The sequence below is a fragment of the Pseudophaeobacter profundi genome, from assembly GCF_029697505.1.
GTDB lineage: Bacteria > Pseudomonadota > Alphaproteobacteria > Rhodobacterales > Rhodobacteraceae > Pseudophaeobacter > Pseudophaeobacter profundi.
In genome coordinates, this window is the sequence record NZ_JARJEF010000004.1 from 57,230 (window position 1) to 171,014 (window position 113,785).

General features: G+C 59.4%; 107 protein-coding genes, 3 tRNA genes, 1 other RNA gene, 1 pseudogene and 1 riboswitch (2 of these 113 cut by a window edge). Of the genes and pseudogenes, 58 read left to right on the forward strand and 54 right to left on the reverse strand.

What is annotated here, in order from left to right:
• The 3 genes in view from P2081_RS08275 to P2081_RS08285 are tightly spaced (at most 46 nt apart) and all read right to left on the reverse strand, a layout consistent with a single transcriptional unit that may run on beyond the window.
• A protein-coding gene (locus P2081_RS08275) for a sarcosine oxidase subunit alpha family protein (protein WP_278922411.1) crosses the window boundary here: on the reverse strand, nt 1-2,763 show its 5' portion. 270 nt of this gene lie to the left of the window's left edge; 2,763 of the gene's 3,033 nt are visible here — the first part of the coding sequence; it begins with the start codon at nt 2,761-2,763; its stop codon lies off the left edge, out of view.
• Nucleotides 2,764-2,809: 46 nt separating this feature from the next.
• Nucleotides 2,810-3,151 (reverse strand): sarcosine oxidase subunit delta, encoded by a 342-nt coding sequence (locus tag P2081_RS08280; RefSeq protein WP_278922412.1) that lies wholly within the window; start codon nt 3,149-3,151, stop codon nt 2,810-2,812.
• A gap of 33 nt (nt 3,152-3,184) precedes the next feature.
• Nucleotides 3,185-4,429, reverse strand: coding sequence for a sarcosine oxidase subunit beta family protein (locus tag P2081_RS08285; protein ID WP_278922413.1), 1,245 nt, complete (start codon nt 4,427-4,429; stop codon nt 3,185-3,187).
• Between the two features lie 261 nt (nt 4,430-4,690).
• On the opposite strand from P2081_RS08285, the gene ccmI reads away from it, so the two are divergent.
• From ccmI to P2081_RS08300, 3 genes are read left to right on the forward strand one after another with little or no spacing between them, the layout of a single operon-like run.
• A complete protein-coding gene (gene ccmI, locus P2081_RS08290; protein ID WP_278922414.1) occupies nt 4,691-5,938 on the forward strand; it encodes a c-type cytochrome biogenesis protein CcmI in 1,248 nt (415 codons plus the stop codon).
• Nucleotides 5,935-6,408: a Holliday junction resolvase RuvX gene (gene ruvX / locus P2081_RS08295; protein ID WP_278922415.1), complete on the forward strand. Its 474-nt coding sequence runs from the start codon at nt 5,935-5,937 to the stop codon at nt 6,406-6,408. Before ccmI ends, ruvX begins: the two co-directional genes overlap by 4 nt.
• Nucleotides 6,401-6,643: a DUF1289 domain-containing protein gene (locus P2081_RS08300; RefSeq protein WP_278922416.1), complete on the forward strand. Its 243-nt coding sequence runs from the start codon at nt 6,401-6,403 to the stop codon at nt 6,641-6,643. Before ruvX ends, P2081_RS08300 begins: the two co-directional genes overlap by 8 nt.
• Nucleotides 6,644-6,667: 24 nt before the next feature.
• On the opposite strand, the gene dusA is transcribed toward P2081_RS08300, so the two are convergent.
• On the reverse strand, nt 6,668-7,708 hold the full coding sequence (gene dusA, locus P2081_RS08305; protein WP_278922417.1) for a tRNA dihydrouridine(20/20a) synthase DusA: 1,041 nt from the start codon (nt 7,706-7,708) through the stop codon (nt 6,668-6,670).
• A 477-nt stretch (nt 7,709-8,185) separates the two neighbouring features.
• A pseudogene (locus tag P2081_RS08310) lies at nt 8,186-8,422 on the reverse strand (transposase); the annotation flags it as partial.
• Nucleotides 8,423-8,844: 422 nt separating this feature from the next.
• Between P2081_RS08310 and P2081_RS08315 the strand changes: the two are divergent.
• Together P2081_RS08315 and P2081_RS08320 are read left to right on the forward strand one after the other, a co-directional pair.
• On the forward strand, nt 8,845-9,657 hold the full coding sequence (locus P2081_RS08315) for an SDR family oxidoreductase (RefSeq protein ID WP_278922418.1): 813 nt from the start codon (nt 8,845-8,847) through the stop codon (nt 9,655-9,657).
• Nucleotides 9,658-9,694: 37 nt separating this feature from the next.
• Nucleotides 9,695-10,537 (forward strand): SDR family NAD(P)-dependent oxidoreductase, encoded by an 843-nt coding sequence (locus tag P2081_RS08320; protein WP_278922419.1) that lies wholly within the window; start codon nt 9,695-9,697, stop codon nt 10,535-10,537.
• Nucleotides 10,538-11,037: 500 nt separating this feature from the next.
• On the opposite strand, the gene P2081_RS08325 is transcribed toward P2081_RS08320, so the two are convergent.
• The 8 genes from P2081_RS08325 to acuI all read right to left on the reverse strand — a co-directional run bounded on the left by P2081_RS08325 (nt 11,038) and on the right by acuI (nt 19,796).
• Nucleotides 11,038-11,127: transfer RNA gene (locus tag P2081_RS08325), tRNA-Ser, on the reverse strand.
• Between the two features lie 80 nt (nt 11,128-11,207).
• Nucleotides 11,208-11,936 carry an alanyl-tRNA editing protein gene (locus P2081_RS08330; protein ID WP_278922420.1) on the reverse strand — a complete coding sequence of 243 codons (729 nt, stop codon included), beginning with the start codon at nt 11,934-11,936 and terminating at the stop codon, nt 11,208-11,210.
• Nucleotides 11,923-14,343 (reverse strand): DUF3772 domain-containing protein, encoded by a 2,421-nt coding sequence (locus P2081_RS08335; protein ID WP_278922668.1) that lies wholly within the window; start codon nt 14,341-14,343, stop codon nt 11,923-11,925. The genes P2081_RS08330 and P2081_RS08335 overlap by 14 nt, the downstream gene beginning before the upstream one ends.
• A 122-nt stretch (nt 14,344-14,465) precedes the next feature.
• Nucleotides 14,466-15,500, reverse strand: a complete 1,035-nt coding sequence (locus P2081_RS08340) for a cysteine synthase A (RefSeq protein ID WP_278922421.1) — start codon at nt 15,498-15,500, stop codon at nt 14,466-14,468.
• A gap of 69 nt (nt 15,501-15,569) precedes the next feature.
• Nucleotides 15,570-16,694, reverse strand: coding sequence for an NUDIX domain-containing protein (locus tag P2081_RS08345; RefSeq protein ID WP_278922422.1), 1,125 nt, complete (start codon nt 16,692-16,694; stop codon nt 15,570-15,572).
• Nucleotides 16,695-16,721: 27 nt separating this feature from the next.
• Nucleotides 16,722-17,162, reverse strand: coding sequence for a TrgA family protein (locus tag P2081_RS08350; protein ID WP_278922423.1), 441 nt, complete (start codon nt 17,160-17,162; stop codon nt 16,722-16,724).
• Nucleotides 17,163-17,263: 101 nt separating this feature from the next.
• Entirely contained in the window at nt 17,264-18,487 is a 1,224-nt protein-coding gene (locus P2081_RS08355; RefSeq protein ID WP_278922424.1) for an aminotransferase class V-fold PLP-dependent enzyme, read from the reverse strand.
• A gap of 313 nt (nt 18,488-18,800) precedes the next feature.
• Nucleotides 18,801-19,796: an acryloyl-CoA reductase gene (gene acuI / locus P2081_RS08360; protein WP_278922425.1), complete on the reverse strand. Its 996-nt coding sequence runs from the start codon at nt 19,794-19,796 to the stop codon at nt 18,801-18,803.
• A 234-nt stretch (nt 19,797-20,030) separates the two neighbouring features.
• Here acuI and P2081_RS08365 point away from each other — a divergent pair, with 234 nt between their 5' ends.
• The 4 genes from P2081_RS08365 (at nt 20,031) to P2081_RS08380 (ending at nt 23,343) form a co-directional block, all read left to right on the forward strand.
• Nucleotides 20,031-20,756, forward strand: coding sequence for a FadR/GntR family transcriptional regulator (locus tag P2081_RS08365; RefSeq protein ID WP_278922426.1), 726 nt, complete (start codon nt 20,031-20,033; stop codon nt 20,754-20,756).
• A gap of 172 nt (nt 20,757-20,928) precedes the next feature.
• Nucleotides 20,929-21,279: a transfer-messenger RNA gene (ssrA, locus tag P2081_RS08370) on the forward strand.
• Nucleotides 21,280-21,441: 162 nt separating this feature from the next.
• Nucleotides 21,442-22,722 carry a chromate efflux transporter gene (gene chrA / locus P2081_RS08375; RefSeq protein WP_278922427.1) on the forward strand — a complete coding sequence of 427 codons (1,281 nt, stop codon included), beginning with the start codon at nt 21,442-21,444 and terminating at the stop codon, nt 22,720-22,722.
• A gap of 150 nt (nt 22,723-22,872) precedes the next feature.
• The gene (locus P2081_RS08380; protein WP_278922428.1) at nt 22,873-23,343 is read left to right on the forward strand and encodes an SspB family protein; all 471 of its coding nucleotides are present in this window, start codon (nt 22,873-22,875) and stop codon (nt 23,341-23,343) included.
• A gap of 213 nt (nt 23,344-23,556) precedes the next feature.
• Here P2081_RS08380 and P2081_RS08385 read toward each other — a convergent pair whose 3' ends face one another.
• A complete protein-coding gene (locus tag P2081_RS08385) occupies nt 23,557-24,171 on the reverse strand; it encodes a hypothetical protein (protein WP_278922429.1) in 615 nt (204 codons plus the stop codon).
• 250 nt (nt 24,172-24,421) lie between these two features.
• On the opposite strand from P2081_RS08385, the gene fumC reads away from it, so the two are divergent.
• Genes fumC through P2081_RS08400 form a run of 3 tightly spaced genes read left to right on the forward strand, consistent with a single transcriptional unit; the run spans nt 24,422 to nt 26,222 of the window.
• The gene (fumC, locus tag P2081_RS08390; protein WP_278922430.1) at nt 24,422-25,816 is read left to right on the forward strand and encodes a class II fumarate hydratase; all 1,395 of its coding nucleotides are present in this window, start codon (nt 24,422-24,424) and stop codon (nt 25,814-25,816) included.
• Nucleotides 25,816-25,992, forward strand: coding sequence for a DUF4169 family protein (locus P2081_RS08395; protein WP_278922431.1), 177 nt, complete (start codon nt 25,816-25,818; stop codon nt 25,990-25,992). The genes fumC and P2081_RS08395 overlap by 1 nt, the downstream gene beginning before the upstream one ends.
• Nucleotides 25,989-26,222 (forward strand): ribbon-helix-helix domain-containing protein, encoded by a 234-nt coding sequence (locus P2081_RS08400; protein WP_278922432.1) that lies wholly within the window; start codon nt 25,989-25,991, stop codon nt 26,220-26,222. The genes P2081_RS08395 and P2081_RS08400 overlap by 4 nt, the downstream gene beginning before the upstream one ends.
• On the opposite strand, the gene P2081_RS08405 is transcribed toward P2081_RS08400, so the two are convergent.
• From P2081_RS08405 to P2081_RS08415, 3 genes are all read right to left on the reverse strand, one after another.
• Nucleotides 26,213-27,643 (reverse strand): cytochrome P450, encoded by a 1,431-nt coding sequence (locus P2081_RS08405; protein ID WP_278922433.1) that lies wholly within the window; start codon nt 27,641-27,643, stop codon nt 26,213-26,215. The two genes, P2081_RS08400 and P2081_RS08405, sit on opposite strands and share 10 nt — an antisense overlap.
• Nucleotides 27,640-28,944 (reverse strand): hypothetical protein, encoded by a 1,305-nt coding sequence (locus P2081_RS08410; RefSeq protein ID WP_278922669.1) that lies wholly within the window; start codon nt 28,942-28,944, stop codon nt 27,640-27,642. Before P2081_RS08410 ends, P2081_RS08405 begins: the two co-directional genes overlap by 4 nt.
• A 146-nt stretch (nt 28,945-29,090) precedes the next feature.
• Nucleotides 29,091-29,843 carry a cytochrome c biogenesis CcdA family protein gene (locus P2081_RS08415; protein WP_278922434.1) on the reverse strand — a complete coding sequence of 251 codons (753 nt, stop codon included), beginning with the start codon at nt 29,841-29,843 and terminating at the stop codon, nt 29,091-29,093.
• A gap of 115 nt (nt 29,844-29,958) precedes the next feature.
• On the opposite strand from P2081_RS08415, the gene P2081_RS08420 reads away from it, so the two are divergent.
• Entirely contained in the window at nt 29,959-30,189 is a 231-nt protein-coding gene (locus P2081_RS08420; protein WP_278922670.1) for a sulfurtransferase TusA family protein, read from the forward strand.
• A 68-nt stretch (nt 30,190-30,257) separates the two neighbouring features.
• Here the strand turns inward: P2081_RS08420 and P2081_RS08425 are convergent, their stop codons facing one another.
• The 7 genes from P2081_RS08425 to purC form a co-directional block, all read right to left on the reverse strand.
• Nucleotides 30,258-30,650, reverse strand: coding sequence for a nuclear transport factor 2 family protein (locus P2081_RS08425; RefSeq protein ID WP_278922435.1), 393 nt, complete (start codon nt 30,648-30,650; stop codon nt 30,258-30,260).
• A gap of 165 nt (nt 30,651-30,815) precedes the next feature.
• Nucleotides 30,816-33,827: an Rne/Rng family ribonuclease gene (locus P2081_RS08430; protein WP_278922436.1), complete on the reverse strand. Its 3,012-nt coding sequence runs from the start codon at nt 33,825-33,827 to the stop codon at nt 30,816-30,818.
• A gap of 668 nt (nt 33,828-34,495) precedes the next feature.
• The gene (locus P2081_RS08435; protein ID WP_278922437.1) at nt 34,496-35,833 is read right to left on the reverse strand and encodes a sigma-54-dependent transcriptional regulator; all 1,338 of its coding nucleotides are present in this window, start codon (nt 35,831-35,833) and stop codon (nt 34,496-34,498) included.
• A gap of 28 nt (nt 35,834-35,861) precedes the next feature.
• Nucleotides 35,862-37,634, reverse strand: coding sequence for a sensor histidine kinase (locus P2081_RS08440; RefSeq protein WP_278922438.1), 1,773 nt, complete (start codon nt 37,632-37,634; stop codon nt 35,862-35,864).
• A gap of 36 nt (nt 37,635-37,670) precedes the next feature.
• Complete coding sequence (gene purQ, locus P2081_RS08445) at nt 37,671-38,339, reverse strand: phosphoribosylformylglycinamidine synthase subunit PurQ (protein ID WP_232400939.1); 669 nt, start codon at nt 38,337-38,339, stop codon at nt 37,671-37,673.
• Nucleotides 38,339-38,569: a phosphoribosylformylglycinamidine synthase subunit PurS gene (purS, locus tag P2081_RS08450; RefSeq protein ID WP_278922439.1), complete on the reverse strand. Its 231-nt coding sequence runs from the start codon at nt 38,567-38,569 to the stop codon at nt 38,339-38,341. Before purS ends, purQ begins: the two co-directional genes overlap by 1 nt.
• Nucleotides 38,570-38,679: 110 nt before the next feature.
• Nucleotides 38,680-39,441 (reverse strand): phosphoribosylaminoimidazolesuccinocarboxamide synthase, encoded by a 762-nt coding sequence (gene purC, locus P2081_RS08455; RefSeq protein ID WP_027240575.1) that lies wholly within the window; start codon nt 39,439-39,441, stop codon nt 38,680-38,682.
• A 325-nt stretch (nt 39,442-39,766) separates the two neighbouring features.
• Between purC and P2081_RS08460 the strand changes: the two genes are divergently transcribed.
• From P2081_RS08460 to bmt, 3 genes are all read left to right on the forward strand, one after another.
• The gene (locus tag P2081_RS08460; RefSeq protein ID WP_278922440.1) at nt 39,767-40,069 is read left to right on the forward strand and encodes a DUF1476 domain-containing protein; all 303 of its coding nucleotides are present in this window, start codon (nt 39,767-39,769) and stop codon (nt 40,067-40,069) included.
• 156 nt (nt 40,070-40,225) lie between these two features.
• Complete coding sequence (locus P2081_RS08465) at nt 40,226-42,202, forward strand: phosphatidylglycerol lysyltransferase domain-containing protein (RefSeq protein ID WP_278922441.1); 1,977 nt, start codon at nt 40,226-40,228, stop codon at nt 42,200-42,202.
• 127 nt (nt 42,203-42,329) lie between these two features.
• Nucleotides 42,330-43,343 carry a betaine--homocysteine S-methyltransferase gene (gene bmt, locus P2081_RS08470; protein ID WP_278922442.1) on the forward strand — a complete coding sequence of 338 codons (1,014 nt, stop codon included), beginning with the start codon at nt 42,330-42,332 and terminating at the stop codon, nt 43,341-43,343.
• A gap of 113 nt (nt 43,344-43,456) precedes the next feature.
• Here bmt and P2081_RS08475 read toward each other — a convergent pair whose 3' ends face one another.
• Nucleotides 43,457-44,536, reverse strand: coding sequence for a PA0069 family radical SAM protein (locus tag P2081_RS08475; protein ID WP_278922671.1), 1,080 nt, complete (start codon nt 44,534-44,536; stop codon nt 43,457-43,459).
• 223 nt (nt 44,537-44,759) lie between these two features.
• Here P2081_RS08475 and P2081_RS08480 point away from each other — a divergent pair, with 223 nt between their 5' ends.
• The 4 genes from P2081_RS08480 (at nt 44,760) to P2081_RS08495 (ending at nt 46,741) form a co-directional block, all read left to right on the forward strand.
• Entirely contained in the window at nt 44,760-45,458 is a 699-nt protein-coding gene (locus tag P2081_RS08480) for a corrinoid protein (protein ID WP_278922443.1), read from the forward strand.
• Between the two features lies 1 nt (nt 45,459).
• A complete protein-coding gene (locus P2081_RS08485) occupies nt 45,460-46,185 on the forward strand; it encodes a DUF1638 domain-containing protein (RefSeq protein ID WP_278922444.1) in 726 nt (241 codons plus the stop codon).
• 134 nt (nt 46,186-46,319) lie between these two features.
• Nucleotides 46,320-46,550, forward strand: coding sequence for a hypothetical protein (locus tag P2081_RS08490; RefSeq protein ID WP_278922445.1), 231 nt, complete (start codon nt 46,320-46,322; stop codon nt 46,548-46,550).
• Nucleotides 46,547-46,741, forward strand: coding sequence for a hypothetical protein (locus P2081_RS08495; RefSeq protein WP_278922446.1), 195 nt, complete (start codon nt 46,547-46,549; stop codon nt 46,739-46,741). The genes P2081_RS08490 and P2081_RS08495 overlap by 4 nt, the downstream gene beginning before the upstream one ends.
• A gap of 127 nt (nt 46,742-46,868) precedes the next feature.
• On the opposite strand, the gene P2081_RS08500 is transcribed toward P2081_RS08495, so the two are convergent.
• Nucleotides 46,869-47,498, reverse strand: a complete 630-nt coding sequence (locus P2081_RS08500) for a glutathione S-transferase family protein (protein ID WP_278922447.1) — start codon at nt 47,496-47,498, stop codon at nt 46,869-46,871.
• Nucleotides 47,499-47,593: 95 nt separating this feature from the next.
• On the opposite strand from P2081_RS08500, the gene P2081_RS08505 reads away from it, so the two are divergent.
• Complete coding sequence (locus P2081_RS08505) at nt 47,594-48,295, forward strand: helix-turn-helix transcriptional regulator (RefSeq protein WP_278922448.1); 702 nt, start codon at nt 47,594-47,596, stop codon at nt 48,293-48,295.
• A gap of 43 nt (nt 48,296-48,338) precedes the next feature.
• On the opposite strand, the gene P2081_RS08510 is transcribed toward P2081_RS08505, so the two are convergent.
• Entirely contained in the window at nt 48,339-48,749 is a 411-nt protein-coding gene (locus P2081_RS08510; protein ID WP_278922449.1) for a SufE family protein, read from the reverse strand.
• Nucleotides 48,750-48,887: 138 nt separating this feature from the next.
• On the opposite strand from P2081_RS08510, the gene P2081_RS08515 reads away from it, so the two are divergent.
• Nucleotides 48,888-49,403, forward strand: coding sequence for a hypothetical protein (locus tag P2081_RS08515; RefSeq protein WP_278922450.1), 516 nt, complete (start codon nt 48,888-48,890; stop codon nt 49,401-49,403).
• 189 nt (nt 49,404-49,592) lie between these two features.
• Here P2081_RS08515 and rnd read toward each other — a convergent pair whose 3' ends face one another.
• From rnd to P2081_RS08535, 4 genes are all read right to left on the reverse strand, one after another.
• The gene (rnd, locus tag P2081_RS08520) at nt 49,593-50,750 is read right to left on the reverse strand and encodes a ribonuclease D (RefSeq protein WP_278922451.1); all 1,158 of its coding nucleotides are present in this window, start codon (nt 50,748-50,750) and stop codon (nt 49,593-49,595) included.
• 90 nt (nt 50,751-50,840) lie between these two features.
• Nucleotides 50,841-51,443, reverse strand: coding sequence for a phosphoribosylglycinamide formyltransferase (gene purN, locus P2081_RS08525; protein WP_278922452.1), 603 nt, complete (start codon nt 51,441-51,443; stop codon nt 50,841-50,843).
• Nucleotides 51,440-52,486 (reverse strand): phosphoribosylformylglycinamidine cyclo-ligase, encoded by a 1,047-nt coding sequence (purM, locus tag P2081_RS08530; RefSeq protein ID WP_278922453.1) that lies wholly within the window; start codon nt 52,484-52,486, stop codon nt 51,440-51,442. The genes purN and purM overlap by 4 nt, the downstream gene beginning before the upstream one ends.
• Nucleotides 52,487-52,603: 117 nt before the next feature.
• The gene (locus tag P2081_RS08535; protein ID WP_278922454.1) at nt 52,604-53,575 is read right to left on the reverse strand and encodes an MBL fold metallo-hydrolase; all 972 of its coding nucleotides are present in this window, start codon (nt 53,573-53,575) and stop codon (nt 52,604-52,606) included.
• A 117-nt stretch (nt 53,576-53,692) separates the two neighbouring features.
• Between P2081_RS08535 and P2081_RS08540 the strand changes: the two genes are divergently transcribed.
• The gene (locus tag P2081_RS08540) at nt 53,693-54,628 is read left to right on the forward strand and encodes a LysR family transcriptional regulator (protein WP_278922455.1); all 936 of its coding nucleotides are present in this window, start codon (nt 53,693-53,695) and stop codon (nt 54,626-54,628) included.
• A 34-nt stretch (nt 54,629-54,662) separates the two neighbouring features.
• Nucleotides 54,663-54,738 (forward strand) — tRNA-Ile (locus P2081_RS08545).
• Nucleotides 54,739-55,198: 460 nt separating this feature from the next.
• On the opposite strand, the gene P2081_RS08550 is transcribed toward P2081_RS08545, so the two are convergent.
• From P2081_RS08550 to P2081_RS08560, 3 genes are all read right to left on the reverse strand, one after another.
• Nucleotides 55,199-55,387 carry a hypothetical protein gene (locus P2081_RS08550; RefSeq protein WP_278922456.1) on the reverse strand — a complete coding sequence of 63 codons (189 nt, stop codon included), beginning with the start codon at nt 55,385-55,387 and terminating at the stop codon, nt 55,199-55,201.
• Nucleotides 55,388-55,453: 66 nt separating this feature from the next.
• Nucleotides 55,454-55,912, reverse strand: a complete 459-nt coding sequence (locus P2081_RS08555) for a HipA domain-containing protein (protein ID WP_278922457.1) — start codon at nt 55,910-55,912, stop codon at nt 55,454-55,456.
• Between the two features lie 108 nt (nt 55,913-56,020).
• The gene (locus P2081_RS08560) at nt 56,021-56,920 is read right to left on the reverse strand and encodes a LysR family transcriptional regulator (protein ID WP_278922458.1); all 900 of its coding nucleotides are present in this window, start codon (nt 56,918-56,920) and stop codon (nt 56,021-56,023) included.
• Nucleotides 56,921-57,076: 156 nt separating this feature from the next.
• Between P2081_RS08560 and P2081_RS08565 the strand changes: the two genes are divergently transcribed.
• From P2081_RS08565 to P2081_RS08630, 14 genes are all read left to right on the forward strand, one after another.
• Nucleotides 57,077-58,354 (forward strand): TRAP transporter large permease, encoded by a 1,278-nt coding sequence (locus P2081_RS08565; RefSeq protein ID WP_278922672.1) that lies wholly within the window; start codon nt 57,077-57,079, stop codon nt 58,352-58,354.
• Nucleotides 58,355-58,376: 22 nt separating this feature from the next.
• Nucleotides 58,377-59,360, forward strand: a complete 984-nt coding sequence (locus P2081_RS08570) for a TRAP transporter substrate-binding protein (RefSeq protein WP_278922459.1) — start codon at nt 58,377-58,379, stop codon at nt 59,358-59,360.
• Between the two features lie 2 nt (nt 59,361-59,362).
• Nucleotides 59,363-59,923 (forward strand): TRAP transporter small permease, encoded by a 561-nt coding sequence (locus tag P2081_RS08575; RefSeq protein WP_278922460.1) that lies wholly within the window; start codon nt 59,363-59,365, stop codon nt 59,921-59,923.
• A gap of 37 nt (nt 59,924-59,960) precedes the next feature.
• Nucleotides 59,961-61,385 carry an N-acyl-D-amino-acid deacylase family protein gene (locus tag P2081_RS08580; protein ID WP_278922461.1) on the forward strand — a complete coding sequence of 475 codons (1,425 nt, stop codon included), beginning with the start codon at nt 59,961-59,963 and terminating at the stop codon, nt 61,383-61,385.
• Between the two features lie 738 nt (nt 61,386-62,123).
• Nucleotides 62,124-62,332: riboswitch (cobalamin riboswitch) on the forward strand.
• A 156-nt stretch (nt 62,333-62,488) separates the two neighbouring features.
• A complete protein-coding gene (locus P2081_RS08585; RefSeq protein ID WP_278922462.1) occupies nt 62,489-64,363 on the forward strand; it encodes a TonB-dependent receptor plug domain-containing protein in 1,875 nt (624 codons plus the stop codon).
• A gap of 3 nt (nt 64,364-64,366) precedes the next feature.
• Nucleotides 64,367-65,203, forward strand: a complete 837-nt coding sequence (locus P2081_RS08590) for an ABC transporter substrate-binding protein (protein WP_278922463.1) — start codon at nt 64,367-64,369, stop codon at nt 65,201-65,203.
• Nucleotides 65,200-66,183, forward strand: coding sequence for a FecCD family ABC transporter permease (locus tag P2081_RS08595; RefSeq protein WP_278922464.1), 984 nt, complete (start codon nt 65,200-65,202; stop codon nt 66,181-66,183). The genes P2081_RS08590 and P2081_RS08595 overlap by 4 nt, the downstream gene beginning before the upstream one ends.
• Nucleotides 66,180-66,935: an ABC transporter ATP-binding protein gene (locus P2081_RS08600; RefSeq protein ID WP_278922465.1), complete on the forward strand. Its 756-nt coding sequence runs from the start codon at nt 66,180-66,182 to the stop codon at nt 66,933-66,935. The genes P2081_RS08595 and P2081_RS08600 overlap by 4 nt, the downstream gene beginning before the upstream one ends.
• Nucleotides 66,935-67,591 (forward strand): adenosylcobinamide amidohydrolase, encoded by a 657-nt coding sequence (locus tag P2081_RS08605; protein ID WP_278922466.1) that lies wholly within the window; start codon nt 66,935-66,937, stop codon nt 67,589-67,591. Before P2081_RS08600 ends, P2081_RS08605 begins: the two co-directional genes overlap by 1 nt.
• Nucleotides 67,584-68,585 (forward strand): DUF6925 family protein, encoded by a 1,002-nt coding sequence (locus tag P2081_RS08610; protein WP_278922467.1) that lies wholly within the window; start codon nt 67,584-67,586, stop codon nt 68,583-68,585. Before P2081_RS08605 ends, P2081_RS08610 begins: the two co-directional genes overlap by 8 nt.
• Before the next feature lie 11 nt (nt 68,586-68,596).
• Nucleotides 68,597-69,238: a MotA/TolQ/ExbB proton channel family protein gene (locus tag P2081_RS08615; protein ID WP_278922468.1), complete on the forward strand. Its 642-nt coding sequence runs from the start codon at nt 68,597-68,599 to the stop codon at nt 69,236-69,238.
• Nucleotides 69,239-69,245: 7 nt separating this feature from the next.
• Nucleotides 69,246-69,626 (forward strand): ExbD/TolR family protein, encoded by a 381-nt coding sequence (locus tag P2081_RS08620; protein WP_278922469.1) that lies wholly within the window; start codon nt 69,246-69,248, stop codon nt 69,624-69,626.
• Between the two features lie 5 nt (nt 69,627-69,631).
• Nucleotides 69,632-70,015 (forward strand): biopolymer transporter ExbD, encoded by a 384-nt coding sequence (locus tag P2081_RS08625; RefSeq protein ID WP_278922470.1) that lies wholly within the window; start codon nt 69,632-69,634, stop codon nt 70,013-70,015.
• On the forward strand, nt 70,012-70,800 hold the full coding sequence (locus P2081_RS08630; RefSeq protein ID WP_278922471.1) for an energy transducer TonB family protein: 789 nt from the start codon (nt 70,012-70,014) through the stop codon (nt 70,798-70,800). Before P2081_RS08625 ends, P2081_RS08630 begins: the two co-directional genes overlap by 4 nt.
• 23 nt (nt 70,801-70,823) lie before the next feature.
• On the opposite strand, the gene P2081_RS08635 is transcribed toward P2081_RS08630, so the two are convergent.
• Together P2081_RS08635 and P2081_RS08640 are read right to left on the reverse strand one after the other, a co-directional pair.
• Nucleotides 70,824-71,261, reverse strand: coding sequence for a nuclear transport factor 2 family protein (locus P2081_RS08635; RefSeq protein WP_278922472.1), 438 nt, complete (start codon nt 71,259-71,261; stop codon nt 70,824-70,826).
• A 196-nt stretch (nt 71,262-71,457) separates the two neighbouring features.
• Nucleotides 71,458-72,777, reverse strand: a complete 1,320-nt coding sequence (locus tag P2081_RS08640) for an ATP-binding protein (protein WP_278922473.1) — start codon at nt 72,775-72,777, stop codon at nt 71,458-71,460.
• 164 nt (nt 72,778-72,941) lie between these two features.
• Here P2081_RS08640 and P2081_RS08645 point away from each other — a divergent pair, with 164 nt between their 5' ends.
• Both P2081_RS08645 and P2081_RS08650 read left to right on the forward strand, forming a co-directional pair.
• Entirely contained in the window at nt 72,942-73,856 is a 915-nt protein-coding gene (locus P2081_RS08645; protein ID WP_278922474.1) for an MBL fold metallo-hydrolase, read from the forward strand.
• 73 nt (nt 73,857-73,929) lie between these two features.
• A tRNA-Asn gene (locus P2081_RS08650) sits at nt 73,930-74,004 on the forward strand.
• 354 nt (nt 74,005-74,358) lie between these two features.
• On the opposite strand, the gene P2081_RS08655 is transcribed toward P2081_RS08650, so the two are convergent.
• The 3 genes from P2081_RS08655 to P2081_RS08665 form a co-directional block, all read right to left on the reverse strand.
• Entirely contained in the window at nt 74,359-75,762 is a 1,404-nt protein-coding gene (locus P2081_RS08655) for a TRAP transporter large permease (protein WP_278922475.1), read from the reverse strand.
• A 5-nt stretch (nt 75,763-75,767) separates the two neighbouring features.
• Nucleotides 75,768-76,424, reverse strand: coding sequence for a TRAP transporter small permease subunit (locus P2081_RS08660; RefSeq protein ID WP_278922476.1), 657 nt, complete (start codon nt 76,422-76,424; stop codon nt 75,768-75,770).
• A gap of 90 nt (nt 76,425-76,514) precedes the next feature.
• Nucleotides 76,515-77,531, reverse strand: a complete 1,017-nt coding sequence (locus tag P2081_RS08665; protein WP_278922477.1) for a C4-dicarboxylate TRAP transporter substrate-binding protein — start codon at nt 77,529-77,531, stop codon at nt 76,515-76,517.
• 609 nt (nt 77,532-78,140) lie between these two features.
• On the opposite strand from P2081_RS08665, the gene acs reads away from it, so the two are divergent.
• The 8 genes from acs to P2081_RS08705 all read left to right on the forward strand — a co-directional run bounded on the left by acs (nt 78,141) and on the right by P2081_RS08705 (nt 87,553).
• Nucleotides 78,141-80,096 (forward strand): acetate--CoA ligase, encoded by a 1,956-nt coding sequence (gene acs, locus P2081_RS08670; RefSeq protein ID WP_278922478.1) that lies wholly within the window; start codon nt 78,141-78,143, stop codon nt 80,094-80,096.
• 13 nt (nt 80,097-80,109) lie between these two features.
• The gene (locus P2081_RS08675) at nt 80,110-80,793 is read left to right on the forward strand and encodes an adenylate kinase (protein ID WP_278922479.1); all 684 of its coding nucleotides are present in this window, start codon (nt 80,110-80,112) and stop codon (nt 80,791-80,793) included.
• Nucleotides 80,794-81,003: 210 nt separating this feature from the next.
• Complete coding sequence (locus tag P2081_RS08680) at nt 81,004-81,288, forward strand: DUF4212 domain-containing protein (RefSeq protein WP_278922480.1); 285 nt, start codon at nt 81,004-81,006, stop codon at nt 81,286-81,288.
• A gap of 3 nt (nt 81,289-81,291) precedes the next feature.
• A complete protein-coding gene (locus P2081_RS08685) occupies nt 81,292-83,076 on the forward strand; it encodes a sodium:solute symporter family protein (RefSeq protein ID WP_278922481.1) in 1,785 nt (594 codons plus the stop codon).
• Nucleotides 83,077-83,209: 133 nt separating this feature from the next.
• Nucleotides 83,210-85,033, forward strand: a complete 1,824-nt coding sequence (locus P2081_RS08690) for a DUF294 nucleotidyltransferase-like domain-containing protein (RefSeq protein ID WP_278922482.1) — start codon at nt 83,210-83,212, stop codon at nt 85,031-85,033.
• Between the two features lie 26 nt (nt 85,034-85,059).
• Nucleotides 85,060-85,581, forward strand: a complete 522-nt coding sequence (locus tag P2081_RS08695) for a hypothetical protein (protein WP_278922483.1) — start codon at nt 85,060-85,062, stop codon at nt 85,579-85,581.
• Nucleotide 85,582: 1 nt separating this feature from the next.
• Nucleotides 85,583-87,037 carry a 3'-5' exonuclease gene (locus tag P2081_RS08700; RefSeq protein ID WP_278922484.1) on the forward strand — a complete coding sequence of 485 codons (1,455 nt, stop codon included), beginning with the start codon at nt 85,583-85,585 and terminating at the stop codon, nt 87,035-87,037.
• Between the two features lie 15 nt (nt 87,038-87,052).
• Nucleotides 87,053-87,553 carry a flavin reductase family protein gene (locus P2081_RS08705; protein ID WP_278922485.1) on the forward strand — a complete coding sequence of 167 codons (501 nt, stop codon included), beginning with the start codon at nt 87,053-87,055 and terminating at the stop codon, nt 87,551-87,553.
• A 117-nt stretch (nt 87,554-87,670) separates the two neighbouring features.
• Here P2081_RS08705 and P2081_RS08710 read toward each other — a convergent pair whose 3' ends face one another.
• The 6 genes from P2081_RS08710 to P2081_RS08735 form a co-directional block, all read right to left on the reverse strand.
• Nucleotides 87,671-88,657 (reverse strand): ABC transporter substrate-binding protein, encoded by a 987-nt coding sequence (locus P2081_RS08710; RefSeq protein ID WP_278922486.1) that lies wholly within the window; start codon nt 88,655-88,657, stop codon nt 87,671-87,673.
• 219 nt (nt 88,658-88,876) lie between these two features.
• Nucleotides 88,877-89,722 (reverse strand): ABC transporter permease, encoded by an 846-nt coding sequence (locus P2081_RS08715; RefSeq protein ID WP_278922487.1) that lies wholly within the window; start codon nt 89,720-89,722, stop codon nt 88,877-88,879.
• Nucleotides 89,723-89,846: 124 nt separating this feature from the next.
• A complete protein-coding gene (locus P2081_RS08720) occupies nt 89,847-90,764 on the reverse strand; it encodes an ABC transporter permease (protein ID WP_278922488.1) in 918 nt (305 codons plus the stop codon).
• A gap of 36 nt (nt 90,765-90,800) precedes the next feature.
• On the reverse strand, nt 90,801-91,622 hold the full coding sequence (locus P2081_RS08725) for an ABC transporter ATP-binding protein (protein ID WP_278922489.1): 822 nt from the start codon (nt 91,620-91,622) through the stop codon (nt 90,801-90,803).
• A gap of 63 nt (nt 91,623-91,685) precedes the next feature.
• A complete protein-coding gene (hydA, locus tag P2081_RS08730) occupies nt 91,686-93,140 on the reverse strand; it encodes a dihydropyrimidinase (RefSeq protein ID WP_278922490.1) in 1,455 nt (484 codons plus the stop codon).
• A 155-nt stretch (nt 93,141-93,295) separates the two neighbouring features.
• Nucleotides 93,296-94,546: a Zn-dependent hydrolase gene (locus tag P2081_RS08735; protein ID WP_278922491.1), complete on the reverse strand. Its 1,251-nt coding sequence runs from the start codon at nt 94,544-94,546 to the stop codon at nt 93,296-93,298.
• 253 nt (nt 94,547-94,799) lie between these two features.
• Between P2081_RS08735 and P2081_RS08740 the strand changes: the two genes are divergently transcribed.
• Complete coding sequence (locus P2081_RS08740; RefSeq protein WP_278922492.1) at nt 94,800-95,414, forward strand: TetR family transcriptional regulator C-terminal domain-containing protein; 615 nt, start codon at nt 94,800-94,802, stop codon at nt 95,412-95,414.
• 107 nt (nt 95,415-95,521) lie between these two features.
• On the opposite strand, the gene preA is transcribed toward P2081_RS08740, so the two are convergent.
• The 3 genes from preA to P2081_RS08755 form a co-directional block, all read right to left on the reverse strand.
• The gene (gene preA, locus P2081_RS08745) at nt 95,522-96,826 is read right to left on the reverse strand and encodes an NAD-dependent dihydropyrimidine dehydrogenase subunit PreA (RefSeq protein WP_278922493.1); all 1,305 of its coding nucleotides are present in this window, start codon (nt 96,824-96,826) and stop codon (nt 95,522-95,524) included.
• A 59-nt stretch (nt 96,827-96,885) separates the two neighbouring features.
• Nucleotides 96,886-98,220: an NAD(P)-dependent oxidoreductase gene (locus P2081_RS08750; RefSeq protein WP_278922494.1), complete on the reverse strand. Its 1,335-nt coding sequence runs from the start codon at nt 98,218-98,220 to the stop codon at nt 96,886-96,888.
• 363 nt (nt 98,221-98,583) lie between these two features.
• A complete protein-coding gene (locus P2081_RS08755; RefSeq protein WP_278922495.1) occupies nt 98,584-98,985 on the reverse strand; it encodes a RidA family protein in 402 nt (133 codons plus the stop codon).
• A 382-nt stretch (nt 98,986-99,367) separates the two neighbouring features.
• Here P2081_RS08755 and P2081_RS08760 point away from each other — a divergent pair, with 382 nt between their 5' ends.
• Complete coding sequence (locus tag P2081_RS08760) at nt 99,368-100,768, forward strand: selenium-binding protein SBP56-related protein (protein ID WP_278922496.1); 1,401 nt, start codon at nt 99,368-99,370, stop codon at nt 100,766-100,768.
• Between the two features lie 81 nt (nt 100,769-100,849).
• Nucleotides 100,850-101,431, forward strand: coding sequence for a hypothetical protein (locus P2081_RS08765; RefSeq protein ID WP_278922673.1), 582 nt, complete (start codon nt 100,850-100,852; stop codon nt 101,429-101,431).
• A gap of 265 nt (nt 101,432-101,696) precedes the next feature.
• Here the strand turns inward: P2081_RS08765 and P2081_RS08770 are convergent, their stop codons facing one another.
• Nucleotides 101,697-101,963 carry a DUF2312 domain-containing protein gene (locus tag P2081_RS08770; RefSeq protein ID WP_278922497.1) on the reverse strand — a complete coding sequence of 89 codons (267 nt, stop codon included), beginning with the start codon at nt 101,961-101,963 and terminating at the stop codon, nt 101,697-101,699.
• A 255-nt stretch (nt 101,964-102,218) separates the two neighbouring features.
• Here P2081_RS08770 and P2081_RS08775 point away from each other — a divergent pair, with 255 nt between their 5' ends.
• The 5 genes from P2081_RS08775 (at nt 102,219) to P2081_RS08795 (ending at nt 104,891) form a co-directional block, all read left to right on the forward strand.
• Complete coding sequence (locus P2081_RS08775) at nt 102,219-102,437, forward strand: hypothetical protein (protein ID WP_278922498.1); 219 nt, start codon at nt 102,219-102,221, stop codon at nt 102,435-102,437.
• A gap of 184 nt (nt 102,438-102,621) precedes the next feature.
• On the forward strand, nt 102,622-103,485 hold the full coding sequence (locus tag P2081_RS08780; RefSeq protein WP_278922499.1) for an MBL fold metallo-hydrolase: 864 nt from the start codon (nt 102,622-102,624) through the stop codon (nt 103,483-103,485).
• A gap of 108 nt (nt 103,486-103,593) precedes the next feature.
• Nucleotides 103,594-104,022, forward strand: a complete 429-nt coding sequence (locus tag P2081_RS08785; protein WP_278922500.1) for a YeeE/YedE family protein — start codon at nt 103,594-103,596, stop codon at nt 104,020-104,022.
• Nucleotides 104,022-104,456, forward strand: coding sequence for a DUF6691 family protein (locus tag P2081_RS08790; protein WP_278922501.1), 435 nt, complete (start codon nt 104,022-104,024; stop codon nt 104,454-104,456). Before P2081_RS08785 ends, P2081_RS08790 begins: the two co-directional genes overlap by 1 nt.
• Nucleotides 104,457-104,465: 9 nt before the next feature.
• Complete coding sequence (locus P2081_RS08795; protein ID WP_278922502.1) at nt 104,466-104,891, forward strand: protein tyrosine phosphatase family protein; 426 nt, start codon at nt 104,466-104,468, stop codon at nt 104,889-104,891.
• A 249-nt stretch (nt 104,892-105,140) separates the two neighbouring features.
• Here P2081_RS08795 and P2081_RS08800 read toward each other — a convergent pair whose 3' ends face one another.
• The 5 genes from P2081_RS08800 to P2081_RS08820 form a co-directional block, all read right to left on the reverse strand.
• Nucleotides 105,141-106,484, reverse strand: coding sequence for a FliM/FliN family flagellar motor switch protein (locus tag P2081_RS08800; RefSeq protein ID WP_278922503.1), 1,344 nt, complete (start codon nt 106,482-106,484; stop codon nt 105,141-105,143).
• Nucleotides 106,485-106,551: 67 nt separating this feature from the next.
• Nucleotides 106,552-109,245 (reverse strand): sensor histidine kinase, encoded by a 2,694-nt coding sequence (locus P2081_RS08805; protein ID WP_278922504.1) that lies wholly within the window; start codon nt 109,243-109,245, stop codon nt 106,552-106,554.
• On the reverse strand, nt 109,245-109,568 hold the full coding sequence (locus tag P2081_RS08810) for a hypothetical protein (RefSeq protein ID WP_278922505.1): 324 nt from the start codon (nt 109,566-109,568) through the stop codon (nt 109,245-109,247). Before P2081_RS08810 ends, P2081_RS08805 begins: the two co-directional genes overlap by 1 nt.
• Complete coding sequence (locus tag P2081_RS08815; protein WP_278922506.1) at nt 109,569-109,973, reverse strand: response regulator transcription factor; 405 nt, start codon at nt 109,971-109,973, stop codon at nt 109,569-109,571.
• 165 nt (nt 109,974-110,138) lie between these two features.
• The gene (locus P2081_RS08820) at nt 110,139-111,437 is read right to left on the reverse strand and encodes a helix-turn-helix domain-containing protein (RefSeq protein ID WP_278922507.1); all 1,299 of its coding nucleotides are present in this window, start codon (nt 111,435-111,437) and stop codon (nt 110,139-110,141) included.
• Between the two features lie 231 nt (nt 111,438-111,668).
• Here P2081_RS08820 and P2081_RS08825 point away from each other — a divergent pair, with 231 nt between their 5' ends.
• Both P2081_RS08825 and P2081_RS08830 read left to right on the forward strand, forming a co-directional pair.
• On the forward strand, nt 111,669-113,015 hold the full coding sequence (locus P2081_RS08825) for a substrate-binding protein (protein WP_278922508.1): 1,347 nt from the start codon (nt 111,669-111,671) through the stop codon (nt 113,013-113,015).
• A gap of 176 nt (nt 113,016-113,191) precedes the next feature.
• Nucleotides 113,192-113,785: the 5' portion of a branched-chain amino acid ABC transporter permease gene (locus tag P2081_RS08830; protein ID WP_278922509.1), read on the forward strand. Its footprint extends 429 nt past the window's final position; 594 of the gene's 1,023 nt are visible here — the first part of the coding sequence; the start codon lies at nt 113,192-113,194; its stop codon lies beyond the right edge, outside the window.

Below are 113,785 nucleotides of genomic sequence, written 5' to 3' on the forward strand. Positions count from 1 at the left end.
CAAACCGACCAGTTGCCAGCGATCCGGGTCCACCATATGCGAGCGCTGCTGCGCCCGTTTGCCCAGGTAGTCCTCTTTCTTTTTCGAAAGAGCCCAGTTCAGCCCCAGATCCTGTGGAATGACCGTACCGTCGGTTTCATCCCCGATCATGATAAAGCCCTTCTCCGCCCGCAAAATATGCAGCGTTTCAGTACCATAGGGCATGACCTTGAATTCGGCCCCCGCCTCCATCAGTGCATCCCAGAACGCCTGCCCCTCTGATGCGGCAACCGCAATCTCGTAGGACAGCTCTCCCGAGAAGGAAATACGGAAGGCACGGGCATCAAAACCGCCGATCTGGCCCTCGCGCCATTCCATGAAGGGCAGCGCCTCTTTCGACAGATCCAATCCGCCACCGGCCTGCGCGTTCAGCTTTTCCAAGACCTTGCGCGCATTGGGGCCAACAACGGCAACCTGGGCATATTGTTCGGTCACATTGGCAACATAGACTTTCCAGTCCCACCATTCGGTCTGCAGCCATTCTTCCATCCAGCCATGGATGCTTTCGGCACCGCCGGTGGTGGTGTGGCACAGCCAGGTATCTTCATCTATGCGAGCGACAACACCGTCATCCATCAGGAAGCCGTTTTCCGAACACATCAGACCATAGCGGCATTTGCCGATCTTCAGCGTCGACATCATGTTGGTATACATCATGTCGAGGAACTTGCCTGCATCCGGCCCTTTGACAATCAACTTGCCCAGGGTGGAGGCATCCAGCAGACCAAGGTTTTCGCGGGTGTTCTTTACCTCGCGGTTCACCGCGTCATGGCGGCTTTCGCCGCTGCGGGTATAGGCAAAGGGACGGCGCCACTGGCCCACCGGTTCCCAATCGGCACCATTGGCATCGTTCCAGTCATAGATAGGCGTCTTGCGCACCGGCTGGAAGATCTCGCCACGGGCCTCGCCGCCAATCGCACCCATGGAAATGGGATGATAAGGCGGGCGGAAAGTGGTGGTTCCGACCTGCGGAATTTCCGCGCCCAGGCTATCGGCCAGAATTGCCAGACCGTTGATATTGGACAGCTTACCCTGATCGGTTGCCATGCCCAGCGTGGTGTAACGCTTGGTATGTTCAACACTTTCATAGCCTTCGCGGGCCGCCAGCTGCACATCGGAAACTTTGACGTCATTCTGATAGTCCAGCCAGGATTTCATCCGCAGTTTGATATCCGCCTTGGCGGGCATCAGCCAGACCGGCTCCATCAGGGTTTCGCGTTCGCTGTCGCCTTTGGGCGCTGGGATGGACTTAGCCGGGTAACCAGAAGCCTCTGCCGCCTGCGCCCCTGCCAGGGTCGCATCCGCCAGCACTGCATCCAGCTGCAGGGCGCCATTGGCGGCCCCCGCGGCAATCACAAAGCCTGCACCATTGTCGCCAAGCGGCGGGCGGGCAGGATCGGGACGGAAGAAGGCCTGCTCCTTGTCCCAGGTCAGCTTGCCCCCGCAGTGCGACCACAGGTGCACAACGGGCGACCAGCCACCGGACATGGCAACGGCATCTGCCTCGATCTCTTCCTGCGCACCGCCTTCACCGTTCTGGGCGCAGATCGCGACCTTGGAGACGCGGGGGCCATCCTTGACCTTGGCAATAGCGCGGCCAAGCTCAACACGGATGCCTTTTTCGCGAACCTGTTCCATCAAGGCCCCGCCACCAGTGTCGCGGGCATCGACCACGCGCACCACGTCAACGCCTGCCTCATGCAGCGCCAGGGCCGTGCGATAGGCATCGTCGTTATTGGTGGCCACGACAACGCGTTGGCCAGGAGTCACGCCCCAGTTGACCACATAGTCACGCATAGAGGCGGCCAGCATCACGCCGGGCACATCGTTGCCGGCAAACGACAGCGGCCGTTCAATCGCGCCAGTCGCGGTGACAATCTGCGCCGCACGGATGCGCCACAACCGGTGGCGTGGACCACCCTGCCCCGGCGCGTGATCGGTCAGCCGTTCATAGCCCAGCACATAGCCGTGATCATAGACGCCCGCGCCCATGCAGCGGTCCCGCAGGGTGACGTTCTGCATGCCGCGCAGCTCTGCCAGGGTTTTCTCGACCCAGGCGTCCGGCGTCTCTCCATCAATGCTTCCGCCATCCACCGGCGCACGTCCGCCCCAGTGGTTATTCTGTTCCAATACCAGCACCTTGGCACCGCTGAGCGCAGCCGCCTTGGCCGCCTGCAGGCCCGCGACACCGCCACCAATCACCACCACATCCGCAAAGAAGTAGAAGTGCTCGTAGCTGTCGGCATCCTTCAGTTCGGCGTCGGGCGCCTGACCAAGACCGGCAGATTTGCGGATAATCGGCTCATAGACGTGCTTCCAGAAGGGGCGCGGATGAATGAACATCTTGTAGTAAAAGCCAGCGGTCAAAAACCGGGTCAGCTTGTTGTTGATCGCCAGCACGTCAAATTCCAGGCTGGGCCAGTGGTTCTGTGACTGCGCCGTCAGACCCGAGAACAGCTCGGTGGTGGTGGCGCGCTGGTTGGGTTCATAGCGATCCCCTGTCCCCAGCTGCATCAACGCGTTTGGCTCTTCCGAGCCAGAGGCAACAACGCCGCGCGGGCGGTGATATTTGAACGACCGGCCCATCATCATCTGATCATTGGCCAGCAATGCCGAGGCGAGACTATCGCCCGCATAGCCCTGCATCCGTTTACCGTTAAAGGTGAACTCGATCTGTTTGGACCGGTCAATCAGCCGACCCTGTTTGGCGAGACGCATGCTCATGTGGTCTGACCTTTCAAAATAAAGGCGTGTGTGTCAGAGAGGCGGATCATTTGGCACCGTCCGAAAACTCGCGCCAGCTCCAGCCGGGGCGTTTGGCAGTGATCTTGTCCTTGATCTCCTGCGGCGGTTCATAGGTCTGGGCGCTATAGGTGCCAAAGACCTCTAGCGTGGTGGTGCAGCGGGCAGCGTGGAACCACTTGCCGCAGCCATTTGCATGGCGCCAGCGTTCAAAATGAACGCCCTTGGGGTTTTCACGCATGAACAGATAATCATGAAACTGATCCTCATCCGAACCGGGGCCAAAGCGCTTCAGATGCGCTTCGCCACCGGCGGCCAGTTCAGTTTCTTCGGCTTTAACACCGCAGTAGGGGCATTCAAGGATCAGCATTGTGCTTACTCCGTCCTTTTGAATTTTGCAGCGCTAGTGCGCCACACCAGCGGCGACGCTCTCGTCGATGAACTTGCCTTCCTTGAAGCGGTTCATACTGAACTCTTCGGTCAGCGGCGAATGACCTGTGGCCATCAGCTCTGCCATGGCCCAGCCAGAACCGGGAATGGATTTGAACCCGCCGGTGCCCCAGCCACAGTTGATAAAGCAGTTGTCCACGGGTGTTTTAGAGATCAGCGGCGAGCGGTCACCGGTCACATCCACAATGCCGCCCCACTGGCGCAGCATCTTCAGACGGCTGACCATCGGGAAGGTTTCCACCAAGGCGCGCACGGTTTCCTCGATATGGTGGAAGCTGCCACGCTGGGTGTAGTTGTTTGCCGCATCGGTGCCGCCGCCAATCACCATCTCGCCCTTGTCGGACTGGGACATATAGCCATGCACGGTATTGGCCATCACCACCACATCCATGCATGGTTTGATTGGCTCTGACACCAGCGCCTGCAGTGCAACCGATTCCATCGGCAGACGGAATCCCGCCATATCGGCCAGATGCGAGGCATTGCCGGCAACCAGCATGCCCATCTTTTCGCAGTCAATCGCCCCCTTGGATGTTTCAACCCCGGCCACGCGGCCGTTTTCGACCCGCACGCCGGTAACTTCGCACTGCTGGATGATATCCATTCCCATGTCGGAACAGGCACGAGCATAGCCCCAGGCGACCGCATCGTGACGGGCGGTGCCGGCGCGTTCCTGCCAGAGCGCCCCCAACACCGGATAGCGCGGCCCGTGCAGATTAATGATCGGCACCAATTCCTTGACCCGCGCAGGTTCGATCCATTCGGTCTGAACCCCCTGCAGCGCATTGGCATGCGCCGTGCGCTTGTAGCCGCGGATTTCATGCTCGGTCTGCGCCAGCATCATCACACCGCGCGGGCTGAACATGACGTTATAGTTCAGATCCTGGCTCATGGTTTCATACAGGCTGCGGGCTTTCTCGTAGATTGCCGCGGACGGATCCTGCAGATAGTTGGAGCGGATGATGGTGGTGTTGCGACCGGTATTGCCGCCGCCAAGCCAGCCCTTTTCGATCACCGCTACATTGGTGATGCCAAAGTTCTTGCCAAGGTAATAGGCGGTGGCCAGACCATGGCCGCCAGCACCCACGATTATTACATCGTAGTGGGGTTTTGGGGCGGGCGAGCGCCAGGCGCGCTCCCATCCGGTATGATAGCGCAGGGCTTCCCGCGCGACAGCAAAGGCTGAATAACGTTTCATGAGCGAATCCGATGGTTCGTGACTGTTCTCAGGTATGCCCCAGAGGTTAGCCCATCCTGCGCCGTTTATCGTCGCATTTTTGCATGCATGCGACATGCCCCCTCGCCAGATCGCACCCGCGCACCCGCCCCACTGTTGGGACAGGAGCGCGCAGCCGCTCAGTTAGCCCTTTTTTCCGGCGCCCCGCGCCTATAGATGGAAAGAAGCTGCGAAACGGCGCGCCCGGGCGCAACAGGCGGCAAGAAAACAAGCGGAGTGACTATGGTATTCTGGATCCTGATTTCCTTTGTCGCGCTGGCAATGACCGCCCTACTGGGGTTGGTCTTGTTGCGCGCCCATGCGCTGGATGAGCCACCCGCCGCCTATGACCTGCGCGTCTATCGCCAACAGCTGAGCGACGTGGACAAGGATCTGCAGCGCGGGGTGATCAATGAGTCCGATGCCCAGCGGATCCGAACCGAAGTCTCGCGCCGGATTCTTGCCGCCGATGCGCAACTGCAGCAACAAGCCCAGGGGAGCACCCAGCCCAAAGCACTGAGCCGAATTGCAGTGGTGCTGAGCGGCGCCATTCTGGTGATCGGCACCATCGGGCTTTATTGGCAGCTCGGGGCGCCAGGCTATGGCGACATGGGGCTGCAGGCCCGCATCCAGGCCTCCGAAACCTATGCACAAAACCGCCCCAGCCAGGCCGAGATGGAAAGCAGAACCCCGCCACTGCCGCCGCAAGAGATCGAACCCGGCTATGGCGAACTGGTCGAACAGCTGCGCCAGACCGCCGCCAATCGCCCGCAGGACGCCCAGGGACAGGCGCTTTTGGCCCAGCACGAAGCCAACCTGGGCAACTTTGTCGCTGCCTATCAGGCAAAAGAGAACTACATCCGGATCATGAACGGCGATTTGGACCCCAAAGACTATGGCGAGCTGGCCGAGTTGATGGTCATGGCCGCTGGTGGCTATGTCTCTCCCGAGGCGGAAGAGCTGCTGGACAGGACACTGCAGATGGATCCGCAGAACGGCCCCGCCCGCTATTACTATGGCCTGCTGCAGGGGCAGCTGAACCGGCCTGATATTGGCTATCGGATCTGGGCGGACACCCTGCGGATGGGGCCAAAGGGCGCGCCTTGGATCACTGGCATCGAGGCGCAGATCGAAGAACTCGCCTTTCGCGCCGGGGTGGAATACAGCCCCATTTCCCCTGCGGCTGGTCCCGCAACTGGCGCCCCTGCCCTGGCCGGCCCCAGCGCCGATGACATAGAGGCGGCACAAGAGATGGACAGCCAGGACCGCCAGGAGATGATCCGCGGCATGGTTGCGCGCCTGTCCGATCGTCTGGCCACCGAAGGCGGCAGCGCCGCAGAATGGGCGCAGTTGATTGGCGCGCTTGGCGTTCTGGGCGAGAACACCCGCGCCGCCGCCATCTACAGCGAGGCAAAGACCCGCTTTGCCGAAGATGAAACCGCGCTTGCGCAGCTACAGGCCGCCGCCAGCCAGGCAGGGCTAAACCCATGATCTACGACAATTTCGAAGAATTCGCCGCTATCCTCCCTGGTTTCACCGCACTGGCCGGGCTGGATTTTGGCGACAAAACCGTGGGCGTTGCCATTTCCGATCGGATGGGCACCGTCGCCACGCCGCTGGAAACCATCCGCCGCAAGAAATTCACCCTCGATGCCGAGCACCTGTTCGAGATCACCGCCAAACGCGAAGTTGGCGGGCTGGTTCTGGGGCTACCGCGGAATATGGACGGCAGCGAAGGTCCACGCTGCCAGAAAACCCGCGCCTTTGCCCGCAATCTGTCGCGTCTGACCGAGCTGCCCATCGGGTTTTGGGATGAAAGACTCAGCACGGTTGCCGCCGAACGTGCCCTGCTAGAGGCCGATACCTCCCGCAAGCGCCGGGCAGAGCTGATTGACCATGTGGCCGCCTCCTATATTCTGCAGGGCGCATTGGATCGCATGAGGCATTTGAAAAATGGTTGAAGAGAACGGCAAAAACGTCTGGCAGCGCGATGAAATCCAATCGCCTTGCATCAATATCTGCGTGGTCCACCCCGAGGCTCGCATCTGCACCGGCTGTTATCGCTCGATCGAAGAAATCACCAAATGGTCCAAGCTCTCGGTATCGGCGCGGGCGGCAGTCATGGCAGACCTGCCCAATCGCGCCTCGCTGCTGAACAAGCGCCGTGGCGGGCGCGCCGCCCGGCTTAAACGCTAGGCAGCCCCCGGCAGACCCTGGCCTTTAGCTGGCAGAAAACGCAGATTGAGGCAGCTGCTGCACCTGTGCCAGCGCCTGTAGCAGCAGCTCAGGGCCCGCGCCCGGACGGCTGGCCCCTTCGGACAAGACACGGCGCCAGGCCCGTGCACCGGGGCGGCCCGCGAACAGGCCCAGCATATGCCGGGTGATCTGGTGCAGCCGTGCGCCCTGCGCCATCTGGCTCTCAATATAGGGCAGCATCTGCATGACCACATCAAAAGGATCCCGCACCGCGTCGGCGCCAAAGACCCGCACATCCGCCGCCGCCAGGATATCTGTCGGCTGATGATAGGCTGCGCGGCCAACCATGACCCCGTCCAAGCCCCGCTCAAGATGATCCAACGCAGTGTCTAGCGTATCAATACCGCCATTCAGCGAAATATGCAGATCCGGAAAGGCCGCCTTCATCGCGTGCACCAAATCATAATCCAGCGGCGGCACATCGCGATTTTCCTTTGGCGACAGCCCTTTAAGCCAGGCCTTGCGGGCATGGATTGTAACCCGCTGGCAGCCAGCTGCGCGAATTTTCTCTAGAAATACCGGCAGAATTTCACGTGGCTCTTGTGTGTCGACACCGATGCGACATTTCACCGTGACCTCTACGCCAACCTTGGCACGCATGGCCGCCACCGCCTCGGCGACCAGATCGGGGCTTTGCATCAGGATTGCCCCAAAGGCGCCAGACTGCACCCGATCACTGGGGCAGCCGCAATTGAGGTTGATCTCATCATAGCCCGCCGTGCAGCCCAGCTCTGCCGCCCGCGCCAGTTCCGCCGGCTCCGAGCCACCAAGCTGCAGCGCAACCGGGTGTTCTTCGGGGCTGTGATCCAGCAAATGCAGCGCCCCACCACGCACCAAAGCAGGCGCAGTCACCATTTCTGTATAAAGCAGCGCTTCCTGACTGAGCAAACGATGCAGATACCGGCAATGGCGGTCGGTCCAATCCATCATGGGTGCAACGGACAGGCGAGCGGCGCGGACGACGTCCGATTTCCCTTGTTTTATTGGATTTTCCTGCTCAGCCATCGGTTCCGTCTTTCTCTAATTGGGGCCTGTTTGCCCCCGTTTTTGTCCATGGTGCAACAAAATGTTGCACCAAACCCAAAATGTTGCACCGCCGCGCACGCGATCCTCCGCGCCGTTTTTCCATCATGGAAACGGCCACAACCTCCCGCATCGACACAGCCCACGTCAACGCAACAGCGGTGAGTTATCGAACCTTGTGCAAGGATCCAACCGCCCAAAGGTCCCTGAGCCGATTTCCCGGATATCGAAACACACATTTGAGAGGAAATCCCCATGGGAACCACCATTGTGACGCGCGCAAAGAAGGACGGATCACAGAGCTATACCGCTACCATTAGAAAGAAGCAAAAGGGCAAAGTCGTCCTGACACTGACCGAAACATTTCCAATGTGAGCGATCCGCAAAGCGTTGGATCAAACGACGCGAGAGCAAATTGAAAACCAAAGGCGCAGTGGACAAAGTGGTTCAGGCAAAGAACCGCAACTCCTTGACCTCAGGCGAGGTCGCCTGGTGGGCCGTATCCCCCGCAAGGCGTTGCTGCTTGCCCGCTTCAAGGAATTCCCTCGACCACGTGTAATACAGGCTCTCGCTGATGCCCTCACGGCGGCAGAAAGCGGAAATGCTTTCTTCGCCCCGCAGGCCCGCAAGCACGATCCTGATCTTCTCTTCTGATGAATACTGTTTGCGCGTCTTGCGCCGGATGCCTTTGACCAGCTTGTCTGCCGCGTCCTTCTATGTTCCGGATTGCTTGTTCATCTTCGCTCAATATTGGCTGCGATGAACCAGAAATCCTCCGTTACGAAAACCTCAAATCTGTCCCACAGGCGCTGACGTCAGACAGTAGGTATTTTGTTTTGTCTTTGGGAGCCGCTGCAATCGACCCTTGCGGTGCGTCCCGGCGTTCGACGATCCAACCCTCTGGTAACCGTCCATTCCAAAGTGCCAACCCATAGCCCAATAGCGTCGGAGGTTTCATGAATGCCTCCTGTGGGTAGCCCCACATTTACCAGGGGAACAAAAGAACGCTTACCTAAAACTTCTATATTCAGAGGTTTATGCAAGAAAAATGGAGAATACTGAAAGATAAATCCTGCATTGGTGGTGATCGTGTGTATATGGAAATAGGGAGTTGAGATATGAAAACCATTCTTATCACCGGGGCCTCGTCGGGAATCGGCGCGGCGACCGCCCGACATTTCCAAGCAAACGGTTGGAATGTCATCGCCACGATGCGCAACCCCACGGACAGCCCGGAGCTCGGCGCGTTAGAAAACGTGCATCTGGCCCAACTGGATGTGACGGAAGCGGGTTCAATTGCAACGGCCGTGGGCGAAGGCATCGAACGGTTCGGGCAGATTGATGTATTGCTGAACAACGCGGGCTATGGCGCCTATGGTGCGTTAGAGGCCTTTTCGATGGATCGCATCCGGCGTCAGTTTGACACCAACGTGCTTGGGTTGATGGAAGTGACCAAGGCAGTTCTGCCCCATTTCCGTCAGAACCGATCAGGCACGATCATCAATATCTCGTCCATTGGCGGGCAGATCACATTTCCACTTGGTGCGCTTTATCACGGCACCAAGTTCGCAGTTGAGGGGCTTTCGGAGTCACTACACTACGAGCTGGAGCCCCTTGGCATTCGGGTCCGCATTGTCCAACCGGGCATGATAAAAACCAACTTTGGCGGCAGTTCTTTCGATTTCGCCATGGATGAAAACCTGCCGGACTACGCGCCTATGGCAGAAGCCATGGGGCGCCTGTTTGGCAAGCTGGCCGCGACCCCTTCTGCGCCCGAAACTGTCGCGCAGGTCATTTGGGATGCGGCCAACGAGACCGGAAGCCGCCTGCGCTTTCGCGCCGGACCTGACGCTGAAGAGCTGCTTGATGCCCGCAAACAACAGGATGACGAAACGTTCATCGGTGGTCTAAAGCAAAAGATGGCGCCCTGAAAGCTGCCAAATCATTCATAGAAAGAGAGGATGGTCCATGTACAGCGAAGCAATCGAAAAAGGCGGCTTGGCCGTGGTAACCGGGGCAGCAAACGGCGTCGGCAAAGCCGCAGCCCAACGATTTATTCAAGACGGTCTGGGGGTTGTGCTGGTCGATCTGGCGGGCGAGGCCTTGGACAGAGCCAAGGCGGAATTGCGCGATCTGGCGGGTGCGTCCACAATCGTTCAGGCGGTTGCGACCGATGTCACCGACACCGGCGCCATGACTGCCTTGGCGGACCGGGTCTTTGCTCTCGGAGAGGTAGCAGTCTTGATGAACAATGCCGGTATCGCGCTGCCGACCGGAAGTTGGGAAAACGCAGAAAACTGGCGCAAACTATTAGAGGTCAATCTCTTTGGCGTCATGAACGGCGTGCATGCTTTCCTGCCACGCATGATCGAAGCTGCACGCCCGGCGGTGGTAATCAACACAGGGTCAAAACAGGGGATCACCACACCACCCGGAAACGCCGCCTATAATACCAGCAAAGCCGCCGTGAAGGTCATGACAGAAATGCTGGCGCATGATTTGCGACAGGCCGACGCGAAAATCACAGCCCATTTGTTTGTGCCAGGGTTTACCTATACTGGTATGATTGAGAGGTTCATGCCGGAAAAACCCGCCGCAGCCTGGACGAGCGAAGAGGCAATCGCCTACCTGCTCAAGCGCATGTCGAACGGCGATTTCTATATTCTTTGCCCGGACAATGATGTGTCCGAAGAGCGCGACCGCAAACGCGTTGAATGGGCCGTAGGCGACATTATCAACAACCGCCCGGCGCTCTCACGCTGGCACCCTGACTATGCGGATGCCTTTGCCGCACACGAGGCCTCGGAATAACCACCCCAAAAGAACGATGGTGAATGCAGCCAGTGAAACTGTTGCCCAATCAACAAGGCTTGCACCTCTAAGTACTTAGCTGACATTCGTTCTAAGCGCAGCATCACGCAGTTTGCGCTCGGGGCAGTTGATCGCTGCAATCCACTGGAACGGCAGCTCTAGGACGATGACCTCCACGCAGCTATGTCAGCTACCTGCGCATTGCTGCCGCTGGTTACGACTGCCGCGGTGGTGATCCGGCGCCAAGGCGGTTGACGGGCCACCTTGGCAAGACGTGATACCTTCACGTGTAGCGAATGCACATTCTCCGCCAGGACCTGTAGGTCTTGGCACGTCCGGCACGTCACCAAATACGAGGTTGCTTTTGGTTGTGGGTCAGTTCAGCGTAGATCGCGCCTGAAATAGCTGCATTTCATGGCACGCAACCGCAAATATGACGGCGGCATCTATGCTGGTATTATTTCAATACCAAAATTCTTATCAATGGAATGAATAGTTTATGGCGGAGAGACAGGGATTCGAACCCTGGAGACGGTCTCCCGCCTACACACTTTCCAGGCGTGCGCCTTCGACCACTCGGCCACCTCTCCGTTGGTCGGACTTTTGAACGATCAGAAACGGAAATGCAAGGCCCGTTCTTGCAAAAATGTCATCTTTTTCAAAACCTTTTTCAATCAACGAGATGCAGGTATATGCGGCGGTTCTGCTTGCCCTTTTTTTCCATCTTTCCGATGCGGATTTGGCCGATTTCAGAGCTGCGTTTTACATGGGTCCCGCCGCAGGGCTGCAGATCCACCTGCCCGGCACCGCTGCCGATCTGCACCAGACGGATCGACCCGGCGCCGCGCGGGGGCGAGACCGACATGGTTTTCACCAACTGCGGCTTGGCATCCAGCTCCGCCTCGCTGATCCAGCTCTCGGTGACTTCCAGGTCCCGGTTGATCAGCTCTTGCAACTGATCCTGCAGGGCCTGCTTGTCAGCCGGGGCTTCGGGCATGTTGAAATCAAGCCGTCCCTTGCTGGCGGTGATTGCCCCGCCCGAGACCTCAAAGGGGACCGCAACCAACAACAGATGCAGCGCCGTATGCACCCGCATATGGCCATAGCGCCGCCGCCAGTCCAGCTGTTGGCTTACCTGCGCGCCAATGGGGGGAAGCGGGTCGTCGGCGGCGCAGATCATGACCGCACCCCCAGCCGTGCCCTTGACAGTGTTGTCCACCCGGCAGGTGCCAGCCGCCCAGGCAAGACGGCCAGTATCGCCCGGCTGGCCGCCACCGGTTGGGTAAAACAGGCTACGATCCAGCACCAGGCCACCATCCGGCAGATGCGCTGTCACACGGGCCTGCGCCTCTTGCAGGTAGGCGTCCTGACCATAGAGTGCGGCACTATCGGTCTGCATCTGACTCTCCATCGCTGTCTGTGGTTTCCTCGGTTGGGGTGACTTGCAGATCGTCCAGATCCGGTTGCACCGACTGGCCGCCTGCCACCGGGGCGGGCTGACCGCCCGCCGTCTCTGCTGCCCGCGCGCCGCCGGTCAGAACCTCAGGGTTGCGCAGCCACAGATCACGCTGAGCAAAGGGAATTTCGATCTCTTCTGCCGCAAAGCGGGCCGCGATCTCATAGTTGAGATCAGATTTCACCGACAAGACCCAGTTCACATCTCGCAGGATAGCGCGAATTTCAAAATCAAGACTATCGGCACCAAACCCCTGAAAGATCACATTGGGCGGCGGGTTCAACAGCACCATCGGATGCGACTGTGCGATCTCTCTAAGGATGGATTCAACCCGGCGCGGATCGGTGCCATAGGCAACGCCCACAGGTACGATCACCCGGCCCACCGTATTGCCACGGGTATAATTGGTGACAGTCCCGGTGATCAGATCCGAATTTGGGACAATCACATCGCTGCGGTCAAAGGTCTCAATCCGGGTGGAGCGCACCGAAATATCGCGCACATAGCCCATCAGACCGCCAACCTCGATCCAGTCGCCTTTGGAAATCGGGCGCTCCACCAACAGGATGATCCCAGAGACAAAGTTTGACACGATGGTCTGCAGACCAAAGCCAATCCCAACAGAGAGCGCACCGGCAACAATGGCCAGGGACGACAGATCCAGCCCCGCCATGGAAATGGCCACCAGCGCGGCGAGGAAAACCCCGACGTAGCCGACACCGGACACAATGGCATTCTGTCCGCCCGGATCGATCTTGGTTTTTGGCAGTAAGGACGTGCGCAGGTTGCTTTGCAACAGACGGGTGGCCCCATAGCCGATGGCAAAAACCACCACAAAGCTCAGGAAGACCGCAGGTGAAATCCGGGTATCGCCAAGCTGAAATCCGTCCAGAAAGCGCGACCACAATTCGGTCAAATCAGCAACCCGTCCGCCCCAGATCAGTGCCACAACCGGCACCGCCAGCAGCGTCAAGACAAAGCCGATGGCCACAATCATCAGGGAGTCATAGGCGGCAGCCCCCTGCCCCGACGCCCAGGCATAGAGATCGGCCAAAAAGCGTCGAAGCAAGATCAGCGCCGCAAAGAGAGCCAAAGTGGAGATCGCCGGGTAAATCATGGCTTCGGCCGCATTCACATAGCCCACAGCGGCCAAGATCGGGGCCACAACCCCAAGAAAATGTACAATGCGCCTGAGAACCGAAAGCGCACGGTTGGCCCCAACTGCCACCCGGTTTTCGCCGTCCTGGTCTTCCTCCGCTTCGGCGGTGGCGATGTTGGCACGCCCAATCCGGTTCAACCGGTAAAGCCCCAAGGCCGCCACAAGGATCAGTGGGAAGGACAGCACCGCACGGCTTTCAACCGTGGTATTTTCCAGCAGATAGAACTGGTTCAATGCATCCTGTATCACCAGGACAATGGCCAGAGCATCCATGATCAGACGCGCTTCTCCAAGCCGCCCCCCTGTGCCTGACACGGCAGAACTATCCCGTCGGACAACAAAAATCTGCTCGCCCAGCCAATGGAAGGTCAGAATGACAAAGGCCCAGCCCGGCACATGCTCCAACATCAAGGTGCCACGCAGTCCCAGAATACCGGAGAGTTCGACCGCCGCCACCAGCACAATGATGCCCAATAGCGGCAGGATCACCTGCAAGAGCGAGACAACAAAGGTCCAGACCCCGGTACCGCGCGCCCCAAGCTGGCGCAGATACTCTCCCATGCGGCGGGCCCAGGGACGGCCGCGCAGGATCAGCAAGCCGCCCATCAGAAGCAGCGCCAGAATGGCCGGCAGCCGGTTAGAAATCCGCTCGATCGTGGTATCGTTGCTGATCTGTGCCTTGGTTTCATGCCAAAAGGTAAGCCCGGCGCGCGAGAGAACCAGCACAGCGCCTGGCCACAGCTCCGGGTTCAGCGGCGATGGTCCACGCTCCAGCAGGTGTCGGGTACGCCGCTCACGAATGATCGTGTCGATTTCGCCGATCAAGCCATCCGCTCGGCTATAGGCCTCTTGCGCGATCATGCGCGGCACCCTCAGCTTGTTCAGCTGAACAGTCAGATTTTGCCGCAGATCAGCAATGTCTTCAGGTTCGCTCTTGCCTTCTGCCGGGGCCTCTCCCAGCGCCGCGATCTGCCCCTCAAGCGTATCAATACGCTCCGCATTCGCGCCTTTCACCTCCTGAAACCGTTGCCGATACTGGGTCAGTTCCTTGCGTAATTTTTCAAAGGCCGCACTAGAGGCGCGCCCCGTATCAATCGCCTGTTCGGCCCTGACGGCGGCCTTTTCCCATTGATGCAAATAGCTGCGTTCTTCTGTGCTGACCTGCGCAAAAACCTGCCCGGCGCAGAGCATCAGAATCAGCGCAAGAGCAACAAACCGGCCGATAAGACGCAGCGTACTCGCGCGCCAAAATGTCTGAGGCCGCAAAATTGCGACCTCAGGGATAAAGCGGGGAGATAGGGGGGAAATGCGGGTCATACGTCCTCAAAAACACCTGGAATAGAGGCAGGTATATGCGTCATCCAATCTGGCACCGGCAGATCTTTTTCGCGCAGGAAATCTGGGTTGAACAGCTTGGATTGATAGCGGGTACCATAGTCGCACAGGACGGTCACAATGGTATGCCCCGGCCCCATATCCTTGGCCATCCGCACAGCCCCGGCAATATTGATTGCCGAAGAACCACCAAGCACCAGACCTTCTTCATGCAGCAGATCAAAGACATAGGGCAGCGCCTCGGTATCGGTGATCTGGTAACTGAAATCGGGCTTGAACCCTTCCAGGTTCTTGGTGATCCGCACCTGGCCAATGCCTTCGGCAATCGAAGACCCCTCCATCGCGATTTCACCAGTGGTATAGTAGGAATACAGTCCAGCCCCCATCGGATCTGCCAGGGCAATCTTCACGCCTTTGGGCTGCAGCGCCTCGGCGACGCCCGCCAGGGTGCCACCAGATCCAACCGCACAGGTAAAGCCGTCAACCTTGCCATCGGTCTGTTCCCAGATTTCGGGGCCGGTGGTTTCAACGTGGGACTGCTTGTTTGCAACGTTGTCGAACTGATTGGCCCAGATCGCGCCGTTTGGCTCTGTCTTGGCCAGCTCTTTTGCCAGACGCTCGGAGTAGCGCACAAAGTTGTTGGGATTGCGATAGGGGGCCGCTGGCACCTGTACCAATTGCGCGCCTGCCAGACGCAGCATGTCCTTTTTCTCTTCGGACTGGGTTTCCGGGATCACGATCACGGTCTTGAAGCCCATCGAGGCGCCCACCAGCGCCAGGCCAATACCCGTATTGCCGGCCGTGCCTTCCACAATGGTTCCGCCCGGCTTTAGTTCACCACGCGCAATCGCATCCTTGATAATATAAAGCGCCGCCCGGTCTTTGACCGATTGACCGGGGTTCATGAACTCCGCCTTGCCCAGAATTTCACATCCGGTCTCATCGCTGACGCGGTTCAGACGGATCAGAGGAGTGTGGCCAATGGCGTCGGCCAGATCGCGTGCAATGCGCATGGTATCCCTTTCGATCATTCCCCCAAGATGTAACCAAGGGGGCAGGCCTTCACAAGATGCGAAGCTGCCTTAGCGCACCATAGCCCGCAGCCGTTCACGGTGGCGTGACAGCCAGAGCGCGGCCGTCACCAGCGGCATATCCTGGTAGCTATGGTTGTCGACCCGCTGCATCAAGTCGTCAAAATTAAGAATTTCGCTGCGCAGATCTTCGTTTTCGCCCGCGACACCGCCGCCGCCACGAATATCAGAAAGGTTCGTAATCCCAACAAATATATGAATAAATTCCCCTGATGCACCACTAGAGGGATAGGCATGGGTCACCGCCTCCAGCTGTGAAATGGTGACACCGGCCTCTTCGGTGGCCTCGCGCCGGGCGGCCTGCTCGGGCGTCTCTCCGGGATCAATCAGCCCGGCGACTGGTTCCCACATCCAGGGGCGCTTTTCGCCGGCGATATAGGTTGCGGCACGAAACTGTTCCACCAGCAGCACCTGATCGCGCAGCGGATCATAGGGCAGCACCACAGACGCCCGCCCCACCAGCGCCACCCCGCGGTTCACCACCGGGCTCATGGATCCGTCATAGCGACGGAACTGAAGATCCATTTCCTCCATCGCAAAGAAGTTCACATAGGCGCGCTTATGCGCCTTGACCTGCACATCGCGCGACAGATCATGCGCCGGATCCTCGGGGCGGGCCTGCGCCGCCAACCAGGCTGCCGCCCGCCTGCGGATCGCGGGGAACGATCTGCGCATATCCTGCGCCGAGACCCGCCCGCGATAGGCCATGACCTCTTCTGCAGCCCGCAGCGTCAAGGCCCCCGATTTTGCCACCCAGCTCGCCAGATCCCAGGGGGCACCCGGCCGCCACTGCCCCGGCGTCGGAAAATAGACCTGCGCGCCAACCTGTTCGCCGCTGGGCAGGCAGACCGTGATTGGCTGCAGCGCATAGTCAAAACCGCCCTCGTAGTAGTCAAGCGCCGCCAGATCCTGCGCCGTCAGCCCCCGCACCAAGATCCCCTGTGCGCTCTGTCCGGGGGCGGTGGCGATCATCGGAAAGATCTGGTCCTGCACGGCAAAAACCGCGTGATCTGCGAGGGCCACTTCGGTGACATCAAGGTCGCCGCCCACGCGCCCCAAGACCAGCTCCAGCAGCGGCCGATAGCGCAGCGTGCCATAGAAAAATAGATCAACCACGTCTTTTAACCCATTGTTAAGGTGTGCTTATGACCAGCGCTTATGCGCATACTCGGCCAATAGCCCCGCCACACAGCCGCCAATCACCAAGGGCACTAGAACCGCTGGCGTTGCGATCTGAAAGAAGAACTCGATCGACAAGGTGAAGATCGCCAGCAGCGCGTCAAACGGGCCACCGTAGCGGTTGCGCATGGCCCGGTCGAACATCTCCCAGGCCCCCTGAACGAACAGCGCCCAAAGCACCATTACCGCCATCCCGGTCAGCCCGTTGTTCAGCGCCGGCACCAGACCATTGCCAACCCGCTGCCCCATGTAGATCCAGCCCGTCAGCAAGCCCAGCACCACGTTGACATGAAAGAAATAGCCAGGATCGGTTTCCTCTGGCATATCGGCAATCACTTGATCAGAAACGAGATAGGCGAGCAGCGCCAGAACAATGGCTGCTATCAGGCGTGCAGTTGTAGGCATGGGCGTCTCTGTCCTTTCTGGTCTAAGGTTTCGCTGGTGTCAGGGCCGCTGAACCCCGGGAGCAAAGCGAACCTACCTTACCCCCGGTCATGTTTGGCCGATTATAGCACCTGATCCAGCACCTCGATCAGCTTGGCGACCTCTTCGACGCTGGTGTAATGGGTAAAGCTCAACCGCAAGACCCCCTCGCCGGGGTCCACTCCCATCGCCGAGAGCGCTCGCCCGGCGTAGAAATCGCTGCCGCCTGCCAGTATGCCATGCGCGGCCAATTGGGCCGCGACAGGTTCAGCCGGGCGGTTCAACGCCAGTGCCACGGTCGGCGCCCGCTGGGCCGCGTCACCTGGGCCAAGCAGCCGCAGATCATTGCGGGATTTCACCGCATCCAACAGCGGTTGCAACAGCGTGATCTCGTGGCTGCGCATCAGATCATGGGCAAAGCCAGCCCGCGCCGCGGCACCGCTACTAGGGCCGCCATGGTGGTCACAAAGCGCATCAAAATAATCCGCCATGCCTGCACTGGCCGCCACCTGCGCATGATCCGGCCCCGCCGGGGTGAACCTTTTATAAAGTACGTCGCCGTTGAAATGATGCGCCTGATTGGGAAGCAATTGCCCCAATTCGCGCCGCATCACCATCAGCCCTTGATGGGGGCCAAAGGTCTTATAGGCAGAAAACAGATAGATATCCGGCCCCAGATCCGCCACATTGGGCAGCCCATGTGGCGCATAGGACACCCCATCAACACAGACAAAGGCACCGGCGGCATGGGACATCGCAGTGATCTCGGTCACCGGATTTATTTCCCCGACCACGTTGGAACAATGGGGAAAACAGACGAGCCGCACCTTTTCATCCAACAGCCCCTCCAGCTTGGCCGGGTCCAGGTGCCCGGTCTGCGGGTCGATCTGCCATTCACGAATCTCGATTCCGTCTTCGGCCAGACGCCGCCAGGGGCCAGTGTTCGCTTCGTGATCCTGGTTGGTCACGACAATAGCCTCGCCCGGGTGCAGCATCTGGCGAAAGGCCTGGGCCAGAACATAGGTGTTCTGGGTCGTTGACGGGCCAAAACTCAGCTCATCCGTTGCCACCCCCAACATTGCCGCCAGCCGCTGACGCGCTTCATCCATTTCGGTGCCGGCCGTTCTGGACGGTTCATAGGGCGCATAGGGCTGCACCTTGCGCTGGGTGTAATATCGCGTCAGCCGGTCAACCACCTGGCGGCAGGTATAGGATCCGCCTGCATTTTCAAAGAAGGCCTTCCCCTGCAAGCTTGGTTCTTGAAAGGCAGGAAACTGCCCGCGTACAAAATCAATATCCAGCGCCATTAATGCTCTCCCACTATTCTTGGCAAAAGAGATGCAGGTCTAAGGGGGGGAGGTCAAGGCTGACGGGAACTCTCGGTCTGGATAAACAGGCATTCTTGCCGTCAGGCGATGATGGGGTGATGAAGGACTGGCCACCGAAGGTCCGGGACCAGTCACAGTCAGGCAAATCACGGGCAGGCAAATCACGGGCAGGCCGGGGCAGGCAGCATCTTCACCTGCCCGACTGCACCCGCTTTATCTGCAGCCTGTAGCCGCAGCTGCAACTTGCAGCCCTTGACCGGCCCGTATCATGGCCCGGCACTGCACAGCCCAGTCAGGCATTTACATCCACCACAACGCGCCCCTTGACCTGCCCCTTCAAGATATCTGCGCCCAATTGTGGCAGATCAGACAGAACGGCCGGTTTCACCATTTCGTCCAGCCGGTCCAGCGGCAGGTCCGTCGCCAGCCGCGCCCATGCACGGGTCCGATTGCCATAGGGCTGCAACACGGAATCGATGCCCAGCAAATTCACTCCGCGCAACAGAAAGGGGATCACGGTTGCCGGCAGCGCCGCGCCCCCGGCCAGCCCCACCGCCGCAACTGAAGCACCATATTTCATCTGCCCCAGCACCCGAGCCAGCATCTCGCCCCCCACAGCATCAATGCAGCCTGCCCAGGTCTCGCTTTCTAGCGGGCGCTTCACCGTCTCGTTCAGATCTTCACGTGGCACAATCCGGCTGGCCCCAAGCCCCCGCAGGTACTCTCCGGTTTCAGGCCGCCCCGTCACCGCCGCCACCTCATAGCCAAGATGGGCCAGAATTGCGGTCGCAACCGATCCAACCCCGCCCGCAGCGCCGGTCACCAGAACCGGCCCCCGCCCCGGTGTCAGCCCGTGGTCCTCCAGCGCCATAATCGACAGCATTGCAGTAAGACCCGCCGTGCCCACCGCCATGGCCCGGCGGGGGTCCAGCCCAGCGGGCAGCGGCACCAACCAATCGGCTTTCACCCGCGCCTTCTGGCTGTAACCGCCCCAGTGCGCCTCTCCGACGCGCCAGCCGGTCAGAATGACCTTATCCCCCGGCTTGTAGCGCGCATCGTCGCTGGCCTCGACAGTGCCAGCAAAATCAATACCCGGCACATGCGGATAGCGACGCACCAATCCGCCCCCCTTCGGGCTCAGACACAGGCCATCCTTATAGTTCACGGTCGAATATTCGACAGCAACAGTGACCTCCCCCTCGGGCAGCTGATCCAGGCTTATCTGCTCGACAGCTGCGGCCCCAAGGCCGCTGTCTGCATCTTGACGTACGATAAGGGCGTTGAACATGTGATTTCCTCCTTGAGTTTTCGCGCCACCTGTCCTTGGCAACATGATTGGCCTTGCAGGGTCTGCGGACCTGTCGCTGCCCGGAGCGCATCAATTGTCTGACATTTGATGCGATCTGTGCCACATCCTTTAATGTCTGACAATTGATTTTTGTATGCGGCACCGCTATCTCCCTCCCAGCCCCAGCCCCTAGTCTCCGCAGCGCCAAACAAACGCCCCCGAAGGAGGCAGCACATGCAGATCAACCCACAAAGCCGCGACGACCTATCGGCCCAGATTGCCAAGGCAATCAAAGATGCCATCATCCAGGGGGATCTTATCGTGGATGCGCGCCTGCCTTCAGAGGCCGAACTCTGCGCCCAGTTTCAAGTCTCTCGCCCCACCGTGCGCGAGGCCCTCAAACGGCTGGCGGCGCAGTCGCTGATCCGTACCCAGCGCGGTGCCACCGGGGGGGCCTTTGTCAACCGGCTCAATTTTGAGGATGCCTATGCGCAGCATATCACCACCTCAACCCTGCTGCTAAGCATGAACGCCGTCAGCTTTGAAACAGCCTGCGAGGCGCGCTATGCGCTTGAACGGGCCTGCGCGCCACTCGCAGCCCATAGACGCAAGGCAGAGCACCTCGCGATCATGCGGGCAGAAATTCGACACCAAAGCGAGCCAGACCTCTCGGATGAAGCCTTTTGCACCTCGGATGTCACCTTTCACCGCGCCCTGGTGGATGCAGCCGCCAACCCGGTGCTCTCCTACCAACTGGCCGGCGCTGTTGAGGCCATGCAACCCCTGATGAACATCATCACATTTTCGGCCCGCGACCGGGCCAAAATTATCGCCCTGCATATCCGGATCGCGGATGCCATCGCGGCAGGCGACGGCTTGGCGGCTGACGCAGGTCTTGTTCAGCTTGAACAGGAAACCCTTTATCTCGCCAAAACAGTCTTCGACGCGCGCTCGGCCTGATTGCAGCCCATCCCCCCCCTTTTTGCCCCTTGTCTTCCTTCCATGTTCATTTGGCCCCAAATATCCCGGGGGTGCCGGTGCTCAGCACCGGCGGGGGCTGGCCCCCTTTCTGCGCAGCCTGTTTTTGCTGCAGACAGAAAACCGCAACCGCAAACAAAAAAATGAAGCATCCCCACTTCAAATCCCCCCGGTATTCGCCTATATCTTGGGTGTTCCTTCGGGAACTATGGACATAAATGCGCTCGTAATACACGGATCGGACCCGGGGGCGGTACCCGGCGACTCCACCAAACATGCTTCATTTGGGCATCATGGGGTCGAAACAGGATCGACGGACGTCTAAAGGGGTTAGCTTTGTCTCGGCTGTCTGCCACCGTTATCGGCGAAAACTGTACAATTGCAAATGACAATCGTGCTCCGGTAGCCCTGGCTGCGTAAGCAGTTCGGAAAACCGAAAATTAAGTCCTTATGCCTAGCAGCGTAAGGCGGGGTTCGCAGGTACCTGGCAACAGAAACCTGCACTTCTCCCCCCCAAAAAAAACGCCCCATAAAATCGCAAAATCAGGCTGTGCCCTCGGCTCTTGCTTGGCCTGCCCCCTTGGGTTCAGACCGTGACAGGCTTTGGGCTGGACTTGGCGGCAGCGATGTTCTTTACCCGAACGCGATGATCACTGGGGCAAAACGCATGACAACAGTATCTTGGGGCGAGATGTGGCGGGTTTTTGGCCGGATCGGCTTGCTGAGCTTTGGTGGCCCGGCCGCCCAGATCGCGGTGATGCATCGAGAGCTGGTCGAAGAACGCCCCTGGCTGGACGAAGACAGCTTTCTGCGCGGGCTGTCCTTTTGCATGTTGCTGCCCGGCCCCGAAGCAATGCAGCTGTGTACCTATACGGGCTGGCGGTTGCGCGGCACGGTCGGCGGGCTGTTGGCCGGGCTCTTGTTTGTTCTGCCCGGTGCCTGTGTCATTGCGTTATTGGTCTGGCTCTACGCTCAATTTGGCAGTGTCCCCGGTGTGCAGGCCGCCTTTCTTGGCATCAAGGCCGCAGTTGTGGTCATCGTCTTGCAAGCACTGTGGAGATTGAGCCATAAGGCCCTGAAACGGCAGCAGGATTGGTGGCTGGCCGGATTGGGCTTTATCGCGCTCTTTGCCTTTGGCCTCCCTTTTCCAGTGGTGATCCTTACCGCCGCAGTCTGGGGGCTGTGCCGCCCGGCCCCGCCCTTTTCTGCCCCGCTTGCTGCGCGCCACAACACAACCAGCCAAAGCCTGCATAGCCTGGTGATTTGGGGCACGCTTTGGCTGCTGCCGCTGGTGCTGCTTAGCCTTGCAGGCGCAGAGTTCCTTGCCGGGATCGGCTGGTTCTTCGCCAAGCTCGCCGTGGTCAGTTTTGGCGGCGCTTACGCGGTGCTCGCCTATATGAGCCAAGCGGTAGTGCAACAACATCACTGGATCAGCGCCGGTGAGATGATCGATGCCCTGGGTCTGGCAGAGACCACGCCAGGACCGCTGATCCTGGTCACCCAGTTTGTCGCCATGCTGGCCGGTTTGAAACAGGGCGGCGTCGGGCTCTATCTCGCCACGGGGGTCACTGCACTTTGGGCAACCTTCATGCCGTGTTTCCTGTGGATTTTTGCCGCAGCGCCGCATCTGGAACGCCTCGCCGCGCAACCACGGCTGGCCTCGGCGTTGAAATCCATCACCGCCGTGGTCACCGGAGTGATCTTCAATCTGATGATCTGGTTCACCCTGCATGTGCTGTTCCGGCAGGTCGGAGTGCTGGACTTCGGCCCGTTTGCCATGCCTTGGCCCAGCCTGCACAGCTGGGATCCGGCGGCGGCATTTCTGGTTCTGATTGCGCCACCCCTGGCCTATTTGCTCAAGGGGCGACTGTTCTGGCTCTTGCTGATCATGGCTGGCCTCGGCCTCTTGGTGCACGCCGCCAGCCAGGGTCTGGCCGTGCTTGGCTGATGGCAATATGGGGCCGCGGGTCGACAAGGAAATTCCAGGCCGGAAACGCCTGCTAGGCCCCCCAAAATATTTACAAAACTAGTAGGGCTGCTCTTTAATTTCTGCTAGAATTCACTATGCTGATGCAGCAATTTAATAAGGGTGGCTTTCATGTCGCGTGAAATCGACTACGGAAATCTGATGCACACCGCCATGCGCGGCCTCATTCGCACCGTCCTGCAGGATGTGGCGGACAAAGGCTTGCCAGGCAGCCATCACTTCTTCATCACCTTTGACACCACCCATCCAGACGCCCAACTGGCGGATTGGCTGCGTGATCGCTACCCCGGTGAAATGACCGTGGTGATGCAGCATTGGTATGACAACCTTGAAGTTGGGGAAGATGGTTTCGGCATCACCCTCAACTTTGGCGATGCGCCAGAGCCGCTTTATATTCCCTATGACTCGATCGCGACCTTTGTTGATCCATCTGTGGAATTCGGGCTTCGTTTTGAATCTGCCGAAGATCACGACGATGACGATGACGACCCTCTGGATGAAACCGGCGAGGATCACGACGACGAGCCCCCCACCTCAACTGACGGGGAAGTGGTATCCTTGGACAGTTTTCGCAAAAACTAGCCCCCGTGGTCGAGGGGGCGCGCTATAGGCTGATATCACAGGGCGCAATCACGTCGGCTTGCGCCCGCGGACTGCAGCCATGCCCCCATGATACAGACCAATTGCGCAGGCGATGCCCCACGTGCCAGTAAACCATGCCTGGAATGCATCGCTTATATTTTCCGGAAAGCCGCTTTCTATCGTCAAGCAGCGCCCCAACATGGGGTCAGCGACCTATTGGCGCAGCAAATCAACCTCGATCTGACGCAGAGCCACCCCATTGCGATGCGACCGGAACACCAGATGCAATCCAGTCTCTGTAAGACTACGATCATATTGCTGGATCTCGTAGTCGCCATTGGGATGGATGAACATGGAAAACACCGTCAGTACATCCCCTGTCAGGCGGGCCCAGACATAGGGGCGCCCCTTCATCGGGTCATGCTGCTCTGAATGGCCAAAAAGGTCGCGCTGCATCGCAGCGGCGAAGATCCCTGCGCGATCACTTGGCAGAAAGGAGACGTCATAGGATTTCACCTTGCGCCGCCCGTCTTCCTGTTCGCTGGCGGTTGTCCACCGAACAGAAAATCCCTTGCCAGATTCTGCGATTTCAACGCTGATGTCGCGCTCAATCTCTTCACCCGCTGCGGTTTCAAACGTCGCCTTGCCGCCGTAGCGGCCAAAAAAGTCCTCGATCTCATGCGCTGAGAGCGGCGTTGCCAGCAGCAGGACAATAGCGACAATCCAGGCCAGAAACCGCCCTAGGGGGCCAGTCACAGCGCGCGCCGGTTCGGACAGCAGCCCTGATCCGGCATGCATCGGAGGGTTGGATACAATGGTATTTCTCACATCGGCCCCCTGTTTCAAACATACGCAGCTATGTGCCACCAGTGTATAGATCTGCGGCGATCTGGCAATGACCGCAAACAGACAAGACGCCGCACCGGCAAAACTGGGCGCATTTTTTCTGTTCCCCTGCCGATGATTGGCTATGATGCGCGCAACTGGCCAATTGCGTCGCGCCGATGCAGAGGATAAATGGCATGCAACCGCATACCAGACCAAGTTTAGACTGCATATAGACTGAGAGAGAGACAAGATGTCCGATACCCGTACCGAAACCGACAGCTTTGGCCCACTAGAAGTCCCTACAGACAAATATTGGGGTGCTCAGACCCAACGCTCTATCATGAATTTCCCCATCGGCTGGGAAAAGCAGCCCACCGCCATCGTGCGGGCGCTGGGGGTGATCAAGCAGGCCTGTGCCATGGCCAACAAGGCCTCTGGCAAGATGGAGCCACGCATCGCCGATGCGGTCATTGCTGCCGCCGGCGAAGTCATCGAAGGCAAGTTTGACGATAACTTCCCGCTGGTGGTCTGGCAAACCGGCTCTGGCACCCAGTCCAACATGAACTCCAACGAGGTGATCGCCAACCGCGCCATCGAAATGCTGGGCGGCGTCATCGGATCCAAGGACCCCGTCCACCCCAATGACCACTGCAACATGGGGCAATCCTCAAACGACACCTTCCCCACGGCCATGCATATTGCCACCGCCATGTCGGTGCGGGACGTGCTGCTGCCCGGTCTGGAGAAACTCGCCAAGGGTCTGGAAGCCAAATCCGAAGAGTTCAAGGACATCATCAAGATCGGCCGCACCCATACCCAGGATGCCACACCGCTGACACTGGGCCAGGAATTCGGCGGCTATGCCCACCAGATCCGTCAGGGTATTGCCCGCGTAGAGCTGGCCATGCCCGGCATCTATGAACTGGCACAGGGCGGCACCGCCGTTGGTACCGGGTTGAACACCCAGAAAGGCTGGAGCGAGACCGTTGCGGCCAATATGGCCGAAATCACCGATCTGCCCTTTGTCACCGCCCCCAACAAGTTTGAGGCCCTGGCAGCCCATGATGCCATGGTGTTCCTGTCGGGTGCCCTCGCGACCATCGCGGGCAGCTGCTACAAGATCGCCAGCGACATCCGCTTCCTCGGCTCCGGCCCCCGCTCTGGCCTGGGAGAGCTGATCCTGCCCGAGAATGAGCCTGGCTCTTCGATCATGCCCGGCAAGGTGAACCCAACCCAGGCCGAGGCGCTGACGCAGGTGGCTGCCCATGTCATGGGCAATGACGCCGCGATCAAATTTGCCGGCAGCCAGGGCCATTTTGAGCTGAACGTCTATAACCCGATGATGTCCTACAACCTGTTGCAGTCGATCCAGCTCTTGGGTGATGCCACCGACAGCTTTACCGAACGGATGCTCAACGGCATTCAGGCCAATGAGCCACGCATTGAAAAGCTGATGAAGGAAAGCCTGATGCTGGTGACCGCCCTGGCGCCAACCATCGGCTATGACAATGCCACCAAGGTCGCCAAGACAGCGCATAAGAATGGCACCACCCTAAAAGAAGAGGCCATCGCACTTGGCTTTGTGGATGAGGCGACGTTTGATGCGGTTGTGCGCCCCGAGCAGATGATCGGTCCCAAGGACTGATGGGTAAGCCGGTCAATCTGAACCGGTTTCGAAAGACACAGGCGCGGGCCAAGGACAAGGCCCGCGCTGACCGGAATGCTGTCAAATTTGGCCGCAGTAAATCAGAAAAAGAGCTTGAAAAAGCCCGCAGCCAAAAGGCCAGCCGCGATCTTGACGGCCACAAGGGCGAAGAATGAACAGCCGCCCGCGCAAGCATTCGTTGACCCTGCGCGGTCATCGCACCTCTGTCTCGCTGGAAGATCCGTTTTGGCTGGCCTTTCGCCAGATTGCCGACAGAACCAAGCGCCCGATCAACGAACTGGCTGCCGAGATCGACGAAAAGCGCGGTGCCGATTGCGGCTTGGCCTCGGCCATTCGCCTGTTTGTGCTAGGTGATCTGCAGGCGCAGCTATCAGATCAAGACTGATCAGCGCCGTGGCGCGGGGTGATCTGCAGCCAGATCCCATTTCTGGAGCGCACCGTAAGATGTGCCACCGGCACTGGCGCCTTTTCGGCACTGCAGCTAAGCTTGAAATCACGCAGGATCATCGACAGGATCAGCGGGCCTTCGACCATGGCAAAGCCCGCCCCCGGACAGACCCGCGCGCCGCTTGAAAACGGAATATAGGCCTCACGCTGGCATTTCTTGCCATTTTCACTGTGCCACCGGGTCGGATCAAAACCATCCGGGTTGTCCCAAAGTCGGGTATGACGATGCAGATGCCAGGGGCTTAGGACAATCTGCGCGCCCTTTGGGACGCTGCGATTGCGAAAAGTGACCGGGCAGCTGGCCTCGCGCACCATCATCGGCACTGGCGGATACAGCCGCAGCGCCTCGCGGAACACGTCCCGCGACAGGCGCAGTTTCGATACGGCGGCAAAGCCCGGATCCTCCAGAACGGCGGCCTCTTGCGCCAATTTCTCTTGCCAATCAGGATAGAGCGCCATCAGGTAGAGCGTCCAGGCCAGGGCCGAGGCGCTGGTCTCGTGCCCTGCAAGGAAAAAGATCGCAACCTGATCGACCATTTCAGCGGTGTCAAAGCGTTCTGCGGTTTTGGGGTCGCTGGTGGTCATGATCTTGGTCGCAAGATCCTGCGGCGCATCCCCCCGCGCAATTGCCGCCATGCGCTGCTGCGTCAGTTCAGTGATCAGGGCACGGATCTTATCGGCACTGGCACGGGTGTCGGGGCGAAAGAAGCGCGGCATCCATTTTGGCAGCGGCACAAAGGCCGCAAGGTTCAGCAGCGGCTGGCTGCGCTGATAGGCGCGAAATCGGTCAAAGACCTCACTTGCCACGGTATTTTCAATCGGAATGGAAAACAGGGTGCGAAAGATAACATCCGCGGCCACATGGCTGGTGACTTCTTCGACTTCGACCTCATCGCCCTGCCCTAGCTGCTGATGCAGCCGCTCTACCGCAGCCTCTGCCGCCGCGCGCATCGCCGGATAGGTCTCTTTCAGGCGACCACCTTCAAAGGCCGGATCAATGATGCGGCGCTGCCGCTTCCAGGTATCGCCATTGGTCAGGAACACCGAATCCCCCAGCAGCGGCTTCAGCCCTTCGGCGATGCGATCCGATTTGGGAAAGTTATCAGCCTCGTCCTTCAGCACCCGTTTGATCAGATCGGGCTGATTGATCAGGAAAGAGCGAAAACTCGGGGCGCGAAATTCCGCCATCCAGGCCCGATAAAGCTTAGCCGGCTGCGCCGACAGGATGTCTTCGCGAAACAGCCGCAGATACCGCCAGAAAGAAACCTTGCTGGGGCGCGCCGGAGGTTTTGGCGGCTCTGGCCTTACGATGCGCTGCGGGGCCGACCGGTGCGACGACTGCGCCTTAGTATCTGTCATTCTAACTTCACCGAGGTGAATTTGGAGGCCGCCACATCAATGCGCGACATCGAAGCGCGCCGCCCTGCATAGCGTGCCCGCAGGGTCTGCGCCCCCGCCGTGACGCAGAAATAATCATAGTCGCCTGGCTGATCAAAGGCGCAAAGATACTGGAAATGCAGCCGAAAAAACCGCCACCGCAGCGCCGCCCACCGTGCAGGGCTGAGCGTCTGGGTAAAAGCCGCAGAAATCACCAGCGGCCAGCGTTTTTCCGGCGGGGCGACACCGCTTACCGCAACCGGATCACAGAGAGCGAAGGCGCAACCATCCCCCGGTGCCGAGACATCAATCCAAGCGATTTCCGCCCGCTGCGAAAGGTAGCGCAGATCCGCGCGCAACCGTTCTGCACACGGTAGAAAGGATACCATAGGCACCACCTGCCCAAGGGTCAGAAACCCGATTTCAGGCGCATCCGCAGGCAGGCCTTCGCGCAGGACATCGGCCAGCACCGAAATCCCCACATGGGCCCCGGATGAATGGCCCACCACCAGCAGCTCATCCATCGTGCCCTCGGCCAGTGCCCTTTGTATTTCCTGCTTAAAGACGGCGATACGCGCCTCCAGCGCTGGCGGGTTGGCCCCATGCGCAGCAGCCGAATAGGCGTAATCATGCATCAGATAATAGGCGAAGAACCTGCCATCCTGGACCTTGAACCATCTGAGCAGCGCCACCGAAGCCCAAAGGCCAAGCCCCCAGCCTGGCAGCGGCACCAGCCACCACAGCTGCGGCACAATCTGCGTCATCAGGGCCCTGCAGACCGCCGACACCGCGCCAAACAGGATCAATGCCAGCAGCGCCTGCAGCAGCAACATCCCTACAGGGTAAAGCGCTGCAATCACCGGCCCTTTGCGCAGCCACATCAGGCGGCGCAGCGTCCCCGAGGTGATATAAATCCAGGCGGTACGCAGCAGTTGCACATAGGTCGCCGCGATAGAGGTCTCCATGCTCTCGCGCACAATATCGGACCAGACCAGCACGCTGAAATCTGTCTTTGTGTGCTGCCCATCAATGCAGGCCGAAACCTGCCAGCCATAGGGGCGGCCCTGCACGGCGGTGCCATGTTGCGCTGCGTCTTGGTCTGGGGTCTTGGGCTGTTGCCGCGCAATCGCGATGTCATAGCCACTGATCTTTGCCTGAGCGGCCGCTTCCTTGCGGTACAATTCGCGGTAACGACGCGGGTGAATGGGATCATAGCCCGGAATGTAAAACACCCGGCGCATTCGGACCGGTGCCGCCTGCGCTGCGGCGCCATCGGCCTGCATCTCTTGCGATGTTGAAAATGCTGCGCTGCGCTCCATGTCCCGGCCTCTTACCCTTGCGGTGCAAGCCTAGACCGGATTTTCGGCCAGAGTAAGGCGCGCGCCGCGGAAACGCCCCCCTTTTGCAGGGGCGCCCCCAATTCAGGCTGTTAGCCCAGTGTCGCCAGGAAAGGAAAGGCCTCCAGCAGCCACCAGGAAAAGGTCGAAAACAGCCCCGTCACCAGCATGAAGCCCACCAGCAGCAGCAGCGCCCCCATCAGCTTTTCAATCAGCCCCATATGGCGTTTCATCTTGGTCATAAGCACCATGGACCGGTTGAGGAAAATCGCCGCCAAGAGGAACGGCACCCCAAGACCAATGGCATAGACCCCAAGCAACACGGTGCCCCGGCTGACCGAGGCCTCAGAGGCGGCGAGAGACAAGATCGCGCCCAGTTGCGGCCCGATACAAGGGGTCCAGCCAAAGGCAAAGGCCAGCCCAAGGACATAGGCGCCCAGCACCGACCCGCCGGCCTGGCCGGTCTCCACCCTTGCTTCGCGGTCCAGGATAGTAATGCGAAACACCGACAGAAAATGCAGGCCAAAGATAATCACCACCACGCCAGAGGCCTTGGCAAAGAGTTCCTGATTCTGCAGCACAAAGGCGCCAAACAACGAGGCGGTGAAGCCCAGCAGCAAGAATACGGTCGACAGCCCCATGACAAAGAACAGGGCCGATAGGACCACCTTGCGGCGCGCAGCGGCAGTGCCCTGCATTTCGCCAATGGAAACGCCGCTCATATAAGCCAGATAGGGCGGTACGATCGGCAGCACACAGGGCGACAGAAAGCTGATAAGCCCCCCTAGCAGCGCAACAAACATGGCAGGCAACAGGCCTGCGTCGATGATCTCTATTCCAAACATGTCATTCCCCGGAAACTGACCTTGCGCACCCTTAGACCAGCCACGGGCAAAGGTCACGGGGCACAATGGTCACATCCCTGTGGACAGGCCGTGATTGGCAGATTATCTGATGCCTATGATCAAAAGCGACGCCACCCTCGATGCCCTTGGGCTGCTGTGCCCCCTGCCCGTGCTTAAGGCACGCAAACGGCTTAAATCGCTGGCGAAAGGCGATATTCTTGAGGTGCTCGCAGACGATCCTGCCGCGCTGATTGATATGCCGCATTTCTGCGCGGAATCCGGGCATGAATTTCTGGGTCAGAGCGCCGGTGACGGACACCAGATCTATTTGATCCGTAAGGTCTGATCCGCAAGGGCAAGCTCGCTGTGCCTGCCTGCACATCAATGTGATTTCTGTTCGCGCAAAAGAGAGGCTCAGCCGCTGGCCAGAGGCGTGTCTTGGCTAAAGATGTTGATCCAGCCTTCGCCCTGCCACTGCCAGATGGAAGAGACATACATATCCTCCGCGTGTTCGCAATCCGGACGGGTGAACCGCGCGCGGTAAGACAGGCACTGGCAGCCGGGGCCAAGATTCAGAAGCCGGGCGTCGCTCAACTGATAGCTGGCCACCGATGGCCCCGCATCAAGCTGCGCCACATGATCCTGACGATTGGCAAAGCCGCTTGGGTAGACGCCCAGGAAATCAGGGTGAAGTGCCGCCGTATCTGCGGCCGGATCACCGCGGATCAAGGCCTCCCAGACCAGCCTTTCGCAGTCCAGGATTTCTGGCAACTCCACCGAGGCGGGCAAAGACGTCTGTTTTTGCATAGGGTTGAAACCTCAGGTTTGTGAGGTGGCCGCCATCGCCGGGGTGGCGACACCTGCGGGCACTCTCCTGCAGGAATAGGGGATACGGAAAAGAGATGAAGACAGCCCCCTACCGCCTAATGATCAAACAAGAAAAAGGCGGGCACTGCGGCCCGCCTCTCTGCATTATCCGATGGACCACCAGCCGCGCCGCTTGGGCTTGGGCGGACTTGTCGGCTCAGGCTCTGCTGCTACCGGTTCAGGCTCTGCCGCTACCGGTTCAGGCTCTGCCGCTACCGGCTCAGGCTTTGCTGCTACCGGTTCAGGCTCTGCCGCTACCGGCTCAGGCTCTGCCGCTACCGGCTCAGGCTCCGCCGCTACCGGTTCAGGCTCTGCTGCTACCGGTTCAGGCTTTGCTGCTGCGGGTTCAGGCTCCGCAGGCGATACCTCTGCAGACTCTGGCTTCGCTGAAACTTCAGCCGGGGCCACTGGCGCAGCATCAGCAACAACCGTTTCAGCAACCGCAACCTCCGCTGGGGGGGCGGCCTGCGCAGGTTCAGATGTGGCTGCGACCACCTCGGCAGGGGCGTCCTGCGCAACAGCGGTCTCTGCCTCCGCGGGCCTGGATTCGTTCACAGGTTCTGCGGTCTGCGCCTCTGTGACCTCTACCGTCGCGGCGTCTTGTGCCACAGCGGTTTCCTCATGGCTGGCTTCAGCTTCGGCAGGCACAGCGGCGGTCTCTTCGCTCTTCTTGCTGCGGCTGCGGCCACCACGGGTGCGGGTGCGGCGCTTGGGCTTCTTGCCCTCGGCGTCCTCCTCTTCAACGCTGTCAGACTTGTCCGCACTGTCGGATGTCGTCTCGCTTTCGGATTTATCCGCGCCATCAGCAGAGGCACCATAGTCAGACGTGTTTTCGCCGCCCTCTTCCCCGCCGTTTCCGGACTTGCGCCGACGCCGACGACGGCGCTTGCGTTTGGGCTTATCATCGCCATTGGCCTCTGCCGCAGCCTCGGGGGCTTCGCGGGTCTCAGCTGCCGCGCTGGCGCTTTCTTCCGGCAGCTCGTCCTCGTCGACCTCGTCCGCGTCGACCTCAGCCATGAGCGATGTATCCGCAGAAACAACCGGCGCCGCCGATACCGACACCACGCGGGTGGCAGTCTTGAATTTCTCGAGCGTGAAATCCGGGCTGACCAAAGAGGCATCGCCTTCGATGCGCACCGACAGACCATACCGCGCTTCGATCTGGGCGATATGCTCGCGCTTCTGGTTCATCAGGTAGTTTGCGATATCGATAGGACAGCGCACCAGAACCTCACGCGAACGTCGGCGGGTGCCCTCTTCCTCGATCTGGCGCAGGATCGACAGCGCCATGCTGTCGTCAGACCGGATCAAGCCTGTGCCGTGGCAATGTGAACAGGGCTGGGTCGTGGCCTCGATCATGCCGGGACGCAAACGCTGACGCGACATTTCCATCAAGCCAAAGCCAGAAATCCGGCCCACCTGAATGCGGGCGCGATCTGTCTTCAACTTGTCCTTCATCCGGTTTTCAACCGCAGTGTTATTCTTGCGCTCGTCCATATCGATGAAATCAATGACGATCAGACCGGCGAGGTCACGCAGACGCAGCTGACGGGCTACCTCTTCGGCGGCCTCCAGATTGGTGTTGAGCGCGGTTTCCTCGATAGAGGACTGCTTTGTCGCCCGACCCGAGTTCACGTCGATCGCAACCAGAGCCTCGGTGACACCAATCACGATATAACCGCCAGATTTCAGCTGAACGGTCGGGTTGAACATCCCTGCCAGATAGCTTTCGACCTGGAAGCGCGCAAAGAGCGGCAGGGTTTCCTGGTAGTTTTTCACGTTCTTGGCATGGGACGGCATGATCATCTTCATGAAGTCCTTGGCGATGCGGTAGCCGCGTTCGCCTTCCACCAGAACCTCGTCGATCTCGCGGTTATAAAGGTCGCGGATCGAGCGTTTGATCAGGTCGCCTTCTTCATAGATCTTGGCGGGTGCGACGCTTTTCAGCGTCAGCTCGCGGATCTGTTCCCAAAGCCGTTGCAGATATTCGTAATCGCGCTTGATCTCTGCCTTGGTGCGCTTCGCCCCGGCGGTACGCACGATCAGGCCCGCGCCACTGGGCACGTCCATTTCGGTTGCGATTTCTTTCAGCTTCTTACGGTCAACAGCATTGGTGATCTTGCGGCTGATGCCGCCGCCACGGGCAGTATTGGGCATCAAGACGCAGTAGCGACCGGCCAGCGACAGATAGGTGGTCAGCGCAGCGCCCTTGTTGCCACGCTCTTCCTTGACAACCTGCACCAGAAGAACCTGACGGACCTTGATGACTTCCTGAATCTTGTAGCGCCGGGGCCGTGGCTTGCGAGCTGGGCGAATGTCTTCGCTGTCATCCTCATCCGCGACCGATTCAATGCTTTCATCCTTGGTGGCGGCATCGGCACGGCTGTCAATCTCATCGGCGTCATCGCCGCCGTCAGTGCCCTCGTCAGAGGTTGTATCAGCAAGCTGTTCCTTGTCAGCGGTATCCGCAGCTTCCGCGCCGTTTTCGGCAGCCTCGACCTCGGGTTCAGCAACTGGGGCTTCCGCCACGCGTTCCATCGGCGAAGACCCCTCGGGAACCTCGGCCAGCTTGGTCGCTTCGCGGTCGCTGTCGTCCACCAGATCAATGGTTTCCATACCAGCGATTTCCGCCGCCGAAGTGTCGGCCACAGGTGTTTGTGCTGGCGTTTCGGCATTGGCTTCGCTGTCGGCGGGCGCAACCTCTTTGGTCTCTACCGCGTCGCCGGACGTGACCTTGGCCGCCTTGGAGCGCCCGGACTTGCGACCACGCGAGCGCGATCTCGACGGCTTCGCTTCGTCTTCCTCGTCACGCGCACGCAGGGCTTCTGCATAGGCGCGCTCCTCTTCCATCAGGGCTTCGCGATCAGCAATCGGGATCTGATAGTAATCGGGGTGAATTTCCGAAAAGGCCAGAAACCCGTGGCGATTGCCGCCATATTCCACAAAAGCCGCCTGCAGCGAGGGTTCAACCCGCGTGACCTTGGCCAGGTAAATATTGCCAGCTAGCTGGCGTTTGTTTTCAGATTCAAAGTCGAACTCCTCGACCTTGTTTCCGTCGACCACCACGACGCGGGTTTCTTCCGCGTGGGTGGCATCGATAAGCATCTTCTTTGCCATGTTTCCTTGATGCACCGGCCCTGCGCAGAGGCAAGCCCTCCCGATCCGGGGGGCCATGTCTGTATTGGGGGGTGTCTTGTCAGGGCGATTTGGGACGGCACACAGCAGGTGGCGGCCCAAGAACTTGCGTCCGGTCCTCTTGCCTGCATGCTCTTCGCTCGCGCGCGCGTCATCGCGTTACTTCTCCGACAGGTCGGGTATCCCGTTGCCTGCCTTGTTATCCCTCTTCGATTGGTCAAAGAGGCGCTTAGCTGCTCCGCACTACGTCGGAGCCAATCGGTCTGTCTTGCCTTTCTCGGCTCATGTCATGGTCGACGCGTGCCGATGTCTGATCATGCCGGACAAAAGGAGAGACAGCGAATCTCAATCACATGGAGCCCCCTTTGAGGGCGCTATTCCATCTTATCACCATAAGACCAGCGCTTGGGAAATGACAATGGGCATTCGTCAACAAGGCGCGTCGGCATGGTAAACAACAGGCTTAAAAGGCAAATTGATGAAATTTCAATGAAGGAACGCCAGCCGGACAGCGATATCCTGCCCGCTTCGCTGCGCTGAATTGTCAGATATCCCCTGCTTTACCCCCAGGACAAATCTCTGGGGCTAAGCAAAAAAGAGATCTTACCCACAAGCGAGTCGCACCTGCAGGCAAGATCTGCCAGTTCGTATCACCCCAAGTAGTCAGAGCGCTGCAGCGCGTATTTGGCCATCTTCTCGTTCAGGGTCCGGCGCGGCAGGCAGAGTTCCTCCATCACGCTGGCGATGGAGCCCTTGTGGCGCCGCATGGTATTGTCAATCAACATGCGTTCAAAGGCTTCGACATATTCCTTCAGCGGCTTGCCCTCGGTGGTCATCACCGGCTGCATCTCTTCGTGATCAGACATCAACAAAGACGCAATGGTGCCAGAGCCCCGCCGCGCCTGCAGCACCGCACGTTCCGCTACATTGATCAGTTGACGCACATTGCCCGGCCAGGGGGCCTGCAACAGCTGGGCGGCCTCCTGGGCCGATACCTGCGGTGCATCGCAGCCGTATTCATCGGCGAATTGATCGCAGAGCCGGGTAAACAGCGTCAGGATGTCTTCGCCGCGCTGGCGCAGCGGCGGCACCGTGATGCGCAGAGCGGCCAGACGGTAAAACAGATCCGAGCGCAGCGCGTCTTCGCAGGTCTTCCCCGCCTCCTGCAGGTTGGAAATCGCAATGATCCGCGTCTCTCCGGGCGTGCCCTGCTCATTGATCGCGCTCAGCAGCTTGGCCTGCAATGTCTCACTCAGCGCTTCGATCCCTTCCAGCACCAGGGTGCCGCCCCGTGCCTCTTCCAAGGCGGGCAGCAGGCTGTCTTCGGGCTGCATCGGACCAAACAGCCGTTTGGACAGAGCTTCTTCCTCAAGGGCGGCGCAGGAAATCAGGACAAATTTCTTGCCCGCGCGGCTGCCAACCGCATGCAGCGCATGGGCCACCAGGGTTTTGCCGGTGCCGGTTTCGCCGTCAATCAGCACATGACCATCCGCCTGCCCCAGATCCAGCAGATCTTCGCGCAGGCGCTCCATCACCGGGCTCATGCCGATGAGTTTTTTCATAATTTGGCCGCCATCCGATAATTCCCGGCGCAAGGCGCGGTTGTCCAGGGTCAGACGCCGCGCCCCGGTGGCGCGCTTGGCCAGTTCCGACATGCGATCCGGGTTGAACGGTTTCTCCAGAAAATCAAACGCGCCGACTCGCATTGCCTCTACCGCCATGGGCACATCGCCGTGGCCGGTAATCATGATCACTGGCAGGCCGCTGTCGCTGCCCATCAGCTTTTTCAGGAACTGCATGCCATCCATGCCTGGCATCTTGATGTCGGAAATGACGATACCGGGATAATCTGCACCCAGTTCCTTCAGCGCGTCTTCGGCACTGGCAAAGGTTTCTGTGTCATACCCCGAAAGCGCCAACCACTGGCTGATCGACTGACGCATATCCTGCTCATCATCAACAATCGCGATTTTCATGGCCTGTGCCATCAGACACCCCTTCTCTCGTTTCAAACCACTATTCAGCGGCTTCGATGCCGTCCACCAGGATCGGCAATTGCATTTCAAACACGGCACCGCCTTTTTGCCCATTCCGGGCTGCAAGCCGTCCACCCAGGTCGTTCACGATCCCAGAGGAGATGGCAAGCCCCAGGCCCACCCCATCGCCAGCCTGCTTGGTAGTATAAAACGGATCAAACAGACTGCCAAAATCTTCAATTCCCATCCCGTTGTCGCGCACCGTCAAGGTGGCGGTTTCGCCCGCCGCCAAGAGGATCTCAACCTCCGGTTCCTCTACTGATTTGGTGGCATCCAGGGCGTTGCGCAAGAGGTTGACCATAACCTGTTCCAATCGCATCCGATCTGCCATGACAAAAACCGGATCATCCGGCAGGATCCGGGTGATTTTAACATGGCGCTGACGCAGTTGGGGCTCCATCATCGACAGACTTGAAGCCAGCGCATCGCCAACGTTTACAGGGCTGAAGGCATCGCCGCCCTTGCGCGCATAGGATTTCAGCTGGCGGGTAATGGCGCCCATGCGTTCGATCAGGTCATCAATGCGACCAAAGGAAGCCAGCGCCTCTTCGGGGCGGTTGCGGGTCAGCAAGAGCCGCGCCCCCGCCAGATAGGTTTTCATTGCCGCCAGCGGCTGGTTCAACTCATGACTAACAGCGGCGGACATCTCGCCCAAGGCGGCAAGTTTTGAGCTCTGCGCCAGGCTTTGTTCAGCCACCGCGAGGGTCTTTTGCATTCGCTCACGTTCGGCGATTTCCCGCTGCAAACGCGCATTCAATACGCGAAGCTCCGCCGACTCACGCTGAAACAGCGCCATCCTAATCGCGGTTTTACGGCTCAGCGCATAGAAGGCCAGCGCCAGCAGGATGGCGAATCCCATGATTTCAAGCGCCAGAACCGCATTCACCTTTTCACGGATCGAGGCAAAGGTGGTGAAGGAGGTCAAGCGCCAGCCCTGAAATGGCACCCGCGTCTCCAGCCGCATAACCGCCTCGCCCTGCAAATAGGCATCCGGTGGCAAGGTGCTCCAGTCTGCGGTGGCCCGAATGGCACGCTGGATTGCGCTTTCAGGGGTTTGCAGGACCACTGCTTCGCTCTCGGTCAGACCGCGCCAACGCGCCTCGGTCGACAGGACGATATTGCCCTGGCTGTCGGTCACCATGACCGCATCCGACACCCCGGCCCAGGCGCGCTCAAACTTGCGCAGGTCCACCTCGATGACAATGACGCCCAGCAACCCCGAGGTATCGACGACGCGACGCGAATAGGTGAAGCGATAGCCGCCCACCTCGCGCTTGATCACCGAAAAGACCGTTGATCTGGCGCGGGCCGCATCAACAAAATAGGCGGCATTGCGATGGTTTTGGCCCAATCGATTGCGATTGGTCGCCGCCACGGTACGCCCGTCATTCGCCAGCAGCATGATGGAGTTGGCGCCGATTTCATCAATGAACGACATCAAGCGCTGCGTTGACAGGGAAAAATCGCGACTTTGCAATGCCGCGATCAGGGTCTGATCCCGCGCCAAAAGCTGCGGGACAATGGCATGGCGGCGCAGCTCGCTCACCAGGTTGCCAGAATATAGCGCCAGGCGCAGTTCCCCCCGGTTTCGGGTACTTTCGGTAAAGCGGTGGGTCAATTGCTGGTTAGTCACCCAGATGGTGACGGCAGCCACAGCCATGAACAGCACCAAGGCCAGCCGTGCGCCCCAGGGGATGGTGCGCGAGCCGGTTTCTTTGCGGATAATCCGTTTTGGCGTCTGCGGGGCATTCATAGGGAAACCCTATTCCCGCCACCGCAGGAGCTCAAGTCACGCAGGGGCGAGGATCCCGGCCAATGCGCGGAACACTGCCGTTCCATCCGTGCCGCCATGGCCGTCGTCCGCCGCGCGTTCAGGATGTGGCATCATACCAAGCACACGCCGGTTTTCCGACAGAATGCCGGCGATGTCGTCAACCGACCCATTGGGGTTGTCGCCATAGGTAAAGGCGATACGGTCCTGATCCTTCAGCGCCGCAAGAGTATCGGCATCGGCAAAATAGTTGCCATCGTGATGCGCAATCGGAATGCCAATCACATCGCCCTTGGCATAGCCTTGGGTAAAGACACTATCCGCAGTGGCGACCTGCAGATCCACCGTGCGGCAAATGTATTTAAGCCCGGCATTGCGCAGCAGTGCCCCCGGCAAAACGCCGGTCTCAGTGAGGATCTGGAAGCCGTTGCACACGCCCATGGCATAGCCGCCACGGTTTGCATGTTCGACGACCGCCTGACAAATTGGCGACTGGGCCGCGATGGCGCCACAACGCAGGTAATCCCCATAAGAGAATCCACCAGGAACCCCCACGATATCAATACCTTCAGGCAGGACACTGTCCTTATGCCAGACCATCGAGACATCAAAACCGGCCTGTTCAAAGGCAACTGCCAGATCGCGGTCGCAGTTGGATCCGGGAAATACGACAACGGCTGCTTTCATCACTTCATCTCGATGCTGTAGGATTCAATCACAGTATTGGCGAGCAGCTTTTCGCACATCTCGGTCACATCCGCCTCGGTGGCGCCTGCGGCCAGATCCAGGTCGATGACCTTGCCCTGACGCACGCCTTCAACCTTGTCGAACCCCATGGCGCCCAGTGCGTGACGCACTGCCTCGCCCTGCGGATCCAGAACCCCGTTCTTCAGCATTACATGCACCCGTGCCTTCATCGTGTCATTCCTCAGCTTCGATGGGAGCCGACCCCTGGTCGTGCCCTTTGCAGAAAAGTAGAACCCACCCCCGACCTATTGGCGGGAGTGGGGAAATTTGCCTCACCAGATCAGTTCACCAGCGTTGGCTTGCTAGGGGCTGGCGGGTTGTTCGGCATTACCCCCAGACGACGCGCCACTTCGCTATAGGCATCCGTCAGGCTGCCCAGATCGCGCCGGAACACGTCTTTGTCCAGCTTCTGGCCTGTCTCGATATCCCACAGGCGGCAGCTGTCGGGGCTGATCTCATCGGCCACCACCAGGCGCTGGAAATCACCATCATAGACGCGGCCAATCTCGATTTTGAAATCCACCAGACGAATACCCACGGCCAGCATCACCCCGGACATAAAGTCATTCACCCGCAGTGCCAGGCTCAGGATATCATCCATGTCCTGCTGGCTGGCCCAGCCAAAGGCCGCGATGTGCTCTTCGGTCACCAGAGGATCACCCAGGGCATCGTCCTTGTAGCAATATTCCACGATGGGCCGGGGCAGCTGCGTGCCCTCATCAATGCCCAACCGTTTCGACATGCTCCCGGCCGCATAGTTGCGCACGATCACTTCCAGCGGAATAATCTCGCAGGAGCGCACCAGCTGTTCGCGCATGTTCAACCGTTTCAGGAAATGCGTCGGCACACCAATCTGGCCCAGCCCCTTCATGAAATATTCGCTCAGCAGGTTGTTGAGCACGCCCTTGCCTTCGATCACGTCCTTCTTTTCGGCGTTGAAGGCCGTGGCATCATCCTTGAAATACTGCACAATTGTGCCAGGCTCGGGGCCTTCATACAGTGTTTTGGCTTTGCCTTCGTAGATCTTTTTGCGACGTGCCATGAGGAACCTTTCGAGGTAAAGGCCAGGAATCCCGGCCCGGTTTCTTGCCGCTCTCATAGGGCAAGGGGGGAATTGCTGCAAGTATCGTGGCGCATGGCAGCGGCCATTGTCCTGATTTGCCGCATTTCGCACCATTAAATCCTGTTTCGCACTGGGTGCGCAGCTGTGTCAGGCCAAGAACCACCGCCCCTGGCGGGTCTTTTGGCGCCTGGCCCCCACCTTTGAGCGAGGCGCAGGCATGGCAAAACCTGCCCCATTTCTTGCCCCGGCGCCACCGCGCCCCATATTCAAAGGGGCAGATCTGTTTCAGTGAAAGGGAAAGGACATGACCACATTTGACGAACGCGAACAGGCATTTGAAGCCAAGTTTGCCAAGGATGAAGAGCAGCTATTTCAGGCCCGTGCCCGCTGCCACAAACAGCTTGGCCTTTGGGCGGCGGCAATATTGGGCCACCATGGCGATGCGGCACAGGACTATGCCAATGCGCTTGTCGCGGCTGGACTAAAGAGCCACGGCAACCGCGATGTGCTGAATAGGATTGCCGCCGATATGACCGCCAGCCATAAATCAGCAATCACACCAGAAATCATCGAGGACAAAATGACAGAGCTTTTGTCGCAGTCCTGAGAGGACCGTTCGCCAAGGTGTAACGCATAGCTGGACGCAAGGCAGCAGCCCTGGTGCTGCTGCGATGCTGCACCATAGGTGCGATTAACGCGACAAAAACCAAAAGGTCCTATCCTGCCCTCTCTTCCCCTTTTTCGGGCTGATAGAAAGATCAAGATGCAGGACATTAAACTTCCCGGCGCTGCTGCTCTGGCACTTCATGTGCTACGTCTTTCCACGCCATTTGCCATGGCAGGCCTGTGTCTGTGGGTCTTGTCCGCGCGCATTGTACTGCCCACTGCGGCTGATATCGGCGGTTTACTGGGCGGTCTGCATCTGTGGCAATGGCTGGCGGCATGCGGCGCCACCGGTATCAGTTTCTGGGCGCTGGGGCGCTATGATTCCGTTGCCCATCGCCACTTGCAAACCGGGCTTGATGGCCCCGAGGCCCGCCAGGCCGGTATGGCGGCGATCGCCTTTTCTCAGCTGGTGGGCTTTGGTCTGCTGACCGGAGCCTACGCGCGCTGGCGACTGGTGCCCGGGCTCACCGTGATGCAGGCGGCACAGCTGACCGGGTTGGTCGGGCTGACCTTCATGGCAGCACTGGCGATGATCTGTGGGCTGGCGATGGTGATGTTTCCGGTCTTTGCCTGGTTCACCCCGGTTGGGTTGCTGCTGGTTGCGACCTCCCTTGTTGGTGCGATTGTCAGCTTTCTTGCGCCCAACCTTCGCCTTGGCACGATAACGCTGCGCTGGCCCTCGATCACCGCGATGGCGGCCCTGTGCACCTGGGCGCTGGTCGATGTGATGGCTGCGGGCAGCGCTCTTTGGGTTCTGTTGCCGCAGGGGCTTGATATCAGCTGGAGCACCCTTTTTGTTGTCTATGCCATGGCGCTGGGGGCTGCGATCATATCCTCGGCTCCCGGTGGCACCGGCCCGCTGGAGTTGACGATTTTCACCCTGTTGCCAGGGCACGACAGCACCGGGCTGTTAGCGGCACTTCTGGCCTTTCGCCTGATTTACTACGCCCTGCCCGCAGCGCTGGCCTGTGCCATGATGGGAATGCCGCACCGACTAACAACCATGCGCGCACCGCCGATTGATCCCGATCTGTTGGGGGCCCGGCACAGCCCCGCAAGCCTGCTGCCGCACCAGCGCAGCTGCGCCGAAGTCGGCATCATTCACCAGAATGGCGGCCATGTGCAGGCCTTTGGCTTTAACCAGCTGGCCCTGCTGGACAGCCCGCAGATCTCTGTCGCGCTGTTTGACCCGCTGAACGGCAACATCAGCGAAACCTTAAAGCCGCTGCGCCGCTATGCCCGTCAGCGCAATGCAATTGCTTGCCTTTACAAATGCTCTACCCGGAATGCACTCGCCGCCCGTCAGGCCGGTTGGGCGGTTCTGCGCATCGCCGCCGAAGCCGTCTTGTGCCCGCAGTCCTTTAGCGAGGAAGGATCCAGCCATCGCCAGTTGCGTCGCAAGCTGCGCCACGCAGAAAAATCAGGCATCACCGTGACCCCTGCCCCGGCACAGATGCCACTGGCGCAGATGGCCGCCCTGGACAAGGCCTGGCAGCTCCGTCATCGGGGGGCGCGCGGTACGACCATGGGGCGGTTCGAAGCCAACTACCTGGCTGCACAGCAGGTCTATCTGGCCTGGCAAAAGGGGCACCTCATCGGCTTTGTCAGCCTGCATTGTTGTGAAACAGAGTGGTGCCTTGATCTGATCCGACTCTGCCCAAAGGCGCCGGATGGCACAGGCCACGCCCTGCTGCGCGCCGCCATCGCTGGTGCCAAGCAAGAAGGCATCGCACGGCTCTCGCTCGCTGCGGTGCCGGATCACCGGTTTGCCACCCGGATGGACCCCGGCCTGCGCCGCTTCAAGGCCTGTTTTGCCCCACAATGGCAACCGCGCTATATGGCCTGCCCCAACTGGTGGGCGATGGTTCTGGCCGGATTGGAAATGCTGCGTCTGATTCACCGCCCCGGCGCAGTTCTTCCGACCGTTTTACCTGCTGCCGCGCGGCGGACTTTCAGCCCCACAATCAGCCCCACAATGGCCCTGCCCGGCGCCCCCAGCGACAGACCTGAATCGGAGACCGCCACAACAGGCTGGTTTGCGGCGCGAAAATCCGAAGAGATGCGCGCCTCATAATCAAGTTGAGCAAAAAGCAATTGCCCTCTATTTGCGCCCATGACAGAGCAGACACTACCACACCCTTTGCGCTTTGCGGCCCGAAACCCGGCGTTCTAACGTCCCCTCTTTGACAGGACATACCCCTATGACCACATTCTTTGCCAAGTTCCTTGCGGAAAAAGACGCCTTGCTGGCCGATGGCGCCACGGGCACCAACCTCTTTAACATGGGCCTGCAATCCGGCGATGCACCAGAGCTGTGGAATACGGATGAGCCCAAAAAGATCATGGCTCTGTATCAGGGGGCCGTGGATGCCGGCAGCGATCTGTTCTTGACCAACAGCTTTGGCGGCACAGCTGCACGTCTGAAACTGCATGATGCCCAGCGGCGTGTGCGCGAATTGAACCGCGCCGCGGCAGAACTGGGCCGCGAGGTCGCCGATCGTTCCAACCGCAAGATTGCGGTTGCGGGATCCGTCGGGCCAACTGGCGAGATAATGATCCCTGTGGGAGAGCTAAGCCATGAGTTGGCGGTGGAAATGTTTCACGAACAGGCCGAGGCCCTGAAAGAGGGCGGTGTTGATGTGCTCTGGCTTGAGACAATTTCCGCCCCCGAAGAATTCCGCGCCGCCGCAGAGGCCTTTGCCCTGGCGGATATGCCCTGGTGCGGCACCATGAGCTTTGATACCGCCGGGCGTACCATGATGGGGGTCACCTCGGCCGATCTGGCGCAGCTGGTCGAGGATCTGCCCAACCCACCGCTGGCCTTTGGGGCCAACTGCGGCACCGGATCGTCAGATATTCTGCGTACCGTTCTGGGCTTTGCCGCGCAGGGCACCGAACGGCCGATCATCTCCAAAGGCAATGCCGGGATTCCGAAATATGTCGAAGGCCATATCCACTATGACGGCACGCCCGCACTGATGAGCGACTATGCCGTGATGGCACGCGATGCCGGTGCCAAGATCATCGGCGGCTGCTGTGGCACCATGCCAGAACACCTGCGCCATATGCGCGAAGCCCTGGACACCCGCCCGCGTGGAGATCGCCCGAGCCTGGAACAGATTGTCGAAGCCCTGGGCCCGTTTTCATCTGCCAGCGATGGCACCGGCGAAGAGGCCACCCCAAGCCGTACCCGCCGTGGACGCCGCCGCAGCTGACACACCGGCAGATCCACCCCCTGCACACATCCATGAGGCAGCGCCAATGCGCTGCCTTTTTATGTTAGGGTCCCCGCGTTTCACATCCGCGCCAGTCCCTGCTGCTGCGCCGCCTAAAACAATGCCATCTGGTCGCCAGGCTGGGCCGGGCGGCCAAACAGATCGCAACGCAGCGGCGTGATGCCTGTGTTGAGGTGAAGTCGCTTGCAGGCGGCCTTAAACCGGCGCCCGATCATGGCGGCATATTCGCCCTCTCCCCGCATGCGCTGCCCCCAGCGCGGATCATAATCGCGCCCGCCATGCATTTCGCGCAGCCGTGCCATGACCTTTTCCGCCCGCCCCGGCGCGTGTTCGGCCAGCCATTCTTGCCAAAGCGTCGAGACCTCACGTGGCAGCCGCAGCATGATCCAGCTGGCCGCATCCGCCCCCGCCTCAGCCCCTGCCGCCAACAGCGCCTCCAGTTCGTGATCCGTCAGCCCTGGCACCACCGGCGACGTCATTATACGCACCGGCACCCCGGCGCTGGCCAACCGATGGATCACTGCAAGCCTGCGCGCCGGAGTTGGCGCCCGCGGCTCCATCCGGCGCGACAGATCCGGATCCAGCGTCGTTACCGAGATACCAACCCGCACCAGGCCGCGCGTTGCCATATCCGCAAGGATATCAAGATCCCGCTCGACCAAGACACCCTTGGTGACGATGGCTACCGGATGATTGAACTGCTGCAGCACCTCCAGGCAGGCCCGTGTCAGCCCGTGGTCACGTTCGCAGGGTTGATAGGGGTCGGTATTGGTACCCATGGCCAGCGTCGCCACCCGGTAGCGCGGCTTCGACAGTTCCTGGCGCAGCACTGCCGCCACATTGGGCCTGGCGATCAGCTGCGTTTCAAAATCCAAGCCCGGCGACAGTCCAAGATAAGCATGGCTGGGACGGGCAAAACAATAGATGCAACCATGTTCGCATCCCCGATAGGCATTGACCGAGCGATCAAAAGGCAGGTCCGGCGAGCGGTTATAGGAGATCACACTGCGCGCCTGTTCCAGGCGGATTTGGGTGGGAATCACCTCGGCCGGCGGGTCCTGCATCCAGCCATCGTCTATCGCCTCGCGGGCCAGATCGTAGCGGCCTGCCGCATTCGTAAGACTGGCGCGCCCTTTGCGACGCGGCCTTGCATTGTGAATCATCTGTTCCATCGGGCCATAGTGGCAGTGATATCGGAACAAATGAAGAACAAAATCGGAAAATCGAAGATTTGCTTGCGAATTCTTCATTATCAATCTGCATATTTTGCGCCTATAGGTCGGTCTGGACAACGGCAATGTCGCAATTCACGCAGTCTAGACGCGACAAAGTAGCCCAATAATCGGCATAACGATGCCACGCAGGGGACTCCCCGGCCACTCAAGGAATAGGCGCATGTCAGAAGAAGAAGATATCATCCTGGCGGAACTGGACGACGAAGAGCTTGTCCAACAGATGTTTGACGATCTCTACGACGGTATGAAGGAAGAGATCGAAGAAGGCGTAAACATCCTTCTGTCGCGCGACTGGGAGCCCTACAAGGTGCTGACCGAAGCGCTGGTTGGCGGTATGACAATTGTCGGCGCCGATTTCCGGGATGGCATCTTGTTTGTGCCAGAGGTTCTGCTGGCGGCAAACGCCATGAAGGGCGGCATGGCCATCTTGAAACCACTGCTGGCCGCAACCGGCGCGCCACGCATGGGATCAATGGTGATTGGCACCGTCAAGGGCGACATTCATGACATCGGCAAGAACCTTGTGTCGATGATGATGGAAGGCGCCGGTTTCGAGGTGGTCGACCTGGGGATCAACAACCCGGTTGAAAACTACCTTGAAGCGCTGGAAGAGCATAAGCCGGACATCCTTGGCATGTCTGCCCTGCTCACCACCACCATGCCCTACATGAAGGTGGTAATCGACACGATGGTCGAACAGGGCAAGCGCGACGACTATGTCGTATTGGTTGGCGGCGCACCTCTGAACGAGGAGTTCGGCAAAGCGATTGGCGCAGATGGCTACTGCCGTGATGCGGCCGTAGCGGTGGAAATGGCCAAGGACTTTGTTGCGCGCAAGCACAACCAGATGAGCGCCTGAAATGGCCCGAAAAGGACGTGCAGCCCGCTTGAATGAGCGGGCCGCATTTCGCCCACCAACCGGGCGCACGCTAGAGGAATCTTCCCTCACCGAACAGGGGCTGGCCGCACCTGAGAAAAAGACGGGCCGCATTCTGTTGATCGCCTGTGGCGCCCTGGCGCGCGAGATCCTTGCCATCAAAGAGATCAACGGGTTGGATCATATCGACCTCACCTGCCTGCCTGCGAAACTGCATCTGTACCCCGATCAGATTACCCAAGCGGTCGAAGGCGCGGTGGAAAAGCACCGTTCCAGCTATGACCAGATCTGCGTGGTCTATGCCGATTGCGGCACCGGCGGTGAACTGGCTCAAAAATGCACCGAGCTGGGTGTAGAGATGGTGCCCGGCCCGCATTGCTATTCCTTCTTTGAAGGCAATGAGGCCTTTGCCAAACGGGCCGACGCAGGTGAAATCACCGCCTTTTACCTGACGGATTTTCTGGTCAAACAGTTTGACGCCTTTATCTGGCGGCCCATGGGGTTGGATAAAAACCCGGAACTGCGCGATATGATTTTTGGCAATTACACAAAGCTGGTATATCAATCGCAGCTGAACGATCCGGCGCTGATTGAAAAAGCCCGCGACTGCGCCGCCCGCATGGGGCTGGAATTTGAACACCGCCATACCGGCTATGGAGAGCTGCAAGAGGTCATGCTGGACTGGAGCACCACAGCGGACCCCGAGTAAGCCGCGAAACAATTCTCACCTGCGCTCACTATTGCCCCCAGCCCTCTGCCGATACCACGCGGGTTGCGCGCCCCGGCGCCGCTTCATAGTAACGTTTTTCCTCAAAGCATTGATCGCAAATATTGACGTTGCGTATGGATTTTGACCTGCAAAAACCCCTTGAACAAACCAATGGAAACAGTCTGTTTCCATTGAACTTTATCGTTTTCGACTTTCCCGCGAAATGCGTCATTTTATGGGCATGGCTCTGTGTCGAGAGCTCCGTCGATGAAGGTGCAATGGATGTAAACGCCATCTATTTTGGTGACGACGACCAATCCGGCACCAGCGAGAGCCTGAAGGGGATGACAAGGACACTTATTTGACCAGCGGCGACACCCTCACCGTCTCGCTGGATATCGACAGTCTGGACGAGATTGATGTCTTTCGCATTCGCGCTACCTCAACCTCCACCGATGCTGGGTCGATCAAAGCCGTCTCGGATGACCCGCCCCCCCCGGAGGAGCCCCCGACTGAACCGGAGCTTGCCGAAGACGACGGGTTTAAGCTGGTCTGAGCCCACTGCGGTCTTGTTGTCAGACCTGTGGCCCATACGGTGATATCGGCGCGCCCCGAACTCGGGGCGCTCCCAGGCTTTCATGTCAGTTGCTTTTCTACAGCCGGTGCTGGTCAGCCCGACAGGATCAGGCGCGTTTCAGCGCTTGCAGGCCTGTCACGGCCTCGGCTTCAAAAGCTGCCAGGCGATCACCGTCCAGCGCATCCGCAACCCGTTGTACCCAGGCCTGAACCACAGTAATATCTGGTGTCAGATTTGGCGCCCACTGAAAGGCCGAGGCCAGCAGGATATCGGCAATCGACAGGCTGTCTCCAAGCAGGAAGTCCTGGCCCTGCAAGGCTCTTTCTAGCTCGGCCCCAACCTCTGTCAGGGTGCGAAACGTCCCAACCAGGGCCGGATGCTCCAGGCCAGTGAAATGCGCAACCATGGCTGGTTCCACCACGCCGCCATAATAGGCCATCCAGGACAGGAAACTGCCACGCTCGGGCTGTCCGGGGCGCGGGCTTAGCGGATAATCGAACAGCTCATCCAAATACATCATGATGGCGGCGCTCTCACGTACGGATGTGCCCGCGTCCGTCACCAGAAAAGGCACTTTGCCTTCGGGATGCGGGTTTTGGGCATCATGTCGGCCCGTGCCGTCATTCCTGACGACCTCAACGACAACCACCTCAACTGCATCAAGTTTTCCCAGTTGCATCAATTGCGCAATAACGCGCGAAGATCGGCTGTGCGGCGAATGATAAAGCGTTGGCATCTATAAGACCTTTCAGGTTCTACTATTGAAGATGAGATCCTTATGGCGCTACCCTCCTGCCAATTATTGTCAGGATGTATCTGCGAGACCACCCCATGGCCAAAACTGATCGTCTCTTTCGTTTGCTGCATCTGATCCGGGGGTTGCGCCCGCCGGTCACCGCCGCGCGGCTGGCGGCAGCCATGGAGGTTTCAGAACGCACGATCTACCGCGATATCGACAGCCTGCGTGCCGCGGGCGCCCGGATAGAGGGCGAAGCCGGTCTGGGCTATACCATGACCGAGGACCCGGCCCTGCCGCCCCAGACCTTTACACAAATCGAAATAGAGGCACTGACGCTTGGCCTGGCAGATGTCGCGCAACGCGGAGACCCGGATCTGTCAGAGGCCGCCGACGACGCCCTGACCAAGATTCTGGCCACCCTGCCAGAGCGCCAGCAGCGACAGGCGATGCATGCCGTCAACCTGGCCCACAGGTTCACCATTCCGATAGCGCCCACAATCGACATGACCCTCTTGCGCGAGGCGATGTGGGCGGAAGAAGCCCTGCAGATCAGCTACAGAGATCTGCAAGACCACAAGACGGACAGACGCATTTATCCTCTGGCCGTCTCGTACCACGATAACGCCGTCATGCTGCTTGCCTGGTGCTGCAAGAGATCAGATTTTCGCTTTTTTCACGTTACCCGCATCGAGCAATATGCAAGAACCAGCGAGAGCTTTCGCCCACGCCGTGTGCCACTTTTGCGGGACTTTCTCGCCAGCCTGCGGGCGCGCCACAAAGCGCCGGACCAATAGCTCAAGTTCACCTTTGCCCGCACAATCTGCCGCAGTGGCCAGTTCAGCGGTGGGCGGCTGCGGTCTCGCGGATCCGTTCGATCATGGCGCGCACACCGTTGGAGCGCTGCGCCGACAGATGTTCGTTCAGCCCCAAACGCCCCAGTTCTGCGTGGGCGTCAACCGTGAGAACCTCATCCAGGGTCAGGCCGTTATACAGGCAGCGCAGCACTGCAATCAGGCCGCGCACGATCAACGCATCGCTTTCACCGTCAAAATGAAAGCGCCCCTCTGAAATTACCGGATGTATCCAGACCTGGCTGGCACAGCCATCCACCTTGGTTGCAGGCACGCGCAAGGCCTCGTCCAGGGGCTCCATCGCCTTGCCCTGTTCGATCACATGGCGATACCGGTCTTCCCAGTCTTCCAGGAATTCAAAGTCCTCGACGATCTCTTCAAATGCGGCACTGGCCATGACCGGGCGTCCCTTTTGTTGGTGACGAAATTCAGCAGACCAGCACCTATGCCGCCTGCCAGAGGTTTTCAACAGCTTTTCAAGCGCCGCGCAATCGGGTAACCACAATCAACAGACCTAAAAGACGGGCGGGACGACATGCGTAAACCCTTGGCATTATTGATGGCGGGCAGCCTATTGCTGGCCGGTTGTGGCGGCTGGAGCGATTCACGCATAAACCCCGGAAATTGGTTCGGAAAATCAAAATCCACCCCCGTTGCAACCGCAGCATCGGGCGAAGTGAACCCGCTGATCCCCGAAAAAACCGGCCTGGGTATCTTTGATCGGCCCGAAGAAGAAGACATAAGCCTGCCGGCCAGGCAGATTAGCGAACTGCGGGTAGAGCCTACGCCAAACGGCGCCATCATCTATGCCACCGCTATTGCGGCGCGCCAGGGCGGCTATGATCTGGCATTGAAGCGCGTACCGGATACCGCCGCCGACACGCTGGAATATACCTTCAACGTTGTCTACCCCGAGGCCGGCACCCCAACAGGCAACGAACATAGTCGCACCCTGCGCGCGGCTGTTACCCTGTCAGAACAGGACCTGCGCGGCATTCGGACCATCCGTGTCAGCGGCGCGGAAAACGCCCGCGAAACCCGCCGCCGCTAACCCGCGCGCCACGGCGACCCGCCCAGAACGAATAGTCCCGCAAAGGACAAAAGGCGCCATCTGGTTTTCCCAGCGGCGCCTTAATTCATTCCAGAAAAAATACCTGGATAATCAAGCTTTGGGGGCCTGCCCCACCCTACCGGCCAACTCTTGGCCAGCTTTGTGGGGCAACATGCTCCAGTGCTTGGCCTAGAGGGGAACAACCTTAACCGATTGCCCCTTGGCTGACAGCGCAATTTCACCATTGCACAGGCGTAGCGCATCCTCGCCAAAGACTTCCTTGCGCCAGCCCGTCAGGGCGGCAACGTCACGCTGCCCGGATGCAATCGCATCCAGATCCGCGCTGGGGGCAATCAGCTTGGCGGCCACCCCGGCAGATTCAGTCTTGGCCTTCAGCAGCACCCGCAAAAGGTCGGCCAAGGCCGGGTTCACCTGCATTTTCTCGCGGCTGCGATCCACTTTGGGATGCTGTTCCGGCGGGCATTCAATGCCCTTTGCCACCGCCTGAAGGATGCCTTCGGAAATCGCGCCTTTGCGCGCCTCGCGCAACAAGAGGCGAGAACCACCAAGATCCGCTGTGGTGCGTGGCTTGGTCGAGGCCAGTTCTACCAGAGCGTCATCCTTGAACACCCGGTTGCGCGGCACATTGTTGGTCTGGGCATAGTCTTCGCGAAAGGCGGCCAATTCCCGGACCACCGCCATGAATTTGCCAGAAGTCGTCCGGGTCTTCACCCGGCGCCATGCCTCTTGCGGCTGGATTTCATAGGTGGCCGGGTCCGTCAGAACCTGCAGCTCTTCCGAAACCCAGTGGGACCGGCCACTGCGCTCCAGATCGGCGGCCAGGAATTCATAGACCCGGCGCAGATGCGTCACATCGGCCAGCGCATAGGTCTTTTGCGCATCGCTCAGCGGGCGGCGCGACCAGTCGGTAAAGCGAGAGCTCTTGTCGATGCCTTCCTTGACGATCTTGCGCACCAGGGTTTCATACCCGACCTGATCGCCAAAGCCGCAGACCATCGCGGCGACCTGGGTGTCAAACAGGGGTTTGGGAAAGACTGCTGCATCAACCCAGAAGATTTCCAGGTCCTGACGGGCAGCATGGAACACTTTGACCACAGTTTCATCACGAAACAGATCATACAGCGGCTCAAGTGACAGGCCTTCGGCCAGCGGATCCACCAGAACCGCGTCGTTCTCTCCATCACCGGAAAAAGCCAGCTGGATGAGGCAGAGCTTGGAATAATAAGTGCGTTCGCGCAGAAACTCGGTATCGACCGTCACGTAGGGGTGGTTCGCAGCCTCTTTGCAAAAAGCCTGCAGCGCGTCGGTGGTGGTCAGAGTTTTCATATGTAACGACTTTTCTGGTAATCTAAACGAGGGTGAATACGGTGATACGCCTTTGCCGCCTGCAATGCAAACCGCCAGATCAGCCCCGGACTACCCCTGGAGATACACCGGGCTGCGATCCCCGGCAGCAAAGCGGCGCAGCACTTCTGGGTAGAGACGATGTTCCTGCACCAGAACGCGCGCGGCGAGCGTATCGGCGGTATCGCCTGCCAAAACGGGCACCCGCGCCTGGCCCAGGATCGGGCCGTCATCCAGCGCGGGCGTGACCTCATGCACGGTGCAGCCATGTTCGCTGTCGCCAGCCTCCAACGCCCGTGCATGGGTGTGCAACCCTTTGTATTTCGGCAGCAAAGAGGGGTGAATGTTCAACATCCGCCCCTGAAAATGCCCCACGAACCCTGCGGTCAGAACCCGCATGAACCCGGCCAGACAAACGATATCGGCCCCGGCGTCCAGAATGGGTTTGACCAGCTCTGCCTCAAATGCGGCGCGATCCCCCTTAAAGGGGCGGTGATCCACAGCGGCAGTGGCAATCCCGGCCGCTGCCGCCTTTTTCAGCCCGCCTGCCTCGGCGTCGTTTGACAGAACCAGACAGGGGCGGGCCGGATGGTCACCCTGCATGCTCTCGACCAGGGCCACCATATTGGAGCCCCCGCCCGAGACCAAAATTGCAACCTTCTTCCTATCGCTCACAGCAGCTTGCCCGTGTAGCGCATGCCTTCCCCGGCTGTGACTGTGCCCAGACGGCTGACAGTTTCGCCTTCGCCTTCGAGCACGGCAATCAGATCATCAGCGTGATCGGCTGAAACAGACAGGATCATGCCAATGCCGCAGTTAAAGGTTTTCAGCATCTCGGTCTCAGAAATGCCGCCAACATCGGCCATCCACTTGAACACGCTGGGCAGGTCCCAAGCATTCAGGTCGATATCGGCCCCCAGATCGTCAGGCAGCACCCGCGGCAGGTTTTCGGTCAGGCCACCACCGGTAATATGGGCCAGCGCATGCACGCCTCCGGCCTGCACCGCTGCAAGGCTTTGCTTTACATAGAGACGGGTTGGCGTCAGCAGCGCCTCGCCCAGGGTGCCCGTGCTGAAGGGCGAATCCGCGTCCCAACCCAGGCCAGAAAGTTCAACAATCTTGCGCACCAAGGAATAGCCATTGGAATGCACCCCATCCGAGGCCAGCCCCAAAAGCACATCGCCCTCGACCACGCCCGCAGGCAGGGCGGTGCCACGCTCCATCGCGCCAACGGCAAAACCGGCAAGATCAAAATCACCCTTGGGGTACATGCCGGGCATCTCTGCGGTTTCACCCCCAATCAGCGCGCAGCCAGAGCGCACGCAGCCCTCGGCGATGCCTTCGATGATCCGGGCAGCCGTTTCTGTTTCCAGTTTGCCGGTGGCAAAATAATCAAGGAAGAACAACGGCTCAGCCCCCTGGCAGACCAGATCGTTGACACACATGGCGACCAGATCAATGCCCACACCGTCCACAACACCGGTGTCGATTGCGATACGCAGCTTGGTGCCAACCCCATCGGTGGCACCCACCAGGATGGGATCGCTATAGCCTGCATCCTTGAGGTCAAAAAGCGCGCCAAAGCCGCCAAGGCCGCTCATCACGCCGGAGCGATTGGTCCGCTTGGCGGCGGGCTTGATGCGATCCACCAGGGCATTGCCCGCGTCAATATCCACACCTGCATCCGCATAGGTCAAACCGTTCTTGCCGCTGGTCATCTCTTGGCTCCTTAAAACTGGTTGCGCAGCCTTTATCGCAAGGCTCACCGGAAAGAAACAAGGGAATCCACCGTGCGCGACCTGTCGCACGGTGGAGGGGCCAAATCAGCAGTTATTTCAGAGGCCAAATTGCCATGGCGCCGGTTGATACGCATAACCTTCCGTTTGGCGTAGCACCCGGCCAAGCCCCGGGAAGTCGATATGGCTCCCGGTCAGCAAAAGCCCATCGGTGGCGGCACGATCCAGCATTTTGTGGCGAGTCGCCGCCGTCAGCTGCGGATCGGTGTCAAAGGCGATGGTCCAGTCGGGATAGGCAAATTGCAGCGCGGTGCTGTGGATGATGTCCCCCCAGAACAACAGCTGCTCACCACCGCTGTCCAGCATATACCCTGTATGGCCAGGCGTATGCCCCGGCAGCGGCAGCGCGGTGAACCCTGCAAGCACAGCGGCTTCGCCCGAAATCAGCCGCAACCGATCCGCATAGGGTGCAACCGTGCCCCGCGCCATCTGAAAGAACCCGCGACTACCTTCGGGAACAGAGGCCATGATCGCGTCATCATGCCAAAAGTCCCATTCCACCTGCGACACCACCAGCTCTGCATTGGGATAGGCCGCCTGGCCATTGGCCTTGACCAGCCCCCCTGAATGATCCGGGTGCATATGTGTCAGCAGAACCGTTGAAATCTCAGCGGGCTTCACACCAGTGGCCGCCAGAGCGCCCCCCAAGGCACCAAGACTTGGCCCCATCAGATCTGCCGTCCCCGCATCAATAAGAATTTTGCGATCCCCCTGCTCTACCAGATAGCCATTCACCGGAATATTCAGCCCTTCAGGTGTCATTTGATGCAGCCCCTTGGCCAGGGCGATCTCAGCCTTCTCTGCGTCATAATCCGCAAACAGCTGCACCCCCAGCGGCAAATGACCATCCAGAAGCACAGTCACCTTTGCCTCCCCCAGATGGAACTGGTGCAGCACAGGCGGCAACGCGGTCGGCGCCCCTGCGGTGTCAGCCATCGCCTGGCCAGAAATCAAGGTGGCAGCCGGTGCAGCAGCCAGGCCGCCAAGTAAGGTTCTACGATTGATCGTCATAAGGAACTCCAATATGGTTTGGACCAGTATCAGTCACGTTCTTCAATAAAGCAGCAGGCGCAGCTGGCTGTAGCCAGAATATCGCTATTGCGCATATAAGCAGGAATTATAACAGGAATGGATCGCCTTGGATTGCTGGAAAGCTTTGTCATTGCCCTGGATGAAGGCAGCCTGAACCGGGCAGCACAGCGGCGCGGCATCAGCCAGCCTGCGATGAGCCTGCAAATCAAACAGCTTGAGGGGCTGTTGGGCCATGAACTGCTGCACCGCTCTTCCACCGGGGTCAAGCCGACACGCCCTGGCCAGTTGGTTTACACCCAGGCGCAGGGGCTGCTGTCCGGCTATAACCGAATGTCCGCCGAGCTGAGCGCCCTGACAGACAGTATTTCCGGCACCTTTCGCATCAGCACCAGTACGTTTTTTGGCCGCATCATCCTGGGGCCGGTGCTGCTGGAGGTAAACCAAGCCTATCCTGACCTGGATATCGTGATGAAACTGGAAGACCGGCTGGTGGATGTTGTGCGCGAAAACGTGGATCTGGCCATTCGCTCTGGCACGCTGGGCGACAGCGACGGCGCGGCGCGCAAAATTGCCCAGATGGAGACCGTGCTTTTTGCCACCTCAACCTACCTAGATCAGATTGGCCGCCCCAAGGTCCCCGAAGAGCTGAAGCGGCTAAAATTCATCCAGCACCACGAGGACCAGACTGGCGGTTTTGTCTCGCTCACCCTTGATGGGGTGGAATATCAGGCACCGGTCCATGTCGGCTTTACCGCCGATGATCCTGATCTGATCATCCGCGCCGTCACCAACCATACCGGCTATGCCCGCGCCCCGCGCCTGTTCCTGGAAGAGGCCCTTTGGGATGGCCGTTTTGAGGAGATCCTGCCGCACTATCAACCACAGCAAAAAGAAATCTATGCTGTTTACCCGTCACGCCACAGCTATGACAAACGCCATGAGGTCGTGATTTCCAGCCTTCTCGATCGGATGGAAGCCCTGCGTGTTGCGTCAATTGCCCGTCGTCACCCGCCTGCTGCAATCATGGCTTGACCTTCTGGCAAGCATTTTCTAACCACGTCGCAGCGGGCCTGTAGCTCAACGGTTAGAGCAGAGCGCTCATAACGCTTTGGTTGCGGGTTCAAATCCTGCCGGGCCTACCATATTCTTCAGTGACTTAGCTGAAGCCGCCGATTTTCCAAAAAGGTTCATTGAACCGGTTTGTGATTTTAGAGCGAACATCTGGCGGACCTGCCTGCGAATCCGCCCTGATCTTGGCAGCACAACTTTATACGTTTCTATCCCGTTTTTTTCGATGCCTGACGCTGTAGGCTCAGCTCGTGAGGTTTTTCGTCTGGATCCGGCCCACCCAGGCGCAGGTGGGCAAGAATTTCTCAATACCCCCTCAAGGCTTAGTCTCATAAATCCTCCTTTCTTTGCGGACAGATTCGCAAGTCATTCAGCATTCCAAAAGGTAAAACAGCCCCGGTGTCCGCTTGGGGCTTCCAAGGTTTGTCAACCTGGCCGAAACCCCATGGCCGCCAACGTTGCGCCGCGGTCCACGTCGAAAAACCTTCAGGTTTCCCGTCCTGACGACCAAATGCTTTGAACGGCTCAAACCGGCTATTCACCTGATTTAACCGCAGCCTTGGTGCGATCCACCAGGTCGCTTGTCGCTGCAGATGCAAATCTTGGAGAATTGGAAGGACACATGCGCGGGCGATAAACGGGTTGGAGTTGGAGCCTTTTGCAAAACCAGCGCGGTTCAGGATGCTTCACTTTGCAGTCGGGATCGGCTTCAAAATCAGTCATCGTTCCCCCATCATTTCAAGAATCCCGCTCCGTATAACTAATATAATAGTTTCAATGCCTTGCACCTTACACCTTGTCAGGCAACCTGACGTCACCCAGCCGCGCCATGATCGTTTCACTAACGGTATCGACGATGGCTTGCGGGAAGGTTTTGGGCAGGGCGTTGGCGGCACCATCAAGGGCCTTGGGCGCTCTTGCTGCGATCTCTTCAATGATGCCCGTCGTGCGCTTTTTCGAGAAACCGGCGCGCAGGGCCGTTTGCACAAAATGCCGCCCGTGAACCTGATCGAAGCGATAATGCCGGCTGTTTCCGACCGACATCGCCATCTTCATCTGTTTGCGTTCGACTTGGCGGGCCTCCAGTGCGCCTAACTCTGTCACGATGTCATATAGCGGGGTCATGCGATAGCTGCCGCCGGGGCTCAGGAAGACGCTGAAGTTCTTGGCGTGGGCATCCGTCACCGAGGTCGTAGAATAAGTCTGTCCGGGAAAAGAGGAGGCTCGGCTGTCAGCCGATTTACGCAACAGAGTCGGGCTCTGTGCGAGAAACGCCTCGTATTCCTGCGCATGTTTCCGCGCGATTCTGCCCCCTGATTGCGCCCCCCCCCACAGATCGCAGGGCTGGTCGGGAGATCAATCTGTGGCACGGGTTGAAAGCGCCAACCGCATGAGGTCGACCAGATTGTCCAACGCCAGACGGCTGCCACTTGGCGAGAGGGAAGCAGCAAGGATGGGGAATTCGATCTTGGGTTCCAACCGACAGGTCGCCATACCCGGCAAGGGGTTTGCTTGCGCGGTGAATTCATCCAGAACCGCAGCGCGCTGGAGGGCCTGTGCCAGGGGCGGTACCGCGATAAGAGAATTGCACATGATAGCGCCTTCAAAGGCAATACCACGCTCGCGCACCGCTGCATCCAGAATGCGACCGATCGGCCCGCGGGCAGTACTGTCGACGGTTTGCATCCGTGCCACATCCTCCAGCGCGACACAGCCATCCGCCGGGGCCTGTGAGCGGGGCATAAGGGCCACCAGCCGACCGCTGCCAAGCGGCACAATGGTTTCCGCATCGGTGGCCACATGTCCAGCCATGATGCCGATATCTATCAGCCCCGATCGCAGGGCTTCCAGTTGCCGACTGGCGGTTGCAACATCCACCGAAAGACGCAGGCCCGGCATTTGCCCAACCAGATCAGAGATCGCCGGTGGCAGGATTTGCGGCATCAGCATCCCCACCGTCATGACTGCCAGTTTAGATCCGGTGCCTTGGCGCAGACTTTCCACCCGGCTTTCCATCCGGCCGATGCCATCCTGCAGAAAGCGGCTTTCGCTATATAGTGCATCGGCCTCTGCGGTGGGCCAGACGCGGCCCTTTTCGAGTAGGAAAAGCGTCAGATTGGCGGCTGCTTCGAAATCGCGAAGATGGCGGCTGACCGTCGGCTGGGACAATCCCAACATGCGTGCCGCCGCAGAGATGGAACTGCGCTCGTAGACGGCACAAAACACCTGCAGCCGTTGAAGTGTGATGCCTCGCATGGCTTTTCCTCTGCGGTTTTGGCCAGCATATAGTAATAAGCTATACCATAGCAAAATATTTTCTATTTCCTGCCGCTGAATTTGCAGAGAAAATGGCGCCATGAAACCTTCAGTCAGACCTTCATTTGCACAAGATCGGAGCCTCCCTTGCAAGCAGTGGTAATCTTGGGGCTTGTGCTTGGCGGTGTCCTTTCAGGGGCGGCAATTGCCTATGTGATCGGCGCGGCCTCGATCACCACCTTCATTCTGAGCGACAATATCCGTTACATGGCGGTGCTGCCGCAGCGACTGTTCAGCCAGTTGGATGTCTTTGCCTTTCTGGCGATGCCGCTCTTCATCTTTGCTGGTGACCTGATGAATCGCGGAGGTCTTGCCTCGGCGCTGATTGATTTTTGCATGTCGTTCCTTGGGAGGCTGAAGGGCGGGCTGGGGCATGTAAATGTGATGACCAGTGTTTTCTTTGCAGGCGTGTCCGGTTCGGCGGTGTCAGATGCGGCGGCGCTGGGGAATTCTCTGGTGCCGGAGATGCAGCGCCGTGGCTATCCGCTGGACTATGCTGCCGCCATCACCGGGGCCTCTTCGATCATCGGGCCGATCATCCCGCCCTCTTCCATCCTGATCTTCTACGGGGCGCTGATGCAGACCTCGGTTACGGCGCTCTTTGCTGCCGGTATTCTGCCGGGGCTGTTGCTGGCTGCGGTCCTGATGGGGATGAATGCCTATTTTGCATGGCGTCATGATCACCCGGGCGGCGCAGAGTCCGACCTGCCAGCGATCTTGCCCTCTTTCTTCCGGGCGCTGCCGGCCATGGCGCTACCAGTCATCATCCTTGGCGGCACCCTGTTTGGCTTTATGACACCGGCAGAGGCCGCCGCCGTTGCCGTGATCGCGGCGCTGGGGATTGGCGTGGCCTACCGCAGACTCTCGCTACAGGATGTCTGGGACAGTGCCCTGCGTTCGGCGGTGCTGCTGGGGGCGCTGTTCATTATCTTGTGCGCCATTTCCACCTTCAGCTACATTGCGGCGCTGGAACAGTGGCCGCAGGCGATCGCCGTGACGATCGAGGGCTGGGGTCTTGGCCCGTTGCAATATCTGATGCTGATCAATGTGGTCTTTCTGATCGCCGGGATGGCGATGGATGTGAAGGCGGCCGTGGCGCTCTTTGCACCGATCTTTGTGCCGGTGGCGCTGGCGATGGGGATCGACCCGGTACATCTGGGTATCGTGATTTGCTTCAACATCACCACCGGGCTGCTGTCGCCGCCACTGGGGGGCGTGCTGCTGATCCTGGCAACCACGGTGAACATCAACTACTGGCGCCTGATCCGTGCGACACTGCCGTTCTTTTTTGCCGAAATCGCGCTGCTGGGCGTGCTGACCTTCGTCCCTGAAATCTCGCTCGCCCTGCCGCGTGCGCTGGGACTTGTCCAATAAAACTCAACAGAGGAGAAACACAATGAAAGCATTCCGCATCGGAACCGCAACGGCGGCCCTGGCCCTGGCCATGGCCCTACCGGCCGCGGCTGAGATCAAGATCGCCATTAATGGCGCAAATGACCCTGAAACAAATGCCGAAGCGGCCTGGGCTGCAGGTTTTAGTGCCGCTCTGGAAGGCACTGAGCTGGAGATCACGGTCTTTCCCTCGGGCACGCTGGGCAGTGAGGATGAACGCTTTGACCAGGTCGCGCAGGGGCTGATAGAGGTCAACCTCGCCACCGCATCCACCGCCTTTGGGATGAGCCCCCTGATGAAGGGCGTTCTGCTGCCCTTCATGTTCGAAGACAATGATGAGTTCGACACCATCATGGCAGAAACCAATCTGCTCGCGGAAATGAACGTGCCGCTGCTGGAAAACGGTGTGCGGCTGGCGGGCTTCAACTACATCGGCACCAGCATCGGCATGCACAATGCCAAGAAACCGATTACCAAGATGTCGGACCTGGAAGGGCTGCGTTTCCGCGCGCTCAATGCCGAACAGCTCGCCTATCAAGAGGCGCTTGGCGCCACCGGCACCATTGTCGCCTGGTCCGAGGTCGCCAATGCGATTCAGACCGGCGTGGCTGACGGATATTTCAACCCGCCCAATTCGGCCATTCGGACCGGTCACACCGAATTCCTGGTGCATTTCACCCAGGCCAATATCTCTCCTTCTACCCGTACGGTGCTGCTCTCTGAAGATTGGTATGCCGGTCTAAGCGAGGCAGAACGCGCCCAGATCGACGCCGCTGTCGAGGCTGGTTTCAAGGCCAACCGCGCATGGATCGCACAGTGGAGCAAAGAGGTGCGCCAAAAGCATCAAGAGGCGGGCGTCACCCTGACCGAACTGGAACCGGGCGAACGCGACAAGATGGTTGCGGCCACAGGCCCCACATGGGCCGACATCATGAGCGAAGCGCATCTGAAGCTCTTTACTGACGCGCTGGATCAGGTTCGGAACTGAGGATGGCTATCGTGCGACGCATCGGCAATTTTGCCCGCAGGATTAGCGACAGGCTCGACCAGCTGGCGGCGGTGATCGGGGTGACGGCCCTGGCGGTGCTGGTTGGCGCGGTCATGCTTCAGGTCGTCGCACGATATGCTTTTTCGCAGCCGCCATCCTGGACCGAGGAACTGGCGCGCTATGCAATGATCTGGGCCGGGTTGATCGGCGCGACGCTCTCTTTCAAGCGTCGCTTTGACCCGGCGTTGTTTCAGGGCACGTCGGGATCCTCCTGGCGTGCCATGGCTGCGGGGGCGGTGCAATCACTGCTGGTGCTGGTATTCCTGCTGCCCATCCTGTGGCATTCCTTCTTTGGTCCGGGGGGCAATTTCGCGCGCGGATTTCTGACCCGGCACAGCCGCAGCACCGCTGATGCGCTTGATTTTTCCACGCTCTGGGTCGCGATTGCGGTGCCAATCACCATCGTGTTGATCCTGATCCATCTGATCGCCCGCTGGGCTGAGCCGATGACAGAACCATCCACAGAGCCATCTTCTGTGGATGGTTCCGAAGACCGATCCTGAACAACCCCAGCTTTCCACTTACGAAAGGCCCAAATCCATGCATGCTGATATCCTATTCCGCGGTGGTAACATCATCGACGGGACCGGTGCCCCGCGCCAGTCTGTCGACCTCGCCGTGACTGATGACCGGATCGTGGCGACTGGCGATCTGTCGCGCTGGACCGCAGGCCGAGTAATCGACTGCACGGGGCGCATTGTAGCGCCGGGCTTCATCGACCCGCATGTGCATCACGACGAGGTGGTGCTGACAGATCCCGGCATGGACTGCATGCTGAGCCAGGGAGTGACCACGATCATCAACGGCAATTGCGGCTTTTCCATCGCGCCGCTGACCGCGACCGGCCCCTTACCGCAGCCCTTGGGCATGGTCCTGTCGGATGACATGCCGCGTTTTGCCAGTTATGCCGCCTATCGCGACCGGCTGCGGGCGGATCCGCCTGCGGTGAACAGCGCCTGCCTGATCGGGCATGGCACGCTAAGGATCAACGAAGTGGCTGACCTCGACCGCCCCGCCGACCGGGCCGAGACCGCCGCCATGGTTCGCGCGCTTGACCGCGCCCTGTCGGAGGGCGGGATCGGACTGTCGACCGGGCCGTTCTATCCGCCCGCCCGTGCCGCGACCACCCAAGAGCTGATAGAAATGGCGCGGGTCGCGCAGGCACATGGCCGACTTTACGTCACCCATATGCGTGATGAGGGCGATCAAGTCATTGAAGCGCTCGAAGAAACCTTTCAGATCGGCCGTGATGCCTGCTGTGGTGTTCATGTCAGCCATCACAAATGCGCGGGCCTTGCCAATCACGGGCTGAGCGAAACGACGCTTGCGATGATTGACCAAGCACGAAAACTGCAGGACGTCGGGCTGGATACGACGCCCTGGACGGCGTCTTCCACGATGCTGAATTCGGGCCGCCACAGACAGGCCAGCCGAGTGATCGTCGCTGAATCCGTCCCCTACCCCGAAATGGCAGGTCGCGATCTGTCTGACATCGCGGCGGAATGGGGCACCGATATCGACAGTGCGATGGAACGCCTGCTGCCGGCCACTGGCATATTTTTCATCATGGATGAGACCGATGTGCGCCGCATCCTTGCTTATGAGCATACGATCATCTGTTCAGATGGGATCGCCCGTGGCAGCCATCCGCACCCACGTGTCTGGGGCACCTTCCCGCGGGTTCTTGGGCATTATGTCCGCGACACAGGGGTCTTTGACCTTGAAACTGGCATCAAACGCATGACCTCGATGCCCGCCGACCGCTTTGGGCTGCAGGATCGGGGCCGCATTGCCAAAGGTATGTATGCGGACCTGGTGGTCTTTGATGCCGCCTCCATCCGTGAAGGCAACGATTACACGCACCCCACCCGCCCTGCGGAAGGTATCGACCTGGTCTTTGTCAATGGCCGCGAAAGCTGGTGTGCAGGCGGCCATACCGGCGCCAGAGCCGGGGCAGTGCTGTGACAGGCCTCGCACTGCGCGCCCGGTACGCGCCGCATCTGCCCTGCTCTCGCTTCTCACGCTCGAGAATGTTCACGACTTTGGTAGCGTCAAGGCCGCGCATTTCGCGGAAAGTGATCCTGCATCTCCCCAGGTAGAAGAAACCTGCCTCCTCAAAGAAGCCCGGGCGGCAGCATTGTCAGAAATGCCTGAGCCTCCCGGTATCGATGCGGTTCAGCTCAGAGAGGCAGGGTATGTCTGAGCGAGCCAATATGGATGATATGCTGCAGCAAGCCATAGTCGACGCCTTCAGGTTGGAACGCAGGGCGGCTTCCGTAATTACCTCGGCGTCGTTGTCGCCGTTCTGTTCGCCTTATTGAACGGATTCACATATATCGCTGGAATGATCCGGGGCAAAAACCCCATCCCGCTCAAAGTCCGGCGCACAAAATGTGTGCTCAGGCAGGCTTCCAAGCCGACAATGCAGAGTGGCAATTTCCGGAACGTTGCCACCAGCGGCAGCCGCTTGATCTTCCTGCGTAACAAGACCGCCCCCCTTGCCGAACCCAATCAAATGAAAGACTTATTTGCAGTTATCAACGCCAACCGACATCAGCTCATCAGAATTTCTCGTCGCCAAGCGACCTCTCCGATCAGCAAATGAATTAGACAAAACCTAACCTACTGGGGAAGCAGCCTTTTGGAGCTGCATCCAAGGCGGCCAGTGAGACATTCGCGCTTGACAAAAAAAGCTCAACTTGCATAAGTTCCGGCAATTCTGGTCCGGCTGGGAAACCACCCGGTTAATAGGGAACACGGTGAGGTGTAGCCAACATGCGCCGAATCCGTGACTGCCCCCGCAACTGTGAGCGGAGAGCAATGCTGCGAGATGCCACTGCCCCGAGGGGCGGGAAGGTGCGGCAAAGCCTCGACCCGCAAGTCAGGAGACCTGCCAGGATGATCACCCTATCCCGGTGCGGGGCGCGCTGTAGATAACGGATTTCCGTAGTGGTGGCAGTTTTCACTGTCTGCGGAGGCAATGCCTTTCAAAGACCAAACCCGAATACACTGCCCGCTTGGGCAGTCACTTGGCCTGTGATTGTTGCGCGGGTCGGGAGGAATGGAATATGCGCAAGGCAAGCCTGTCATTGGCTGCGGCTCTGGCCGCTGCACCAGCAATCGTAATCGCCCAGGATGACGTCGTCACCGATCTGGGAGAGATCATCGTCTCCGGCGGCTTTACGCCGGTCGAGGCCCAGAAATACGGCCGCTCAGCTTCGGTCCTGACGAGCGAGGAAATCGAAGAACGCGGCATTCTGACCGTTCAGGACGCGCTGCGCGCGGTGCCCGGTATTTCGGTCAACGGTTCTGGCGACAATTTCACTCAGATCCGCATCCGCGGCGGTGAAGGCAACAATACACTGATACTGATCGACGGCGTTCCTGCATCGGCTGGGAATGACGAATACATCCTGTCGGGCCTGGAAACCGCCAATATCGAACGCATCGAAGTTCTGCGCGGCCCGCAATCGGTGTTCTACGGATCCAGCGCGTCGTCGGGTGTCATCAATATCATCACCAAGAAGGGTGCCATCGGTCGCGAGCTGTTTGGCAAAATCGAAGGTGGTGACGCAACCTCGGTCGCGGGGCGCTATTCAATGCGCAATGAACGCGGCGGCCTGGCGGTCGGTCTGTCACACCTGAACGATCGCGGCTATGACATCTCCGGCAGTGGCGGCGAAAAAGACGGGATTGAGCGCAGTACCATCAACCTGACCGGCGACTATTTGGTGTCGGAAGATTTGAAGCTTGGCTTCTCCTTCCGCCATTCCGAAGAGGAGTACGACAGCGATCCGCAAAACTACTCGGCTGTGACGGTTGATCAAAGCGTCACCGACGACCCCACTGCAACCTCCGAGCGCACCGAGCGGCTCGCCAGTATATTTGCCGAATACGCAATGTTGGGCGGACGCATGAAACACCGCCTGTCCTACGATTACAGCGACTTCGAAAGCCTATCCAGCGCTGGCCGCTTTTCTCAGGCGGACCGGAAATCGGTGCGTTATCTACTGAGCTTCGCGCTGGACAGTGCGACACTGGAAGACGCCAACCAGATCGTGAACGTGATCGCTGAAAATACTCAGAAACGGTCGAACTCCAACCCAGACTACCGACCTGACCGGACATCTTTTGCGGTGGAATATCGTGGATCGTTCAATAATGGCTTGAGCGTTCAGGGCGGGCTGCGGCGTGACAACAACAGCTCATTCGACGATGACACCACCTGGAACGTCGGCGCCGCCTATGTGTTTGGCAACGGCGTTCGCCTGCACGCGTCGGCGGGTGAAGGCAGCGTCGACCCATCCTTCTTCGAGCTGTTTGGCAGTTCATCTGGCACTGTTGGCAATCCGAACCTAGCGCCTGAGAAAAACCGCAGCTTTGACTTGGGCGTCGAAGTGCCGTTCCTGCAAGGCCGTGGTCTGGTTGACGTCACCATGTTTCGCGAAAACCTGACAGACGAAATCGAATGGTATTTCGACACCGGTCTGGGCATGAACACCTATCGCAACCGAACTGAAAAGTCCAAGCGCCGCGGTGTCGAAATCGCCGGTGACATCAAAGCCACCGATGATCTGACTTTCCGTCTGGCATACACCTACCTGGACGCATCAAACGCCGATGGCTCCGTCGAGGTGCGCCGTCCCGAGCACGAATTGCTGCTAAGCGCGACGCATCAGTTCATGAACGCACGTGGCAACGTGAACGCCGATCTGCGCTATGTGACCGGGAACTACGATACGCAGTTTTTCGGCGCCTGGCCGTATCCGGTGGTGGAGATGCCGAGTTATGTGACCGTGGACGTCGCGGCTCGATATGACCTCACCGATCAGGTCACCCTGACCGGTCGTGTCACCAACCTGTTCGACAAAGAGTATTCCGACGTCTGGGGGTACGCCAAACGCGGCCGTGCGCTCTATGTTGGTTTGGAATCAACGTTCTGATCCATGCGCAAACTGTCCGGCATAGCCCTGGCCCTTCTGTGGGCCGCCACCGGTGCATTTGCCGGGCCGTCCCGCGTGGTGTCGATGAACCTCTGCACCGACCAGCTGGCAATGCTGCTTGCAGCGCCCGGCCAGTTGGCATCGGTTTCCTACATCGCGCGGGACACACGCGCCTCGGCCATGGCGGAACACGCCCTGGCCTACCCCGTCAACCATGGGCTGGCGGAAGAAATATATTTGCTGCAGCCCGATCTGGTGATTGCCGGTGCCTATTCGACAGTGGCCACCACGGAAATGCTGCGCCGTCTTGGCATTCCGGTGGTGGTGTTTCAGCCCGCCAACTCGCTGCAGGATGTCCGCGCACGTATCGAGCAGATGGGTGAGGTGCTGGGTCGCGAAGAGGCGGCCCGCGCATTGCTGGCAGACTACGACCAGCGGCTGGCAACGCAGGAGCAAGTCGGGCCGGAGCGGCCGCGCGCGGCGCTTTATGCCGCCAACGGGTTCACCTCTGGCAGCATGTCGCTGGCAGGACAGATCCTGCGCGCGGCGGGGCTGCGCAATATCGCGGATGAGCTGGGCTATGGGCGCTCCGGCCGCATGCCCCTGGAACTGCTCGCCATGTCAGAGCCCGAATTTCTGATCGGAACCTCGCCCTATCCACGCGCCGCGCGCAGCGAGGAAAATCTAGCGCATCCGGTGGTGCGTCATCTGGCCGCCCGCAGTGGCGCCGGGCAGATGCGCGATGCCGACTGGGTCTGCGGCACCCCGCATGTGCTGCGCGCAGTGGAAACACTGGCCGAAGAGCGCCGCCTGTTTGTGGATAAGGAGGACCGGGAATGACCCGTCTGATGCTGACGCTGACCGCAGCGATGCTGGCGCTGTTTCTGATCTCGCTCACCCTGGGGCCCGCGGATGTGGGTATCGGTGAAAGCCTGGCGGCCCTGTTCGACGAAAGCTATGGCCCGCTCACCTTGGTGATGCGTGAAATCCGCCTGCCGCGGGCGCTGCTGGCGATGATCATCGGCGGTGGGCTGGGGCTGGCAGGGGCCGCTATGCAAGGCTACCTGCGCAACCCGCTGGCTGAACCCGGTTTGATTGGCGTGTCCTCCTCGGCGGCGCTGGGGGCGGTGCTGGCGATCAACACCGGACTGGCCGCCAGCCTCACCCTGGGTCTGCCGCTGGCGGCTCTGGCAGGTGCTCTCGCCGGTGTCTTTATGGTGATGGCGCTGGCCGGGCCGCAGGGCGGCTCACTGACGCTGATCCTGGCGGGTATTGCGATTTCGGCAATGGCGGCGGCGCTCACCTCGCTGGTCTTGAACCTGTCGCCCAATCCCTTTGCCGCCAATGAGATCGTGTTCTGGATGATGGGCTCGCTGGCGGACCGGTCGATGCTGCATGTCTGGCTGGTGCTGCCTTTTGCGCTGGCGGGGGCCGCAATCCTGCTGACGCTGGCGCGGGGCCTGGATGCGCTGACCCTGGGCGAGGATGCAGCGCAGACCATGGGAATGAACCTGAACCGGATGCGGTTGCTGCTGGTGGTCGGAACCGCCAGCATTGTCGGCGGTGCAACTGCGGTGGCCGGGGCCATCGGCTTTATCGGCCTTGTGGTGCCGCATATCCTGCGCCCGTTGGTGGGGGGGCAGCCGTCGCGGCTGTTGTGGGCCTCTGCGCTTGGCGGCGCCATCATGCTGCAACTGGCCGATATCGCCGTGCGGATCATCCTGCCATCCCGTGACCTGAAACTGGGGGTGGTCACCGCCCTGGTCGGAGCGCCGCTGTTCCTGCACCTGATCTACAAGACACGGAAAGGTCTGGCATGAGCGTGCTTTCGGTCCGGAACCTCTCTGTCACATTGCGAAACCGCCCGGTGCTCCGCGATGTGTCCTTTGAAATCCGAGCGGGTGAGTTCGTCGGCCTGCTGGGGCCGAATGGGGCAGGCAAAAGCAGCCTGATGCGGGCGGCCCTGGGGCTGATCCCTGCCGCAGGCAGCAGTTCGCTGGCAGAGATGAGCGCGGCAGAGCGCGCCCGCGCGGTATCCTGGATGCCGCAGTCACGCGAAATTGCCTGGCCGATCCCGGTAGAGCGGCTGGTGGCGCTTGGCCGCCTGCCGCATGTGCCGCAGGGGCTTCGGCTGCCACCTGGTGATCAGATGCTGGTCGATCAGTCGATTGAACGCATGGGGCTTGATCCGTTCCGCCAGCGGGCCGCCTCGCGCCTGTCGGGCGGTGAACAAGCCCGTGCGCTGATTGCCCGCGCACTGGCCCAGGATACACCGCTATTGATGGCCGATGAACCTGCCGCCGGTCTGGATCCGGCGCATCAGATCTCCACCATGGAGGTCTTTGCCAACCTCGCCGCCGAAGGCCGCGCCGCACTGGTGTCACTGCATGATCTGGGGCTGGCAGCACGCCACTGCACCCGTCTGATCCTGCTGACCGAAGGTGGCATTCTCGCGGATGGCCCGCCTGCTAGCGTGCTGACGCCTGCCCTTATGGCCCGCGCCTTTGGCATCTCTGTCTGGCACGAGCACACCGCGCACGGGCCGGTGTTCCAGCCGCTGGAGGTGCTGTGATGGGCCGCGTCACCCTGGAACGCCCCTGGATCGAATTCGATCTCGGCGCAGAAATGCAGGTGCTAAGCTGGGCGGTGAATCGTCCCGGCCTGGTTGCTGCCCGTCGTATCTTGTGGCGCGAAGTCAGCAACAGCGACCTTCCGCATGATCTGGATGTCACCGAATGGTTTGCAGATGAACTGGGACAGCGGGGCGGCGAAGATGCCGTGGCCTTCCTCACTTCGCGCGATGTGCGCCGCTACTGCGAGGCAACAGCCGAAGTGGAGGGAATCAGTGCCCATGCGGTGGCCACTGTTGGCCTGTCCAATGCCGAACGGGTCGGCAGCCGGATGGACTACGCCAGCCGCAACTGGGGGACTATCAATGTCGCCCTGCGCCTTTCCGAAGGGCTGACCCACGCCGGGCTGATCGAAGCGATGAGCATTGCCGTCCAGGCCCGCACCGCCGCAGTGATGGAGGCGGGTATCGTCCTGCCAAGCGGAACCGCGACTGGCACCGGCACGGATTGTGTCGCGGTGGCCACCCCCGTCGGAACAACCCCCTATGCCGGGCTTCACACCACCACCGGCGAAGCCATAGGCAAAGCCGTTTACCAGGCTGTCCACACCGGTGCCTTGGAATGGAAAACAACCAACAGGAGGGCAGCACATGCCTGAGCTTCAACAGGTGCTGAAAGACGCGCTGATGCAGGAAGACTGCGGCTGGAACATGGGGTCGTTTGGCGCCATTGCAGAGTTCCACCACGTTTACGGCGACCCAGCACCGCAAGCACATGCCGGTCTGATGCAGGTTACCAGCCGCGGTGGTCTGCGCATCGACACCCTGGAGGGCGTGCGCCCGGTCGCCTATGAGACCCTCAGCCCCAAGCCGCATCGCTGGACGCAAGCGGTGTCGCTGTGCCTGCCCCATGACGCCGCCGCAATGAACCAGCGCAATGTACTGACTGCGCTTGGCCCCGACGATGATGCTCTGCTCGACGCAGACCGTGGCGCCCAGTTGTTCGACATGGGGCTTGGTCAGTATCAGGCGGATTTCTGCATCCGCACTGATAACCCGGAGCTGTTGGAGGTCCTGAATGAAAACGCCGGCCGCTCCCTGTTTGACCACGGCAACCCCGCGATGGGCGCGATCCTGAAACATCACCCCCACCGTGTGCTGCTGACCCGCCTGGGCCGGGTCGAGGTCTATCAGATGATCGGCGGCCCCGACACTGGCGGCAAGTCCCCGGAAGGCCCGCACACCCATGTGCTGCCCAAGCTGCTAAAGGCTCAGCGCACACATTCTGCCAACACGCCAATCCCCGAAGGCTGGGTGCCCTGCTGCGGGGTGCATCCTGAAAATCCGGTGATCACCCGTCTGGGCGAGGACAAAGCGCTCAACCGCTCTGCTTTTGACGCCTTTCAGGATCTGCTGGGCGCCTGGGGCGCGGAATCCTACAGCCAAGGCAAGCAGGCCGTTTGGGACCTGTTGCAGGCAGAAACCCCGGCCGAGGCGGCGCAAGAGCCTGGCGCCCGCGAAGCCCGTGCGGGTTGGCGCAATGGCATCCGGCAATGGCGGGTACTGCATGGCCCCACTCCTTTGACGGACGCTTATGCCGAACGCTTTGACCGCAGCGCAGAGCAAGCCGATCCGGAAAACCCAGGCCACTGACGGAGGCTACGATGTCCCTTGCCCCTCTCATCGATTTCATGGTCCGCGGCGGCCCCGCCCTATGGGTGATAGCAGCGCTGTCGGTGCTGACCCTGACACTGTTTTTCTGGCGGGTGATCGGGCTGGCCCAGGCGGGCGTCTGGCACAAGCGGCAAACGGAAGCATGGCTTGAGCAATGGAGTGTCGAAGGGGCAGCGCCAGCCTGCGCAGGCTCTACCCCACTGGACCGGGTGACGCTATCTGCGATGCGGGCGCTTCTCACGCCTGAATTCAGCCCGGAGATAGCCGAAAAGGAAACCATTCGCATTGCCAAGGCAGAGCTGGCGACCCTCCGCCGGGGCCTGCGCCCATTGGAGCTGATTGCCGCCATTGCGCCGCTGGTTGGGCTGCTTGGCACCGTGTTGGGCATGATCGGTGCCTTTCAGGCCTTGCAGGAAAGCAGCAGCGGGGCTGACCCCTCAGTACTGGCTGGCGGCATCTGGGAGGCGCTGCTGACCACGGCTGCAGGCATGGCGGTGGCTATTCCCGCCTCGGCACTGGTCTCTTGGATCGAAGGGCTGACGGAACGGGAGCAAGCTGTAATGGAGGATGCCACCACCCGCGTATTCACTGCGGCAGCCACCCACCCGGCGCTGCGGCACGCTGCGGAATGACAGCAGCATGACACTGGCCTTTGGACCACCGCGCGCGAAAAAACGCCTCAGCCTTGCACCGATGATCGACGTCGTGTTCCTGCTTTTGGTGTTCTTCATGCTTGCCTCCCAATTCGGACGCGACCGGATTGTGCCGCTGGCCATGGGCGGCGCAGGTGATGCCTATCAGGGCCCGCCCAGGCTGGTACAGATTGCATCGGACGGGCTGCGGCTGAATGGAACTCCTATCGCCGCAGATGCTCTCGCTGCGCGGATTGCCCCGCTGACCCAAAAGATGTCGGATGCGATTATTCTACAACCGGACTCCAGTGCCTCTTTGCAGCAGCTGATGGATGCAGCTGCCCTGCTGGCAGCAGCGGGTTTCAACGGCTTGGTGGTGATGGAGTGAACGGCATGGATTTTTCCACACCAAAGAAGCGCCAGACGGGAGAGCCGATCCTACCGATGATCAATGTGGTTTTTCTGCTGCTGATCTTCTTCCTTCTTTCCTCACAGATTGCCCCGCGCGCGCCCTTTGCGATTACCCCGCCGAAGCTGGAACACGGTGAAACTTTGACGCCTGAAGCGGTGCTGTTCATGGCCGCTGACGCCCAGTTGTATTTCTCCGGGGCTGAGGGCCGCGATGCCCTGGCCGCTGTTGTGGCGCAAGCCCCAGAACTTGAGGTCCTTACATTGCGGGCCGATTCCGAGGTGCCTGCCCGCGAGGTCGCCGCGCTTATCTCCCGGCTGCGCGACGCAGGCATAAAAGCCGTCAGCCTGACAGGTACAGGCCCATGACCCGGCCCGCCTTGTTCCCCGCCTGCTTGGTCACTGCCGCCGCACTGCATGCGGCGCCTTTCCTGGCGATGGACAAGGGCGGCACAAGGGCCGCTGGCACTGGCAGCAGCGGCAACGGGCAAGTGACACTGGCGGCCGCCTCTGCAGAGCTGGCGCAGCAGGTCTCTGACTGGAACAGCCCGCCGGAGATCCACACACCACAGCCTGCCATGGCCCCTGCCGAACCACCGCAGCGGCCTGTACCCGCTGCCATTCCGGCTGCTCCACCCCAGCCAGCAGCCATCAGTCTGCCTGTGCTTGCGGCTGCAGCCCCTGCGGACACAGCACCTGCGCGGCAAGTTTCGCCACCACCGCCACCGCCCGCTGCAGCGGCCCCCGCGCCTGCGCCTTCGCCTCCCCCCACACCTTCAACCGCGAGTGTGCAAGAGCAAGCTAACGGCAGCAGCCGTCACCATACCAAGGGCGACGGTGGTGCGGATGAGACCACCACCGGTGCTTCAATGCGCACGGCCAGTCTCAAGAACCGCTGGGGTGCAGCAATCATCTCGCGGATCGAGAGGCAGAAACGCCCGCCTCGCGGCGGCGGGGAGGGTACAGTGCGGCTGCGCCTGACGGTTTCAACCCAGGGGCGGTTGATGGCCATTTCTGTTATCCGAAGCTCTGGCAATGCTAAGGTAGATCAAGCGGCAGTGACCGCAGTAAAAAGAGCCCGTATGCCGCGGGCTCCCAAAGCTCTGGCGCCCGGCGGTTACAGCTTCACATTCCGGACAACATTTACCGGCTAACCTGGCAGCTGACGGGGATCCTTTTACTTCCAGGTCAGGCTTTGCCCGGAAAAACAGGCGGCCAGAGTGTCAGGCGGCATCTGTCCGAGTTGTTCAAACATGCTAAGGCAATCTAGTCTTGAGATGATCTCGGCAATCAGCCCCTGTTCAAACCGCACCATCATCATTCCATTCACCGCAATCGGCGTGACCTGATCCGCATTGGTCGTGCGAACGGTGTATGAAACGCAGGCCCAATCGCCATCCTCCATAAACTGGTGCATGTCGACTTTGGTCGCCCCAAGAAGCGTGTAGAAGACCTCTACCAGCAGGGGGATATCGCGCCTTGGCGCCAGCTCGCCGATCAGCATGTCATCCTCCTGCACAGAGGGGGCCAGAAACGAATCCAGTTCAGCCAGATTGCGGTCTTCCCAGACAATCGTGAACCAACGCGCGATCATGTCTCGTTTATTTATAGTCATTCTCAGATCGAACTTTCAACTTCAAGATACTGCGGGCTCATATCGTGCCAGAGCGAAGGAATTCCCCTCTGCCGACTCCTTGAGGGCTAGACTGCAACACACTGATTAACAACCGACAAATTTCTTCCAAGACGCGATGAAGGCAGCGGATTTTCTCTCATGTCCAGAAGCGGCAAAGTCAGCGACAAGGGCTCCGCTAGCGCCCAATCACGATATCAGCCGACAAACCGCCAAGCGCCTCGCTCTGCCCCAGCCGCAGGGTGCCGCCATGGGCACGGGCGATGTCGGTGACAATCGCCAACCCCAGGCCAACCCCCGAGCCCAAATCCTGGTTGCGTGCCGGGTCCAGCCGCGAAAACGGCCGCACCGCATCGCCGCGTTGTAACGCGGGAATGCCGGGCCCATCGTCTTCGACACGCAGCCGCAGGGATTTTTCGGTCAAGGCCACCGAGACCCGCGCCCGCGTGCCATAGCGCACTGCATTCGAGATTAGATTCTCCAGCGCGCGGCGCATCGCCTGCGGTCGCAGCAGCACCGTGCCTGTGCCGCTCAACTCTCCCAGCATCACGTCCTTACCCTGTCGTTGCCAGGCCTCGACCACCGTAAGTGCCAGTTGCTGCGGATCCACCGGCTCTGGCTCTCCGGTAGAGGCGCCGCGCGAGAAATCAAGAAAGGCATCCAACAGCGCCTGCATCTCTTCGACATCGCGCAGCATCGGCTCTGCATCGTCCTCATCGATCATCGCCAGGCCCAGCTTGAGCCGGGTCAAGGGGGTGCGCAGATCATGACTCACCCCCGAGAGCATAAGCGTACGCTGCTCGATCTGGCGCTCTATGCGCGCCCGCATATCGACAAAGGCACTGCCGGCAACCCGCACTTCGGTCGCGCCGCGCGGTGAATATGGAAGGTGCCGCCCCCGGCCAAAAGCCTGCGCCGCATCGGCCAATTTCTTGATCGGGCGCAGCTGGTTGCGCATGTAGACAAAGGAAATCACCGTCATCAGAAACCCAAAGAACACCATGGTCACGATCAACTGGTGCGGGGCTGCTGCTGTCAGGCGCCGCCGGTCCAGGGCCAGCTCCAGAATGCCGACCTCGGTGTCAAAATACAGCAAAAAGGCACGGTCTTCCGGGAATTGCACCGCCACGAAACCCTCCAGCTCGCGCTGCAATTTCTCTCGCACCACACGGCCCGAAAACTCGTTCAGGCTCAGCGTGGTCTGCGGAGGCGGCGCATCTGGCGACACGAACCTTGCCTGCATGGTCAAGGGCGCCAGATAGGGCGCCAGGCGGCTCAGATATTCCTCGGGAGAGCGCGCCCCCTTGGCCTGTTGCCGCAACAGGGCAATTTCACGCTGAATGGTGGCGGTCATCTGCGTGGTGAGATCCTCAAGATCGCGTTTGATGAAGACAATCGTGACCAGCAGCTGCAACGCAACCACCGGGACGACGAGGATCAGCGCCGCACGGGCATACAGGCTGCGCGGAACATATTGTTTGAGCCATTGGAAGAACATAGGCTAATACTAGCGGCGCGCGCCCCCCGTGTGAAGGCCGCTAAATCACAGCGCCCACTCTGGCAGAGGGACCCGGTCCGCGTCGACAGGACCGGGCGATGTCCTGGCCCGGGCGCGCATAGGTTCACCGCGGCCCCAAGCGGCCCCAATCAAGGCAGAAACACATGCAGGCTCCTGATGATTTTGACCCGATCCCCGGTCAGCCAGAGCAGCTAGAACCAGGCGTACGGCGCCTGCTTGCGCCCAACCCCTCTGCGATGACCTATCGCGGCACCAATACCTATCTTGTCGGCACCAGCCAGATCGCGGTGATCGACCCTGGCCCCGAAATGCCCGCCCACCTAGAGGCCATCCTGGCAGCGCTGCTGCCGGGGCAAGAGATCAGCCATATCATCGTCACCCATAGCCACCTGGATCATTCGCCACTTGCCGCCGCCCTTTCGGCCCGCTGTGGAGCCCCCACCTATGGCTTTGGTGGTGCCAGCGCCGGGCGCAGCCCCATCATGCAAAACCTCGTCGCCGCCGGGATGCGCAGCGGCGGCGAAGGCATCGATATGGGCTTCACCCCCGACATCACCCTGGCGGATGGGCAATGCCTGAGCGCACCTGGCTGGCAGCTTGAGGTGATTCACACCCCCGGCCATCTGGGCAACCATATCGCCCTGGCCCTGAATGACGCCTGTTTTACCGCCGATCATGTCATGGGCTGGGCCAGCTCTCTGGTCTCGCCACCCGATGGCGATCTGACCGATTTCATGGCCTCCTGCGCCCGGCTGCGTGATCGGGATTGGCGGGTGTTCTACCCCGGCCACGGCGGCGAAATCACCGATCCACAGGCGCGACTGGACTGGCTGATCAGCCACCGGCAGAACCGCGAGGCGGAAATCCTCGCCCATCTGCAACGCGCCCCAGCCACCCCGGCCGAGCTGGCACGCGCAATGTACAGCGACACCCCGACAGCGCTGCTGGCCGCAGCAGAACGCAATGTCCTTGCCCATCTTGTCGACCTGACCAGCCGGGCAAAAGTCCGCCCCCAGGACAAGCTGACAGAGGGCGCGCTGTTCCACCGGCTTGGCTGACGAAACTTTTTTCAAAAAATCGACTTCCCCCCCTAGACCTCCCCAATCCCCCTCGCTATATCGCACGGACCGTTCCGGCGTAGCTCAGCGGTAGAGCAGTTGACTGTTAATCAATTGGTCGTAGGTTCGATCCCTACCGCCGGAGCCATAAAAAGCCACCAAGCTCAAAAGCTTGGTGGCTTTTTTGGTTGGATGAGATCCACCATGGATTCAATTTGTCACCGGATTTTTCACCCCATTTTGCACACAGGGGAGCAAGAGGTGATGTTTCATATCCATCCATAGCAATTTAGCTTGAAAACGAGCGAGGGCCTCCCCCACGACCCTTTTCACATGGGGAGCAAGCGGGCGACCTGATCCATTGCCCTGCGTTTCCCGGCCATGTGCGCAAAGGGCCAAGCGCACGCACAGTCGAGTGCATCAAACAGTCCAGCAGGCATGGAAAAGGGCGGCATGGGGCAAACCCATGCCGCCCTTCTTACCCCCTAAGGGGGAGGTCTTGCTACTGTGCCAGGCTTGGCAGGTAGAGAACGATCGCGGGGAAGGCCACCAGAAGCGCAATCGTCACCCCATCGGCGATGAAAAAGGGCATCACGCCGCGGAATACGTCCTGCACGCTCAGATCATCGCGCACCCCGGCCACAACAAAACAGTTGAGACCAATCGGCGGCGTAATCAGGCAGAACTCGGCCATTTTCACCACCAGAATGCCAAACCAGATCGCACACATCGGCCCTGACATGCCAAAGGCGCTATCCGCCGCCGCGACGCTCTCGCCGCCATTCAACGCCATCACCGCCGGGTAGACCACCGGCAGGGTCAGTAACAGCATGCCAATGGCATCCATGAACATCCCCAGCACGGCATAGGCCAACAGGATGCAAATCAGGATCACCATAGGCGACATCTCAAGACTGGTAATCCAGTCAGAGAAGGCCCCCGGCAGATCGGCAAAGCCCAGAAAGCGGACATAGATCAGCACGCCCCAAATGATGGTAAAGATCATCACGGTAAGCTTGGCCGTCTCCAGCAGCGCCGATTTGAACTCTCCCCAGCGCATGCCGCGCCACAGCGCCATGCAAAAGACCACAAAGGCCCCCAACGCGCCGCCCTCGGTTGGGGTTCCCCAAGCATCGCCGCCAAAGGGGTTGTAGACAAAGCAGATGATGATCACGACGACAAAGACGATCGGCAGCGCCCCGGGCAGCGCTTCAAAACGCTGACGCCAGGTGAAACCGGTGACGGGCGGGCCGACGTTCTTGAAGACCATCGCAATGCCAACAATCAGCAGCACATAAACCACCGCGCTAAAGGCGCCGGGAATAAAGCCAGCCAGCAGCAGTTTGCCCACGTCCTGTTCCACGATAATGGCATAGATCACCAGAATCGCCGAAGGCGGGATCAGCGAAGCCAGGGTTCCGGCTGCTGCCACAACCCCCGCTGCAAAACGTTTGTTATAGCCAATTGCCAGCATTTCCGGAATGGCGATCCGTGCAAAGACCGCCGAGGTCGCAACCGACGCCCCCGACACCGCTGCAAATCCGGCAGTGGCAAAAACGGTCGATACCGCAAGCCCGCCCGGCAGCCAGGCAATCCAGCGTTTGGCCGCTTCAAACAGCGCCCGCGTGAGGCCGGCGTAATAGGCCAGATAGCCAATCAGGATGAAGGTTGGAATCAGGCTCAGCGCCTGGCTGGAAACCTTGGAATGCGGCACCTGCCCGGCAATCTTGACCGACACGGTCAGCGCCTTGCCAAATTTATCCGGGCTGTAGCCGAATTTAGCCCAGAAGATCCAGACAAGCCCAACCAGGCCCGCCAGACCAGCGGCAAAGGCAACCCGCATGCCAACAACAACCAGCACAAGCAAAAAGCCGGTGACCCAAAGGCCAATTTCAATTGGTTCCATGCCCGTTACCCCCGCCCGCTCATTGCGTCATCATCTTCATGGCCAACCAGCTGTTCGGCCTCTGCTGCGGCCTGTTTCGCTGCATCCAAAATCATTGGCACCGCAGGGGGATTTTCCAGCCCCAGCACCATCGCCCGGCCATAGCCCCAGGCCTGCAGCACAAGGCGCAGGCAAAGCACTGAAAAGGCCACTGGCGCCAGCAGTTTCGCGGGCCAGATGGGCAGGCCGATATCAATTGAACTGTCGCGGCTCCAGAGTGGCGCAGCAAAATCAAACGACCGGGTGAAATGTGACCAGCTTCCCCAGACCAGGGCCAGCATCAGCGCAAGGATCAACAGGATAGAGACCAGCTCAAACAACCAAAGCGCCCGACCACGCAGCGCACCAATGACGATATCCATGCGGATATGGCCGCCATCGCGTTGCACGAAGGCAATGCCCATAAAGGCGATCAACGGCATGGCCTGTTCGATCCAGTCCACATAGCCCGGCAAGGGCGCATTCAGCGCGTTGCGCCCGCCAACCGAGACAACGGCCAGCAGCATAAGTGAAAAGACAGCCAGGCCGCTCAGCAGCGCCAGGGCCTTCTCGACATGTAGCAATTTGCGGTCAAGACGGCTGATCAGGCTACCATCTTCCAGCACCGCGGCGTTTCCCGCCATGGGCTCTCCTTTCTATAGAGAGAGTTTTCTAAAACCAAAAACGGGGCCGAGAGTGATGTCTCTCAGCCCCGTATCGTCCAGCGCCCTAGCTTAGTTGCCTGCGCGGGTGTCGGTGAGGGTCTTGATCACCAGGTCATAAAGTTCCTGACCGGGAATTCCCTGGGCTTCCATGTCCTTGATCCATTGTTCGCGGATCGGATCTGCGGCGGTGGTTCGGAAGTTTGCCAGCTCTTCCTCGGACATCATTACCTTGGTGACGCCCTTTTCTTCCAGGACCTGGTCCCACTTTGCCAGCAAGGCACCATAGTTTTCCAGGTAATGTGCGATGGCCTCATCAACAGAGCTGTCGAGCGCTTCACGCTCAGCATCGCTCAGCGCGTCATAGGCATCGGTGTTGACCACAACCGGGCAGTTCACGGTGCCGGGATTCAGGTTGGCTGTCCACCATTCGGCGCGGTTGATCGTGCCAAAGGACAGATGGGCGTGCTGGGCAAAGGCCACGGTATCGACAACACCGGATTCCATTGCGTTATAGGCCTCGGTCGCGGTAACCGAGGTGGGCACAGCACCAACTGCGGAAAAGGCCTGGCCGATACCGCCGGTGGCACGCACCCGCATATCCTTGAAATCAGCCACGGTATCGCGGGGTTCGCCCGTGCCAACGATGTTGTACTGCGGCATTGGGCTGGTCATCAGCAGCTTTGCATTCCAGCGCGCCAGATCTTTCTGCGCCGCAGGATGGTTATAGACCGCATGGCTGACGGCCACTTCCTCTTCTAGGGTATTCACCCCCAGGAAGGGCAGTTCCAGCACGGTGATCGAGGGGTTCTTGTCACGGTGATAGCCGGCACAGAACTGCGCCATTTCAAAGGCACCGATCGAGATCCCGTCGAGGTTCTCTTTGTTTTTGGACAGGCCACCGTAGCTGATGTTGAGCGTGAACTCGCCATCCGTTTTGGCGCTGACAAGCTCTGCCAGTTTTTCAACGTGCTCAGTAAAGGCGCGGCGCTTGCCCCAGACCGAAACATTCCATTCTGTCGCAGCGGCTTCCCCAACCAATGCAAAGCTGGCCGCAACCGTCACAGCGGCCGTCAAAATCGTCTTCATATATTCATCTCCCATGTTGCGCCTGTCGCCACCCAGCCGCCATATTGGCAGCGGCCAGGGTGCAGGCGCTTGCCGGTACGCTAACTCTATCTGACAATACTGCCAAGCCCGCAGCGCCGCCCAAAATAGAGAATTCCCCGCTTTCCTGTCGGGTTGCACCAGCCATGCAGGCTGGGTTACCTACAATCCGTTCACGGCCTTCCGCCTGGGCGCAACAAAGTTGCGCACCCGACCGGGCCGAAATTTTAGCGCAAACAGCGATCAGGGGAACAAAATGCCGCAGCCTCTTGCGGCGAAAAGAATCTGAATGCAGGCGGTTTGGTCGATAAATTTCACAAATCTTCAGATCCTGCGGCCGCGTCACGTTGACTAATAATTCCCATATTCACAAAGGATTTTTCTGACGTTTTGGTGACAAATTTTCAACGCTCGCCCTTCTGCGGAAATTCATTTACAAGCAAACCGTTATTTTACCGGATCTTATTCACTTATTTTCTGCGCGCCCTATTATCAGCGCCAGGGAAGGAAACGGTTTGACAGTCACGCCCACTGGTTGTGGGGTCATTCCGACAGGCGATACGCCGACAGACTATCAGGGAGGAACACAGCATGACACCGCAGCCCCAGGCTCAGCCCCACGCACCATCCGCGGACACCGTCGCCCGCGCCCATGTCGACAGCGCAAAATACGAGGAAATGTATGCCGCCTCGCTCAAGGATCCCGAAGCCTTCTGGGCCGAGCAAGGCAAACGCATCGACTGGATCAAACCCTTCACCACGGTGAAGGATGTCAATTTCAATTTTGGCGAGGTCTCGATCAACTGGTACGGCGATGGCACGCTGAACGTATCGGCCAACTGCATCGACCGCCATCTGGAGACCCGTGGCGACCAGACCGCGATCATTTTTGAACCCGATGATCCGAATGAAGCAGCCCAGCATATTACCTACAAGGAACTGCACCGCCGCACCTGCCGCATGGCCAATATCCTTGAAACCATGGGCGTGCGCAAAGGCGACCGGGTGGTGATCTACCTGCCGATGATCCCCGAGGCCGCCTATGCCATGCTGGCCTGTGCGCGGATCGGCGCGATCCATTCGATTGTCTTTGCCGGCTTTAGCCCTGATGCACTGTCGGCGCGGATCAACGGATCAGACGCCAAGGTGCTGATCACCGCGGATGAGGCCCCACGCGGCGGTCGCAAGACACCGCTGAAATCCAACGCAGATGCGGCGCTGCTGCACTGTAAGGATTCCGTGAAATGCCTGGTTGTGAAACGGACTGGCGGCCAGACCACCTGGATCGACGGGCGCGATTTCGATTACAACGAGATGGCCCTGGAGGCGAACGACTACTGCAAACCCGCAGAGATGAACGCCGAAGACCCGCTCTTTGTGCTTTATACCTCTGGCTCCACCGGCCAGCCCAAAGGCGTGGTTCACACCTCCGGTGGCTACCTCACCTATGCGGCGATGACCCATGAGATCACCTTTGATTACCACGACGGAGACATCTACTGGTGTACCGCTGACGTGGGCTGGGTCACTGGCCACAGCTATATCGTCTATGGCCCCCTTGCCAATGGCGCCACCACCCTGATGTTCGAAGGCGTGCCAACCTACCCAGACGCCAGCCGCTTCTGGCAGGTCTGCGAAAAGCACAAGGTCAACCAGTTCTACACCGCCCCCACTGCGCTGCGCGCGCTGATGGGTCAGGGCAATGAATGGGTCGAAAAATGCGATCTCTCCTCGCTCCGCCTGCTGGGCACCGTGGGGGAACCCATCAACCCAGAGGCCTGGAACTGGTACAATGACGTTGTCGGCGGCGGTCGCTGCCCCATCGTTGACACCTGGTGGCAGACCGAAACCGGCGGCCATCTGATGACCCCGCTGCCCGGCGCCCATGCCACCAAACCCGGCTCTGCGATGAAGCCCTTCTTTGGCATTGAACCCGTGGTGCTGGACCCGCAGTCTGGTGAAGAGATCACCGGCAACGGGGTTGAAGGGGTGCTGTGTATCAAGGACAGCTGGCCTGGCCAGATGCGAAGCGTCTGGGGCGATCACGAGCGCTTTCAGAAGACCTATTTTGCGGATTACAAAGGCTATTACTTTACCGGGGATGGCTGTCGCCGCGACGAGGATGGCGACTATTGGATCACCGGTCGCGTTGATGATGTGATCAATGTCTCGGGGCACCGGATGGGCACCGCCGAAGTCGAAAGCGCGCTGGTGGCCCATGCCGCCGTCGCCGAGGCCGCCGTGGTGGGCTATCCGCATGATATCAAGGGCCAGGGCATCTATTGCTATGTCACTCTGATGAACGACCGCGAGCCATCGGATGAGTTGGTGAAAGAGCTACGCACCTGGGTGCGGACCGAAATCGGCCCCATCGCCAGCCCTGATGTGATCCAATGGGCCCCTGGCCTGCCAAAAACCCGCTCGGGCAAGATCATGCGCCGGATCCTGCGTAAGATTGCCGAAAACGACTTTGGCGCGCTTGGCGACACCTCGACCCTGGCCGACCCTTCGGTGGTCGATGATCTGATCGCCAACCGGGCGAAATAAGGAGTATCACAGCATGACAACCGACGTAATGACCCGCCCTGCTGTCTTGATTCTTCTCGGCCCCCCTGGCGCCGGGAAGGGCACCCAGGCCCGTATTCTCCAAGAGAGCTTCGGCCTGGTGCAGCTGTCGACCGGCGATCTGTTGCGCGCCGCTGTGGCCGCAGGCACCGAGGCCGGCAAGGCTGCCAAAGCGGTGATGGCAGCGGGCGGTCTGGTCTCGGATGAAATCGTGATCAACATCCTGCGAGACCGCCTTGGCGAACCCGACTGCGCCAAGGGCGTCATTCTGGATGGCTTTCCGCGCACCACGGTTCAGGCCGAAGCGCTGGATGTTTTGCTGGGCGAGACTGGCCAGAAGATCAATGCAGCCATCAGCCTGGAGGTGGATGACACTGCCATGGTGACCCGGATTTCCGGGCGTTACACCTGTGGCGGCTGTGGCGAAGGCTATCACGACAGTTTCAAACAGCCCGCAAAGGTGGGCGTCTGCGACAAATGCGGCAGCACCGAGATGACCCGCCGCGCCGATGACACCGCCGAAACCGTTGCCAGCCGACTGGCAGCCTACCATCAACAGACCGCGCCCTTGATCACCTACTATGGTGACAAAGGCGCGCTGCAAAAGATCGACGCCATGGGCGATATCAGCAACATTTCCGGCGGTCTCGCCAGAATTGTCCAGGCTGCCACTGCCTAAGGCCTTCGTGCCCAAGGCCCCGGCCGACGTCGCCGGGGTCTGAACATACCTACCGAAAACCCCCGACCTATTCTGCTGACTCGCGTCAGCAGCTGGGCGGAGCCATGCCTGATGCCCCTTTTTCTTGCGAAGATCCGGGCGGCAGGCAAACCAATGCGTATGCCTGCTTGATCCCTCTTGCAGGTCCTGGAGGAAGAAGGAGAAGCCGCCATGGCGGACCATAAAACAAAAGCTGCACAGACAGCCGAGGCCGATAAGGGCTATTGGCAGGCCAATGTGCGGATCATTCTTGTCAGCCTGGTGATCTGGGCTGTCGTTTCATTTGGATTTGGCATCCTGCTGCGTCCGATGCTGTCAGGTATTGCGGTTGGCGGCAGTGATCTGGGCTTTTGGTTTGCCCAGCAGGGATCCATCCTGGTCTTTTTGGCCCTGATCTTTTTCTACGCCTTCCGCATGAACAAGCTGGACCGTGAATTCGGCGTCGAGGAGGAATAAGCCATGGATCAGTTTACCATCAACCTGCTGTTTGTAGGCACGTCTTTCGCGCTTTATATCGGCATCGCAATCTGGGCCCGTGCGGGCTCCACCTCAGAATTCTACGCGGCGGGGCGCGGCGTGCACCCTGTCACCAACGGTATGGCCACGGCGGCAGACTGGATGTCGGCGGCGTCGTTCATCTCGATGGCGGGTCTCATCGCCTTTACCGGCTATGACAACTCCTCCTTCCTGATGGGCTGGACCGGTGGCTATGTTCTGCTGGCCCTGCTGCTGGCGCCCTATCTGCGCAAGTTTGGCAAGTTCACCGTGTCCGAGTTCATCGGTGATCGGTTCTACAGCCCAACCGCGCGTATCGTGGCGGTGATCTGCCTGATCGTCGCCTCGACCACCTATGTGATCGGCCAGATGACCGGCGTTGGCGTCGCCTTTGGCCGCTTTCTGGAGGTTTCCAATACCACTGGCCTGCTGATCGGCGCCTGTGTTGTATTCGCCTACGCGGTATTCGGCGGCATGAAGGGTGTAACCTATACCCAGGTTGCGCAATACTGCGTGCTGATCATGGCCTATACCATCCCGGCCATCTTCATCTCGCTGCAGCTGACCGGCAATCCAATCCCGGCATTGGGTCTGTTTGGCGATCACGTCGCAAGCGGTGAGCCCCTGTTGCAAAAGCTGGACGCCATTGTGCGTGAGCTTGGCTTTAGTGAATATACCGCTCACCATGCCGATACCTTCAACATGGTTCTGTTTACCCTGTCGCTGATGATCGGCACCGCCGGCCTGCCCCATGTGATCATGCGCTTTTTCACCGTTCCGCGCGTCGCGGATGCCCGTTGGTCGGCTGGCTGGGCGTTGGTGTTCATCGCGTTGCTCTACCTCACCGCGCCTGCGGTTGGTGCGATGGCGCGCCTTAATATCACTGATATGATGTGGCCCAATGGCACAGATGCGCAGGCGGTCTCAGTCGAGCAGATCGAAAACGATGCCCGCTATGACTGGATGGCGACCTGGGAAAAAACCGGGCTGCTGGCCTGGGAAGACAAGAACGGCGACGGCCATATCCAGTATTACAACGATCAGAATGCGGATATGCAGGCCAAAGCGGCGGAAATGGGCTGGGTCGGCAACGAGCTGACCAACTTCAACCGCGATATCCTGGTGCTGGCCAACCCTGAAATCGCCAACCTGCCCTCTTGGGTCATTGGCCTTGTGGCAGCGGGTGGTCTTGCGGCGGCGCTATCCACGGCGGCTGGTCTGCTGCTGGCGATCTCTTCCGCTGTGTCGCACGATCTGATCAAGGGATCGATCAATCCGGGGATTTCCGAAAAAGGAGAACTGTTGTCGGCGCGTATTGCCATGGCTGTTGCCATTGCGGTTGCCACCTATCTTGGCCTCAACCCTCCCGGCTTTGCGGCGCAGACTGTTGCGCTGGCCTTTGGTCTGGCGGCGGCCTCGATCTTCCCGGCGCTGATGATGGGGATCTTTTCGACCAAGATCAACAACACCGGGGCCGTAGCGGGTATGCTGGCCGGTCTGGGTGTCACCCTGATCTACATCTTCCTGCACAAGGGCTGGCTATTCATTCCGGACACCAATTCCTTTACCGATGCTGACCCGCTGCTGGGCACGATCAAATCCACCTCCTTTGGGGCCATTGGTGCTGCGGTCAACTTCGCCACCGCCTATCTGGTGGCCAGCCTCACCAGGGAAACCCCGCAAGAGATCAAAGACCTGGTCGAAAGCGTGCGAATCCCACGTGGCGCAGGCGCGGCACAGGATCACTGATCCTGCCTGGACGGGCCTCTCCCTCGGGTTCTATCCTGATGGCCCGTCCCTCTTATTCCCTGCCCGCCCGGGATCGCCCCTCGGGCGGGCATCGACATTCTTTCACGTCGCCCTTTTGAAACAGGTCTGTGCAATGCCGATTTCCGAACCCGATCTGCTCCGCTTTCTTGCCTCGGTTCACCCCTATGACAGCCTCGGACCAGATAAGCTGCGTACCTTGGCCCCCAAGTTTCGCCTGCTGACCCTGGCCGCAGATGCCCCGATCTATGCGCTGGGAGAAGACCTAGAGGGGCTCTATCTGGTGCATCACGGTGAGGTCGAAATCACCGATGAGAACGGCATGGCCCTGTCGATCCTGGGGCCGCGCAATTCCTTTGGGGAACGCGGGCTGACGCGGGGCGGGCGCGCCGCAACCTCTGCCCGGACCACGACGGACAGTTTACTGCTGCTGCTGCCGCGCGCCGAATTTGACGCGCTGATGCAGGGTGAACCTGCGGTGGCACGGTTTTTTGATCGCCGCCGCCCCGAGGCCGCGGGCCAAAGCGGGCTAACCACCCTGCGCGCAAAGGATATCATGGCCTCGCCAGCGCTGACCTGCGCACCGGGGCTCAGCTGTCAAAGCGCGGCGCAACTGATGCGACAGCACCATATTTCCTGTGTCTGCATCCGCGAAGACCACCGGCTGCTCGGCATTCTGACCACCCGGGATCTGACCGAAAAGCTGCTGGCAGAGGGGCGACCAGCCAGCACCCCCGTTGACCAGATCATGACCCCCGCCCCCCTTAGCCTACCGCCTGCGGCGCTTGGCTCGGACGTGCTGCACGCGATGATGGAACATCACATCGGCCATATCCCGGTAACACAGAACGGCGCGCTGCTTGGCATGATCACCCAGACGGACCTGACCCGGTTTCAGGCCATCACCTCGGCCGAGCTGGTCGCCCGGATCGCCCGCGCCGATACGGCTGCCGAAATGGCACAGGTAACGGCCGAGATCCCGCAGCTGCTGGTGCAGCTGGTGGCGGGCGGCAACCGGCACGAGGTGGTTACCCGGTTGATCACCGATATTGCAGATACTGTCACCCGGCGCCTGCTTGCGCTGGCAGAGGCCAGGCTGGGCCCTGCCCCGGTGCCCTATCTGTGGCTGGCCTGCGGTAGCCAGGGGCGGCAGGAACAGACTGGCGTTTCTGATCAGGACAACTGCCTGATCCTTGCCGATAGCGTCACCACCGACGGGGCCCGCTATTTTGCCAGACTGGCCGATTTTGTCTGCGACGGATTGAACCAATGCGGCTATGTCTATTGCCCCGGTGACATGATGGCCAGCAACCCGCGCTGGTGCCAGCCGCTACAGGTCTGGCAAGACTATTTTGCGGACTGGATTGCGACACCCGGCCCCGAGGCACAGATGCTGGCCTCGGTGATGTTTGACCTGCGTCCCATCGGCGGGGACACCGCCTTGTTTGCCCCGCTTCAGGCCCTAGGGCTGGCAGCCGCCAGTGCCAATTCCATCTTTGTCGCGCATATGGCCTCTAACGCGCTGAAACACACACCGCCGCTTGGGCTGTTGCGTGGCCTTGCAACCCTGCGCACTGGCGAGCACCGCAACAGGCTGGACATGAAACATAACGGCGTGGTGCCGGTGACCGATCTGGCGCGTATCTATGCGCTGCAGGCCGGGATCAATGTGGTCAATACCCGCGCCCGGCTAAAGGCGGCCGCCGCCTCGGGCTCTGTCAGCCCCCGAGGCGGGCGGGATTTGCTGGACGCCTATGATCTGATTGCCCAGACCCGGCTGGAACATCAGGCCCGACGGGTGCGCCACGCACTGGTGCCCGACAACTATTTGGCGCCTGCCGATCTGTCAGATTTTGAACGCAGCCACCTGCGCGATGCCTTTGTCGTGGTAAAGACGATGCAATCGGCGCTGGGACACGGTAAAGCAATGCTCAGCTGAGCCCCAAACAACCATAGGAGTCCTTGATGTTTCTGGAACTGATCGCAGTGATTTTTGCCGGCATCGCCGTGGCGGGCGTGGTGATGTTGGTGAATGCCTCCAGCGGTGGGCGCCTGCCGCGGTGGCTGGCCCCTGTTGCGGCTGGCCTGGCAATGATCGGCGTCACCGTGGCCTCGGAATATGGCTGGTACAGCCGTACCGTGGCGGGGCTGCCTGCAGGGCTGGAGGTTGCCGAAACTGTCGAGCGGCACAGCCTCTATCGTCCCTGGACCTATGTCTTTCCCTATACCGAACGCTTTGTCGCCCTGGACCGCTCCACCCGGCGCAGCCACCCGGCACAGCCAGATCAGCACTTGGTTGAAACCTATTTCTTTGGCCGCTGGGCTCCCATTGGCCAGCTCAGCACCCTGCTGGACTGCGCGGGCTGGAAGCGCGCCGTGATCTCCGGCGAGACCGGCTTTCTGCCGGGCGGCAACACAAGCGGGCTTGACTGGGTGTCACCACCGGCAGACGACGGCCTGTTGACCACCCTATGCCGGGAGGGATGAAATGCTGACACATCTGAGCCTGCGCCTGCGGATTTTCCTGTTCTTTGGCCTGATTGCCTTGGGCAATATTGCGATCTTTGTCGGCGGCCTTTGGCTTGGCTATCTACGCGCAGGCCTACCTGCGCTGCTGGATCCGTTTGTTTTTGCCGGGCTTCTCGCGAGCTTTGCCTGTCTTGGTATCTGCGCCGCAATCTGGCTTCTGTTTGATGAACATGTGGCCAAACCGATCGAGACGCTCGCAGCGGAAATGCGTCTAAAGGCCCATGGCGGCGTTTCGCGCGACATCGACGCACAGACCGCGCGCTATCTTGGCGATCTTGCCCCGGCGGCGGCCGGGCTTGCCGGGCAGTTAGGCGACAACACCCTGCAAACGGCACGCAGCATTGCCCAAGAGACCGCCCGGCTGGAAGCTGAAAAACAACGGCTCACAGCGCTGTTAAGCGAAATGCCGGTGGCCACCGTGATGCTGGGGCCCGATCATCGCATCGTGCTCTATGATGCCCAGGCTGCTACGGTTCTGACCCGGATCGCGCAGCCACGGCTCAACGCGTCTCTGTATGATTATCTGGACCGCAACACGCTGGAACCCGCCCTGACCAAGATGCGCAAAACCGGACAGGAAGCCAGAGCACAGGTCGCAAGCCGCGACAAGACGCAGAGCTTTGCGATCTGCCTGAAACCCCTGGGCCAGGGCGATAGCTATGTTCTGATCTTTGACGCGCCCGCCACCGTCCTCATGCCGCAAGACGTCCAGCCACTGGTCTTTGATTTTGACCTCATTGTACGCCCGATGCATGAAATCGCAGACCGCCCGCTGCACCAGCAGTGCTTTGTGGTCTTTGACACCGAAACCACCGGGCTATTGCCGCACCGGGACGAGATCGTGCAAATCGGCGCAGTGCGGGTGCTGAACGGGCGCCAGGTCACGGGCGAGCGCTTTGACACCCTGGTAAACCCTGGCCGCCCGATCCCGGAATCTGCCAGCCGCATTCATGGTATCAGCCCCGCGATGGTCGCCGATGCGCCAAAAATCACCGCCGCCGCAGCCGCCTTTCACCACTTTGCAACGGATGCGGTGATTGTTGCCCATAACGCACCGTTTGACATGGCGTTTCTGCGCCGCCACGCCAAAGACACCGGGGTGCAGTGGGATCACCCAATCCTTGATACTGTCTTGCTAAGCGCAGTATTGTTTGGCGCCTCGGTGCCGCATACGCTGGATGCGCTCTGTGCCCGGCTGGAAATTACCATACCGGCGGCGCAGCGTCATACCGCATTGGGCGATGCCCAGGCCACCGCTGCCGCTCTGGTAAAAATGATCCCGTTGTTGCAGGCGCGCGGCTTTACCACCCTGCGCGACGTTATAGAGCAGACCCAACGCCATAGGCGCCTGCTCGAAGACCTGAACCCAGTGGACAATCACGGCGGCACATGGCAGGCAGGCAAAAAGCCCTGAAGCGAGGCGCGCGACATGTCCGAAACCAGTTTTACGCCCGGCACCGATACCCTGCGGGCCTATCGGGATGCGCTGGGTTCATTTGCCACCGGTGTAACCGTAGTCACCACCTTGACCAAAAACGGCCCGCTGGCGATCACGGTCAACAGCTTCACCTCGGTCTCGATGGATCCTCCCCTGCTGCTCTGGTGCCCGGATCGCAGCTCTCTGCGCCATGACGCCTTTGTGACGGCACAGCGGTTTTCCATCCATGTTCTGGCCGAAGACCAGTTCGACATGGCGCAGCATTTTGCCCTGCACGGCGACGGCTTTACCCAAGACAACTGGCAGCTAAGCCCAGCCCAGACCCCGGCCCTGCCCAACCCCGTTGCCCGCTTTGACTGCCGCCTGTACCAGGTGCATCCGGCAGGGGATCACAGCATCGTCCTGGGCGAGGTCACCCAGGTCACCTCCCGCCCCGGCAACGGATTGGTGTTCAAACGCGGCCAATACGGCGGTTTTCTGCAACAACCCTGACCGCTGGCCCAACCTCTCGGCCGAAGCTGCAAAAAAACTCCGCCAAACCAAAATGTTCGGCGGAGTTAATCACTTTGTCTAGCGCCCTAAATGGCGCAGATCAGCCAGTCACGGGACTTAGTTCAAAGCCGCATCGGAGATGACATGGGTCCATGCGCCTTCTGGCGTCTTGGTGATCACCGGAGTAGAGCCGCCTTCCAGCAAGGTCTTCACCGTACGCTCATAATCGGCAACATCCAGCGCCCCATTGCTGCCTGCGGTCAGCTTGGCAACCTCGCGCATCATGCGCTTCTGGTGGTGTTCGGTCTGCGCGCCAGAAGCATCGTTGTCCAACACGATTTCCGCAGCTTCATCCGGATTGGCTTCGGCGTATTTCCAGCCCTTCATAGAGGCCCGCACAAAGCGCTGCATCTTCTCCACAAAGGCGGGATCTTCCAGGTTCTCTTCCAGAACATACAAACCGTCTTCCAGGGTTGCGACGCCCTGATCTTCATATTTGAAGGTAATCAACTCATCCGGAGAGACGCCCGCATCAAGAACCTGGCCATATTCGTTATAGGTCATGGTCGAAATACAATCTGCCTGACGCTGCAACAGCGGATCAACATTAAAGCCCTGCTTCAGAACCTCGACGCCCATCTCGCCCTTTGCTTCGGTGGAAATGCCAAGCTTGCTCATCCAGCTCATGAAGGGGAATTCATTGCCAAAGAACCACACACCCAGCGTGCGGTTTGTCAGATCTTCAGGTGCGGCAATGCCAGTATCGTTCCAACAGGTCAGCTGCATCCCCGAGCTCTTGTAAGGCTGGGCAATATTGACCAGCGGCAGGCCCTTTTCGCGCGCAGCCAGGGCGGCTGGCATCCATTCCACGGTAACATCGGCACCGCCGCCTGCAATCACCTGGGTTGGCGCAATATCCGGGCCACCTGGCAGAATGGTGACATCCAGGTCCTCTTCGCTATAAAACCCCTTGTCCAGGGCCACATAATAGCCAGCGAACTGTGCCTGTGTCACCCATTTCAGCTGCAGCTTCACGTCATCCGCAGCCTGGGCCGCGCCGACAGATGCAAGCGCCAGACCGGCGGCTGTCAAAATGTGTTTCATGAGATTGTTCTCCCGTTGGTTATGTCGAAAGCTTGCGCGAATTTGACCCTTCGATCAAATATTATTATTATAACTTTAAGAGCAACTTGGCCCTTTTGCGCAGCGATTGGGCGTTGTTGATGGGCCTGTGATGGTTTTTTCACCACCCCAATGGCCTCCCCCCAGAGCGCCCCTCTGGAGGATCTGCCAGCGCGCAGTGCGCGCGCTGACCAGTGGTTCTTATCCGCGTTGCGAGGGGTGCCAGAAGGTCAGGCTTTTCTCGACCAAGGCAATTGCCCCGTAAAAGAAAGACCCGGCCAGCGCCGCCACCACGATTTCGGCCCAGACCATGTCAAGCGCCAGTTGGCCAACGCTGGTCGAGATCCGAAACCCCATCCCCACAGTCGGAGAGCCAAAGAACTCTGCCACAATTGCGCCCACCAGCGCCAGCGTGGTCGAGATCTTCAGACCGTTGAAAATAAAAGGCAAAGCCGCAGGCAAGCGAAGCTTGAAGAAACTCTGCCAATAGCTGGCGGCATAGGTCTGCATCAGATCGCGCTGCATGGCAGAGGTCTCGCGCAGGCCCGCGACGGTATTCACCAACATGGGAAAGAACACCATGACCACAACCACCGCTGCCTTTGACTGCCAGTCAAAACCAAACCACATCACCAGAATGGGCGCGGTGCCAACAATAGGCAGGGCAGCCACGAAATTGCCAACCGGCAACAAACCCCGGCGCAGAAAATCACTGCGATCCACGGCCACCGCCATCAACACTGCCGCACCACAGCCAATGATATAGCCAGACAGGGCTCCCTTCAGAAAGGTCTGTGCCAGATCCTTCCACAGGATCGGCAAAGAAACCGCAAAGCGCTCTACAATCAGGCTGGGGGCCGGCAGGATCACCAGGGACACCTCAAGCCCCCGCACCAGAAGCTCCCACACCAAAAGCACCGTGACACCAAAAATCACCGGCACCAGCAGCTTTACCCCCCGCGTGTCAGATCGGGCACCATTGGCCAGGCGGCTATTCAACCACCAGCCGCCACACCAGACAAGAACCGCCAGAACAACCAAAATCATTGCAGGCCTCCCTTGCCAGCCGAGGCCGCGAATGGCGCGCCCGTTGCCCGCTTCATTTGGCCGCAAATATCCCGGGGGAGCCGCGCTTTCGCGGCGGGGGCAGCGCCCCCATTGCACAGTCTCATCATCCGCTCATCCCCATCCGTTTCAACACCGTCTTCTCGATCACTTCCAGCAAGGCCACCAACAGCCCCGCCAGAATGGCCGCAGCAAACAGCGCCGACCAGATCTGCACGGTCTGACCATAATAGCTGCCCGCCAACAGACGCGCGCCCAGACCAGAAACCGCCCCGGTTGGCAGCTCGCCGACAATCGCCCCCAGCAAGGATGCCGCAATGCCAATTTTCAGCGAGGTAAATAGATAGGGCATCGAGGACGGAAGCCGCAGCTTCCAGAACCCCTGGCTGGTGCTGGCGCTATAGGTTTTCAACAGGTCCAGCTGCATCGCATCAGGACTACGCAGCCCTTTGACCATGCCAACCACCACAGGAAAGAAGCTCAGATAGGCCGATATGATCGCCTTGGGCAGGATCCCCTGCACCCCGATGGAATAGAGCACCACAATGATCATTGGTGCCAGCGCGATAATGGGGATGGTCTGACTGACAATCGCCCAGGGCATCACCGACATATCCATCACCCGTGAATGCACGATGCCCACCGCCAGCAAAATGCCAAGCCCGGTCCCGATGACAAAGCCCAACAGCGTCGCCTTCAGCGTCACCTGCCCGTGGTACACCAAGGACCGCTTCGAGGTGACTTTCTTCATCACCGTGGTGTTCCACAGCTCACGCACCACCTGATGTGGTGCAGGCAAGCGGGGGCGATCCTGGCTAAAGGTCTCTGCAATGGCAAAGCTGTTACTTGCCACCAGACCAAAGCTGCCCATATCGCGACGTTCCTTGGAGGTCGCAGGGCTCACTTCAAACCCAGCCCGCTCAGCTGTGTCCAATACGCCTTTGATGTTCATCGGAATGCAGGCCGCATACCAAAAGGCGACAATCGCGGCCAATACGGTCAGGACGGAAAGAAAGGTTCTCATCGCCGCCCCTCCCTGGTTTCGTTTGCGATTTTCCCCTTAGTCATCGGCATGCCCTGCCCGCAGGCCTTCACGCACCCGGTGGGCAATGTCGATAAACTCCTGACTGTCGCGAATATCCAGGGGGCGCTCACGCGGCAGGGTGCTCTCGATCACATCGGTAATCCGACCGGGGCGCGGTGACATCACCACAATCTTGGTCGACAGATAAACCGCCTCTGGGATCGAGTGGGTGACAAAGCCGATGGTCTTGTTGGTACGCGCCCACAGCTTCAACAGCTGTTCGTTCAGGTGATCGCGCACAATCTCATCCAGCGCGCCAAAGGGTTCATCCATCAACAGGATATCGGCATCAAAGGCCAGCGCGCGGGCGATACTGGCACGCTGCTGCATCCCACCCGACAGCTGCCAGGGATATTTGCCGCCAAAACCGGACAACTCCACCAGCTCCAGCACCTGCTCGACACGCTTGTCCTGTTCGGCCTTGGAAAACCCCATGATTTCAAGCGGCAGCTTGATGTTCTTGGCAATGGTGCGCCAGGGGTACAGGCCGGCGGCCTGAAACACATAGCCATAGGCGCGTTGCTTGCGGGCTTCATCCGGGCTCATGCCATTGACGGTAATGCTGCCGCCAGTGGGGTGCTCCAGCGCCGCCATCACCCGCAGGAATGTGGTCTTGCCACAGCCAGACGGACCGATAAACGAAACAAAGTCGCCCTTATTGATCGTCAGGTTCACATCCTTAAGCGCCTGCACAGGGCCGTCATTTGTCGGAAAAACCAGATCCAGGTTTTTTGCTTCGACGACGGCCTCGGTGGCACCCTGCGGGGCATGGGCCTGGGTAGTCGTTTGAGTATTCATAATGTTGCCTTGCTCAGACTGCGAGGGGGCCGCGGCGGCAAGGCCGCCACAGCCCTGCCCTCATTAGACGCCGGTTGCGGGAATGCCTGTACGTTCTACCGGGCGCGGCGCGCTCAGCTCTTTCCAGGTCGACAGCGCCTTGTTCACCGTCGTATTGGCCTCGCGCTCAACAAACCGGCCATGGCCTTCCTGACAACGGATTTCGCCATCATGCACCGCCACCTGGCCGCGCGTCAGGGTGAACCGTGGCAGGCCTCTGACCTCTTTGCCCTCAAAGACGTTATAGTCGATCGCAGACTGCTGGGTGCTGGCAGCAATGGTTTTTGACTTTTCCGGATCCCAGACCACCAGATCAGCATCCGCCCCGACCAGAACGGCCCCTTTTTTGGGATAGCAATTCAGGATCTTGGCAATATTGGTCGAGGTCACGGCAACAAATTCATTTGGTGTGATCCGCCCGGTGGCCACCCCATGTGTCCAAAGCATCGGCATACGATCCTCCAACCCACCAGTGCCATTGGGAATTTTGGTGAAATCGCCCAGGCCATAGCGTTTCTGCTCAGTCGAAAAGGCGCAGTGATCTGTCGCAACAACCGACAAAGATCCCGATTGCAGCCCAGCCCACAGACTATCCTGATGTTGTTTGTTACGGAACGGCGGCGACATCACGCGGCGCGCCGCATGGTCCCAATCGGGGTTGAAATATTCGCTCTCATCCAGCGTCAGATGCTGGATCAGCGGCTCGCCCCAAACCCGTTTCCCCTGCTGACGCGCCCGGCGGATGGCCTCGTGGCTGTCCTCGCAGGAGGTATGCACCACATAGAGCGGCACACCTGCCATATCGGCGATCATGATGGCACGGTTGGTGGCCTCGCCCTCCACCTGCGGCGGGCGCGAATAGGCATGCGCCTCGGGGCCGGTATTCCCCTCAGCCAGCAGCTTGGCCGACAGCTCCGCAACCACATCGCCGTTTTCAGCGTGCACCATGGCAATGCCGCCCAGTTCAGACAGGCGCTGAAAGCTGGAATACAACTCGTCATCATTAACCATCAGCGCGCCTTTATAGGCCATGAAATGCTTGAAGGTATTGATGCCGCGCGTCTCGATCACGGTCTTCATATCGTCAAAGACCTGCTCGCCCCACCAGGTTACCGCCATGTGGAAGGAATAATCGCAGTTGGCGCGCGTCGATTTGTTATCCCAACGCTTCAACGCATCCAGCAGGCTTTCACCCGGATTTGGCAGGGCAAAATCCACCACCATGGTGGTGCCCCCCGCCAGACCAGCCCGCGTACCGCTTTCAAAATCATCCGTCGAATAGGTGCCCATGAAGGGCATTTCCAGATGGGTATGCGGATCAATCCCTCCCGGCATCACATAGCAGCCAGTTGCATCCAGCTCCTCATCCCCCTTGAGGTTGGGACCAATCGCGGTGATCACCCCATCCTCGATCAAGACATCCGATTTATAGGTAAGATCAGCGGTGACAATTGTCCCGTTCTTGATGACTTTAGTCATGGTAAAACTCCCTGTCTCGGGCGCATTTTGCGCCACTTTTATCTGGTTGAGGGACCAGTTCCCTGTTGTCTTGGCCCCCTTCATTTGGCCAAAAATATCCCGGGGGAGCGGCCCGCCAGGGCCGCGGGGGCAGCGCCCCTTCCCTTATTTCGGTATCAGGAAACGATCTCAGCCGTCTCGACAACTGCATGGAACAATACATTGCCGCCGGCCTCGGCCCACGCCTTGCTGATCTCTTCCGCCTCATTGTGGCTCAGGCCATCCACACAGGGGCACATGATCATCGCAGTGGGGGCAACCCTGTTGATCCAGCAGGCATCATGACCCGCTCCTGAAATGATATCCAGATGCGAATAGCCCAGACGCTCGGCCGCATTGCGCACCGCCGCCACACAGGTCTCGTCGAACTTCACCGGGTCAAAACCGCCGACTTTTTCGAATTCTATCTGCATATCAAGGGCTTCAACGATGTCCTTGCCCTCTTCGCGCAGGCGCAACTCCATGTCTTCGATCACTTCCAACTCGGGCGAGCGGAAATCAACGGTAAAGACCACCTTACCGGGGATCACATTGCGCGAGTTTGGATAGACGTCAATATGACCTGCCGCGCCAACGGCGCTTGGCGCATGCGACCAGGCGATTTCATCCACCGCTTCCAGCACCCGCGCCATGGCGAGGCCCGCGTTGCGGCGCATCGGCATCGGGGTTGATCCGGTGTGGGCATCCTTGCCGGTGATGGTCACTTCGGTCCAGCTCAGGCCCTGGCCATGGGTGACCACGCCAATATCCTTGCCCTCGGCTTCCAGAATGGGGCCCTGTTCGATGTGCAGCTCAAAGAAGGCATGCATCTTGCGGGCGCCGACCTCTTCCTCGCCGCGCCAGCCGATCCGCTTCAACTCATCACCAAATGACTTGCCCTCGGCGTCAACCCGGTCATAGGCCCAGTCCTGGGTATGAATACCGGCAAACACGCCTGACGACAGCATGGCCGGCGCGTAGCGGGTGCCTTCCTCGTTGGTAAAGTTGGTCGCCACGATGGGGTGTTTGGTCTTGATACCCATATCGTTGAGCGAGCGGATCAGCTCCAGCCCGGCCAGAACCCCCAGAACACCATCGTATTTGCCGCCGGTTGGCTGCGTATCCAGGTGCGAGCCCACATAGACCGGCAGCGCATCCGGGTCGGTACCTTCGCGGCGGGCAAACATATTGCCCATCTGATCCAGCCCCATGGTACAGCCAGCCTCTTCACACCATTTCTGGAACAAGGCACGCCCTTCGGCATCTTCATCGGTCAAGGTCTGGCGATTGTTGCCCCCTGCGACACCGGGGCCGATCTTGGCCATCTCCATCAGGCTCTCCCAGAGCCGATCCCCGTTGATTTTCAGATTCTGTCCCAAAGACGTCATCGCAGCTTCCTTCCTGTTCCCCCCGCTGATCTTGCGGGTTATTCTTGGCTTGGCACCAATTGGTGGCTTTGAATCGTTGGCCTGCACCCAAAGAGATGGATTTGACCAACTGGTCAAACTCACGCTATCACGGGGAAGCCACCAGTCAAGAAATTGAGTCACATTGGCTCTGATATCCCCATGAAAATGGGGCAATGCGCAAATTGCGGGCGAAGACAGCCCCGCTTCGGCCAGTAAGGATCGCTTATCCACTATGCCCAAGGACCGATCACCCACCCGCATCCAGAAAAAGAATCGCGCCGCCATTCTGGAAGCCGCGCTCGAGGTTTTCTCGGCACATGGGTTTCGCGGCGCAACCGTCGACCAGATTGCCACGCAGGCCGGGCTGTCAAAGCCGAATCTACTGTATTATTTTCCCTCCAAGGAGGCGATGTTCACCGCCCTGCTGTCTGAGCTATTGGATACCTGGCTTGACCCGATGCGCGAGATCGACGCCGCTGGCGATCCACTGGAAGAGATCCTCGCCTATGTGCAACGCAAGCTACAGATGAGCCGGGATTTCCCGCGCGAAAGCCGTCTGTTTGCCAATGAAATCGTACAGGGCGCGCCGCGCATGCTGGATGCGCTCTCGCGGGATCTGCGCGACCTGCTTGAAGAAAAGGAGCAGATCCTGGCGGGCTGGATGGCCGCAGGCAAGATCAATCAGACCCACCCCAAACACCTGGTTTTTTCGATCTGGGCGCTGACCCAGCACTATGCTGATTTTGACGTGCAGGTGCGTATGTTGATGGGGGATGAAGATCCGTTTGACGCAGCACCAGAGTTCCTGGAAACGCTTTATCGCCGGATGCTTACGCCAAAAAGTTAATTCATGTTAACCAGGATGTAACGGCAGGGCATCGCCACAGAAAAAAAGGGGGGCAGTACCGCAGCACTGCCCCCCTTTTGATTAGACCCAACCGCATGCGGGCTGGACTATTCTGCCGCCGTTGCCGATGGATTGTTGGGATGGGTTGTCCAGTTGGCATATTCGCCGGAAACCACCTTGCCGGTACGCTCATCAATCTGGCCAGCGGGAACCTCTTCCATGGTGATGCAGCCCTCAATCGGGCAAACATTCACGCAGAGGTTACAGGCCACACATTCATCGTCTTTAACGGTAAAGACACGGTCGGCGCTCATCTCGATGGCCTGGTGCGAGGTGTCTTCGCAGGCGGCAAAGCAACGGCCACAGCTGATGCAGTCTTCCTGGTTGATCTTTGCCTTGGCGATGAAGTTCAGATCCAGATACTGCCAGTCGGTGACATTTGGAACCGCCATGCCGATGAAGTCCTGGGTCGAGGTATAGCCCTTTTCATCCATCCAGTTGGACAGGCCGGAAATCATCTCTTTCACCACGTTGAACCCATAGGTCATAGCGGCGGTGCAGACCTGCACATTGCCCGCCCCCAGCGCCATGAATTCAGCCGCGTCTTTCCAGGTGGTGACACCGCCAATGGCCGAAATCGGCAGATCATGCGTTTCTGGGCAGCGGGCGATTTCCGCAACCATGTTCATGGCAATTGGTTTTACCGCAGGGCCACAATAGCCCCCATGGGTGCCCTTACCGCCAACGGTTGGCTCGGGCGCCATCTGGTCCAGATCAACTGAGACAATCGAGTTGATGGTATTGATCAGGCTGACCGCATCACCGCCGCCGGCCTTGGCCGCACGTGCGGGGAAGCGCACATCGGTGATATTGGGCGTCAGTTTTACGATGACGGGCTTGGAATAGTATTTCTTGCACCATTCGGTGACCATCTGGATGTATTCAGGCACCTGGCCCACAGCCGCACCCATGCCGCGTTCGGCCATACCGTGCGGACAGCCAAAGTTCAGCTCGATCCCATCGGCACCGGTGGCCTCAACCTTGGGCAGGATCGCCTTCCAGGCTTCCTCTTCGCAAGGCACCATGATCGACACGATCACGGCACGGTCCGGATAGTCCTTTTTGACGCGGGTGATTTCTTCCAGGTTGATCTCCAGCGAGCGATCCGTGATCAGCTCGATGTTGTTCAACCCCAGCAGCCGACGGTCGGCGCCAAAGATAGCGCCATAGCGCGGCCCGTTGACATTGACCACGGGGGGGCCTTCGGAGCCGAGGGTCTTCCAGACCACACCGCCCCAGCCTGCTTCAAAGGCGCGGCGTACGTTATATTCTTTGTCCGTTGGTGGCGCCGAGGCCAGCCAGAACGGGTTTGGGGATTTGATACCCAGGAATTCTGTTGTCAGATCAGCCATTTGTCTGTCCCTTTTCATGCTCGCTTAGGGCCGTTGGCCAGCAACGACCCATGGCTTGCTCAGCCCATCAGGCTTGTATGGATGTCCATTGCAGCGTCGCGGCCTTCGGCCACGGCGGTCACGGTGAGATCTTCGCCACCCGAAGCACAGTCGCCGCCGGCCCAGACATTCGCCACCGAAGTTCGGCCCGTTGCATCGACCATGATCTTGCCACCCTCCAGCTCAACCGCGTCTGGCTGACCTTGCAGGCTTTGGCCGATGGCCTTGTAGACCTGCTCTGCGGCCAGGCGCACTGTCTCACCGGTTCCACGAACGCGGCCGTCTTCGACCTGGGTATATTCCAGTTCGATCTCGGCGGCGGCGCCATTGCCATGGATCGCCTTGGGCATAACGTTGAACATCAATGTCACACCTTTAGAGGCCGCAAGATCCTGTTCGAACCGGCTGGCCCCCATCGCATCGCGGTCGCGGCGATAGGCGATAGTGACGTTTTCGGCGCCCAACAGTTTTGACTGAACGGCCGCGTCAACAGCTGTCATGCCGCCACCGATCACCACAACATTACGACCAACAGGTAGCTTGGTAAGATCCTCAGCCTGGCGCAGCTCTTCGATGAAATCAACAGCATCGCGCACGCCGCTCAAGTCTTCACCTTCGGCGCGCAGGGCATTGACCCCCGCCAGCCCGATCGACAGGAAGACAGCGTCGAAATCGCCTTTCAGCGCCTCCAGCGACAGATCGGTGCCCAGCTTTTTGCCATATTCGACGGTGATACCGCCGATTTTCAGCAGCCAGTCGACCTCGCGGGCGGCAAAATCTTCAGTGGATTTATAGGCGGCGATGCCAAATTCGTTCAGGCCACCGGCCTTGGCCTTGGCGTCATAGATGACCACATCATGGCCCAGCATCGCCAGTCGGTGCGCCGCAGACAGGCCCGCAGGACCGGCGCCAACAACTGCAACGCGCTTGCCCGTGCTGGCGGCACGGCTAAAGGGATGCACGCCTTTTTCCATCACTGTGTCGGTGGCATAGCGTTGCAACCGGCCAATCTCGACCGGCTTGCCCTCGGCGGCTTCGCGAACGCAGGCCTCTTCACAGAGCGTTTCTGTCGGACAGACCCGTGCGCACATGCCACCCAGGATATTCTGGTCCAGAATGGTCTTGGCAGCAGAGGCCGGGTGCCCGGCCTGGATTTCACGAATGAACTGCGGAATGTCGATGCTGGTGGGGCATGCGGTCATGCAGGGCGCATCATAGCAGAAATAGCAACGATCCGCCGCCACTGCGGCTTCATGCGGGTCATACGCGGGGTGCAGATCCCCAAAGTTGTCGGCGATCTCTGCAGCGGCCAAACGCCCTGCATGGATACCTGATGCCTGATGGCTACTCGCCATTGGGTGTCTCCCTGACTTTGTTTTTATACGACTCAAAGACTGCCACAGTTTGATTTTTTATCAACTGGTAAAATTTTTAAATGTGCAAAAAAGTCGTGTCCCCACATCAGAGGCTCTCCCCACGGGTTTGAAAAATATAGAAAAACATAGACGCTCAAATCTTGGGCTTTGGCCAAAATTTGCTGATACAGGCAGGCACAGGTCAGAAATACTGCCGGGATTTGCCCCCAATAGGCGCTATTTTGCGACAGGCCGACACGCAAAATTGGCGCAAAACAGCAAAAGGCCGGTAGGATTTCCCACCGGCCCGGTTCTAGGTTCTACCGCCCTTTCAGGGCGTGGAGGCTGCGCAATAATGGTGGCCTAGCCCTGCGGAAAAACCGCTGTTGCCTCAATCTCGATCTTGGCTTCATCTTCCACCAACGCAGCGACGACCACCATTGTCATCGCGGGAAAATGGTATCCCATCACATCGCGATAGGCCCGCCCGACCTCGCCCTGATGGGCCAGGTATTCAGCCTTGTCCGTGACATACCATGTAAGCCGGGTGATATCGCTGGCCTCGCCGCCAGCCGCTTCGACCACATCCAGGATATTGCGCAGCGCCTGGCGCATCTGTCCGATGAAGCCCTGCTCTTCGAAGACCTGATCCGCGGTCCAGCCGATTTGGCCGCCAACAAAGAGCAACTTACCCTCGGCGACCATGCCATTGGCATAACCCTTGGCCGGTTTCCATCCTTCGGGATGTACAGAAATGGCAGGCATGGGCTCTCCTTTATTCAATCAAAATAGTCAGTGGTCAGGACTGTGCCTATTGCCGCAATATCGGGCAGCATGTCATTTATTTCAAGCTTAAAATTTATAACTATGAAGCATTTTTCAAGACAATGCCAAAGAAGACCGCCGTAGCGTCACAACTGCAACGGTTAAAGCCCGGGCGTGGTCTGCACAGCGGACCCCTCATGCCGATTATGCAAAACCCGTTCAATCAACAGAAACGGAACGCCCTGGCAGCACGGCCCCCGCCATGTTCTTGAATGTGTTGACGGGAAATCAAAATCCATCCTTACTGGAAGAAAGGCAATTTTCTGAGGCAGCGCTCGTCGAGATCAGTTCGTCTAACCAGTTTCCCGAGAGGAGAATTGAAATGAACTTGAGACCCGATCCTACATTTCACGCGACACCAAAACTGGCTATGGCAGCTCCGGCTGAAAAACTTGCTTTCACTCTGATGCTCAGTCCGGACGGGTCACAGCCTGACGGTCTGGCAGTTGTAGACGTGGATGCGTCTTCAGATACCTACGGCCAGATCGTTCATTCCCTCATGATGCCGAACACCGGCGATGAATTTCACCATTTCGGCTGGAATGCCTGTTCCTCTGCGCTCAGCCCATTGACCGGCCATGCATTTCTGGAGCGGCGCTACCTGATTATTCCAGGCATACGCTCCAGCCGTATCTACATCGTAGATGTCAAAGAACCGCTGAAAGCGAAGATCCACAAGATCATCGAACCGGAAGAGGTCTGGGAAAAAACCGGCTATTCCCGGCCACATACGATCCACTGCGGTCCCGAGGGCATTTATGTCTCTACACTTGGCGGCGGCGGCGTGGATGGCACTGACGGACCTCCTGGCATTTTCATCATGGACTGCGAGACTTTCGAGATTCTCGGCCGCTACGAGATGGATCGCGGCATTCAGGACAAGCACTATGATTTCTGGTGGAATCTGCCGCGTGATTACATGGTCAGCTCGGAGTGGGGGCTGCCGCCGCAGTTTGAAAACGGGATCGTGGCTGAAGACCTCTTGAGCAACAAATACGGTCACAAGATCCACTTCTGGGATTTGCGGGGCCGCAAGAACATCCAGACGATTGACCTGGGGGCCAACCACCAGATGGCACTTGAGATCCGGCCGGCGCACGATCCCGCCAAACAGTACGGCTTCTGCGGTGTGGTTGTGGACACAACCAACCTTCAGGGCGCGATCTTTACTTGGTGGCGAAATGACGATGGATCTTTTGAAGCCAAGAAAACAATCACCATTGATCCGCAACCTGCGGCGGCTGACGCATTGCCCGAACTCCTGAAAGGTTTTGAAGCGGTTCCGCCGCTGGTTACCGACATCGACCTCAGTCTTGATGACCGGTTTCTCTATGTCGCCTGTTGGGGCACTGGCGAAATGCATCAATATGATGTGTCAGACCCAATGAACCCCGCGCTGGTCGGCAAGGTGGAGATTGGCGGCATCGTCAAGAAAACGCCGCACCCGAACGGAAAGGCGTTCGGCTATGGCCCGCAGATGGTAGAGATCAGCCGCGATGGCAAGCGGGTGTACTGGACAAATTCGCTCTATTCCACCTGGGACGATCAGTTCTATCCGGGTGACAGAGGCGCTGCGATGGTGATGGCCAACGCCGACAATCAAGGCGGCCTGGAGCTTGACGAACAGTTTTGGGTTGAATTTCCGAAGGGATATCGCAGCCATCAGATCCGCCTTGAAGGCGGCGACTGCTCGACCGACAGCTTCTGCTATCCCAACACTTGAACCGTGGGTGCAGAACACTCTTTGACGGCCCTCTGGTGGGCCGTCATCGCCTCTGGCGTCTATCACGGGGTGAACCCTGGAATGGGCTGGCCGCTTTCCGTGTCCGCGGCGCTTATGGAAAGGCGCCGGGCTGCACTGGTCAGGGCGTTGGCGATGCTGGCGCTCGGGCATTTCCTGGCGATGTCAGCCATCCTGTTGCCGTTCTCCGCGACAGTCGCGCTGGTGGAGTGGCAGCGAGAGATCCGTATTGGCGCAGGCGGGCTGGTCATGGGTTTCGGTGTCTTTCTGCTGATCAGCAGGCGCCATCCAAGAGTTTTGGCGCGGATCAAACCAACCCGACTTGCCCTTTGGTCGTTCCTTGCCGCAACTGCTCATGGGGCGGGCATGATGCTGCTTCCAATCTACCTGGGCCTCTGCCGTGTCGAAGAGTTGGACACCGGGCATAGGGCCGCAACCGAACTGATGTCAGGCAGTATCAATACAGCGTTGGCGGTGGCAATTGTCCACACAGCGGCAATGGCTCTGTCAGGCGGAATACTGGCTGTCGGGGCCTACACCTGGCTGGGTCTGAAGTTTCTGGCCCGGACGTGGTTGAATATGGATACGGTCTGGGCCTTGAGCCTGTTGCTTGTGGGTGCAATCGGGATATGGACCGCATGGTAACTCGAACTCGCGTTTCGCTTCGCTAACCAGGTGCAATGCAGCCTGAGTGTGCGCAAATCGCCCAATCTTGATGGGGGAGAATAAGCTCCCGCATTGACGAAGCATCCGCTCTAGGGACACCGCATCGCAGCACCGGACGATATCAGCGGTCTCACTGCTTCAAGACGCCATATTATTGGTCTATATACGAGTGCTGCACAGCACGTTTTGACGCCTGCACAGCACCCATAATTTAATCAAACTATATCAAATGCTTAAAGATGGCCTACGACATGCCAAGCGCTTCTTTATACATTTCCAGCACCGCTTCTTCTTCGGCGATATCATCCTGGTCACGCTTGCGCAGGGCAATCACCTTGCGGATCACCTTTGTGTCGTAGCCACGTGATTTTGCTTCGGCCATGACTTCTTTTTGCTGTTCCGCGATGTCTTTCTTTTCGGCATCCAGCCGTTCAAAACGCTCGATGAACTGGCGGAGTTCTCCGGCTGTTACGCGGTAGTTTTCACTTTTTTCGTCTTCGGTCATATCCATGTTCGGCTCCTGCTGCTCTGGCCTTTGACGACAGGCATTTCACTGCTGTCATGTGATAGGTTTGGGGCAAGGGGATAGCCGCAGAGGCCCGGTATCGCAAGACAGGAAAACAATGGCCTGCGATATCCCGCCCTGCGTCTTTCTCGGGCTCTGCCCGCCGTGGTGCACCCATTGCAGCAGCCGACAGGATCTCTTGTGCCGCAGGCGTCAATCCGCTACTCGCATCCCGGTACACTTACCGCAGGAGCCGGTCTTATGTTTGATATCATCGTCTGGGTCGGTGCGACCCTCTCGGTTGCGGGGCTGATCGGCCTGATCGGCTGCATTATATATGTGATCAAAGCCCGCAGAAAAACCAAGGATGACGATGCTTTGCGCGCCGTTGTGCAACGCGTCCTGCCCTATAATCTGGGCGCATTGTTTCTGTCAGTGCTTGGGCTAATGCTGGTTATGCTTGGCATCTTTCTGGGCTAAGCTGTCTATCTGGATCTATCGCGGCGCATCGCTGCCCGGCGCTGGCGGTGCTTCCTGTTGAAATACACCCGCTGCCCTGCCCCGCCTTTTGCCGGGGTCAGGGTTTTTTGACGTCTATGCCATCTCAGCGCTTGCAACATATTCCATTTTCAATATACATTGAGAAAAAATGGAGTGCTGCGAAATGACCCCCATCGTCAAAGCCTTTTTCGACGAGGCCACCAATACCGTCTCTTATGTTGTGCGCGATCCCACCGGGGCGGCCTGTGCAATTATCGATTCCGTGCTGGATTTCGACCATGCCGCTGCGCGCACGGATACCGCATCAGCGGATGAGATCATCAGCTACATACGGGCCAACGACCTGCGCTGCGAATGGATCCTGGAAAGCCATGTCCACGCCGACCACCTGTCTGCCGCGCCATATCTGCAGGATCACTTGGGCGGAAAGATTGGCATCGGCGCCAATATCACTCTGGTCCAAGACACCTTTGGCAAAGTCTTCAATGAGGGCACCGACTTTCAACGTGACGGCAGCCAGTTTGATGCGCTGTTCAAAGAGGGTGACACAATTATGATTGGCCAGCTGCGCGGCGAAGTCCTGCACACGCCGGGCCATACCCCTGCCTGTCTGACCTATGTGATTGGCGATGCCGCCTTTGTGGGGGATACCCTTTTCATGCCCGATTTCGGTACGGCGCGCTGCGATTTCCCCGGTGGCTCTTCCGAGGCGCTGTACTGGTCTATTCAAAAGATCTTGGCGCTGCCGGATGAAACCCGCATTTTTGTCGGCCACGACTACAAGGCCCCAGGGCGCGATGACTACGCCTGGGAAACCACGGTCGCTGAACAAAAGGCGCTGAACGTGCATATTGGCGAAGGCCGCCCGCTGGAAGATTTTACCACGATGCGTGATGCCCGCGACGCGACGCTTGGCATGCCCCGGCTGATTTTACCGTCGCTGCAAGTCAATATGCGTGCAGGTCAAATGCCAGAGCCGGATGAAGAAGGCGATGTCTTCCTGAAACTGCCTGTCAACAAGCTCTAGCCTATTTGCACCCTGGCACTGCCACAGATCCCGCCCAAACAAGCCCCTACAGGGGCTGCCGTGTGGTGGCGGTTGACCTGCATCACAATGAAAGAAGGATCACGGAAAATGGAAATGGATTGGATATGGGGGCTCGTCGGTGGCGGCCTTATCGGGCTGGGCGGGGCGGTGTTCCTGCTGGGCAATGGCCGCATTATGGGCGCCAGTGGCATCATTGGCGGGTTGGTTGATGGGTCAGGCCTTAGCAACGCAGCAGAGCGCCTGGTCTTTCTGCTTGGGGTGGTGGCGCTGCCACTGCTGCTGCGGCCGCTGTTAAGTGAAACCCCAAACACCCATCTGACCAGCAACATCTGGGTAATCGTCATCGCGGGTCTGCTTGTGGGGACAGGCACCCGCATTGCCAATGGCTGCACCTCGGGGCATGGGGTCTGCGGCATTTCACGCCTGTCCCTGCGCGGGTTGGTGGCCACCGTCTTTTACATTCTGGCCGGCGGGATCACCCTTGTCCTGTTCCGTCACCTCTGGGGGATGATCTGATGCAGCGCTTGTTTCTTGCTTTGCTGGCTGGTGGGCTGTTTGGCTCCGGGCTTTTGCTCTCTGGTATGACCGACACCACCAAGGTTCAGGGCTGGCTGGATGTGTTTGGCGATTGGGATCCGACCCTTGCCTTTGTCATGGGGGGGGCCATCGTGCCCATGTTTATTGCCTGGCGCCTGACCAAAGGTCGACGCCCACTGGTCGGGGGCAGCTTTCCAGCCCCAGCCCGCCCCGAGATGGACCATCGGCTGATCACCGGATCGGTGCTGTTTGGCATCGGTTGGGGCCTGGCCGGCCTATGCCCCGGACCGGCGATTGCCTCGCTCAGCTATAATGGCACTGGCGGGCTGCTGTTCATCGGCGCGATGCTCTTGGGTATGGTGGTGGCACCCTTTGTCGGTCGACAGCTAGACCGGCTTGCAACAAAGGGTTAGACAACTGCCATGGATGCACGAGTGATCACCCCCCGCTACGCCGTCTCGCCGCAAATTTCGGTCGAAGACATCCCCGCAATCCTTGCCGAGGGCTATACGACGGTGATTTGCAATCGTCCCGATGCCGAAGTCCCGCCAAGCCACCAGGCTGCGGCAATCCAGGCCGCCGTCGAAGCTGCCGGTTTGACCTTTCACGCGCTGCCGCTGACCCATCAGACCATGACACCGGAAAATGTCGCCAAGCAGCGGGCCTTCTACGAGGCAAGCCAAGGCCCGGTTTTGGCCTATTGCGCATCGGGCACCCGCTGTTCGGTGGTCTGGTCCCTGGGCGTCGCCGCCGAGATGAGCCCGGATGAAATCTTGAGCAAAACCAGTGCCGCAGGCTATGATCTGGCCGGATTGCGCCCGGCATTGGAAGCCATTGCCACGAGCTGATCCCAGCTTTGCAGCGAGTAGGAGCGCGCTGTTCAGGCTGAATACCAAGCACGGCCCCGAGGCCCAGGTACAGCCCCAAAAACGGCCCAGCCCGCAGATCGCGGCTGGGCTTCTTCTTTTATATATATCCGCATCTTATCCGAGAAACCTGATCCAGAAAGAATGCGCTCAAGCAGCCAAAACATGCAAATTCAAATAAGCAGTGTCCGTCAGGTGCATGCAAGTGAACGCGACAAGCGCGAAGGGGCATTACATGCCGGGGTTTGCGTCGTTTTCCAGTCCGGCCAGCTTTGAAATCTCCGCTGCTGCATCATCCGGATTGAACGCATCCATGCCATCCGCAAGATCGGCAAGCCCCCCCATCGGGGTCGCGCCCATATCGAGAGCAGATCCCAGATCGCCCCCAAGGCCAGCCGGGTCGAAATCGCCCCCCATGTCGCCGCCCATATCCAACGCGCCACCAAGGCCCGCGCCGAAATCACCCAGATCATCCCCCAGGCCAGCCGGGTCGAGATCACTGCCCATCCCAAGGTCGCCTCCGCCAAAGCCCATGCCCTCATCCAGCGGATCCTGCAGCCCCTGCGCCGCGATCCCAAGGTCCATCGCCGGTGGTTGGTCCTCCATCATCGGCAAAGCCGCAACTGGCGCGCTATGGCCAAGCGGGCTGGCAAAATCATCATCTGTGTCAGGCTGCTCTGGAGTCGAAGCCCCATGCGCAATACTGAGCCGCACTGCACGCGCACCGTTCAGCTGCCCCAAACGCCCCTTGGCAATCGACTGACCGCCAATGCCGATCATATCGGTTTCATACAGAAAGGCCTGATCCAGCGGCAGGACCTCGCCCACCTTGAGGGCCGAAAATTCGTTCAACGGCACCCGCACCTTACATAAGATGGCCGAAAGTTCTGCCCGCATGGAATTCATGCCGCTGGCCAAAGATGGTCCCGCAGCCGAGCCATTCAAGCCCAGTTCCTCGGGGGTGGGTTCCGGCAGGATCAGCTTCAGTACCCCCTGCATGGCACCAATCGCCAAATCAACATTCAACGTTATCAGACGATAGTTTTCGGCCTCCATCCCCAAAATAAGCGAACGCACATCTTCAATCTGCGCGCCGTAGCGATAGCCAGAAAAGATCAACTGATCCCGCTGCCCCTCCAGCAGGGCATGCACCTTAACAAAGGATTTTTCCAGGAAATCTGCGGTCATGGCCGCATCCGTCGGCGTATAGTTGCGCTGCGAAGGCGCCTTGCCCATGATCTGGCCAATGGTCTGTTTCTGAATCAGCGCAGTCACCAAGGCTGCATCCATCGTCGCCGCCCCAATGCGCCCGTTGGGGCCATCCAGCACCACCAGCAGGTCCTTGTCGGACAGCGATTCGACCAAATCTTCGGGGGGGCGGTTGCATTGGCGTGCTGCCAGCACCGCCAGCGGCAGGTCGCATTGTTCTGAAGCCGCGCGCGCAAGAGATCGGCGCAAAGCCTTGAGCGTAAAGGAAGCATTCTGGCCCTGGGACCCTTCCTTGGACGCCGCAAGTTTCCGGGCGAGACCACCCGTCGCACCGCTCTTGGCTAGTTGTTTTTCTGCTTCAGACATTAGTCATCAACCCGCACGTTCGACGCTCCCTTTTAAGCGTTTTAGTGCGGCTTCCTTACCAAGACCTTTATATTGCCCCCATTGTCGAGATTTTACGCGCATTTGGCAGGGAAATTCTAAAGCCACCGCCGCTGTGTTCGGCCAGGTAGAAAATATCCCCGCCAAGGCGCTGCATGATTTCACGGGAAATTGCCAATCCCAGCCCCGCCCCGCCTGCCCGCTCTGGGCTAACACGCGAGAATTTTTCAAAAATCAACTGCTGGTAGTCCACCGGAACACCACTGCCATTGTCGATGAAATCAATCCAAACCTGGTCCTGCTGGCAGGTGACGGAAATGGTCAGTTCGGGCGTTTCTGCGTCGCAGTATTTCTGCGCATTGGCGATCAAGTTGATAAAGACCTGCGCCAGCCGATCCAGATCGGAAGAGATCTGCACCGCCTCACTTTCGGGGGTACGTGTAACCAGCATGCTGGTGCCAGTACCGGCCAGCGCCGTGGATACCGCATGATCCATCACCGCATCAAGACGGCCTGTCGACATGTTCAAACTGACCTGACCGCTTTCCAGCACGCTCAGATCCAGCAGGTCGTTCAACAGGCGGGTCAACCGCAGGGCTTCGTCGTGGATGATGCTGGCATAGCGGTTCTTATCCGTCTGCGGCAGGGAGCCATTGTCGCGCAGAATTTCGGAAAACGCCCGGATAGAGGTCATCGGCGTGCGCAGCTCGTGGCTCACCTGGCTAAGGAAAGCATCCTTTTGCTGCGAAATCTGCGTCAGTTTTTCGTTGGATTCGCGCAGCTGCAGTGCCGTGCGTGACAATTGCTCTGATTGCGCCTCCAACTGGTTGGAATACTCCAGCATCTGTGCGGTCTCATCTGCAACCGCAAGCAGATCCTGCACCGAAACTGAAGAGCCGCCAACAATCTGTCCGATCATCGCATGCGCTGCCGCCGCCCCGATAGAGGCCCCCAATTCGCGCTCCAGTTGCTCAAGAAAGGCGGGGGTCGGGTCCGGCAGCGGCCCATGCCCCCCCTGACGCGTTAATTCGCGCTGGAAAAAGGCCTGGGCCTCTTTTGCACCAAGGATGCGCTGAGACATCACCATCAGGTCTTCGCTCTGGGCCACCGATCCTGTCCAGCCGCGCGGGCCAGAGGAATGTTCAAAAACATTGACGAACTGGGCCCCCTGCAGCCGCTCTATCGGGCTGGGAAACGTCAGCAGCGATACGAGACAAAAGACCACCGCATTCAGCATCATGGACCAGAGCACCGCATGCACTGTGGGATCGATCCCCTCAATTCCAAACAGGGCCTGCGGCCGCAGCCAGGACAGGCCAAACAGGCCATTGGCCAGGATATGATCAGGCAGCAGCCCACCGCCAAGTGCGGGCAAAAGCATGGTGTAGATCCAAATGCCAAACCCAACCGACAGCCCGGCAAGCGCGCCACTTCGGGTTGCACCTCGCCAGAACAGCCCCCCAACCAGGGCCGGCAGCATCTGCGAAATCCCGGCGAAAGAGATCAACCCGACCGCCGCCAGCGTCGCGCCACCGCCAGACAGCTTATAGTAGAAATACCCAAGCGCCAGGATCACCGCGATAGAAATGCGCCGGGCAAACAGCACAACATTGCGCACATCCCCCGAGACCGACGCCCCCGCCGCCCCCTGCATATACAGCCAGATCGGCATGACAATATGGTTCGATACCATGGTCGACAGCGCCATCGCCGCCACGATCACCATGGAGGTCGCCGAGGAAAATCCCCCCAGAAAAGACAGCATCGCCAGCCCCTGCTGCCCCTGCGACAACGGCACTGTCAGCACAAAAAGGTCCGGGTTGGATCCGGTCGGCAGCAGTTCCAGCCCGATGGCGGCAATCGGCACCACAAACATCGAAATCAACAGCAGATAGAGCGGAAAGGCCCAGGCCGCGACCCTCAGGTGGCGCTCGTCCTCGTTTTCGACAACCATGACCTGAAACATCCGCGGCAGACAGACAAAGGCAGCAGCCGACAAAAAGGTAATCGTCGTCCAGCGACTGCCATCCACCCGCCAGTCGCCAATGCGCGAGGCGTCGATCCGCGACATGGTGTGACTGATGCCATCCGACAGGCCCCAGACCACAAAGATCCCCACCGCCAGAAGCGCCAGCAGTTTCACCACAGCCTCAAGCGCGATGGCAGTTACCACCCCGTGGTGGCGTTCGTTTGCATTGAGATTTCGGGTACCAAACAGAATGGCAAAGACCGCCAGCCCCGCCGTTACCCAGAACACCGTGGTGGTTTCATGGTAACTGCGCAGCGGATCGGCCTCTGAAAAAATGGAGAAAGACAGAGTAATAGATTGCAATTGCAGTGAAATATACGGCGTTATGCCAATCACCGCCAGCAACGTGACGCCAATCGCCAATGCGTTGGACTTACCGTAGCGCGCCGACAAAAGGTCCGCGATAGAGGTAACCCGCTGGCTGCGCCCCACCCTTACCAACTTGCGCAGGCCCCACCACCAGCCCACCATGACCAGGGTTGGGCCCAGATAGATTGTCAGGAATTCCAACCCCGAACGCGCCGCGTAGCCTACCGCGCCATAAAAGGTCCAGGCGGTGCAATAGATCGACAGCGACAGGGTGTAGATCAACGGCGAGCGGATCCAGGCAGAGCCCTGCCCGCGCGCCGCCCGGCGATCTGCCAGAAAGGCAACAAAGAACAGCAAAGCCACATAGCTCAGGCAGACCAGCACCAATAGGTTGAGCGAGGCCATCAGGGCTGTTCATCCAGGCGGCCGCCCTCGGTCCAGTGCCCAGCCCAAAGCCGCACCGCCACGCCAAAGGCAAAGCTGACGGCGATCAGTCCGGCCCAGACCACAAAGATATAGATGATTGCCACCGAGGTCGGCATGCCGCCATGGGTGTCCGGGGCCGGATAGGGATCCGGGTTTGGCCACATCAGCGGCACTGCAAACAGCAGCGCGCCCAGAATAGGCAAGAGCCGGGCAATATCCATCAACCGGCGGCGGCGATAGGTTCGCCGCTCTACAAAGGGGGTTTTTGGCTCACCCTGATGCCCTGCCCCGTCACCGCGCATTCATGACGCCGCGCCAAGGTCAGGCGCTGTCTGATAGGCCTGCGCATACAAATCCCGCACCGCGGTCAGCACCTCGGAATTGGAAAAGGGTTTGGTCATAAAGCGCGTAACCCCGGCCTTTTCCGCCATCTCGCGATCTTTGAGCTGGCCGCGCGCGGTCAGCATCAGCACTGGCAGCGGCTGAAATTCCGCAACCGCGCGCAGCTCGGTTATGACTTCCAGGCCGCTTTTTCCCGGCAGCATCAAATCCAGAATCACCAGATCCGGCTGCGCCGCCCTGATCACCTCTACCGCTGTGCTGCCTTCGCCATGGACATCCACCTGCCAACCATCACGGCTTAACAAAAATCGGATGGCCTCTGCGATATTTGGCTCGTCTTCAATTAAAACTACATGCCTGCTCATTGGCAGATATTCCTCCCAGCGCGGCTGTTTCAGGCAGTTTTCCGCCTCCTTTTACCGTGCCAGCCCTCCACTCGGGGGTGGGCTGGCACGGCAGGTTGTTCGGGCAGCCCTTGCCAAAACCGCGTTCTTTTCCCAAGGCAGACTAGCCGCGCCGACTGGCGCCTGTCAAAACTCTTCCTTCAGGATCGAAGGTTCACGCCGGGCATCACAGGTTTGGCGCGGGCAGATACGGCAGCTGCCCCCCACCGCCTGCGCATCCGCTGGGACTTCGCGCCGCGGCAGGATCAGCATCACCGCATGATAAAGCGGATCACGATCAAAGGAACCGGGAACGTGGTCCCAGGCCACCGCCAGGCATTCAAACCCCAGCGCGCTACGGCCCTGCTGCACCACATTGCGGCGCAGCGGCACATCCGGCCGCTGCAACGCGGTATAAAGCGGCCAGAGTGGACAAGAAGCCCCAAAGCGCGGCAGAGCAAATCCGGCAACTGGCTTGCGAAACAACAAAGACCCAGAGGCATCGCAGATCACAAGCCCTGCTTCCTGCCCCAGCACCTCGCTTGGCAAAACCCCAAGACGCCGGAGCACCACAGGCAGTTTCACCCCAAAGTGACGCGCCAGAGCAGAGGCATCCAACCCCTCGGCCTGGATCAGCCTGGTCACTGCCTGCAGCGGCATTTTCTGCGCATCCCGTTGATATTGTTCCAGCACCCGGCGGGCGATCCCCCGCGCGGCCTCGCTGACCAATTGCGGTGCAGCCGCCACCACACTGGCCGGATCACTGCGCCCCTCTTCCAGTTCCGGGAAATGATAGCCATGGACCAGCAAGAATTCCTCGGCCTCTTCCTGTGGCACCCCGCGCCGTTCGGCGCTGCTATCGCTCTCATCAAGAAAATTCACCAGGGCCCGGCTGCTTTCGGCCAATCGCAACGAATCTTCATTCAGGTTTTTGTGGAACCGATCGCGCCATTCGGCCTCTAGCTCTCCGGTTTCAGCCAGGATCGATGCGGTAGAGCGAATGGCCGCTGCCGTTGACAACACCTCGTGCAGCGACGCGGCAAGATGCGGATCATGGGTCAGCCGATCTGACAAAGTTTCAACCGTACGTTCCAGCCGTGCAATCCGCTGGTGATTGTTGGCCAGCACTTCAGCCCAGCCAGGAAAGCGCCCGGCGAACTCATCCGCGCGGTCCAGCTCTGCCACCGGGGTGCTCGCATCCGCCGCCGCCTCGCGCAGGGCGGAAATCAGTGCCGCCTCGGCGCCTTCGCTCAGCATCGAGGGTTCCACCCCCAGCACATGCGCCAGGTCCACCAGCAGTTTACCACCGATTCTACGCCGGTTATGTTCGATCAGATTAAGGTAAGAGGCCGAGATGCCAGCTTTGCGGGCCAGCTCTGCTTGGCGAATGCCCAGGATCAAACGACGTTCCCGAATCCGGCTGCCTGTCAGCGTGTCGCGCGCCATTGTGGGCTCCCTGTCAAAATCACACCTTTTCAACGGCTTTCTGCGCTGCAATATAAGAAAATTTACAGAACCCACCGGCATACTGTGCATTTGTTTACAGAATAGGCCATCATTTCAAGGGTTTTATTGCGAAATTTTACAACAGGCTCTCATACTGATTTTGCACAAATCGTGCAGACGTTGCGCAGAAGTGAGGAGCTGCCCGGCGTTTTACACATAAGGGAGGATTAAATGTCCAAGTCAGATTTCTCGCGTCGCGGAGTCCTGAAGACAGGTGCTCTTGCTGGCACTGGCCTTGCGCTTCCAACAATTTTCACTGCGTCTTCCGCAGCTGCTTTCACGAATGACCCAACCGGAAGTTCGGTAACCCTGGGCTTCAACGTTCCACAGACCGGCCCCTATGCGGATGAGGGCGCGGATGAGCTGCGTGCCTATCGGCTGGCGGTTGAACATCTGAATGGCGGCGGCGACGGCGGCATGATGAACACCTTCTCGTCCAAAGAATTGCAGGGCAATGGCATCCTGGGCAAGGAAGTCAAATTCGTCACTGGCGACACGCAGACAAAATCTGATGCGGCACGCGCCTCGGCCAAGTCGATGATCGAAAAAGACGGCGCCGTGATGATCACCGGTGGCTCGTCCTCCGGGGTGGCAATCGCCGTTCAGGGCCTGTGCCAGGAAGCTGGCGTTATCTTCATGGCCGGTCTGACACATTCCAACGACACCACCGGTAAAGACAAGAAAGCCAATGGTTTCCGTCACTTCTTTAACGGTTACATGTCGGCAGCGGCGCTGGCGCCTGTGCTGAAGAACCTCTATGGCACCGACCGCAACGCCTATCACCTGACCGCAGACTACACCTGGGGCTGGACCCAGGAAGAAAGCATCGCGGCGGCAACCGAAGCCCTGGGCTGGAACACGGTCGAAAAGGTGCGTACGCCACTGGCTGCCACCGACTTCTCGTCCTATATCGCCCCAGTGCTGAACTCTGGTGCAGACGTGCTGGTTCTGAACCACTACGGCGGCAACATGGTGAACTCGCTGACCAACGCGGTTCAGTTTGGCCTGCGTGAGAAGGTTGTGAATGGCAAGAACTTCGAAATCGTTGTTCCGCTCTATTCGCGTCTAATGGCCAAAGGTGCCGGAGCCAACGTTAAAGGCATCCACGGCTCCACCAACTGGCACTGGTCGCTGCAGGACGAAGGCAGCCAGGCCTTTGTGCGCTCCTTCGGCACCAAATACGGCTTCCCACCCAGCCAGGCGGCACACACTGTTTATTGCCAGACCATGCTCTATGCAGATGCGGTTTCGCGCGCGGGTTCGTTCAACCCCTGCGCTGTTGTCGAAGCCCTGGAAGGCTTTGAATTCGACGGCCTGGGCAACGGCAAGACGCTTTATCGGGCCGAAGACCACCAGTGCTTCAAAGACGTTCTGGTTGTACGTGGTAAAGAAAACCCCACGTCCGAGTTTGACCTTCTTGAAGTGGTTGAAGTCACACCTGCAGCACAGGTTACCTATCCTGCGGATCACCCGATGTTCGCGGGCGGTGCATTGGGCAGCTGTAACCCGGGCGCCTAATTCAGGTAGTCATAGCCGGGCGCTTGCTTTAGCGCCCGGCGCATTATCTTCATTCTGACATCCCGGTTTCACCTGGCGCGGCTATTGCCGTGTGGGCGTGCCGTTAAGACGGGGCATGAGGCCTCGCAGGGTCGGAATCCACCACTTCCACATCGAAGAACCCAAGGGTGGGGACTATGGACGCAATCCTATTGCAAATTTTAAACGGGCTGGACAAAGGCTCTGCCTATGCGCTGATCGCGCTAGGCCTGACACTCATTTTTGGCACGCTGGGCGTGGTGAACTTTGCGCATGGCGCCCTGTTCATGATTGGTGCCTTCTGCGCCGTCACCGTGCAGCGCCTTCTTAGCCTCAGCTACGAGATGGTCGACGAAAGCCAGAAAGACTTTCTCGGCAACCCGCTGAAGGTAAAAACACCCTATGTGGAGAGTTGGTTCGGCCCCGAAATTGGCGGCACGATAATAGACTGGGCGGTGCCCATCGCCATTCTCTTTGCGATCCCGATCATGGTCTTAATCGGTTTTGTCATGGAACGCGGGCTGATCAAGCATTTTTACAAGCGCGAACATGCAGATCAGATCCTGGTGACCTTTGGCCTGGCCATCGTGCTGCAAGAGGTGATCAAATATTTCTACGGTGCCAATCCAATCCAGACACCTTCCCCTGAAGCGCTGAGCGGCGTTGCCAATGTGGGCGCATTGCTGGGCATGGATATCGTCTACCCAGTCTGGCGCATCGTCTATTTCTTCTTTTCGGTTGCTGTTATCGGC

Excerpts from the sequence above, each read along its gene's own strand:
- purM (WP_278922453.1), bottom strand. The coding sequence starts at position 52,486 with ATGACCAGCGGCAAGAACGGTTTGACCTATGCGGATGCAGGTGTGGAT.
- P2081_RS08630 (WP_278922471.1), top strand. The coding sequence starts at position 70,012 with ATGACCCGGCCCGCCTTGTTCCCCGCCTGCTTGGTCACTGCCGCCGCA.
- P2081_RS08635 (WP_278922472.1), bottom strand. The coding sequence starts at position 71,261 with ATGACTATAAATAAACGAGACATGATCGCGCGTTGGTTCACGATTGTC.
- P2081_RS08810 (WP_278922505.1), bottom strand. The coding sequence starts at position 109,568 with ATGCGCGGTGACGGGGCAGGGCATCAGGGTGAGCCAAAAACCCCCTTT.
- P2081_RS08615 (WP_278922468.1), top strand. The coding sequence starts at position 68,597 with ATGTCCCTTGCCCCTCTCATCGATTTCATGGTCCGCGGCGGCCCCGCC.
- P2081_RS08665 (WP_278922477.1), bottom strand. The coding sequence starts at position 77,531 with ATGAAGACGATTTTGACGGCCGCTGTGACGGTTGCGGCCAGCTTTGCA.
- purC (WP_027240575.1), bottom strand. The coding sequence starts at position 39,441 with ATGGCACGTCGCAAAAAGATCTACGAAGGCAAAGCCAAAACACTGTAT.
- P2081_RS08300 (WP_278922416.1), top strand. The coding sequence starts at position 6,401 with ATGGTTGAAGAGAACGGCAAAAACGTCTGGCAGCGCGATGAAATCCAA.
- P2081_RS08605 (WP_278922466.1), top strand. The coding sequence starts at position 66,935 with ATGGGCCGCGTCACCCTGGAACGCCCCTGGATCGAATTCGATCTCGGC.
- P2081_RS08695 (WP_278922483.1), top strand. The coding sequence starts at position 85,060 with ATGTTTCTGGAACTGATCGCAGTGATTTTTGCCGGCATCGCCGTGGCG.
- P2081_RS08815 (WP_278922506.1), bottom strand. The coding sequence starts at position 109,973 with ATGAGCAGGCATGTAGTTTTAATTGAAGACGAGCCAAATATCGCAGAG.
- P2081_RS08595 (WP_278922464.1), top strand. The coding sequence starts at position 65,200 with ATGACCCGTCTGATGCTGACGCTGACCGCAGCGATGCTGGCGCTGTTT.
- P2081_RS08430 (WP_278922436.1), bottom strand. The coding sequence starts at position 33,827 with ATGGCAAAGAAGATGCTTATCGATGCCACCCACGCGGAAGAAACCCGC.
- P2081_RS08820 (WP_278922507.1), bottom strand. The coding sequence starts at position 111,437 with ATGGCGCGCGACACGCTGACAGGCAGCCGGATTCGGGAACGTCGTTTG.
- P2081_RS08540 (WP_278922455.1), top strand. The coding sequence starts at position 53,693 with ATGGATCGCCTTGGATTGCTGGAAAGCTTTGTCATTGCCCTGGATGAA.
- P2081_RS08465 (WP_278922441.1), top strand. The coding sequence starts at position 40,226 with ATGCAGGACATTAAACTTCCCGGCGCTGCTGCTCTGGCACTTCATGTG.
- P2081_RS08760 (WP_278922496.1), top strand. The coding sequence starts at position 99,368 with ATGAACTTGAGACCCGATCCTACATTTCACGCGACACCAAAACTGGCT.
- P2081_RS08700 (WP_278922484.1), top strand. The coding sequence starts at position 85,583 with ATGCTGACACATCTGAGCCTGCGCCTGCGGATTTTCCTGTTCTTTGGC.
- P2081_RS08420 (WP_278922670.1), top strand. The coding sequence starts at position 29,959 with ATGATCAAAAGCGACGCCACCCTCGATGCCCTTGGGCTGCTGTGCCCC.
- P2081_RS08770 (WP_278922497.1), bottom strand. The coding sequence starts at position 101,963 with ATGGATATGACCGAAGACGAAAAAAGTGAAAACTACCGCGTAACAGCC.
- P2081_RS08795 (WP_278922502.1), top strand. The coding sequence starts at position 104,466 with ATGGATGCACGAGTGATCACCCCCCGCTACGCCGTCTCGCCGCAAATT.
- hydA (WP_278922490.1), bottom strand. The coding sequence starts at position 93,140 with ATGACTAAAGTCATCAAGAACGGGACAATTGTCACCGCTGATCTTACC.
- P2081_RS08785 (WP_278922500.1), top strand. The coding sequence starts at position 103,594 with ATGGAAATGGATTGGATATGGGGGCTCGTCGGTGGCGGCCTTATCGGG.
- P2081_RS08330 (WP_278922420.1), bottom strand. The coding sequence starts at position 11,936 with ATGCAGACCGATAGTGCCGCACTCTATGGTCAGGACGCCTACCTGCAA.
- bmt (WP_278922442.1), top strand. The coding sequence starts at position 42,330 with ATGACCACATTCTTTGCCAAGTTCCTTGCGGAAAAAGACGCCTTGCTG.
- P2081_RS08640 (WP_278922473.1), bottom strand. The coding sequence starts at position 72,777 with ATGTTCTTCCAATGGCTCAAACAATATGTTCCGCGCAGCCTGTATGCC.
- P2081_RS08315 (WP_278922418.1), top strand. The coding sequence starts at position 8,845 with ATGAAAACCATTCTTATCACCGGGGCCTCGTCGGGAATCGGCGCGGCG.
- P2081_RS08435 (WP_278922437.1), bottom strand. The coding sequence starts at position 35,833 with ATGGCACAGGCCATGAAAATCGCGATTGTTGATGATGAGCAGGATATG.
- P2081_RS08395 (WP_278922431.1), top strand. The coding sequence starts at position 25,816 with ATGGGTAAGCCGGTCAATCTGAACCGGTTTCGAAAGACACAGGCGCGG.
- P2081_RS08570 (WP_278922459.1), top strand. The coding sequence starts at position 58,377 with ATGAAAGCATTCCGCATCGGAACCGCAACGGCGGCCCTGGCCCTGGCC.
- ccmI (WP_278922414.1), top strand. The coding sequence starts at position 4,691 with ATGGTATTCTGGATCCTGATTTCCTTTGTCGCGCTGGCAATGACCGCC.
- P2081_RS08715 (WP_278922487.1), bottom strand. The coding sequence starts at position 89,722 with ATGATTTTGGTTGTTCTGGCGGTTCTTGTCTGGTGTGGCGGCTGGTGG.
- P2081_RS08490 (WP_278922445.1), top strand. The coding sequence starts at position 46,320 with ATGGATTTTGACCTGCAAAAACCCCTTGAACAAACCAATGGAAACAGT.
- P2081_RS08585 (WP_278922462.1), top strand. The coding sequence starts at position 62,489 with ATGCGCAAGGCAAGCCTGTCATTGGCTGCGGCTCTGGCCGCTGCACCA.
- rnd (WP_278922451.1), bottom strand. The coding sequence starts at position 50,750 with ATGAAAACTCTGACCACCACCGACGCGCTGCAGGCTTTTTGCAAAGAG.
- P2081_RS08790 (WP_278922501.1), top strand. The coding sequence starts at position 104,022 with ATGCAGCGCTTGTTTCTTGCTTTGCTGGCTGGTGGGCTGTTTGGCTCC.
- P2081_RS08750 (WP_278922494.1), bottom strand. The coding sequence starts at position 98,220 with ATGGCGAGTAGCCATCAGGCATCAGGTATCCATGCAGGGCGTTTGGCC.
- P2081_RS08515 (WP_278922450.1), top strand. The coding sequence starts at position 48,888 with ATGCGTAAACCCTTGGCATTATTGATGGCGGGCAGCCTATTGCTGGCC.
- P2081_RS08660 (WP_278922476.1), bottom strand. The coding sequence starts at position 76,424 with ATGGCGGGAAACGCCGCGGTGCTGGAAGATGGTAGCCTGATCAGCCGT.
- P2081_RS08440 (WP_278922438.1), bottom strand. The coding sequence starts at position 37,634 with ATGAATGCCCCGCAGACGCCAAAACGGATTATCCGCAAAGAAACCGGC.
- purS (WP_278922439.1), bottom strand. The coding sequence starts at position 38,569 with ATGAAGGCACGGGTGCATGTAATGCTGAAGAACGGGGTTCTGGATCCG.
- P2081_RS08400 (WP_278922432.1), top strand. The coding sequence starts at position 25,989 with ATGAACAGCCGCCCGCGCAAGCATTCGTTGACCCTGCGCGGTCATCGC.
- preA (WP_278922493.1), bottom strand. The coding sequence starts at position 96,826 with ATGGCTGATCTGACAACAGAATTCCTGGGTATCAAATCCCCAAACCCG.
- P2081_RS08620 (WP_278922469.1), top strand. The coding sequence starts at position 69,246 with ATGACACTGGCCTTTGGACCACCGCGCGCGAAAAAACGCCTCAGCCTT.
- purQ (WP_232400939.1), bottom strand. The coding sequence starts at position 38,339 with ATGAAAGCAGCCGTTGTCGTATTTCCCGGATCCAACTGCGACCGCGAT.
- P2081_RS08510 (WP_278922449.1), bottom strand. The coding sequence starts at position 48,749 with ATGGCCAGTGCCGCATTTGAAGAGATCGTCGAGGACTTTGAATTCCTG.
- P2081_RS08680 (WP_278922480.1), top strand. The coding sequence starts at position 81,004 with ATGGCGGACCATAAAACAAAAGCTGCACAGACAGCCGAGGCCGATAAG.
- P2081_RS08755 (WP_278922495.1), bottom strand. The coding sequence starts at position 98,985 with ATGCCTGCCATTTCTGTACATCCCGAAGGATGGAAACCGGCCAAGGGT.
- P2081_RS08780 (WP_278922499.1), top strand. The coding sequence starts at position 102,622 with ATGACCCCCATCGTCAAAGCCTTTTTCGACGAGGCCACCAATACCGTC.
- P2081_RS08365 (WP_278922426.1), top strand. The coding sequence starts at position 20,031 with ATGCAGATCAACCCACAAAGCCGCGACGACCTATCGGCCCAGATTGCC.
- P2081_RS08535 (WP_278922454.1), bottom strand. The coding sequence starts at position 53,575 with ATGACGATCAATCGTAGAACCTTACTTGGCGGCCTGGCTGCTGCACCG.
- P2081_RS08645 (WP_278922474.1), top strand. The coding sequence starts at position 72,942 with ATGCAGGCTCCTGATGATTTTGACCCGATCCCCGGTCAGCCAGAGCAG.
- P2081_RS08610 (WP_278922467.1), top strand. The coding sequence starts at position 67,584 with ATGCCTGAGCTTCAACAGGTGCTGAAAGACGCGCTGATGCAGGAAGAC.
- P2081_RS08805 (WP_278922504.1), bottom strand. The coding sequence starts at position 109,245 with ATGGCCTCGCTCAACCTATTGGTGCTGGTCTGCCTGAGCTATGTGGCT.
- P2081_RS08285 (WP_278922413.1), bottom strand. The coding sequence starts at position 4,429 with ATGAAACGTTATTCAGCCTTTGCTGTCGCGCGGGAAGCCCTGCGCTAT.
- P2081_RS08655 (WP_278922475.1), bottom strand. The coding sequence starts at position 75,762 with ATGGAACCAATTGAAATTGGCCTTTGGGTCACCGGCTTTTTGCTTGTG.
- P2081_RS08735 (WP_278922491.1), bottom strand. The coding sequence starts at position 94,546 with ATGACGTCTTTGGGACAGAATCTGAAAATCAACGGGGATCGGCTCTGG.
- P2081_RS08500 (WP_278922447.1), bottom strand. The coding sequence starts at position 47,498 with ATGCCAACGCTTTATCATTCGCCGCACAGCCGATCTTCGCGCGTTATT.
- P2081_RS08355 (WP_278922424.1), bottom strand. The coding sequence starts at position 18,487 with ATGGCGCTGGATATTGATTTTGTACGCGGGCAGTTTCCTGCCTTTCAA.
- P2081_RS08410 (WP_278922669.1), bottom strand. The coding sequence starts at position 28,944 with ATGCAGGCCGATGGCGCCGCAGCGCAGGCGGCACCGGTCCGAATGCGC.
- ruvX (WP_278922415.1), top strand. The coding sequence starts at position 5,935 with ATGATCTACGACAATTTCGAAGAATTCGCCGCTATCCTCCCTGGTTTC.
- P2081_RS08415 (WP_278922434.1), bottom strand. The coding sequence starts at position 29,843 with ATGTTTGGAATAGAGATCATCGACGCAGGCCTGTTGCCTGCCATGTTT.
- P2081_RS08800 (WP_278922503.1), bottom strand. The coding sequence starts at position 106,484 with ATGTCTGAAGCAGAAAAACAACTAGCCAAGAGCGGTGCGACGGGTGGT.
- P2081_RS08710 (WP_278922486.1), bottom strand. The coding sequence starts at position 88,657 with ATGAAACACATTTTGACAGCCGCCGGTCTGGCGCTTGCATCTGTCGGC.
- P2081_RS08485 (WP_278922444.1), top strand. The coding sequence starts at position 45,460 with ATGGCCCGAAAAGGACGTGCAGCCCGCTTGAATGAGCGGGCCGCATTT.
- P2081_RS08460 (WP_278922440.1), top strand. The coding sequence starts at position 39,767 with ATGACCACATTTGACGAACGCGAACAGGCATTTGAAGCCAAGTTTGCC.
- P2081_RS08560 (WP_278922458.1), bottom strand. The coding sequence starts at position 56,920 with ATGCGAGGCATCACACTTCAACGGCTGCAGGTGTTTTGTGCCGTCTAC.
- P2081_RS08475 (WP_278922671.1), bottom strand. The coding sequence starts at position 44,536 with ATGGAACAGATGATTCACAATGCAAGGCCGCGTCGCAAAGGGCGCGCC.
- P2081_RS08725 (WP_278922489.1), bottom strand. The coding sequence starts at position 91,622 with ATGAATACTCAAACGACTACCCAGGCCCATGCCCCGCAGGGTGCCACC.
- chrA (WP_278922427.1), top strand. The coding sequence starts at position 21,442 with ATGACAACAGTATCTTGGGGCGAGATGTGGCGGGTTTTTGGCCGGATC.
- fumC (WP_278922430.1), top strand. The coding sequence starts at position 24,422 with ATGTCCGATACCCGTACCGAAACCGACAGCTTTGGCCCACTAGAAGTC.
- P2081_RS08625 (WP_278922470.1), top strand. The coding sequence starts at position 69,632 with ATGGATTTTTCCACACCAAAGAAGCGCCAGACGGGAGAGCCGATCCTA.
- P2081_RS08280 (WP_278922412.1), bottom strand. The coding sequence starts at position 3,151 with ATGCTGATCCTTGAATGCCCCTACTGCGGTGTTAAAGCCGAAGAAACT.
- P2081_RS08405 (WP_278922433.1), bottom strand. The coding sequence starts at position 27,643 with ATGACAGATACTAAGGCGCAGTCGTCGCACCGGTCGGCCCCGCAGCGC.
- dusA (WP_278922417.1), bottom strand. The coding sequence starts at position 7,708 with ATGGCTGAGCAGGAAAATCCAATAAAACAAGGGAAATCGGACGTCGTC.
- acs (WP_278922478.1), top strand. The coding sequence starts at position 78,141 with ATGACACCGCAGCCCCAGGCTCAGCCCCACGCACCATCCGCGGACACC.
- P2081_RS08480 (WP_278922443.1), top strand. The coding sequence starts at position 44,760 with ATGTCAGAAGAAGAAGATATCATCCTGGCGGAACTGGACGACGAAGAG.
- P2081_RS08350 (WP_278922423.1), bottom strand. The coding sequence starts at position 17,162 with ATGCCTACAACTGCACGCCTGATAGCAGCCATTGTTCTGGCGCTGCTC.
- P2081_RS08575 (WP_278922460.1), top strand. The coding sequence starts at position 59,363 with ATGGCTATCGTGCGACGCATCGGCAATTTTGCCCGCAGGATTAGCGAC.
- P2081_RS08740 (WP_278922492.1), top strand. The coding sequence starts at position 94,800 with ATGCCCAAGGACCGATCACCCACCCGCATCCAGAAAAAGAATCGCGCC.
- P2081_RS08320 (WP_278922419.1), top strand. The coding sequence starts at position 9,695 with ATGTACAGCGAAGCAATCGAAAAAGGCGGCTTGGCCGTGGTAACCGGG.
- P2081_RS08705 (WP_278922485.1), top strand. The coding sequence starts at position 87,053 with ATGTCCGAAACCAGTTTTACGCCCGGCACCGATACCCTGCGGGCCTAT.
- P2081_RS08335 (WP_278922668.1), bottom strand. The coding sequence starts at position 14,343 with ATGCTCTGCGCCGGGCAGGTTTTTGCGCAGGTCAGCACAGAAGAACGC.
- P2081_RS08720 (WP_278922488.1), bottom strand. The coding sequence starts at position 90,764 with ATGAGAACCTTTCTTTCCGTCCTGACCGTATTGGCCGCGATTGTCGCC.
- P2081_RS08425 (WP_278922435.1), bottom strand. The coding sequence starts at position 30,650 with ATGCAAAAACAGACGTCTTTGCCCGCCTCGGTGGAGTTGCCAGAAATC.
- P2081_RS08685 (WP_278922481.1), top strand. The coding sequence starts at position 81,292 with ATGGATCAGTTTACCATCAACCTGCTGTTTGTAGGCACGTCTTTCGCG.
- P2081_RS08690 (WP_278922482.1), top strand. The coding sequence starts at position 83,210 with ATGCCGATTTCCGAACCCGATCTGCTCCGCTTTCTTGCCTCGGTTCAC.
- P2081_RS08765 (WP_278922673.1), top strand. The coding sequence starts at position 100,850 with ATGGGCTGGCCGCTTTCCGTGTCCGCGGCGCTTATGGAAAGGCGCCGG.
- P2081_RS08775 (WP_278922498.1), top strand. The coding sequence starts at position 102,219 with ATGTTTGATATCATCGTCTGGGTCGGTGCGACCCTCTCGGTTGCGGGG.
- P2081_RS08580 (WP_278922461.1), top strand. The coding sequence starts at position 59,961 with ATGCATGCTGATATCCTATTCCGCGGTGGTAACATCATCGACGGGACC.
- acuI (WP_278922425.1), bottom strand. The coding sequence starts at position 19,796 with ATGTTCAACGCCCTTATCGTACGTCAAGATGCAGACAGCGGCCTTGGG.
- P2081_RS08380 (WP_278922428.1), top strand. The coding sequence starts at position 22,873 with ATGTCGCGTGAAATCGACTACGGAAATCTGATGCACACCGCCATGCGC.
- P2081_RS08340 (WP_278922421.1), bottom strand. The coding sequence starts at position 15,500 with ATGCGCATTGCACGCGATCTGGCCGACGCCATTGGCCACACTCCTCTG.
- P2081_RS08505 (WP_278922448.1), top strand. The coding sequence starts at position 47,594 with ATGGCCAAAACTGATCGTCTCTTTCGTTTGCTGCATCTGATCCGGGGG.
- P2081_RS08675 (WP_278922479.1), top strand. The coding sequence starts at position 80,110 with ATGACAACCGACGTAATGACCCGCCCTGCTGTCTTGATTCTTCTCGGC.
- P2081_RS08590 (WP_278922463.1), top strand. The coding sequence starts at position 64,367 with ATGCGCAAACTGTCCGGCATAGCCCTGGCCCTTCTGTGGGCCGCCACC.
- P2081_RS08550 (WP_278922456.1), bottom strand. The coding sequence starts at position 55,387 with ATGACTGATTTTGAAGCCGATCCCGACTGCAAAGTGAAGCATCCTGAA.
- P2081_RS08600 (WP_278922465.1), top strand. The coding sequence starts at position 66,180 with ATGAGCGTGCTTTCGGTCCGGAACCTCTCTGTCACATTGCGAAACCGC.
- P2081_RS08825 (WP_278922508.1), top strand. The coding sequence starts at position 111,669 with ATGTCCAAGTCAGATTTCTCGCGTCGCGGAGTCCTGAAGACAGGTGCT.